Genomic DNA, 113,792 nt, shown 5'->3' with positions numbered 1-113,792 from the left:
TGCTCCAGATACCACTGGGCATTCTTGGTCAAATCCGAGAAGGCTGACGGCATGCCAGACTGCCCCGAAGGTTGATTGGGCTCCGACGCACAGGCGGCCAGCAGGATTGCCGCGAGTAGGATGCCGAAGAGTCGTGATACACTTAGCTGCTTTGTAACCCGGTTCAAGTTCATTCCCCGACCAGTGTTGAAATTCCCCATAGTGTAAACGGGGCAATATGGCGACACAATTGTCGGGGCACTCGGAGATCCCATGAGTGACATCCCAACCCTGTATATAGTGCCCACTCCGATCGGCAATCTGGCTGACATTACCCAGCGTGCGCTGGATATTCTGCGCAGCGTCGATCTGGTCGCCGCCGAAGATACCCGCCACACCGGCATTCTGCTCAGCCACTACCAAATCTCGGTGCCGACCTTCGCGCTGCACGATCACAACGAGCAGCAGAAAGCCGATGTGCTGATCGGCCGGATCAAAGAGGGCAAGAGTGTCGCTCTGGTCTCCGATGCGGGTACCCCGCTCATCAGCGACCCCGGTTATCATCTGGTCACCCGCTGTCGCGAAGCCGGGGTCAAGGTGGTGCCACTGCCCGGCCCCTGCGCCGCCATCACGGCGCTCAGCGCTGCTGGCCTGCCCACCGACCGGTTTGCTTTCGAAGGTTTCCTGCCGGCCAAGAGCAAAGGGCGTGACGATCGCCTGCAAGCCGTCATCGAAGATACCCGTTCGCTGGTGTTCTACGAATCCCCGCGCCGGGTACAGGATACGGTGGAAGCGATTGCTCGCATCCTTGGCGAGCGCCAGGTGGTTGTGTGTCGTGAGCTGACCAAAACGTTCGAATCCATCCACGGCTTGCCCGCCTCCGAGATGCTGACCTGGCTTGGCGAAGATGAAAACCGCTGCCGCGGCGAAATCGTGTTGGTGGTTGCCGGAGCCAGTAAAGAGGAAGAGGAACTGCCGGCCGAGGCGATCCGTACTCTTGGTCTGCTGGTTGCCGAGCTGCCGCTCAAAAAAGCAGCCGCACTGACCGCCGAGATCCATGGCGTGAAGAAGAATGCCCTCTACAAGTACGGCCTCGAGCACTATTAATTGCCGTAAACGGGAATTGCCGGTTTACCCCGCCCGCATCACGAGGCTATAATCCGCGCCTCGGAGTTGGCTGGGCAATCGCTGCTTCGTCGTTGTGTCCCTCGGGACAGACGGGCGGAGGGGAGGAAAGTCCGGGCTTCACAGGGCAGGGTGCCAGGTAACGCCTGGGGGGCGCGAGCCTACGACCAGTGCAACAGAGAGCAGACCGCCGATGGCCCGCAAGGGATCAGGTAAGGGTGAAAGGGTGCGGTAAGAGCGCACCGCGCGACTGGCAACAGTTCGTGGCACGGTAAACTCCACCCGAAGCAAGACCAAATAGGCCCCTATTGGCGCGGCCCGCGTTGGGGGCGGGTAGGTTGCTTGAGCCAGCGAGCGATTGCTGGCCTAGAGGAATGATTGCTACCCGGGGCAACCCGGTACAGAACCCGGCTTACAGGCCGACTCCGACCCAATTCTGCGTGACCCGTCACGATAAATCCCGGTGCTTAGCGGCACCGGGATTTTTTACATGTCACAACATGATGTGGCGCGTGGCAGCATTTTTGAATTTGTAATAAAGTTCGGCCTCTTTTTGGTCGCTATGACCCGGTTGGATGAGTTGTATCTATCATGCTGCATCCCCCACCGAAGGGGCTGACGGCAAGGGAAGATGAAATGGTCAGGGTGGATTTTTAATGTCATCAAGCGGTGCAGTGCACACACCTTCCCGCCTGCTCGGAGCCGAGCAAGGCAAAGCCCTTCCTCGTTATGATCTGCTGGGTATCGATCGGGTAAACCGCACTCGTCTCAAGCAGGTTAACGCCCAGTTGAGCACCTTTTCTCTGCAGGTCGCCGGCTGCATGGCCCAACTTTTCAACAGTGCTGATTGCGAGCTGGCCTATGGCGAGTTCGCCGCCTCCAGCGTCGCCGATGTTGCCGAGCCACAACTCTGGGTCGAGGCCACATCCCGGGTTGATCCCCAGCGCGCTGTCTATTTTTCCATCTCTCCTCTGGTGATCTACCGTCTGGCCGTCCTCTTTTTTGGTGGCACGCTCCATCAGAAAGAGGAGGCACTTCCTGCCGGTAAAGGGGTGACTGATACGGAACAGCGCCTGCTGCAACGACTCTGTCACTATCAGGTCGATATCTGGTGCTCCTGCCTCGGGCTGGGAGATCTTGAGTGGCAGATCAATATCATCCCGCAGGATGCCATGCCGACCCGTCAGCTGTGGACTACCCGTGCCACCCTGCAAGCCGGCAATTGCACCCACCAGTGGCAGATGTGGCTGCTTCCGTCCGAAGAATCCGACTCTCAGGAAGGGATTGCCTTGCCCGAGGGAGAGCTGGAACAGGTATTGAGCCATGTTCCGGTCCGGCTGCGGGTGGTCATGGGGCAGCTGTCGATGACGCTGGCCGATCTGGAGTGCCTCAAGGTGGGAGATTTGCTGTCGCTGGATCTGCCGGAGATGGTGCCCGCCCTGATAGGTAACCGCCCCTGCTTCAATGGGCGCATAGCAGAACATAAAGGCAGTCTGGTCTACCAGGTTGCGACTGTGGTAGAGGAGTAAATCGAATCATGAGCGAGCACAATATGAATGACCCGCTGGATCTGGATGGACTGGATCAACTGTTTGGTGACGATATCAGCATGCCCAGTGCCGCCGACTACATGGCGCCGACCAGTAGCAGCAAGCAGCGGGATCTCTCTTTCTTCCGCCAGATCCCGGTCAAGGTGACCCTTGAGGTAGCCAGTACCGAAGTGCCTCTGGGCGATCTGATGCGGGTAGAAGAGGGCGCTGTGATTGAGCTGGACAAACTGGCGGGCGAGCCGCTGGATGTTCGGGTCAATGGCCGCCTGCTTGCCAAGGGGGAAGTGGTCGTCGTCAACGGCAAGTATGGCTTGCGTCTGGTTGACGTCATCGATGCCAAACTGCTGGGTGGCATGGACGACTGATGCGTTACCTGCTGCTGACCCTGCTGCTCTTCTCCCTGCCTGGCTGGGGGGCTGACATGACCCTGTTCTCGGTAGCTCCGGGGGCAGCAGGTGGCGAGGATTACAACATCAAGTTGCAGATCCTCTTCTTTATGACAGTGCTGGGGTTGTTGCCGACCCTGTTGCTGATGATGACCAGTTTTACCCGGATCATCATAGTGCTGGCCATCTTGCGGCAGGCGCTCGGTTTGCAGCAGAGTCCTCCCAACCGGGTGCTGATCGGGATCAGCCTCATCCTGACTCTGGTTATCATGCGTCCGGTCTGGACCGACATATACCAGAATGCCTTTGTCCCGTTTGACAGGGATGAGATCACCCTGTCGGAAGGGGTTGCTCGCGCAGAGAAACCGCTGCGCACCTTTATGCTGGCGCAGACCCGCGAGCCGGATCTGGAACAGATGCTGCGCATCTCCGGTGAACCAACAACGGTGGCCAAGCAGGATGTTCCTTTCGGGGTGCTGTTGCCCGCATTTGTATTGAGTGAGTTGAATACCGCATTTCAGATCGGCTTTATGCTGTTTATTCCGTTTCTGGTGATCGATCTGGTGGTGGCCAGCGTGCTGATGGCGATGGGGATGATGATGCTCTCGCCGTTGATCATCTCCTTGCCATTCAAGCTGATGGTTTTTGTACTGGTCGATGGCTGGTCGATGACGGTCGGTACCCTTGCAGCCAGCTTTGGCGGGGGAGGCTGACATGACGCCGGAGCAGAGCGTGGCGCTGGTTGGCGGCGCCGTCAATCTCGTCGTGGTGATGGTCTCTGTGCTGATCGTGCCGGGGCTGATTGTGGGCTTGGTCGTCAGTGTGTTTCAGGCTGCGACCCAGATCCAGGAGCAGACCCTCAGCTTTTTACCCCGTTTTCTGGTGACCCTGATGACGCTCATCTTCACCGGAAACTGGCTGCTATCGCAGATCACAACCCTGTTCCACGACCTGTTTTTGAAGATACCCGGACTCATCGGATGAACTCCCTCTTGTCCCTCAGTGCTGCCGATCTGACGGCCTGGCTGGGGCAGTGGTGGTGGCCATTTCTGCGGATTGGCTCCGCTTTCTGGGTCATGCCGGTATTCGGCGACGGTCGGGTGCCGCCGCAAGTTCGTCTGCTGCTGGCGCTGATCGTCAGCCTGCTGATTGCCCCCATGCTCAAGGGGATGCCTGTCGTTGACCCCTTCAGCACCGGTGCTCTGGTATTGGCTGTTGAGCAGCTGCTGTTCGGGTTGCTGTTCGGGCTCTGCGTCCAGATGCTGTTCATGATCATGACCATGGCCGGCCAGATCCTCTCCATGCAGATGGGTTTGGCGATGGCGGTGATGAATGACCCCAGCAATGGTGATACCGCACCCATCGTCAGCCAGTTGATGCTGGTCTTCTGTTCACTGCTGTTTCTTGGTCTGAATGGCCATCTGGTGACGCTCGATGTGCTGGTGCAGAGCTTGCGCAGCTGGCCACCCGGCTCTTCCCTCGACCTGCTCGACATGAAAGGGGTGGTCGGTCTGTTCGGCTGGTGTATCGGAGCGGCACTGATCCTGACTCTGCCTGCCGTGGTTGCCATGTTGATGGTCAACCTGACCTTTGGCGTCATGAATCGCTCGGCCCCTTCGCTGAACATCTTCTCGCTTGGTTTCCCCATGACGCTACTGCTGGGGCTGCTTACCATGGCTATCTCAATCAGCGGTGTCCCTTCCCGTTACCTTGAGCTGGTGACTCACGTGCTGGAACAACTGCGAGCCCTGACCCCCTCATGAGCCAGAACAGCGCCCAGGATAAAACCGAAGAGGCCTCTTCCCAGAAACTGCGCAAGGCACGGGAAGAGGGTCAGATCGCGCGCTCCAAGGAGCTCAGTTCGGCGGGACTATTGCTGCTCGGCGGCTTTGCCATGCAGTGGATGGTGCCCAGCTTTGGCCGCTTCTTCGCCGAGCTGATGAAACGGCCACAACGGTTCGACTGGCAAGGAGCCAGGGATCCGCAAATGATGGTGCACTGGACGGCGGAAGCCTTGCTCAACATGTTGTGGGTGCTGTTGCCGCTGTTTGCTTTTCTGGCTCTGATGCTGGTTCTGCTCAGCTCGTTGCCGGGGGGCATGGTACTGACCTGGAAGAAGCTCTTCCCCAGTGCCGAGAAGCTGAATCCGCTCAAGGGCCTCAAGCGGATGTTCTCGAGCCACAGCCTGATGGAACTGCTGAAGTCGGTACTTAAAATTCTGCTGATTGGCTCTACGCTGGCGCTGCTGCTCCAGCATCAGTGGCCCACGTTGCTGATGATGAACCGTATGCCACCCCAGGCCGCCATGGAGCAGGCGCTGCGGATCCTCTCCCAGGCATTTATCTTGCTTGGTGGTGTGCAGATGTTGATCGCTGTGCTGGATGTGCCCTATCAGCGCTGGTCGCTGAACAAGCAGTTGCGGATGACCAAGCAGGAGGTCAAGGATGAGCACAAGAACAGCGAGGGTCGTCCAGAAATCAAGGCGCGGATCCGTCAGGTGCAGGCCATGCTGGCTCGCGCCCGTATCGAGCAGCGTGTACCGCAGGCGGATGTGATCATCGTCAACCCGACCCATTACGCAGTGGCCATCAAATATGACCCCCAGCGTGCCAATGCCCCGTTCGTGATTGCCAAGGGGGTTGATGGCATGGCTGAGCGGATCCGTCAGGTGGCCAAACAGCACGACAAGATGGTGATGAGTCTGCCGGAGCTGACCCGTGCTATCTACTACTCCACCCGGATAGATCAGGAAGTGCCGGCGGGTCTCTATACCGCGGTGGCTTATGTCTTGAATCATGTATTGCAGTTGAGGGCGTATCAGGCCGGCAAGGGGCGAAAGCCAAACCCGCTTGCTCCTTTGCATGTGCCGCCCGAATTACGTCAACCTGAGAGGTAAGTTGTGAACTGGCGTGTATTGACCCAATCCTATACCGCGATCCCGATGATGCTGCTGGCCATTCTGGCCATGATGATATTGCCGCTGCCGGGCTGGCTGCTGGATGCCCTCTTTACCTTCAACATTGTGTTGGCGGTACTGGTGCTGCTGGTCTCCGTATCGGCGCGTCGCCCTCTCGACTTCTCCGTCTTCCCCACGGTGTTGCTGGTGGCAACCCTGATGCGGCTGTCGCTCAACGTGGCCTCGACCCGCGTGGTGCTGCTGCATGGCCATGAGGGTCATGAAGCGGCGGGCAAGGTGATTCAGGCGTTTGGCGAGGTGGTGATCGGCGGCAACTATGTCGTGGGTCTGGTGGTCTTCGTGATCCTGATGATCATCAACTTTGTGGTTATCACCAAGGGTGGCGAGCGGATCTCCGAGGTGTCTGCCCGCTTTACCCTGGATGCGATGCCGGGCAAGCAGATGGCCATCGATGCCGACCTCAATGCCGGCACCATGGATCAGCATCAGGCGCGGGCTCGACGGGACGAGATCGCCCGTGAAGCCGACTTCTACGGGGCGATGGATGGTGCCTCCAAGTTTGTGCGCGGTGATGCGATTGCCGGCATGCTGGTACTCATCATCAACCTGGTTGGCGGCCTTGCCATCGGTATTTTCCAGCACGCCCTGCCGGTTGCCGAAGCCTTCCAGCGCTATGCCCTGCTGACCATTGGTGATGGTTTGGTTGCCCAGATCCCCTCGCTGCTGATGTCTACTGCTGCCGCCATCATTGTGACCCGGGTCAGCGATGAAGGTGAGATGGCGGATCAGGTGGGTGACCAGATCCTGGCTTCTCCCCGCGTCATCTATACCGCCGCCGCCATCATGCTGGTACTGGGGCTGGTGCCGGGCATGCCGATGCTGGCCTTCCTCAGCTTTGCCGCCGTGCTGGCCTGGACTGGCTGGAGCGTGAGCAAACGGGTGGTCAATACTCCAGATCTGGATGCCGCGCAGGAGCTGGCTCGCCAGATTGCCCAGCCGGAACCACAAGGGCTGGAGTGGCAGGATCTGCCGCCGGTCGATACCGTCGCCATCGAACTGGGCTATCGGTTGGTCCCGCTGGCGGAAGCTGACAAAGGTGCCGAGCTGCTGGCTCGGGTGCGCGGCATTCGCAAAACCCTATCGGAACAGTACGGTTTTCTGCTGCCCGAGATCCGGGTTCGCGACAATTTGCAGCTGCAGCCCGATCAGTACCGGATCAAGCTCTCCGGTGTGGCACTGGCGTCCGGCAATGTCGATTGTCAGCGTCTGATGGCCATCAGCAGCGGCGAGACCTATGGCTCGCTGGATGGCGAGCTGACCCAGGATCCTGCATATGGCATGAGCGCAGTCTGGATTTCACCGGAAAACAAGGCCAAGGCATTGAATCTTGGCTATTCGGTGGTGGATTCGGCAACGGTGATTGCGACCCATGCCAGCAAGCTGCTGCGTGAGCAGCTTGATGCCCTCTTTGGCCATGACGAGGTGGGCAAGCTGGGGCAACATCTTGCGGCCCAGTCGCCCCGTCTGGCGGAAGAGCTCAATCTGGCCCTGACCCAGATGCAGCAGTTGCGAGTTTTTCGGCAATTGCTAAAGGAACAGGTCAGCCTGACGGATATACGCACGGTGGCGACGACCCTGCTCGATGCCAGCGAGCTGACCAAGGATCCCGTGCTGCTTGCTTCCGATGTTCGTTGTGCCTTGAAGCGCCAGATTGTGAGACAGGCGATCGGTAGCCGTGATGTGCTTGCCACCTTCACGCTCGATGACCGTCTTGAGCAGACCCTGCTGGCGGCTATGAACCAGTCGCAGCAGCAGGGGAAAATCCAGCTGGACAGTTTTCCGGTTGATCCGCAACTGCTGGCACAGCTGCAGCAAAATATGCCGCTGGTTAAAGAGCAGCTGCAGCAGCAAGGATATGCCCCGGTACTGGTCGTGATGCCACAACTTAGACCCTTGATCGCGCGTTATGCCCGATCTTTTGCAAAAGGTCTCAAAGTGCTCTCATATAATGAAATACCGGAAGAGTTGAGAGTGGAGGTTATTGGTACGCTAGGCTGAAACAGGGCTGCCATGTTAATAGGCAAATGGGAAGAATATATTCCGCCTATCTACTTGAATTGTAATTGTAAGCCGTTATGATGTGACTGTTTTTGACGCATTTGGTCGTCAAAGATAAATAACAAATATAAAAATTCGCATGTGTCACTCAGCAGTCACCACTAATTTGGTGCTGTCTTGTCCAAATACGGGCAGTCGCATGAAAAAGGCAAACTGAACTGAAAAGTCAGGACGCAAAGCCTCCGGTCTAAAAGCAGGAATGCTCATGATAGCGGGGTTGCCAAGGCCATTGTTACCGCCTTGATATAACACTGGTTTGATGCAGGTGCTCGTTAGAAGTGCCTGCGTACCTGTGCGTCTTTTATTTCGGCATTTCAGTTCTGTTGATTGTTTTATCCACAATCACGGGTTCGGGTTCATATGCTTTCGGATGTATCTATCAAAAAAAGCTCAAGACCAGCCAGTCTTGGGAAAGATCCCCATTTATTGTTAATCAGCTCATCTATGGTCGATGGGAACGATATTGAAGGAATATTGGCTGCACAGGGATATGCTGTTTCCCGCTGTGACTCTATTCGCAAGTCGAGATTAATTCTCGGCAGTCGTTCCGTTGATTTAATCCTGCTCGATATGGATCTCATGACCGAAGTAGGTCCTCAATTGGTGCATGATTTTAGCGGCATTGATTGCGTGATTCTGGTTAATGAGCGTCAGGCCTATCTTGCGGCAGAAGCGATGCGAGCCGGTGCCATTGACTACATCATCAAGCCCTTCGGGGGGCAGCAGATGCTGGATGTGGTGAAGGGCGCACTGCGTCTGCGGCAGGCCATTCCAGACCTGATCGCGGTCTCGACCATGAGCCTGCAAGTGTTGCAGCTTGCCCGCCGGGCAGCCAAAACGGCTGCCACCATTCTTATCGGCGGTGAGTCGGGAACGGGCAAGGAGCGTCTGGCGCGTTACATCCACGAGATGTCCAGCCGTGCTCACAAGCCGTTTGTCGCCATCAACTGCGCCGCTATTCCCGAGTCCATGCTCGAATCCATTCTGTTTGGCCACAACAAGGGGGCCTTCACCGGTGCGACGGGTTCGCAGCCCGGCAAGTTCGAGCAGGCGCAGGGCGGAACCCTGATGCTCGACGAAATCTCCGAGTTGCCCCTGTCACTGCAGGCGAAGTTGTTGCGAGTTTTGCAGGAGCGTGAGGTGGAGCGCCTCGGTAGCCATCAGACCATCGCGCTGGATGTGCGGATCATCGCCGCCAGCAACAAGGATCTGCGTAATCTGGTGGCTGCCGGCCAGTTCAGGGAAGATCTCTTCTATCGCCTCGATGTGTTGCCGATGAACTGGCCGGCACTGCGCGAGCGTCCTGATGACATATTGCCGCTGGCTGAATATTTCATCGAACGCTATGCGCCTCAGCAGGGATATCGCCTGAGCGAGAGTGCCCGCAAGCAACTGCTGGCTTATCAGTGGCCGGGCAACGTCAGGGAGCTGGATAACGTCATTCAACGTTCATTAATCATGGCTCGCGGATTGCATATTCAAGCGGTCGATTTGATGCTGCCCAGCTATGTCGCGGAACCCGAACATGAATTGGCGGAAGTCCTTTCCGCCCCGGAAGGGTTGAGCGAGACGCGTCGGCACGCAGAATTTCAATTTGTACTAGAGACCTTGCGCCGCTTCCGTGGCCATCGTACCCGCACGGCAGAAGCGCTCGGGATGACCACCCGGGCTCTGAGATACAAGCTGGCGGCGATGCGTGAGCAGGGCATTGATATCGAGCAGCAGCTTCAAAACTAAGGGATAACGGCGTGAAGATTGAAATGATGTCATCACAGGCAACGCTTTTGCAGCAGATGCAGGAGATGCAACGAGTTGCCACTCAGGCTCCTTCCATCGAATCCAACGATCTCTCAAATGTGTCATTCAGCGACGCCATGCGCGACGTTGTCGGCAGAGTCAACGAACAGCAGAACATGGCTTCAGCCATGATGACGGCTGTTGATGCCGGCCAGAGCGATGATCTGGTCGGGGCTATGGTGGCCAGTCAGAAAGCGGGTCTCAGCTTTTCAGCCCTGATGCAGGTGCGCAACAAGCTGATGACCGGTTTTGACGACATTATGCGCATGCCGCTCTGAGGTAAGTGATGACTGAACTGGTAACGTCCCCGCAAGGGGCTTCGGATTCCTTCAGAACACGCGTGCAGGAGGGCCTTCGCAACTGGCGCAGCCTCTCCCGTGACAATAAATCGATCCTGACCATTGCCCTGCTGGCTGCCATCGTTGCCGGCACAATCGTCGTCATTCTGTGGACGTCCAGCAAAAACTACGTCCCCCTGTACGGCAAGCAGGAGCTCTACGATACCGCCAACATCATGGAGATGCTGGAGAAGGAGCAGGTGCCGTTCCGGCTGGAGAAGAGCTCTGGCCAGATCCTGGTGCCGGAGAATCAGCTGGCCCATGTTCGTATGGCCTTGGCGGCCAGAGGGGTGAGAGCGGCCATGCCGGCGGGTCTGGAGGGGCTGGACAATGTCACCGGCCTCGGCACCAGTGAGTTTATGGAGGGGGCCCGTTATCGCCACGCGCTGGAAGGCGAACTGGCGCGCACCATCATTTCGCTGGATGCGGTGCGCAGTGCCCGCGTCCATCTCGCCATTCCCAAACGCACTCTCTTTGTCGGTCGTGACGAGGAGAAACCGAGTGCATCCGTCATGCTCGATCTGCAACCTGGGCAGGCCATGGAGCCCGGCCAGGTCGAGGCCATTGCCAACCTGGTGGCAGGCAGTATCTCTGGCATGAAACCGGGGGCGGTCACTATTGTCGATCAGGCTGGCCAGCTGCTGAGTTCCGAACTCGGTGACAAGGCCGGTTTTGGCAAGCAGAGCGTGCAGCAGATGGAGTATGTGCGCAAGCTGGAGCAATACATTCGCCAGCGTGCCAGCGACATGCTCTATCCCATGCTGGGCACCGGCAACTTCCGGGTGCAGATCGCCGCAGACGTCAACTTCAATGCGGTGGAGGAGACCCAGCAGCAGCTGGATCCACAAGGGGTGGTGACCAAGGAGTCGAGCAAATCGGACAAGACCATTGATGCGCTGGCACTGGGTATCCCCGGCGCTCTGTCCAATCGTCCTCCCGAAACGGCGCCCAAAAATGATCCTGCGACCCAGAATCAAACCGCAGCCACCACCACGGAAAATCAGAAAAATGACTCCCGCACCGAGCGGCAGGAGGTCAGCAAGCAGTACGAAAACAGCCGCACCATAGTGCATACGCGCTATCAGCAGGGACGGCTCGAGAAGATGAACGTCTCAGTACTGCTCAATCATCAGAGCGCCCCGAAAGGTGGCTGGAATGATGAGCAGCTGGCACAGATACGGCAGATGGTCGAGCGTTCGGTGGGCTTTGATGAAACCCGCGGAGATCAGATCAGCCTGCAAGTGTTCGACTTCACCGGTGCAGCGCCGATTGCTCCGCCCGAATCGAGCTGGTGGGAGACCCCTTACTGGCAGGATTCGCTCCGTTATCTGGTGGGCGGTCTGCTTGGTCTGACGCTGGTCTTCTTCGGTATCCGCCCGTTGGTGAAGCATCTGGTTCGTACCCAACAGGCGCCGGATGAAGAGGCGCTCTCTGACGAGCTGGATGATGAACAGGAGCCGACCGTGGGTCTCTCCATGCGGCGGGATGATGATGTTGCCCTGACGGCGCCGCCGATGAGCAATGGTCTGATCCGTTCCGACAACGAGCGGGAGCCGCACTTCTCTTCTCTGGATCTGGAGGCATTGCCGGAGCCGGGTTCCGAGCTGGAAGTACAACTCAAGCATCTGCAGTTGCTGGTTGACAAAGATACCGCTCGGGTAGCGGAAGTGGTGAGAGCATGGGTAAGTGGCAATGAACAACGTTAACCTGAACCAGAAAGCCGTCGACATCGATATCGACAACCTTGAGAAAGCGGCCATCCTGCTGTTGAGCATGGGGACCGAGGCTGCTGCCAAGGTGATGCAAAAGCTCTCCCGCGATGAAGTGCAGCGCCTTATCTCCAAGATGGCGGGTCTCTCCGGCGTCAGTTCGATGGAAGCCCGATGGACCTTGCAGCAGTTCTTCAACCAGTATCGTGAACAGAGCGGGATCGGCAGCGCCTCCCGCGAATATCTGGAACAGACTCTCGACCTGGCCCTTGGTCAGCGTCTCTCCCGCAGCCTGCTCGACAGCCTCTACGGTGATGTGATGAGTCAGGATATCCAGCGGTTGCAGTGGGTGCCTGCCGATGTGCTGGCCCGTTTCTTCCGCAATGAGCACCCGCAGATGCAGGCGGTGCTGCTGGCGTTCCTGCCACCTCAGACCGCTTCCGCGGTACTGGATGAGCTACCCGGTTCGGTGCACGACGATCTGCTGGTGCGAGTCGCCAGTCTCAGCAGCGTCAGCGAGCATGTTCTGGGTGAACTCAGGCTGACGCTGGATCGCTGTCTTGCCTATGTTGCCGACCAGTCCGGAGCCAAGGTGAATGGCGTGCGGCAGGTTGCCGATATCCTCAACCGCTATCAGGGCGACAAGGAGCAGATGCTCTCGCTGCTGCGTGAACACGATGGTGACATGGCGCTGGAAATCGAGAAGAACATGTTCGACTTCATGACGTTGCGTCGCCAGAGCGACGAAACCCTGCAGCGTCTGGTGCAGGAGATCCCGAGCGAGCTGCTGGCACTGGCCCTCAAGAATACCGAGACCAGCTTCCGCAAGGTGGTGCTCGGTGCCATGCCGAAGCGGATGGCTCAGGCACTGGAGGATCAGATCCAGCATCAGGGCAGCGTCTCCCTGCGCAAGGTCGAGCAGGCCCGAGAGGAGATCATGCAGCTGGTCCGCGAATTGGTGGAGCAGGGCGAGATCGAGTTCCAGCTGTTCGAAGAACCGACTGTCAGCTAACAGGGGGCATTGATGAGTCACTATGTGCGCAAGTTGATGCCTGGCCCGACCCGGCTCTACCGCTTCCCTGCCTTGGGACAGAGCGGGGAAGAGGCTCAGAATCAGCAGGAGCAGTTCGAGTTTGGTTATCAGCAGGGGCTGGAGCAAGGTCACGACGAAGGGTATCAATCCGGATATCAGCAGGGACTGACCAGCGGTCTGGTGGAAGGGGAGGCCAAGGGGCTGCAGCAGGGACAAACCCGCGGCTTTGCTCAGGGTTTGGCGGAGGGGCGTGCCTCTTTCGATCAGGCCATGGTCCCCTTTGCCAAGCTGCAGGAGCAGTGGGAATCCCTGACCCGGGTAAAGATGCAGGAGCAGAAAGCGCTGATTGCCCAGCTGGTGGCCCAGGTGGCCAAGCGGGTTATCCAGGCCGAATTTACCCTCAATCCCCAGCAGGTACTCAATCAGGTGGAGCAGGCGCTGGCGACTCTGCCAGCTGCTTCGGAAGAGCTGGTCATCTATCTCAATGAGGGGGATCGCCAGCGTCTGGCCGAACAGGGGGTCACCCGTTGCGAAGGGTGGCCGTTGCAGGTAGACCCCAATCTGGCCATTGGCGATGCCCGCATCGAAACACGGGCTGCGGTGATTGAGGTCAATACCGGCGAGCGCCTTGCCTCCTGCATCGAGCAGCTGAATAGCACGCTGGAATTGCCGCAGCATGCATGAAGCCCTGCAACAGGCGCTCACCTCGGCGCTCGACTGTTTTGACGAGGTGCCCGGTTTTCGCCGCTATGGCCGTCTGGTTCGCGTAACGGGGCTGACCCTTGAGGTAATCGGCTGCCAGCTGGTGATGGGGCAGCGCTGTCGGGTCGATACGGCATCCGGCGAATCTCTGTTGGCGGAGGTGGTGGGTTTCAACCGGGAGATCTCCTATCTGATGCCGCTGCAGCCCATGGGAGGGCTTTACGCCGGAGCCCGGGTGCTGCCAATCGATGGCGAAGAGACAATCAGGGTTGGCGAGCATCTGCTGGGACGGGTTGTCGATGGTCTGTTGCAGCCGCTGGATGGCCGTCCTCTTCGTGACGAGGGGGAGCGCGTTGCGCTCTTCTCTTCTCCGCCCAATCCGCTGCTGCGCACGCCGATCCGTGAACCTCTTGATGTGGGTATCCGCGCCATCAATGGTTTGCTGACGGTTGGCAAGGGGCAGCGACTGGGCCTGTTCGCCGGTTCAGGCGTGGGCAAGAGCATGCTGCTCGGCATGATGACCCGCAACACCACGGCACAGATCGTCATCGTGGGGCTGATTGGTGAACGGGGTCGCGAGGTTCGCGAGTTCATCGAGCACAGTCTCGGTGCGGAAGGTCTGGCCCGCTCGGTGGTGGTGGCCTCTCCTGCGGATCAATCCCCTCTGATGCGGCTGCGTGCCGCCCAGCTCTGCCATCGTCTTGCCGAATATTTTCGTGAGCGCGGGCAGGATGTGCTGCTGCTGATGGATTCCCTCACCCGCTACGCCCAGGCCCAGCGCGAAATCGCACTGGCTATCGGCGAGCCACCGGCAACGCGCGGCTACCCGCCATCGGTGTTCAGCATGTTGACCCAGCTAGTAGAGCGGGCCGGCAATGGTACCCACCCTGATGGCAGCCTGAGTGCCTTTTACACCGTGCTGGCGGAAGGGGATGACCAGCAAGACCCGGTAGTCGACTCGGCCCGTGCCATTCTGGATGGTCACATAGTGCTGACCCGTCGTCTGGCGGAAGAGGGGCACTACCCGGCCATCGACATCGGTGCTTCGGTGAGCCGGGTGATGCCGCAAGTGGTGCCGACCGACTGGCAGCAGCTGGCGGTAACGTTGCGCCAGTTGTGGGGGCGCTATCAGCAGGTGCGCGAATTGCTGCCGCTCGGTGGCTATCAACCGGGGGCTGATCCCCAGATGGACGAAGCTGTACAACGTTACCCGGCCATTGCCGCCTTCCTGCAGCAGGGGATCCATGAAGAGACCCCGCTGGCTCAGGTAGTGGCAGGGCTCAAGCAGGTTCTGGGCAGGTAATCAGAGGTCGCCATGTTGAAATCCTATCTCGGCTTGCAGCAGGAGGCGCTGGAGGCGCTCGGCAAGGAGCGTCAGCGCTTACGGGAAGAGGCGATAAGGGAAGAGCAGAGAGCCTTGCGGTTGCAGGAGGTGATCGGCTCGTTGAGTCCCGGTTCGGCCACCTTCCACCCCTTGCTGTGGCAGAACAAGCAGCAGATGGATCGCCAGTTGCGTCATCTGCTGGCCCATCAGGTTCAGCAATCGGCACTGGCCAGGCTGGATCTGGAGCGCCATGAAGGGGAGGTTGTCAGGCAGTTTGGTCGGGTCAAGGGGCTGGAGCACCTGCTGGACAAACGTGAGCGAGCCATCGGCCAGCAGCGGGAGTTGCGGGATCAGCGTCAGCTCGACGAGCTTTCCAGCTTGCGCCACCGTCAGCTCAAAGAGGGGAATTAGTCGGGAAAACGCTCCAGCTGGCCGTAAGCATGCTCCTGGCCCAGCAGCGTGTTGATGGTCTCTATCTGCCCAGCCAGCAGACGGCCGTTGAGATCGTTCTGGCGCAGACACTGCTGCAACAGCAGTTCGAGCTGCTGCCACTGGCTGGCAACTTTGGGTTTCATGGTGGCAGGCAGTTTGGCAATCAGGGTCGCCATCCCCTTTTCATCCGGTTTCAGTCCCAGTGCGAGCAGGTGGTGGCAACGTTGCTGCGCCTGTTTTTGCACATCGGCCATCAATCTTGTCTGTTGCTGGTTGTGGGTCGCCAGCCCATCGACATCGTGCGCTGCCAGCAAGCCGTGTTGGCGCAGCAACAGGCTCTGCAGCTCGGCGTAGCGGCTGCAATCTTGCTGGATGCCCAGGATCAGCTCCTTGATCCGCTGCTTCGGCTCTATGCTCATCGGCGATGCATGTCCAGAATGGCCTGACCCAGTGCATCCATATCGAGCTCCAGTTTTCCTTCGCTGATGGCCTGACGGATCCGGTTCACTTTTTCCATATCCACGTCGGATGTGGTGGCAAGCTGGGCTCTCGCCTGATTGACAACCTGTGCCGTGCTGCTTATTTGGGCGTCAGCCTTGGTAGCGCGCGCCTCGACTTGGGCTGGCGCGCCATCCTGCTTGCGTTGCAACTGGGTCTGAACGTAGAGCGGGTCGGTGCGTGTGATTTTCATAACGTCAATTCCTGGTGGTCTATCTCTGCAAAGCGACCCAAGGTCGGCCTAACTTGAATAAAAACCCTTATATGGGTTCAAAAACGGGTTTCGACTTCCCCTTTTGCGATGACCCAGGCCTGGATCTCTTTGCCTGAGCTGCTGTTGCGTACCTTGATGCCATCGCCGATGGCACCGCTTGCCAACGCCGTGCCTCGGGTTGTGGCCGAGAATCCGCCCTGACCGGCTCGGATCAACACCCCTTCACCCTCCTTCACCGCCCAGGCCTTCTGCAGGTCCAGTTCGCCAATCAACTGCCCCATCCTGAGATTGCGATTGGCCTTGCTGCCTGCCAGTGACTCGGAGACGGGAATGAAACCTCGCTGCAGTCTGCTGACATCCAGCGACTCCTCGACGAGGTCCGCTGCCTGAATGGTCTGGCCTTTCCGGATCTCCCGGGCCGTCATCCAGACAGGTAGCATGAGCGTGACCTCGACCCGGGCTCTCAGTTGCCAGGAGGGGTTGGCACACTCGATCAGGTAGGGGCGACGACCCCACGGCTGGCGATATTGCCCCCCGGCCTGCAAGCGGATCTCTTGCTGGCAGGGAGGAAGGTGTTCCACCGCCGGAGAGATCCACACCTGATAGTCCACCTCCGGGATTTTCCAGCCCTGTTGTTGCAGGTAGGCATGCAGGGTCTGGCTTGCATCTTCCCTGAGGCGGGCAGCGATTTGTTGCGACAGCTCGCCGGGTTCAGCGTGCAGCGGGCTTGCCAGCATCAGCAGCCAGATCAGGCCTGATCGCTTCCATACGGGAAACGGTACTTCCCCTTTTATCAAGGTGATCAGCCAGGGGCAGCGCTGCATCCAGCGCCAATAAGGGATCTTCATGATTGGCATGAGTCTTGATAACGAGTTCACCGGTCTGACTGATTCATAAAAGGATGAAGCATGAGTATCTCATTTGACAGCGCTCTTGGCGTACACCCTTATGCCCTTGATATCCGGGCCGATCGGGCGCGTATTCTGGCCGGGAATCTGGCCAATGTGGATACCCCCGGCTATCTGGCCCGGGACGTCGATTATAAGACGATTCTTGGCCGTGTCGCACAGCAAGTTGCGGCAGGCGAGGAGAGCGCTGCCATCAGTCAGGGCACCATGGCTGACGATATGCAGCATCCGCTCTATCGCATCCCGTATCAGGCATCCATGGATGGCAATACCGCTGAGCTCAGCGTCGAGCAGAGCAAGTTTGCCAACAATGCCACGGATTTCCAGACCAGCCTGACCTTCCTGAATATGAAAATCACCGGGATCGCCAAAGCGATCGAGGGGCGTTAATCATGTCGTTCAACCGAATCTATGACATCGCCGGCAGTGCCATGCGGGCGCAAACCGTGCGACTTGATACCGTCGCCTCCAATCTGGCGAACGTGGACAGTGCCGCAGGCAGTGAAGATGCCGCTTTTCGCGCTATCAAGCCGGTTTTCTCCACTCTCTATCAGCGTGTGCAGGATGCAGAGGCGCTGGGGTCTGCACAGGTTCAGATCGCCGGCATAGTGCAGTCCGATCGTCAGATCGAGAAGCGTCTCGAACCGACCAACCCGATCGCCGATAAAGACGGTTTTGTTTACTACTCCAACGTCAATGCGGTGGAGGAGATGGCCGACATGATGAGCGCCTCCCGCGGTTTTGAGACCTCGGTCGAGGTGATCAATCGCATCAACAGCATGCAGCAGGGTCTGCTGCGTCTTGGTCAGGGGGTCTAAGCCGTGAGTCTGCCCCAGGTAAGTACGCTTGATACGGCCCGTGGCGCCAGCCAGCGCTCTGCCACCCCGGATATCGCCCCCAACAATGCGGCGGCGGGATCTGCCACTGGTCAGAGTGCCCAGAGCGGCATGCAACTGCGCAACGAATTTCTGCAGATGATGGTTGCCCAAATCCAGAACCAGGATCCCACCAACCCGCTGGATGGTGCCCAATATGTCACCCAGCTGGCCCAGTTCAGCATGGTGGAGGGGGTCGAGAGCCTGAAGCTGCTGCAGCAGAAGTCCATCAACATGATGGATACCCAGCAGGTTCTGCAGAGTACCGATCTGATCGATAAAGAGGTGATGGTACCGAGCAAGACCCTGACCAAGAGCGATGACAAAGCCATTCGCGGTCAGGTCGAGCTGGCGGGCGCCGCCGATCAGGTCGAACTCAAGGTGTATGACGAACATGGCACCCTGGTGGCAACCAAGAGCTGGGGTGAAAGCAAGGCTGGCGGGCTGGATTATGAACTGCCGGAGCTGCCGGCCGGGGAGTACAGCTTCGAGGTCAAGGCGTCCCTCAACGGGGTTGCCACCACTTCCAAAAACTATGTCGCCAGCAAGGTGGAACGCGTCACCCTGCCCGGCACAGGCGAGATCATGTTGCAGGTCGCTGGCGTGGGTGAAGTCCCCCTCTTCAGTGCCATTCAGTTCGGCAAATCGGCGTAATCAAACAGGAGCGAAATTGTGTCTTTCAGTATCGGATTGAGCGGCTTGCGCGCCGTAAACCAGGAATTGAGCGTTATCAGCAACAACGTGGCCAACGCCAGTACCGCAGGCTTCAAGTCCAGCCGTGCCGAGTTTGCTGCCATCTATGGTGGCGGTCAGGCGGGTGGGGTTGAGATGAACAACATATCCCAGAACTTTGACCGCAATGGTGACGTGATGCGTACCGGCCGTGGTCTGGATCTGGCCATCTCCGGCAGTGGTTTCTTCGTGCTCAAGGACAGCAACGGCCAGATCTCCTACACCAGAGCCGGCATGTTCCAGCGTGACCCGAACAACTATCTGACAACCGCCAACGGCACCCGTTTGCAGGGCTATACCACCAATGATGCTGGTGAGCTGCAATCCGGCGTGATCGGTGACATTCAGGTCAAAGCCGGCAGCCTGCCTGCCAAGGCATCCGACAAGCTGGAGTTCGTCGCCAACCTGAAGGCGGATGCCAGCGTGATCGATCCCGCTCTTAACCCCTTCGATCCGGCCAAGTCGGACAGCTTCAGCTACTCCCAATCCAGCAAGGTCTATGACTCGCTCGGGGTTGAGCACACTGTCACCCAATACTTTGTCAAAACGGCACCTAATGAGTGGGCTGTGCATTACACATTCAATGGCTCTGATATCACCCCAGCTGGCGGGGCCAAGATGACATTCACCGCTGATGGCAAGCTGGATACGGGTGCTTCGACCATTCCTGCCAGTTTGGCGCTGGCACCAGCGGGCGCATCTCCAATTGCCTTGCAACTGGATATGAGCAGAGTCAGTCAGTACGCCTCTGATTTCAACGCCACTCGCAACCAGTCCAACGGTTACACCGCTGGCGATTTGACCGGTGTTCGGGTTGATGCCGATGGGGGGGTCTATGCCACCTTTACCAACGGTCAGAGCCTGAAGCAGGGTCAGGTGGTTATGGCGAACTTCGCCAACCCCAATGGTCTGCTGCAGACCAACAACACCACCTGGCAGCAATCCTTCAGCTCTGGTCAGCCAGTGTTGGGGGCGCCGGGAACAGGCACCATGGGTCAGTTGACTGCCGGGGCCTACGAGAGCTCCAACGTTGACCTGACCGGTGAGCTGGTCAGCCTGATGACCTCCCAGCGCAACTATCAGGCCAACGCCAAGACCATCAGCTCCGCTGACAAGATGACCCAGGTTCTCTTCAACTCCTTCTAAGGGCTGATCCGTGGAAAAGCTTATCTATACCGCCATGTCAGGGGCGCAACATACCCTGATGGCCCAGCAAATCCGGGCCAATAACCTGGCCAACGTCAACACCGCCGGCTTTCGGGCTGACTTCGAGCGGGTGTCGGCCTATGCCCTGAGCGGTGATGGTTACCCCAGCCGGGTCATGGCTCGCGAAGAGATGGCCGGGACCGACTTCAAGCCGGGCGCGCTGATGCAGACCGGGCGCAAGCTGGACGTGGCCATTCGCGGTGAAGGCTTTATCACGGTGCAGACTGCAGATGGCAAAGAGGCCTACACCCGGGCCGGCAATCTGGAGAGCGATGCTGACGGGCTGTTGACCCTCAACGGTCGTCCTGTACTAGGCGATGGTGGGGAAATGGTACTTCCTGCCTATCGGGATCTCAGTTTTGGCAAGGACGGTTCGCTCAGCATCACGCCGCCCGGCGGTGGCGCCCGTCTCGACGTGGGGCGCCTCAAGCTGGTCAACCCGGATCCCGCCGAGCTGGTCAAGGGGCAGGATGGCCTCTTCCGCCTGCGGCAGGGTGGCGATGCCGAGACCAGTGAACAGGTCGTACTGGCCTCTGGTTTTCTGGAGGGGGCGAACGTGAATGCGGTCGACGAGCTGATCAGCAGCATGTCGCTGACCCGCAACTTCGAGCTGCAGGTCAAGCTGATGAAGACCGCGGACGAGCAGGCCAGACAAGGGGCCCGGCTGATTTCCGGTCAGGGTTAATCATGAACGGGACGAGCGGTTTGGTGCATCGTCCCGCTGAGAGGTGCTTCGGCATCCGAATGAATCAGGTGGAGAGACAAAGATGCATGCAGCACTTTGGGTAAGCAAAACGGGTCTGTCGGCCCAAGATGCCAAGATGGCCAGCATTTCCAACAACCTGGCCAACGTCAACACGGTTGGTTTCAAGCGTGATCGGGTTGCCTTTGAAGATCTGTTCTATCAGGTACAGCGCCAGCCGGGGGCCCAGCAGGATCAGCAGAACCTCTCGCCCATCGGCATCCAGATGGGTAACGGTGTGCGTGTGGTCGGTACCCAGAAGGTCTTTACCCCGGGTCAGTTCCAGAACACCAACCAGGAGCTGGATATGGCCGTGGTCGGCGCCGGCTTCTTCAGTGTCGAGCGCCCCGATGGCGAGACTGCCTACACCCGCAATGGTCAGTGGCATCGCAACGCGGAAGGGATGCTGGTCAACGCCGACGGCCTGCCGATGCAGCCGCAGATCCAGATCCCGGACAATGCCACCAAGATCTCCATCGGTACCGACGGTACAGTAAGTGCCACCTTGCCGGGTCAGCAGGAGAATGTGGAGCTGGGACGCATCACTCTGACCAACTTCTCCAACCCGGCCGGTCTCGAGGCGCTCGGTGGCAACCTCTATCGCGCGACCGGCGCATCCGGTGAAGCCATCGAAGGTGTCCCCGGCGAAGAGGCGATGGGGGCCATCAAGCAGTTCACGTTGGAGAGCTCCAACGTCAACGTGGTGGAGGAGATGGTGGACATGATCACCACCCAGCGAGCCTACGAGATGAATGCCAAGGTGGTCTCTTCCGCCGACCAGATGCTCAAGTTTGTCACTCAAGCGCTGTGATGATGAAGATGATGTGGCGTTACCTGTGGGTCGTGCTGTTGTTGGGTGGCTGCGCGACCTATGAGCTCAAGGCTCCGGAGCCGGGCGAGGAGAAGTGGGCGCCTTCACGCCCCATGCAGTCTGCCTCGGCCCGGGGGGAAGATGGCAGTCTCTATCGTGGCGACTACATGATGACCCTGTTTCAGGATCGTCGCGCCTATCGTATCGGCGACATTCTGACCGTGGTGCTGGAAGAGCGTACCCAGTCGAGCAAGAAAGCCAACACCAGCATGAGCAAGAACAGCAGCATGAATGTGCCAGCCCCTTCCATTGGTGGCAAACTGCGTCCTGACTGGGGGGCAACCCTCAGTGCCGACCGGGATTTTGATGGCGGTGCGACATCCAGCCAGCAGAATACCCTGGCCGGCTCCATCACGGTGACGGTGGCCGAAGTGATGCCCAATGGCGTGCTCGGGATTCGCGGCGAGAAGTGGATCCGTCTCAATCAGGGTGATGAGTACATTCGTCTGGGTGGCATGGTGCGGGTTGAGGATATCGATCAGAGCAACCGCATCTCGTCCCAGCGTATCGCCGATGCTCGCATCACTTATGCCGGCCGTGGGGCGCTTGCCGACAGCAACCAGATGGGTTGGCTGGGGCGCTTCTTCAGCTCCGCCTTTGCACCGTTTTGAGGTCTTACATGAACAGATGGGTTATCGCCCTGCTTTGCCTCTGCCTGCCATGGTGGGCGAATGCCGCTCCTACAGCCAAGCGGTCACTGCTTGATATTGCCGACGTGCAGGGGATGCGAACCAACCAGCTGGTGGGTTACGGTCTGGTGGTGGGTTTGTCCGGCACCGGCGACAAGAGCCAGGTGAAGTTTACCGGTCAGTCGATGGCCAACATGCTCAAGCAGTTTGGCGTGCAGCTGCCGGATGATATCGACCCCAAACTCAAGAACGTCGCGGCGGTATCGGTGCAGGCAACCCTGCCGGCGCTGGCTGGCAAGGGGCAGCTGGTGGATGTAACCGTCACCTCGATTGGCGATGCCAAGAGTCTGCGTGGCGGCTCGCTGCTGTTGACCCCCTTGCGCGGTATTGATGGTGAAGTGTATGCGGTGGCCCAAGGCAATCTGGTGGTGGCCGGGGTCAAGGCCGAGGGCCAATCCGGCTCTTCGGTGACCATCAACGTACCGACGGCGGGGATCATTCCCAATGGCGCCATCATTGAGCGGGAAGTTGCCAGCAATTTTGCCGACAAGCCCGAAGTGACGCTCAATCTGCATCAGCCCAACTTCAAGACGGCCCGCAATGTGGAGCGGGCCATCAATCACCAGCTGGGACCGGTTGCCAAAGCGGTCAGTGCCGGACGGATTCAGATTGCAGCCCCCCGTGACGAAAGCCAACGCATCTCGTTCATGGCATTGCTGCAGGACGTGCAGGTCGACATGGGGCAGGAGCGACCCAAGGTGGTATTCAACAGCCGTACCGGTACCGTGGTAATGGGGCAGGGGGTCAAGGTGCACAAGGCGGCGGTCAGCCACGGCAGCTTGACGGTGACCATTGGTGAGAGCCAGACAGTCAGCCAGCCCAATGCCTTCTCCAACGGACAGACCACCACGACCCCTAACTCGAAGATCCAGGTGGATCGCGAACGAAACAACATGTTTGTCTGGCCTGATGGCACTTCGCTTGAGGTGATCGTCAAGGCCGTCAACTCGCTTGGGGCAACGCCCGATGATGTTATGGCCATTTTGCAGGCGCTCGATGAGGCTGGTGCCCTCGAGGGAGAGCTGGTGGTCATCTAAGGATCTCTATGACCCGAATAACTTCGGAACCTGGTTTTTACCAGGATCTCAACGAACTTCAGCAGATCAAGAGCAACCCGGATCAGCGTGCCGCGCTCGATGCCGTAGCCGGTCAGTTCGAAGTGAGCTTTCTGCAGACAGTGCTCAAGCATATGCGCTCGGCCAGTGACGCCCTGCAGGATGAGGATGACAAGCTCATCAAGGGGCAGGATCTCTATCGCGATATGTATGACAGCCAGTTGGCGATGAGCCTGGTCAAGCGCGGCGGGATCGGCCTTAAAGAGCAGATGGTCAGCCAGTTGGCACCGACATTAAAGAATGCCGACCAGGCGGTCGCTTCAGAATCACAGACCCTGGCTGCCTTCAGTCAGCCTCTGAACACGGCAAAAATGAGGAAAGGTGACTGATGTCTCTGCTCAATATCGGTTTTAGCGGACTCAACGCGGCACAGATCGCGTTGAATGTGACCGCCCAGAATATCGCCAACGTCAATACCATCGGCTACAGCCGTCAGGAAGCCATGATGGGCAGCCTGTCCGGTTTTGGCCGGCTGGATAATGGTCAGGGGGTAGAGGTAACCGGTGTTCGCAGGATCACGGATGAGTATCTGGTTTCCCAGCATTGGCGCAGCTGCTCCGCGACCGGGGCCTCCTACTCGTTCCATCAGTACATCAATACCACCGAACAGCTCCTGGGCAGCGAGTCGATGAACATCGCCAAGGGGCTGGACAGCTTCTTCGCTTCCCTGAGTGCGGCCCTCGACAGCCCGGAAACACCGGCCCAGCGCAGCCAGATAGTGAGCTCTGCTGGCGCGTTGGCGAACCGCTATGGCCAGCTGAACGAGAGCATGATGACTCAGGAGAAGCAGATCGACGATCAGCTGAACAGCACGGTTTCTCAGGTCAACAGCTATCTCAAGCAGGTTGCCGAACTCAATACGCAGATCAGCGAGCAGGCTTCCAAGGGGGTCAATACATCCGCTCTGGAAGACAGTCGTGAGCAGATCGTGCGCGAGCTTTCCACCTATATGGAGGTGAGGGTCAACCGACAGAGCGATGGTTCCTTCTCGCTCAGCCTGCCTCAGGGGCAACCGCTGGTTCTGGCTGGCAGCAGCAGTACGCTCTCGCTGGCCGGTGACAAGCTCAGCCTCAGTTTTGGCCCACAGACCTTCGAAGTACCCGCTCTGCATGGCGGTACTCTGGCCGGGGTGATGGATTACCGTGCCAATGTGCTGCGTCCGCTGCGCGATGAACTCAACCAGATGGCAAAGAAACTGGCCGATGACTTCAATGCCAAGCAGGCTGGCGGTGTTGACCTTAATGGTGACCCGGGCAAACCCCTGTTCAGTTACGACCCGCTCAACCCTTCCGGTACCCTGAAGATTGCCGATGGCTTTACCGGCGATCATCTCGCTTTTGCCAAGGCTGGGGGCGGGCAGGGCGACAACCGCAATCTGCAGGAGATAATCACCATCAAAGATGGCCAGTATGACGCCTACAGCGCCCTGCTGGGCCGGATAGCGGTGCAGAGCGGACAGGCCAAGGCGACCATGCAGGCTGATGCCAATATGGAGAAGCAGCTGGCTACCAAGCTGAGCAGTGTAAGCGGGGTCAACACCGATGAAGAGGGGGTCAAGATCATGGCATACACCAAGGTCTATCAGGCTAATGCCAAGGTGATTAGCACCTCGGATCAGCTCTTCAATTCCATCCTGAACATGTTCTGACGGAGTGACTATGCGCATCAGTACCAACCAGATCCAGCTCAGCATGCTCGATAACCTGCAATACGGTTTCGGCGAGTATGCTCGCCTCGATCGCCAGATCTCCTCAAACAAGCGCATTCTGCAGCCTTCGGATGATCCGGTGGGGAGCGTGCAACTGCTCGGACTCAAGAAAGAGCAGGTGGCGATGGAGCAGTATCAGAAGAATATCGCCAACGCCAAAAGCCAGCTCTCTCAGGGTGAAATCCAGCTGGAGTCCATGACCAATATGCTGATGCGGCTGCGCGAGCTGACCCAGACCGCGGCAACCGACTCCTTGTCAGAAGATGATCGTCGCGCCATCGCGACCGAAGTCGGTGTTATCAAGGAGGGGCTGTTCGATCTGGCCAATGCACGCAACGAGAGTGGCTCCAGCCTGTTTGCTGGTAGTCAGGTCAACCAGACCACTCTCGTGAAAAATGCCAGCGGTGACTACGTCTATCAGGGAGATTCCTTGGTGCGTGAGGTCAGCATCGCCAAGGGGGTCACGGTCGGGCTCAACCAGACGGCAGAGAAGCTGTTCATCGACAACGGCGATTTCTTCAAGCAGCTCGATACCATGGTTGCCGCGATAGAGAGCGGAGCACCCGATGCAGCCGATCAGGCGCGCAGCATGCTGGATCGCAGCAAGGTGCTGCAGGACGATATCAGCCAGATGGTGAGTACCATCGGCGCCCGCATGAACCTGCTTGATCAGGTCGATGAGGGGCATACCGAGAAGGGGACCTATAGCAAGGAAGTGAGCAATCAGATAGAGTCCCTCGACTATGCCAGTGCCGTTACCCAGCAGGCCCATGTGCTGATGGCCTTGCAAGTGCAGCAACAGGCATTTGCCAAGGTCAATGGATTGAGCCTCTTCAACTACATGCCATAACATCAGGCGCAAGGAGTCATGATGCAGATTCAGCAAACCCGTCCGGGCGGTGTGGCCGAGACGCCCGCTCAGCCCCGGCTGCACGGGCGCTTGACTGCTCAGGACACATCCCGACCGGCAAAAAAAGTTGAGCGCCAACCCAATATTGTCCGGCTCGATCGCTGGGCACTGATCGGGACGGCCCAGCAGCGAATTGCCCACGCTCAGGGTGGTGAACTGGCATTAAGCCAGGTCTGGGGCGAGCTGAAGCGGCTGGAGCAACAGCTGGGTCAGCATCGTGAGGCTGGCAGCGATCTGGTGACACGCCTCAAGCAGCTGGAAGATAAACTCACCCGGCCACAAGCGCCCCTGACCTCGGAGTTGAAGCCGCGTCTGTTGACCTCGGCCGCCGAGAGTCGGGTTCATTACAGCGCCGATCGGCTCGATCTGCTAAGTCCCAAGGCAAGTGCCGAGCGTCTGGTGTTCTCTTTCCCGCAAACCGCCAGTGCCGTCGAGGTGACCCTACCAGCAGGAGCCAATGAGGCTGATGTTGCATCCAGGCTCGATCGGGCGCTGCGCAAAGAGCACATTCAGGCACGTCTCAACGAGTTGGGCAAGCTGGAACTGAGTGTTCCGGAATTGCATAGACGCAAACTGGACGAGCCTGTGCTGCTCAGTGGGGAAGGCATTCGCATTCCGGCCGGAAACCCTGTCCCGGTGCAATTCAAGGCAAAGCCGGGGCAATTGACCCTGCTTGGCGAAGGTATCGACAAAGGTGAGCTGCGACAGGAGCAACAGCGCCTGAAAAGATTGCTTGGGGAAATCGAACAATCCGTGCGGGAGCTGAAGCAGTTCCGCCAGCGGATGGTCAAGCAGCTCGATCGGGTGAAGGCGCGTAGCCAGAACATGAAACAGCAGGAGCTTGAGCAGCTTCAGGGCAAGCTCAGTGAACAGCTAAAGGATGGCGGTTTCATGGGAACCATGTCTGGTCTGCTGGCTCAGGCCAATGTATCGCGCCAGAATGTGGTGGCTCTGCTGACGTAAGGGACGACGCTCTACATCAACGCCAAGATGAAAAAGAGACCGCCAGCAACATGCTGGCGGTCTCTTTTTTCAGGGTTTCAGCAAGGCGTACAGAGTGAGATCGGACGAAAAACCGGAGGTGCTGAGTCCCTCTTCTATGGTCTTGAGAAAGTTCGGGTTGTGCTGGCGTATGGTGTGATAGCTGTAGAAAAGATCGATGACATCCTGTTCTTCCAGCTCCTTGTCCATAGCCAGAAGACACAGGTAGTTGCGCAGCAGGAAGTAATCGATCACCAGGAGCTGATAGGCCTGGAACGGGGTGGTCTGCTGCAGTGGGAAGTTGTTGTTGTAGACGTAATAGAGCAGGTAGTTGTTGAGAATGTGAGGCCTTGTGGCCAGAAAGGGGGCTACCTTGTTGCTCCAAGCTTGTTGCAGCAATGACAGCTTGCTTTCGTCATAAACGCCCTCTAGTACCTGATTTATTTTGTCGAGGCAGAACTGCATGGTCTGTCGGCCACGTCTTCCCTGCGAATATGCAACCAGCTGATGGGTAATTGTTTTCAGCCCCCACCACTGCAATATGGGTATGGGGTGCAACTGTTCGAACATGGCGTAGAGCTCCCCCTGCTCAGCCATTACCGCTACCTGCTCGAGAAATGCTTCGTGCGACAAAGAGGTCGCATCTCGATGAAGCAGCAATCCGATGAGCCATAGGCGCAGTTCGACCGGGAGAGCGGTGGCAGCCAGCACGTGGATACTCAGACTATGCAGGGTTGCCATGGCAGTGGATGGCGGCGTGGTAAAGGGGAGAGGTTGTCCGAGACGAGTCTCCTCAGTCTGCATTGCCATTGGATCTAGCAACAGGTGCCGGCAGACCTCGGGGCAGGAGAGAACCAGCGATTTCTTGAGCTGGTTGGCGAGCCGGGTTTGGGTTCTGGGGTAGGTCTTGCAAGTCTGGCTCAGTGCATCAGGCCCTGCCTTGCCGTGGATCTGACACAATCGTTTTTCGTCAAGAAAAGGGCAGGCCCCTTGCTCGTCAAGGGTTATGACCCCCCACCGTTCATTGCTTTTCTTTACTTTGCGGATGTGTTGTTTGCTCAACGATTGTATTACGGGGTCCGGGTGTTTTTCATAACTGCGGAACGTCGCTTTATCGATACTGATGGTCCAGCTATGACAGCAGTTGTCTTTGCAGCCATCTCCAATGCATTGAAATTGCGTGACAAACCGAGGGGTATATATAAATGCTGCCATGTCGTTTTCCGATAATTAAGGGTGACGACTTAAAGCAATTCGCATGCCGTATGAATCGATGGGGCGAGAATACCCAGTTGAGAGTGGGCAAAAAAATGTTCGGTCGAATTAAATTTTTGCGGCAACGAGGTCGTCTATATCTGATGTCAACCTAACAAGCTGCAGTGCAGCATTTAACTCGAGGAATACATCATGGGCTTGTCTATCCATACCAACTTTGCCTCTCTGACCACTCAGAATCAGCTGAACTCCACCAACAAGATGCTTGGCACCGCCATGCAGCGTCTGGGGACCGGTCTGCGTATCAACTCCGCCGCCGACGATGCCGCTGGTCTGCAGATGGCCACTCGCCTGCAAGCTCAGTCCAACGGTCAGAAGGTCGGTATGCGCAACGCCCAAGACGCCGTCTCCATGATGCAGACTGCCGAAGGCGCCATGGACGAGATGACCAATATTGTCCAGCGTATGAAGGATTTGGCGACTCAGGGTGCTAACGGAACTTCAACTGATAAAGATCGCTTGGCGATGGGGACTGAGTTGAAGGAACTGTCAGCTGAGTTGAAGAACATCAGTGAGAACACCAAGTTTGGTGGTCAAGCACTGATCAGCGATGCTGGTAAATTTGGTGCCGCTGCGGTGACCTTCCAAATTGGTGGGAGTGCTAACGAGAAGTTGGACGTGGATGCAACAACCAACGTTACTGCTGTGAACGCAGCTATCGATGCTGCAGAAACAGATTTTGCTACGGCTGATGCTACAGCTTTAGCTTCTACCGCCTTCAACGCACAAATCACTAAGCTGGAAAGTGCGCTTGATTCAATTGGAACTGCTCGCTCTCAGTTCGGTGCCAACATCAACCGTCTGGATCACACTGTCAATAACCTCTCCAATATGAAAGAGAACACCGACATGGCAAACGGTCGCATCATGGATGCCGACTTTGCTCAGGAAAGCACCAACATGACCAAGAACCAGATGTTGATGCAGGCTGGCATGTCCGTGCTGTCCAACTCCAACCAGATGACCGGCATGGTCACTTCCCTGCTGCGTTAACAGGTGACATGGCCGCCCCTATCGGGCGGCCTTTTGTTTAGCCGATACGTGTCGGTTGGAAAGGGCTTATAAGGCATTTTCCAACAGGCATGCCACAGAATTAGGGGGTAATGATGCAAATAGATCCGGCCAGCATGGCAATGCAACTGGTAGCTATCGAGCGCCAGAATATGGACAAGCTGCTGAAAAAGCAGATGGACAGCATCAAGGGGCAACAGAGTGCAATCAGCACGCTCACAACCAAGCTGTCGAGTTTTCAGACCATGCTCAAGGATCTGAACAAGGCATCCAACCTGCAAGCCCAAAAGGCGGTCATGTCTCAGGAAGGGATCATGACGGTGACGAGCAATGGCAAAGCCAGCTCCGGTCAATACAACTTCTTCGTTGAGCAGCTCGCTCAGTCTCATCAGATTGGCCTGAGCCTGGATAGCGAAACAACTCCTCTGCCTGCAGATGGTGTCTTCTCTCTGACGGTCAAAGGCAAGAGTGTGGATATCGATCTGGCCAGTTTGCCAGCCGGCGCAACCGTGAAAGACCTAGTTTCCCATATCAACAATGCCAAGGACAATCCCGGTGTTAAAGCCACACTGGTTCGGACTGACGGCAAGGTCAATATGGTGTTGACCAGTAAGGATAGTGGTGAAGAGAATGCCATCACGGTGAATTACAGCGGTGATGCAAGCTCTTCCTTGGGAACTGCGGTTGCCGAGCAGAGCGAGATCACCAAAGCCCAGGATGCCAAGTTGCAGATGGGCGGAAATAACCCGTTAACCATCACCTCTGCCAGCAACAAGATTGAAAATGTGGTCGATGGCCTCACCCTCCAGCTCACCAAAGCCCAGAAAAGTGGTGATGCGTTTCTGCAGGTGACTGTCGAGCAGGATAAAGAGGCAGTGACCGGCTCTCTCAAGAAGTTTGTAGACAGCTATAACGAGCTGGTCGATGAACTGGCCAAGATGACGTCAAGCGACCCCAAGGCACCTGGGGCGCTCTCTTCCGATAGCGGCGTACGCAGCCTCAAGAGCATGCTTGCCAACAGTGTGCGAGATCTGCCCAACGGCCTTAGTCTGAGCAGTCTTGGCATAAAGACTGACAAAACAGGCAAGCTCTCCTTCAACGAGACTGACTTTAACAAGGCTCTGGAGAAGGATCCCGAACTGTTGGGCAAGGCATTGATGGGGGATGACGGCCTGCTCAAGCGAATGAGCGATGCTCTGGATCCCTATACCAAACGTGATGGCGCACTCAAAGGGCGCAAGAGTGGCTTGGAAGCCAGTGAAAAGCGGGTGAATGAACGAATGGAAGCGCTGGATCGCCGTATGGATTCCGCGTATAAGCGCTACCTCAACCAATTTACCACTATGAATCAGATGATGCAGACCATGGGCAACCTGTAAGTGGCCCTGCTATTTGGCAGCCTCATCCGGAGCAAGCGAGTTTTACATGTTTGAACATCAAGATGGCTATGATGCCTACCAGTTTGCGGCAACTCAGGCCAAGGCTGCGAGTGCGGATCCACATCAGCTGGTGTTGATGCTGATGGATGGCCTGCTCGACGAAATGGCCAGAGCAGAGGGACACATTCAAGCCCGCCAGTTTGAACGCAAAGGACAGGCAATCAGCAAGTGTCTGCAGATCCTGGGGGGGCTGGACAGCGCTCTCGACATGGAGAAGGGCGGTGAGCTCGCCAGCAACCTGCATCGTCTCTATGACTACTGTGGCCAGCGTCTGTTCGAGATCAGCGTCTCCAACGATATTGCTGGTTTTGCCGAAGTACGGCGCATTCTGCTGGAGCTGAAAGAGGGCTGGGAAGCGATGGCGCGTCATCCGCGTTAAGGCGGAAGTCCCTCTTCCTCTTAATACAGGCGGACAGCGCCTGCACGCTCCGAAACACCTGAGTTCCATATATGGCCTGCTCCTTGCTAGTTGGCTGAGCTGTTTTCTTTGGGAGCAATAGCATGCCACTGATTGGGTCAACCCATCTTCCAGCCGAGCTGGATAAACGTCAGCGTCAACTGCTTGGTCTGGGCCGCCTGATTTTGCAGCAGGCTCATGCCGGTCAATGGGATGCCGTTCGTTTATCCGATAGCAAGCTGGCCAGATTTGCCGAGCTTATGGCCAAAGAGCCTGAACTGTGGGCCTCATTGTCTGCTGCGCGAGCGCAGGTTCGCAGCTGGCATCAGGAGGCACAACAGCTGTGCCGGCAAGAGGTGACCTTGCGTGAGCGTGAATGGCATGAGCTGTCCCGGAAGAGAGAGGGTTTGCAAGCGTACGGAGAGGTGCAGGAGTGGGCATGATTCAGTTTTCCGGTCTCGACGCATTGGCGATGCCAGAACAGAGCGGTTTTACCCGTCTTGCACGTCAGTCGGAGGATCAGGGGGGGCTATTTTCGCCCCTTGACCTGTTGATGGAAGAGGGGGCTCTTGCTCCTGCGACTGAAGAGATAAAGGAAGAGACGGAACAGGATGAACCGGACGAGGTCGCTGATAATGCTGCGGCTCGGCTGGACGCATTCAGTAATATGCCGCCCCCATTCCTTTTGCATGAAGCCGGCTCGAGAGCGGCAATCGTCTCCTCCAACGTGGCTGCCGCCACAGCCGGCAATGTAGAGGCGGGCGAGGATGTGCAAGGGCGCGTCCCCTCTGTCTCTGCCGCCCTGCGGGCGCTATCTGCGTACAAGCAGCCGGAAACGGAAAAGGGTCAGCCCGTCATGGAGACGCCTGTATCTGGCAACAAGGAGCGAGTCGATCGCGCAGCTACGGATTTTTCCAGTTTTATGCTGGCTCGCCCCTCGGCGCGCAGTGATGACTCAGCCATACGTGAAAAGACGATAGCCAGCTTGCAGAGCCTGCTGGGTGTTGAGCGTGCAGGGGAACGGGAGTCCGGTGTTCCTGACCTCAAAGGTATTGTGAGCAATCAGATATCCTCGCCCGCGCCGAAAGTTGCCGAGTATCAGTGGGCTCCGGTCAAACTGGCCGAAACCCAGGTGCAGTGGGGGCAGCAACTGGTCGATGTGCTCAAGGACAAGGTCGAGCTGCAGGTGAACCAGCAGATCAAGCAGGCCCATATTCGCCTGGACCCTCCCGAGCTGGGTCGACTCGAACTGACTGTTCGGGTCGAGGGTGACCGGCTCAATGTTCAACTCAATGTGACCAACCCGGCCGTTCGGGACGCGCTGATCCAGTCGATGGAGCGATTGCGCATGAGTTTGGCTCCTCACCATGCTGGTGGCGTTGAAGTCAACGTCGGGCAGGGCGGGGGACAAGGCGATGCGCAAGGAAAGTGGCAACAGGAGAAAATCCTGGCGGGCCGTCGCCAATGGCAAGATGAATTTGAAGCTGCCGGGCAGGATGAGCATGCATGGCTCAATACCCTGGTGTGATCTAAACCGGCTAAATCGAGAGTGAAATCAAAATGATGCGCCGTATCATGAAGTGGTTGATGTTGGTTGTCATGGCTCTTTGCCTGTTGCTTGTGCTTGCCTATGGCGCCTATCTCAAGCGCGATACCATTGCTGTCTGGCTAGGTCTTGAAGAGCCCAAGCCAGAGTTGAGTGCCACCCCGTTGTTCAAGCCGATGGAGCGCTTCGTCATCAGTCTGGATGGTGGGGTTGAGTCTCACTATCTGGTACTTGAGCTGGCTCTGGTGACTCACAACAAGGCGCATCTGAACACGCTGAACGAGCTGACACCACTCATCCGGAACGCCATGGTGCAGTATTTCAGTCACCGTACCCACGATGATGTGAAAAAAGAGCTGCAGAATATCACCTCTTTGCAGAGTTCCCTGCTCGCCAAACTGGTCACCACCTTGCGAGGTTACGGTTACAAGACCTACCTCGACGAAGTGCTGATCACCAAGGTTCTGGTGCAATAAGACAGATATGATCGATGTCGACTGGGATGCCCCTCACGAGTTCACTTCTTCTCCGCCACGTACCGGCGAGCAGGCCATTCTGACCCGTTATCTGCCGTTGGTTAAGCGAGCCGCCAGCCACCTGCGCAGCCAGGTTTCCGCCTGCTTTGATCAGGAGGATATGGAGCAGGTCGGTATGATGGGGTTGCTGGAGGCCTGGCGTCGTTACGGTAGCGAACCGGATGTCCAGTTTGAGAGCTATGCCTTCAAGCGGATCCGGGGCGCCATGCTGGATGAGCTGCGTCGACTCGACTGGCGGCCTCGTCAACTGCGCCAGCAGGTACATAGCCACAATCAAGTCCAGCGAGACCTGCATAACCGGTTGGGCCGGGCGCCAACCGAGCAAGAGCTTGCTGCTGCGTTGAACTGCACCATCGAAGAGGTACGCCAGCTTGCATATGCCAGCCAGGCTGAGGCTTTGCAGAGCCTTGAAGAGTGGCTGGAAAACGGTGGAAGGGCGCCAGCAACCGAATCAGATGATGTCGATATGGCCATGACCATCAGCAAGGCGCTGACTCTCCTCGACAAGCGGGAACAGCTGCTGCTCTCTCTCTACTATCAGCAGGAGCTGAATATGAAAGAGATTGCTCTGGTGCTGGGACTGACCGAGTCGCGGGTTTGCCAATTGCACAAGCAATGTGTGCTTCAGCTCAAGCAGCGATTGGTCGACTCCATATAGTAGTGCCCCATGATTCGTGGGGGTGGTTTTAGAATTCGGGAGCATTCATGCAAAAACAGATTGGCATCGGCGTCATATTAATATGCGTGCTGGGTGGCTTCATGATGGCTGGTGGCAACCTTGCGGCTTTATGGCAGCCTGCCGAGCTGATCATTATTGTGGGTGCTGCTGCAGGTTCCATGTTTCTTGGCAACTCGAAAGAGGTGATGCACGAGATGTGGGCGCAATTGAAGATGTGCTTCAAGCCCAACAAGGAAGAGCGCGAGGTCTACCGTGAGTTGCTGACACTGATGCACCAGCTGCTGGAAGAGACTCGCAACAAGGGGATGAAAGCGCTGGACGAGCACATTGAAAACCCCCAGCAAAGCTCGGTGTTCCTGATGTACCCGCAAATTTCGGAAGATCCCCAGTTGCTCGGTTTTATCATCGACAACCTCCGTCTGCTGGGGATGGGCAAGATCACTCCTCATGAGCTCGATACCATCCTGGAGCAGGAGATCATGGCGATTGAGGAGGATATGCTCAAGCCTGCCCATGCACTTCACAAAACCGGCGAGGCCTGCCCCGGCTTCGGTATTTTGGCGGCTGTTATGGGGATCATTATCACCATGCAGCAACTCGACGGCCCTCTGAGCAATATCGGTGTGCATGTGGCGGCGGCGCTGGTGGGTACCTTTATCGGTATTTTCCTCTGCTACTGTCTGCTCGAACCCATCAGCAACGCCATGGAAGAGATGGTCAAGCGCCGGGTCGGTCTGCTGATGTGCATCAAATCCATTCTGATTGCCCAGCTACGTGGCAAGACGCCTCTGCTGGCGGTCGATTCCGGCCGGAAAATTCTCGAACCTGATGTCAAACCCAGCTTCCTGGAACTGGAAGACTGGGTGACCAACAGGGCGATGTAATGCGCAACCACGAACAGATCATCGTCAAGCGCCAGCAGCGGCGTAACAGCGCTCCTAAAAGCGGCGGCGCGTGGAAAGTGGCATTTGCCGACTTTACTCTGGCCATGATGGCGTTTTTCATGGTGCTCTGGATCCTGGCGGTCTCCAACCAGGAGGAGCGGGAGATTGTTGCCAGCCGCTTGCGCGATTACAGCATCATGGATAACGAGGCCAACCCGTTTGATATTCGCAATAGCCCCTATCCGGTCGATCTGGGCGGCAATCCTTCGGTCCTGGATGAGTTGAATCCAAAATTTGATCAGCGAGGGCAGCTGACCCCCAGACATATGGATCGCAATCAGAGCATCTTTTCTGAGGGGCCCGGTGGTGGATACGAGCAGCTACTGGTCGGCAAGCTGGAAGGTGAGCATCAGATGAAACAGCTTGCCGGGTTTATCGGTAATCTTGCGGAGCAAATGCAGGCGAAGAACAATCTGGAGATTCAGATTGTGCCGCAAGGTTTGCGAATCCTGATCCGTGATGACGCCGATCGCGAAATGTATAGCCGCGGCAGTGCCCGTATTAGCCCCTTCTTTCGTCATATGTTGATGGCTCTCGCCCCGATTTTTCAGCGGGTAGAAAACCGGGTCATGATCTCGGGTCATACCGACAGCACCCCTTTCGCGGGTGAAAACTACAGCAACTGGGAGCTTTCATCGGATCGCGCCATGATGGCGAGACGGGTGTTGCTGGCGGGAGGCATGCCGCCAGAGCGTATTGCCCAGGTAGTGGCCATGTCTGACACCATGCTGGAAGATAGCGAAAATCCGCAGGGTAGCCGGAACCGTCGTATCGAGTTGCTGATTATGACGACCAGAGCGGAACAGAATCTGGAGCAGCTGTTCAGTGCCGAGACCAAAGCGGCTGCCACTCAAGCCAAGGAAAAGACAGTTAATGGACGCCCCTGAAACAGAGTTTCTGTTCCATACCGCACACAATGATCCGAGAAGAAAGGTGCCTCGCTGGTATCTCCATGATGGCGCGACACCCTTCGAATCGCAGAGTTGTGGCATTGCTGCTCGCCTGTTGATATCCGGTTTGCTGTTTGACAAGAGCATTGGCCGGGCCGTCATCAAGGATATCGGGCCGGGTGGGGTAGGCTTTCTTGCTCCTGCCCGATTCATTTTGCCCGAGACAGTAACCCTTTCTCTGTTGCCACGCATTACACTGACATGCCGCATTACCCATCGCCGTCCTATTGGCCAGCACCTCTGTTTTTATGGGGCTCGCTGGTCATATCCGGAGCAAATTGACCTTGCGCCGGTATTGAGCCATTGGCGGCACAGCTTCAGGGTACCGCAATCAACGGCCGTTTCAGAGTCATCCCAAGAGGATCTGGCTGACGTTCCAGCCTGAGCTCACCACGGCTCATATCAAGACCTCTGGCTGTCTTCAGCAGCAGCGGGTCATGCAGGCTCTCCAGTGACACGGCTTTGAAGATGAGCTTGCCGCTGCCCCGCTGTTGTGTCGTGACCGGAGCTTTTGCTTTGCTGTAAACAACCGGGCAATTGGTTATTCCCGCCGGTACCGGGAGCTGCCATGCCGGATTCCAGCGGCTGGCCTCATTCATGGATACACCCTTGGCCTGGGCCCAGGCTGGCAGCGAACAACCTTCCGGATTGCGAAAAACCTTCAGGTCGTTACCACTCTGCCATGGCGGCAACTGGAAGTTGTGGGTAGTTGCCATGTCGAGCACTCTGGCAAGGGCAATAAAGCGGGCAACGTAAACTCGGGTTTCCGTCGGCAGATCCAGAGCCCAGATATTTCGGGTGCCGGCTTTCAATACCGCATTCAGCACACGCCCTTCTCCAGCGTTATAAGCGGCCAGCGCCAGCAACCAGTCCCCGCCAAAGAAACGAGAGAGCCAGCCAAGGTAAGTCAGAGCAGCCTCGGTTGCCAATGGCAGCGAATAGCGGCCATCGAATGAACTATTGATAGGCACGGCAAAGCGCTTGGCCGTATCGGGCATGAGTTGCCAGGGGCCTGCTGCGCCAGCGGCAGAGACAACATCGAGGCGGTAGCTGCTTTCCAGCAAAGGGACAAAAGCCAGCAGGGGCGGAAGTTTGCGTTCCTGCACCTGTTCCGAGATCCAGCGGATAATGGGTTGGGTTTCGGCAAGGCGCTGTTGCAGATAGGAGCTCTGTGCAAGCAGAAAGGCTTGCTGTTGATTAACAAGCTCGGCCCCCTCTCCACGTATCGGGAGAGGGAAGCCGGTTTGCCATTGATAATTGTGATAGGCGTGACAAGATGTGGATGTTATTAACATCACGCTTAGTAAAAAGAAAATGAACCTGGTCATTGTGAATGCGTTGAACAAGGATTGCACAATAATAAAAACATCATGTATCTCAACAGTTTTCTGAATTTAGGGTCGTCTCATCATGTGTAATCCAGGACGTGGCAAGCATGATAACACGAGTAAAAAAGAGCCCAAATGCGGGTAAAGCAATCCAGAAGTTTTTGCTATATCTGATCCTCGCCAATTTTATTCTCATGGGGCTTTACATCGCGTTTGCCCACGAGCTGACGTTTGCCGTCAATATCCTGCTGACCGCGCTGCTGATAATTTACAACCTGCTGCTTTGTCATCTGGTCTCTTTGCGCGCTCGCCGTTCCAAAGATGGCTATATCATCTATCCGGTGATCTGCGTCAGTATTTTGCTCTGCGCTGTTGTGCTGTTCCGTTTCATCATCTCTCCCAGATAGTAACTGCTCACCCACAGCTTTTTTATTAATCGTATTTTCTTTCGCCACAAATAACTTGTGGAAAATCAACCCACTCAATCCGTAACCCGCAAATGCTGCGTCAATATGTTCCCTCTGGCCGATCTCCTTGCTTGAAAAGCCCCCTCCACGTCCTTAAACTTCAAGGTGGGGAAAAGTGGATCAAAGTGGTTTTAAAAGGGGCGATTCGCCCACTTACTCACCTTCAGGGACAGAAATTTGTTGCGTGGCGCTCACGCCATCAGCCTGGACAGCAAAGGGCGACTGGCGATTCCGACCAAGTTTCGTGACTGGCTGCGCGATGAAAGCGACGGCCAGTTGGTCTGCACCATCGATATTGCCCACCCCTGTCTGCTGCTTTACCCCCTGAACGAGTGGGAAGAGGTCGAGCGCAAGCTCAAGACCCTTTCCAGCATGAATCCCGCCGAACGCCGCTTGCAGCGGCTGTTGCTCGGGCATGCGACCGAATGCGAGCTGGATGGCAATGGCCGTCTGCTGCTCAGCCAGCCACTGCGTAACCATGCGGGGCTGGATAAGAAGATCATGCTGGTGGGCCAGCTCAACAAATTTGAGCTGTGGGATGAAGCCCGCTGGCAGCAACAGGTCAATGACGACATCTTGGGTCTGCCCGGGGACGATTGGGCAAGCTCACCACGACTACAGGATTTCTCTTTATAAATGACCCAAGCCGCTGAACACATCACAGTGCTGCTGCACGAAGCCGTCGAAGGTCTGGCCATCAAGCCGGACGGTGTCTACGTCGACGGTACTTTTGGCCGTGGTGGTCATTCTCGTCTGATCCTGCAACACCTTGGCCCTAACGGCCGCTTGATCGCCATTGATCGCGATCCGCAGGCGATCGCAGAAGCCGCCAAGATCCAGGATCCTCGTTTCGAGATCGTCCATGGCCCCTTCTCCGGTATTACCAGCTATCTGAGCGAGCGCGGTTTGCTAGGCAAGGTGGACGGTTTTCTGCTCGATCTGGGGGTTTCATCTCCCCAGCTGGACGATGCCGAGCGTGGCTTCAGCTTTATGAAAGACGGTCCGCTCGATATGCGGATGGACCCCACTTCCGGTCAGAGCGCCGCCGAGTGGCTGGCCAAGGCTGATGTGGACGATATCGCTTGGGTATTGAAGACCTTCGGTGAGGAGCGTTTTGCCAAGAAGATTGCTCGCGCCATAGTCCACGATCGCGTTACCGAGCCTTACGTGCGTACCCGCCAGTTGGCCGAGATGATTGCCCGGGTCAATCCGAGCAAGGAGAAGGGCAAGCATGCGGCGACCCGCAGCTTCCAGGCTATCCGCATCTACATCAACAGCGAGCTGGACGAGATCGAAACTGCGCTCAACGGTGCGCTGGAGGTGCTGGCTCCTCACGGTCGTCTGTCGGTGATCAGTTTCCATTCGCTGGAAGACCGCTTGGTGAAGCATTTTATTCGCAAGCACGAGAAGGGGCCGGAAGTACCCTACGGCATTCCGTTGACCGAGGCCCAGCTGGCTGGCGGTCGCAAATTGAAGTCGGTCGGCAAGGCCCTCAAGCCTTCTGATCATGAAGTGTCGGAAAACACCCGGTCGCGCAGCTCCGTGCTGCGGGTCGCCGAGCGTCTGGCGGAGTAAGCGATGAGCGAAGTGCGTGTCCACCTTGCCAAGGAGATCGTTGCGGATCTCTGGCGGCACAAGCTGCAGATCCTGCTGTCGGTCGCCGTGCTGGTGACTGCATTTGCCGTGATTTTGGTGACCAACATGACGCGCGGCCTTACTGCCAAACAGAACGACCTGATGGCCGAAGAGGATCGCCTCAATATCGAATGGCGTCACCTCCTGCTGGAGCAGGGCACCCTGGCGGAACATTCCCGGGTAGCCACTCTGGCGATGGATAAGTTACAAATGGGTCGCCCTCTGGTGACCACCGAGAAGGTAATTACCCTGCCATGAAACGCAAGGCTACAGCCAAAGCTGCCAAAGCGAACGTCAAAGCGCCCTCGATCTATCCGTGGCGCTTTCGCACGCTGGTCGTGTTCATCGGCATCGCATTTGTTGGGCTGATCCTGCGTCTGGCCTGGATCCAGGTGATCAACCCTGACCGCCTGCGTCAGGAGGGGGATATGCGCTCCCTGCGTACCACCTCCACCCAGGCGGTGCGCGGCATGATCACCGATCGCAACGGTGAACAGCTCGCGGTATCCGTGCCGGTCGAAGCTGTCTGGGCCGACCCCAAGACGGTGCACGAGTCTGGCGCGATTCACAACGAGCGAGCCTGGATGGCGCTCTCTGCCGTGCTCAAGATCGACATCAATACCCTCAAACAACGGATCGCCAGTCCCAGCAAGCGCTTTGTCTATCTGCAGCGTCAGGTGACCCCTGCCGTTTCGGAATATATCAAGGGGCTCAAGTTGGGTGGTGTCTATCTGCGTCCCGAGTCGCGCCGCTTCTATCCGACCGGTGAGATCAGTGCCCATCTGGTTGGGGTGACCAACATCGATGGCCACGGCATCGAGGGTATCGAGCGCAGCTATGACGAGTGGCTGACCGCAACACCGGGCGAGATGCGGGTGCGCAAGGATCGTCAAGGGCGGGTCATCGAACGTCTTGGCATCGTCAAGGAGGGCAAGAACGCCAACGATCTGCAGCTCAGTATCGATCAACGGGTACAGGCGCTGGCTTATCGTGCGCTCAAGCGGGCCACCGACGAGAACAAGGCGACATCCGGCTCCATGGTGATGCTGGATATCAAGACCGGCGAAGTGCTCGCCATGGTCAACACCCCCTCCTACAACCCGAACAACCGCGGTCAGTATCAGAGCTTCCGGGTGCGCAACCGGGTGGTCACCGATACCTACGAGCCGGGCTCCACTGTCAAACCATTGATTTTGCTCAGTGCCTTGCAAGCTGGAGTCACCAGCTGGAAAGATTTCATCCAGGGCGGGCCGCTCTTTATTGGCGCCAAGCAGATCAAGGACGTCAGTATCCACCGGGCGACCAACCTCTACGACATTCTGCGCTACTCCTCCAACATCGGTATGTCGCGCATCGCACTGCGGATGCCGGCACAGGAGATGATCAATACCCTCAGCATGTTTGGCTTCGGCATGGATACCGGTAGCGGCCTGATGGGCGAGAGCAGCGGCATGCTGCCCCAGCGTCGCCGCTGGTCCGATATCGAGCGGGCGACCCTCTCGTTTGGTTATGGTCTGCGGGTTACCCCGCTGCAGCTGGCTTCCGCCTACGCTACCCTGGCCAACAAGGGCAAGCGGGTGCCCATCTCCATCGTCAAGGTCACCACGCCGCCCAAGGGTGAGCAGGTGATCGACCACAACAACGCCTCCGCCATGCTGCAGGCGCTGGAGTACGTAGTCGACAACGCCATTCCTAAAGCCAAGATCCCGGGCTACCGGGTGGGTGGCAAGAGTGGTACCGCTAAGGTCGCTGTCGCAGGTGGCTATGGCAAGGATTACATGGCCTGGTTTGCCGGCTTCGCCCCGGCCAGCGATCCCCGTTTCGTCATGGTGGTGGTAATCAACGAGCCAAAAGGCAGCGCCTACTATGGTGGCGCCGTGGCGACCCCGCCGTTTGCAGAGGCCATGGGCGGGGTGCTGCAACTCTTCAATATTCGTCCGGATGCGGTACCCCCTTCGGTACCCACCAAACTCGCCAGTACGGAGGCTCCTGTTGCACCGCGCACTTGATTCATTACTGCGCCCCTTCGGCATTAAGGCGCCGGCGCTTGCCATGACCGATATCCAGCTGGATAGCCGGCGGGTCGGCCCCGGCTCTCTCTTTGTGGCCATTCGTGGCCATCAGGTGGACGGCAGACAGTTTATCGAACAGGCGGTGGCTCAGGGAGCGACCGCTGTTGTGTTTGAGGAGGACGGTGAATTTATCGCGCCAGCGGTTTCCGTTCCCTGCATCGGAATGCGCGATTTGCCTGCTCATCTCTCCGCCCTCGCAGGCTATTTCTACGATCAGCCAGCCAAAAAACTGGAGCTGGTGGGGATCACGGGGACCAATGGTAAGAGCACCACTGCGCTGCTGGTCGCCAACTGGCGCACCCTGCTGGGTGGAAAGGCTGGTGTGATGGGCACCATCGGCAACGGTCTGTTTGGCAACCTGATAGAAGCGGAAAACACCACTGGCAGCGCCGTTCAGGTGCAAGCCAATCTGGCCGCTCTGCAAGAGCAGGGGGCGGATCTGGTGGCGATGGAGGTCTCCAGCCACGGTCTGGTGCAACATCGGGTTGCTGCCTTGCCGTTTGCTGCCGCGGTCTTCACCAACCTGAGTCGGGATCACCTCGACTACCACGGCACCATGGAGGCCTATGGTGCCGCCAAGGAGCAACTGTTGCAGCTGGTCGACGAAGCGAACGCAGTGATCAACCGCGATGACGAGCTGGGTGCCAAGTGGCTCGAAAAATACCCCTCAGCGGTGGCGTTCAGCGTTAATGGCCCGATTGAAAACCATTCCGGCCGTCAGTTAACGGCGCAGCAACTCGATTTTCACCAGCAAGGTTTTCGCGCGCAGATTAACTCCAGCTGGGGGAATGGTGTATTATCCGCCCCCTTGCTCGGGCGCTTCAACGTCAGCAATGTGCTGGCGGCGATGGGAGTCATGCTGGTACTTGGCTATGACTTCGACGAGCTGCTGGCAACTGCCCCGAAATTGCAGCCGGTGACCGGTCGCATGGAGTGCTTTGGTGGTGGTGATACGCCGCTTGCGGTGGTCGACTATGCCCACACCCCGGACGCGCTGGACAAGGCGCTGCAGGCACTGCGAGTGCACTGCAAAGGCCAGCTCTGGTGTCTGGTTGGCTGTGGTGGTGATCGGGATCGCGGCAAGCGCCCCATGATGGCAGCCATGGCTGAACAGTATGCGGATCGCGTGATCCTGACCGACGACAATCCCCGTACCGAGGAGCCGGCCCGGATCATGGCCGACATGGTGGCGGGTCTTCGCGATCCTGCTGCGGTGCAGGTTGAGCACGATCGGGTCAAGGCAATCACCCTGGCCATCCGTCAGGCGAGCAAACAGGACATCATTCTGGTGGCCGGCAAAGGTCACGAGGATTATCAAATCATTGGAACCGACAAGCGGCACTATAGCGACCGGGAAACCGTCGCCGCCGCTTTGCACACATTAATGGAGTCATTCAAATGATGACCCTCAGGCTTGCCGACCTGGCGCAGGTGCTCGATGCCCGTCTGATTGGTGAAGATGGCGAGATTACTGCGGTCAGCACCGATACCCGTACCCTGGGTACTGGCGCTCTGTTTGTTGCACTGCGCGGCGAGCGCTTCGATGCCCACGATTTTTGCGATCAGGCGCTGGCGGCGGGGGCCTCTGCCCTGCTGGTCGAGCGTGAACTGCCGCTGGCCATTCCCCAACTGGTGGTAGCCGATACCCTCAAGGGGTTGGGCCGTCTCGGCAAACTGGTGCGTGAGCGCATCAACCCGAAAGTGCTGGCTATCACCGGCAGCTGCGGCAAGACCACGGTGAAGGAGATGGCGACTGCCATCCTGCGCAACGAAGGGGAAGTGTTGGCCACCGCTGGTAACTTCAACAATGAGGTGGGCGTGCCGCTCACCCTGCTGCGCCTCGAACCGCAACACAAGTTTGCGGTGATGGAGCTGGGAGCCAACCATCCGGGCGAGATTGCCTGGACCACCTCGCTGGCTAAACCGGATGCCGCCATCATCAACAACGTGGCTGCGGCTCATCTGGAGGGTTTTGGCTCGCTGGAAGGGGTGTTCCATGCCAAGAGCGAGATTTTTGAGGGCTTGAGCGAAGGCGGCAGCGCCATCGTCAACGCCGACAACGAATTCTGGCCTAAGTGGCGTGAGCGTGGTATTCGCTGCGCCTTCTCCATCGAAGATCAGAGCCAACCGTTCCATGCTCGCGATGTGGTTCTCAACACTCAGGGTTGTGCCGAGTTCGTGATGGTGACCCCGCAGGGTGAGGTGAGCCTGACTCTGGCGATCCCCGGCCGCCATAACGTGGCTAATGCGCTGGCTGCCGCCGCTGGTACCTTGGCGCTCGGTGCTTCTCTGGCCTCGGTCAAAGCCGGTCTGGAGCAGATGGCGCCGGTCAAGGGACGCTTCTGTGTTCAGCGCTGGGGCGGTCTGACCCTGGTGGACGATACCTACAATGCCAGCGTGGAGTCCGTGCTGGCGGGCATCGATGCGTTGACCGCCATGAGCGGCTTCAAGGTGCTGGTGTTCGGTGACATGCGGGAACTGGGTGAAGAGTCTGCCGAGCAACATGCCCGGGTTGGCCATCATGCCCGCGCGTGCGGTCTGGATGCCGTGCTGACAGTGGGGGAAGAGAGTCGCCATACCGCAGATGCCGCGGCTGGCCGACATTTCGAAAACAAGGCGTCGTTGTTTGAAGTGCTTGCGCAAATGATTAATACACATCAGGAAATTTCGATTCTGGTCAAAGGGGCCCGTGGCTCCCGCATGGAAGATATCGTCAAGATGGTCGTCGACCATCAGGAGTCAGCTGCATGCTAGTCTGGCTGGCTGAACTGCTTACTCCGCACTTCACCTTCTTCAACGTCTTTTCCTACCTGACGTTTCGCGCCATCCTGTCGATCATTACCGGTCTGGGTGTTGCGCTCTGGATGGGGCCTCGCCTGATCCGTCGCCTGCAGATCCTGAAGTTTGGTCAGGTGATCCGCAACGATGGTCCCGAGTCTCACCTCAGCAAGCGAGGTACCCCGACCATGGGGGGGCTGATGATCATTGCCGCCATCTTCACTTCCGTGTTGCTCTGGTGCCGCCTCGACAACCCCTATGTCTGGTTAGTGCTGTTTGTGCTGGGGGCCTACGGTGCCATCGGATTTGCCGACGACTACCTCAAGGTGGTGCGCAAGAACACTGACGGTCTGATCGCCCGCTGGAAGTACTTCTGGCAATCCGCCGTTGCGCTGGGAGTGGCGGTATTCCTCTATGCTACTGCCACCCACGATGGTCAGACCCAGCTGGTGGTGCCCTTCCTCAAGGATGTGATGCCGCAGCTTGGCCTGATGTTTATCCTGCTGACCTACTTTGTCATCGTCGGTACCTCCAACGCGGTCAACCTGACCGATGGTCTGGATGGCTTGGCCATCATGCCGACCGTGATGGTGGCGGGCGGCTTTGCGTTTATTGCCTGGGCAACCGGCAACGTCAACTTCGCCAGTTACCTGCATATTCCCTATGTTCCCTATACCTCCGAGCTGGTGATCGTCTGTACCGCCATCGTCGGTGCGGGTCTGGGCTTCCTCTGGTTCAACACCTATCCGGCGCAGGTCTTCATGGGCGACGTCGGCTCGCTGGCGCTGGGCGGCGCGCTCGGTACCATCGCCGTGCTGGTGCGTCAGGAGTTTCTGCTGGTGATCATGGGCGGAGTCTTCGTGATGGAGACAGTCTCGGTGATCCTGCAGGTGGGTTCATACAAGCTGCGCGGCGTGCGGATCTTCCGCATGGCGCCGATCCATCACCACTACGAGAAGAAGGGCTGGCCGGAGCCGCGCGTTATCGTGCGCTTCTGGATCATTACCCTCGTGCTGGTGCTGCTGGGTCTTGCCACCCTGAAGGTGAGGTAAGGCCATGGTCATCATCATCGGATTGGGTAAAACCGGACTCTCCTGCGTCGACTACTTCCTCGGCCGTGGCGTCACGCCGCTGGTGATGGATACCCGTGCCAACCCGCCCGGCAAGGATCAGCTGCCGCCAGAAGTGGAGCTTATCCACGGGCTGGATGAAGAGCTGCTCAAGCAGGCACACATGATCGTAGCGAGCCCGGGCATTGCCTTGGCGACCCCCGAATTGAAAGCGGCTGCCGAGCGTGGTGTGCAGATCATCGGGGATATCGAGCTGTTTGTGCGCGAGACCCAGACACCGGTCATCGCCATCACCGGCTCCAACGGCAAGAGTACAGTGACCACGCTGGTGGGCGAGATGATTGCCGAAGCCGGACTCAATGTCGGAGTTGGCGGCAATATCGGTACGCCGGCGCTCGATCTGCTCAAGCAGCCGATGGATCTCTGCGTGCTGGAGCTCTCCAGCTTCCAGCTCGAGACCACCTACAGCTTGCGTGCTGCCGCCTCCGTGGTATTGAACCTTAGTGAAGATCATATGGATCGTTATCAGGGCATGGCCGATTATCGCGCCGCCAAGATGGAGATCCATCAGAACTCCAAACACATTCTGGTCAACCGTGACGATGCCCAGACCCTGCCCGATGTGGGTCAGGTGTGGCAGAGCTTTGGCCTCGACTGCAATGGCTATGGCCGTTGCTTGCTGGATGGCCGCTACTGGCTGACCCTGCACGGCGAACCGCTGTTGGCGGTGGACGAGATGAAGATTGTCGGCGCCCACAATCAGGCCAATGCGCTGGCCGCCATGGCGCTGTGCGATGCGGTCGGCATTCCCCGCGCAGCGCAACTCACCGTGTTGCGCCGTTTTGAAGGTCTGCCGCACCGAGCCCGCTTCGTGCGCGAGGTGAACGGGGTGCGCTGGATCAACGACTCCAAGGCGACCAACGTTGGGGCGACTCTGGCTGCCGTGGCTGGAGTGCGCGAGTCGGTCAAGGGTCGTCTGTTGCTGCTGGCCGGTGGTCAGGGCAAGGGGCAGGATTTTGGCCCCATTCAGGCGCTGCTGGGCAACCAGATCGATCACATGTACTGCTTCGGTCAGGATGCCGAGGTGCTGCTGGCGCTGGGTGAGCAGACCGAACGGGTTGCCGACCTTGCTGCCGCCGTTGCCAAGGCGGCTGCCGATGCCAGACCCGGTGACTGGGTGCTGCTGGCGCCGGCCTGTGCCAGCCTCGATCTGTTCAAGTCGTTCGAGGTGCGCGGCGATCGCTTTACCGAGATGGTGATGGCGCTATGAACGCCCTTCGCGCAGCCGCAGGTCTTTTCCAGCGCTGGTTGTTACCGGCGCGTCCAGCTGGTCTCTATGATCGTCAGCTGGTTGTGCTGGCGCTTGCGCTGATGGCGCTCGGGGTGGTGATCGTGGCATCTGCCTCGATCCCCGAGGGGATCTCTCTGGGCAACGATCCCTTCATGTTCGTGAAACGTCACGCCATGTTTCTGGTGATGGCGCTCGGCATCTCCTGGTTCGTGCTGCAGGTGCCGATGGCACGCTGGCAGGAGCACAACGGCCCCATGCTGCTGCTGGCCATTCTGATGCTGGTGCTGGTGCTGCTGGTGGGGCGCAACGTCAACGGTGCGGTGCGCTGGTTGCCGCTCGGCCCGTTCAACCTGCAGCCTGCCGAATTCGGCAAGCTGGCGCTCTTTGTCTATCTGGCTGGTTATCTGGTGCGGCGCCAGAACGAGGTGCGTGAAGCCTGGATTGGCTTCCTCAAACCGCTGGCGGTATTCGGGGTGCTGGCCGTTCTGTTGCTGCTGCAGCCTGACCTGGGCTCCACCGTGGTGATGTTTGTTACCTCGTTCGGCATGCTCTTTCTGGCTGGCGCCCGACTCGGGCAGTTCCTGACTCTGATCGGTGCCGGTGTCGGTGCCGTGGTGATGCTGATCATCGTCGAGCCTTACCGGATGCGACGGGTTACCTCCTTTATGGATCCCTGGGCCGATCCGTTTGGCAGTGGCTACCAGTTGACCCAGTCGCTGATGGCGTTTGGCCGCGGCAGCTGGTTTGGCGAAGGGCTGGGCAACTCCATCCAGAAGATGGAGTACCTGCCGGAAGCGCATACCGACTTCGTCTTTGCGATCCTCGGTGAAGAGCTCGGCTATGCCGGTGTTCTGGGGGCGCTGTTCCTGATCTTCGCACTGGCGGTCAAGGCACTGAAACTGGGCCACAAGGCTCTGGCTGCCGATCGCCTCTATGACGGTTATCTGGCCATCGGTATCGGGATCTGGTTCAGTTTCCAGACCTTCGTTAACGTTGGCGCGGCCAGCGGCATGATGCCGACCAAAGGGTTGACCTTGCCACTCGTGAGTTACGGTGGCTCCAGTCTCATCATCATGACGGTGGCAGTGAGCATGTTGATTCGAATCGATTTTGAGTTGCGTCAGGCGACAGCCCAGGCGCGGGTGCGGGAGGTTTAGTGAGCAAGACGCTGTTGGTGATGGCAGGTGGTACCGGGGGACATGTCTTCCCGGGTCTGGCCGTAGCCGATCGATTGAAGGAGCAGGGCTGGACTGTCCACTGGCTGGGTACCGCCGACCGGATGGAAGCCGAGCTGGTGCCAGCCCACGGCTATCCCATCTCCTTTATCGATATTCAGGGGGTGCGTGGCAACGGTATCAAGCGGTTGCTGGCGGCGCCCTATCGCATCGTGAAATCCGTGCTGCAGGCGCGTCAGGTGCTCAAGACCGTTCGTCCTGATGTGGTGCTCGGTATGGGCGGCTTTGCCTCCGGCCCGGGTGGCGTCGCGGCCTGGTTCTCCGGGATCCCGTTGCTGCTGCACGAACAGAATGCTGCAGCAGGTATGACCAACAAGCTGCTGGCGCGTATCGCCAAGCGGGTGTTGATGGCATTCCCGGGGGCGTTTGCTCCGAGCCGCCGCACTGCCGTGGTGGGCAATCCGGTTCGCCCCGAAGTGGTCGCACTGCCCGATCCGCAACTGCGTAGCAGCAGCGAGCCGTTGCACCTTCTGATCGTGGGCGGAAGTCTGGGGGCTCGCGTGCTCAACGAGCAGGTGCCCGCAGCGGTCGCTGCGGCTGGTGTGCCTATCGAGGTGCGTCACCAGTGCGGCAAGGGCAATAGCGACACCGTCAGTGCAGCCTATGCCCAACACGGCATCAATGCCGAGGTAAGCGAGTTTATCAAGGATATGGCGGGAGCCTATGCCTGGGCCGACCTGGTGGTCTGCCGGGCGGGTGCACTGACCGTTTCCGAAGTGGCTGCTGCCGGTGTGGCTGCTATCTTCGTGCCGCTGCCCCATGCAGTGGATGATCACCAGACCCGCAACGCCCTGACGCTTGTCGACGGTGGTGCGGCTGAGTTCCTGCCTCAGTCCGAGTTGACCACAGCCTCGCTGGCTGCGCGTCTCTCCTGGCTAGCCGGGCGCAGGGAGACTCTGTTTAACATGGCCAAGGCCGCCCGTCGCGTCGCTATTACCGATGCGGCAGAGCGGGTTGCTGACGAGTGCAAACGACTCGCCGCAGGGCAGACAAATAAAGAGTAAGGATGAGATTGCACTGGCCACGCCGTGCAGCCTCACCCCTTTGTAGATTGATGCTGTGAGATGAGGTCGTTTGAGAACAAACGGCTTGCGGCAGACTAAAGAGACGATTATGACCAAGGTTGAACTGGCAAAACTGCGTACTGTGATCCCCGAAATGCGCCGCGTGCGTCGCATCCATTTTATCGGCATCGGTGGTGCCGGTATGGGCGGTATCGCCGAAGTGCTTGCCAACGAAGGGTATCAGGTAACGGGTTCTGATCTGGCTCGCAATGCAGTGACCGAGCGGCTTGAGGCTCTGGGCGCACATATCTTTACTGGCCACAGCGCCGAGCACGTCAACGGCGCCAGCGTGGTAGTAGTCTCCACCGCGATCAAGCAGGATAACCCGGAGCTGCTGGCTGCCCGTGAGCTGCGGATCCCGGTAGTGCGCCGTGCCGAGATGCTGGCCGAGCTGATGCGTTTTCGTCACGGCATCGCCATCGCTGGTACTCATGGTAAAACCACTACGACCAGTCTGGTGGCAAGCATCTATGCCGAAGCCGACCGCGATCCGACCTTCGTTATCGGTGGCCTGCTCAACAGCGCCGGCACCAATGCCCGTCTGGGCAGCAGCCGTTACCTGATCGCCGAGGCGGATGAGAGCGATGCCTCCTTCCTGCATCTGCAGCCGATGGTCTCTATCGTGACCAACATCGAAGAGGATCACATGGATACCTACGGCGGTGATTTCTCCAAGCTGAAGGCCACCTTCATCGAGTTTCTGCACAACCTGCCTTTCTACGGTCTGGCGGTGGTCTGTATCGATGACCCGGTGATTCGTGGCATGCAGCCCGAGATTGCGCGCCCGACCCTGACCTATGGTCTCTCTGACGATGCCGATGTGCAGGTGCTGGATTTTGTCCAGACCACCAACCACAGCTGCTTCCGGGTGCGCCGCAAAGATGCGGGTGAGCTGCAGGTAACCCTCAACTTGCCGGGGATCCACAACGCCTTGAACGCTGCCGCGGCGATTGCTGTCGCGACGGAAGACGGGGTTAGCGACGATGCCATCATCCGTGCGCTGGCCAAATTTGAAGGGGTCGGTCGTCGCTTCCAGCAGTATGGCGAGTTTGAAACCGGTCGCGGCAAGGCGATGCTGGTGGACGATTACGGTCACCATCCGAGTGAAGTGAAGGTCACTATCAATGCCGCCCGTGCCGGCTGGCCGGAGAAGCGTCTGGTGATGGTGTTCCAGCCGCACCGTTATACCCGCACCCGCGACCTCTACGAGGACTTCGCCGATGTGCTCTCCAAGGTAGACGTACTGGTAATGCTGGAGGTTTATGCTGCCGGCGAGGATCCGATCCCAGGTGCTGACGGTCGTGCGCTGTGTCGCTCCATCCGTTCGCGCGGCAATCTGGAACCCATCTTTGTGGCGACGCCGGATGATGTTCCAGCGGTGCTGGCAGATCTGGTTGGCGAAGGGGATCTGGTGCTGACTCAGGGGGCAGGGAACGTCGGGGCTCTGGCTCGCCGTCTCGGCGAGATGAAATTGAGCATAGATAGCATGAAATCTGGTGCCTGAGGGCCCAATGAGTATTTTGACCGCCAAGCCGGGGCCTATATAATGGCGAACCGGTCTGTCAAAAGGCCGGTTTAGCGCGTTACACGGGGATCGAGCGGGTGGAGGCAAGGGCACAGGGGCGCACCAAGGGCGGCTTCATCGCAGGCGTGATGTTTTTCCTGCTGGTGATATGGGGCTGCTATCGGACTGCGCTGGATGTTAAAGGTTGGCTGACGGATGCCAACCGGTTGCCCATGAGCGAGCTGTTGCTGCAGGGGCAACACCAGTATCTGGAAACCGAAGAGCTGCGGATGGCCGTGCTGGATGGCGCCGAGTCACGCAACTTCTTCGAATTGGACGTCAACGAATTGCAGGCGCGGCTCAATGCCCTGCCATGGGTAGCCTCGGTATCGGTACGCAAGAAGTGGCCGAATAAGATCAAGGTCTACCTGACAGAACAGGACGTGGCGGCGCGCTGGAACGGCAACCGCTTCGTCAACACCAAAGGCAAGGTATTCAGTGCACCCGATCGGGTCAAGACACCGCTGTTGCAGCTGTCGGGGCCGGATGACCAGGCCGCCATGGTGTTGAAAGAGAGTCGGCAGTATGAAGCGCAACTGGCTGCCAAGGGATACAAGTTGCTGGGGGTGAATCTGACCCCCCGCCATGCCTGGGAACTGACCCTGGATGGCAATATCAAGCTGTTTCTGGGGCGCAACGACATAGCGCTCCGGTTGCAGCGGTTTATCGATGCCTTCCCGGCTATCGAACCCCGCGCGCAGGTTGCGTACGTGGATCTTCGATACGATACCGGAGTGGCAGTTGGCTGGAAGAAGAGCGAAGAGAAAGTGCATGACCAACACCGCAGATAGGAATTTGATTGTCGGACTGGATATCGGCACAACCAAAGTGGCGGTTCTGGTCGGTGAAGTATTGCCGGACGGTGAACTGAACGTCATCGGTATGGGCAGTCACGCTTCCCGCGGGATGGAGAAGGGCGGGGTCAACGACCTCGACTCCGTGGTCAAGTCACTGCGCCGTGCGGTGGAAGAGGCTGAGATGATGGCAGATTGCCAGATCAGCTCGGTCTACCTCGGCTTGTCTGGCAAGCATATCGACTGCCGTAACGAGACTGGCATGGTGCCCATCTCTGACGAAGAGGTGACCCAGGAGGATGTGGACAACGTGATCCATACCGCCAAGTCGGTCCGCCTCTCGGACGAACTGCGGGTATTACACGTGCTGCCGCAAGAGTTTGCCATCGACTATCAGGAAGGGATCAAGAATCCGGTCGGTCTCTCTGGTGTACGGATGGCGGCCAAGGTGCATCTCATCACCTGCCATAACGACATGGCTCGCAACATCGAGAAGTGTGTCGAGAAAGTGGGTCTGCGAGTCGATCAGCTGATCTTCTCCGCGCTGGCATCCAGTTACGCGGTGCTTACTGAAGACGAGAAAGAGCTGGGTGTCTGCGTAGTGGACATCGGTGGTGGCACCATGGATATGTCGCTGTTTACCGGCGGTGCCCTGCGTCACACCAAGGTGATCCCGTACGCTGGCAGCACGGTTACCAGCGACATCGCGTATGCCTTCGGCACGCCGCCGCTCGACGCAGAAGCGATCAAGGTGCGCTACGGCTGCGCCCTCGGTCGTCTGGTCAGCAAAGAAGACAATATTGAAGTGCCCAGTGTCGGCGGTCGTCCGGCGCGCAGCCTGCAGCGGCAGACACTGGCTGAAGTAATCGAGCCCCGCTACACCGAGTTGCTCTCCATGGTGAATGATGAGCTGGTGCGGGTACAAAGCGAATTGAAAGCGCAGGGGGTCAAGCATCAGCTGGCAGCCGGTGTGGTCTTGACCGGCGGCGCTGCCCAGATCGAAGGCATTGTGGAGTGTGCAGAGCAGATCTTCCAGAGCCAGGTTCGGGTAGGGGAGCCCATGAATATTCGTGGCTTGAGTGATTATGTGCAGGCGCCGGTTTACTCGACTGCGGTCGGGTTGCTGCAGTACGGCCGTACACATCAGGCAACAGGTAGCAACAAAGAATATGCCGCCAAGGCAAGCGTCGGTGGTCTGGTCAAACGGGTCAGCAACTGGCTGCGTGGCGAGTTTTAAGAATTTTGCTGAGTCAGGCAAATAAAGCGGAGAGACAACATGTTTGAATTTATGGATAGCCACACTGACGAAGCCGTCATTAAAGTGATCGGTGTAGGTGGCGGCGGCGGCAACGCTGTCGAACACATGGTTCGTCAAAACATCGAAGGTGTCGAGTTCATTACCGTCAACACCGATGCTCAGGCACTGCGCAACTCCAGTGCCAACACCACTCTGCAGATCGGCGGTGGCATCACCAAAGGTCTGGGGGCTGGCGCCAACCCGGAAGTGGGTCGTGATGCGGCCATGGAAGATCGCGAAGCGCTGCGTGAGCTGCTGACCGGCTCCGACATGGTGTTCATCGCTGCCGGTATGGGCGGTGGTACCGGTACCGGTGCTGCGCCGATCGTGGCCGAAGTGGCGCGCGAAATGGGCATCCTGACCGTTGCTGTGGTGACCAAGCCGTTCTCCTTCGAAGGGAAGAAGCGGATGGGCTTCGCTGCGCACGGTATCGAAGAGCTCTCCAAGAACGTCGACTCCCTGATCACCATCCCCAACGACAAGTTGCTGAAGGTGCTGGGTCGTGGCATCTCCCTGCTGGACGCCTTCAAGGCGGCCAACGATGTGCTGCTTGGCGCGGTACAGGGCATTGCCGAGCTGATCACCCGTCCAGGCCTGATCAACGTCGACTTTGCGGACGTGCGTACCGTTATGCGCGAAATGGGTACCGCCATGATGGGTACCGGTTCAGCCTCCGGTGATGACCGTGCCGAAGAAGCGGCCGAGAAGGCCATCTCCAGCCCGCTGCTGGAAGACGTGGACCTGGCCGGTGCCCGCGGCATCCTGGTCAACATCACTGCCGGCATGGACATGACCATCGAAGAGTTCGAAACCGTCGGTAACGCGGTCAAGGCCTTCGCTTCCGAGAACGCCACTGTAGTAGTGGGTACCGTAATCGATCCGGAAATGCACGACGAACTGCGTGTGACCGTGGTTGCCACCGGTATCGGTGCCGAGCGCAAGCCGGACATCACTCTGGTCAAGAGCAGCCAGGTGCAAGAGCGCCCGGTACGTCAGCCGCTGGTCAGCGACATGATGCAGGGCCGCGTGATGGACGAAGCCCCGGCCAAGGTGGTTAACGCTGAGCCGCAAGCCCGTCGTGAACCGGATTATCTGGATATTCCGGCGTTCCTGCGCAAGCAGGCAGACTAAGTCTCTTATGAGGCGTATTTGTCTGTTGCTTAAGGAATGTGCTAAGATGGCCTGCCAACGACCATCTGGTCCGGATTTTAAGCTGTTTAGGGTACACCCATGATTAGACAAAGAACCTTGAAAACGAGTGTTCAGGCGACTGGCGTCGGCCTGCATTCGGGCCGGAAAGTCACCATGACATTCCGTCCGGCTCCTGTGAATACAGGGATCGTTTACTTGCGTACCGACCTGAATCCTGTGGTGGAGCTGCCAGCCAATGCCGATCAGGTGCGTGATACCGTGCTCTGTACCGCTCTGGTCAACGAAGCCGGCGTGCGTGTCTCTACCATTGAGCACCTCTCCGCCGCGTTGGCCGGGATGGGGATCGACAACCTCTACGTCGAGGTTGACGCGCCCGAGATCCCGGTAATGGACGGCAGCGCGCATCCCTTTATCTACCTGCTGCAGGAAGTCGGGATCCGTGAGCAAAATGCTGCCAAGCAGTTTGTGCGGATCAAGAAGAGCATCCGGGTTGAAGATGGCGACAAGTGGGCGGAATTCCACCCCTATCGCAATGGCTTCAAGATGGATCTCGAGATCGATTTCCAGCATCCGGTCTTTGAAGGGCGCAACCAGCGTTGTGTACTGGATTTCTCCGGTGCCTCCTTCGTGAAAGAGATCAGCCGCGCCCGTACTTTCGGGTTCATGCGTGATATCGAGTACCTGCGTTCCCAGAATCTGGCGCTGGGCGGAAGCCTGGAAAACGCCGTGGTGCTGGATGACTACCGGGTACTGAACGAAGATGGTCTGCGTTACGAGGACGAGTTCGTCAAGCACAAGATGCTGGACGCAATCGGTGACCTCTATATGTGCAACCGCAGCATTATCGGTGAGTTCCGCGCTTACAAGACAGGGCATGCCCTGAACAACAAACTGCTGCGTGCCCTGCTGGCCGAGCAGGAGGCTTGGGAACTGGTGACCTTCGAGGGTGAGGGCGACAAAGCGCCTATCGCTTACTACGATAACGGTCTGGTTCTGGCCTGATAGCTGTGCAACGGAACGTCGGTCCCCTCTCCGCACCGACGTTCCGTCATTTGTTTACTCCATCCTTTAATACCGACTATCTCCCGGTTTTATTTCCCGTGCAGGCTCATGGCCGCACCTGACCGAGCAGACTGATTTCTATGAGCATTACCCTGATCCTCCACGGCAAGCAGCGACGCAGGTTGCACTTACCAAAACAACGTCTGGCATGGGTCGGCGGTATTGTTTTTTCCCTGTTGGCCCTTGGTGGTGGCTGGCTCTGGCAGAGCTGGCAGCAGAAGATGGACGCGCTGGAAGTGGCGCTGGCCATGGCCGAACAGCGTTCCGTAGACCAGAGTGGCGATGAGGCCCGCGAGCAGCTGGCGATGCTGGCAGCCCAGGTTGGCACCATGCAGGGGCAGCTTGGCCGCCTGAATGCCCTTGGTGAACGACTGACCGAGCAGGCCGACCTCGATCCCGAAGAGTTCAATTTCAAAGAGCTGCCCCCGATGGGCGGCCCCTCTTACGATGAAGATCTGGAAGTGAGTCTCAATGAGCTGCAAGCCTCCATGAAACATCTCAGCCAACAGCTCAGCAGTCGGGAAGAGCAGCTGTCGGTACTTGAATCTTTCATCATGAATCACCATATCACCGATGCCGGTTTTATTTCCGGCACGCCGGTCAAGCAGGAGCGAGTTTGGGTCTCGTCCGGCTTTGGCGGACGGGTCGATCCGTTCAACGGGCGTGCCAAGATGCACAAAGGGGTGGATTACCGTGGCAAACCCGGGACCCCCATTCTGGCCACCGGGCCCGGCATTGTCAGCTGGGCCGGCCGTCATCCGGAATTTGGCAACATGGTGGAGATTAATCACGGCAATGGTCTGGTCACCCGCTATGCCCACAACTCAAAGTTGCTGGTCGAGGTGGGCACCCTGGTTGATCAGGGGCAGAAGATTGCCTTGATGGGACGCACCGGTCGCGCGACCGGGGTCCATTTGCATTACGAAGTGTTGAAAGATGGTCGTCAGGTAAACCCCGCACGCTTTCTCAGTGCCAGCCGGGGTTAGGTTTTTTCTTCAGGTTCCAGTGACGGAACGCTTTATATAACCAGAAATAGTTGGTACCCATGATTAGCACACTGCTTACCAAGATTATCGGCAGCCGGAACGACAGAACGCTCAAGGCTTTGCGCAAAATTGTAAAACAGATCAATGCCATGGAGCCGCAATTCGAGGCTCTCTCGGATGCCGAGCTGCAGGCCAAAACGGCCGAGTACCGTCAGCGTCTGGAGCAGGGTGAAACTCTGGAGCAGCTGCTGCCGGAAGCGTTCGCCACTGTGCGCGAAGCTTCCAAGCGGGTATTCGGCATGCGCCACTTCGACGTGCAGCTGATCGGCGGTATGGTGCTGAACTCCAACCGCATCGCTGAAATGAAGACCGGTGAGGGTAAGACCCTGACTGCGACCCTGCCGGCTTACCTGAATGCCCTGAGCGGCCGCGGCGTCCACGTCGTGACCGTGAACGACTATCTGGCCAAGCGTGACGCCGAGGCAAACCGCCCGCTGTTCTCCTTCCTCGGCATGACCGTTGCGTGCAACGTGCCGGGTATGGATGCGTCCCAGAAGCGTGACGCCTATGCGGCCGACATCACCTATGGTACCAACAACGAATTCGGTTTCGACTACCTGCGCGACAACATGGCATTCTCGCCGGAGCAGCGCGTCCAGCGTCCGCTCAACTACGCGCTGGTGGATGAGGTGGACTCGGTACTCATCGATGAAGCCCGTACCCCGCTCATCATCTCCGGCCCGGCCGAAGACAGCTCCGAGCTCTATATTCGCGTCAACAAGCTGATCCCGCTGCTGGTCAAGCAGGACAAGGAAGATACCGAGGAGTACACCGGCGACGGTCACTACACGGTAGACGAGAAGAACCGTCAGGCGCTGCTGACCGAAAACGGCCAGATCTTCGTGGAAGAGCTGCTCAAGAAAGAGGGGCTGCTCGACGAGAACGACTCTCTGTTCTCCGCTACCAACATCAGCCTGCTGCACCACGTCAACGCCGGTCTGCGCGCCCATACCCTGTTTGAGCGCAACGTCGACTACATCGTGCAGAAGGACGAGATCGTCATTGTAGACGAGCATACCGGCCGTACCATGCCGGGTCGTCGCTGGTCTGATGGTCTGCATCAGGCGGTCGAGGCGAAGGAAGGGGTCAAGATCCAGAACGAAAACCAGACTCTGGCTTCCATCACCTTCCAGAACTACTTCCGTCTCTACAACAAGCTGGCGGGCATGACCGGTACTGCTGATACAGAAGCCTTTGAATTCCAGCAGATTTATGGCCTGGATACCGTGGTTATCCCGACCAATAAGCCGATGGTGCGCAAAGACATGGGCGATCTGGTCTACCTGACCGCCAACGAGAAGTATGCCGCCATCGTCAAGGACATCCGCGAGTGCGTGGAGCGTGGCCAGCCGGTGCTGGTGGGTACCGTTTCCATCGAAAACTCCGAGCTGCTCTCCGGCATCCTCAACAAGGAGAAGATCCCGCACCAGGTGCTGAACGCCAAGTTCCACGCCATGGAAGCGGAGATCGTCGCTCAGGCTGGCCAGACTGGAGCGGTCACCATCGCCACCAACATGGCGGGTCGTGGTACCGACATAGTGCTGGGTGGTAACTGGCAGGCGGAGATCGCCAAGCTGGAGAATCCGACCGAGGCTCAGGTTGCCGAGCTCAAAGCGGCCTGGCAGGTGCGTCATGATGCGGTGCTGGCTGCCGGCGGTCTGCATATCATCGGTACCGAACGTCACGAATCCCGTCGTATCGACAACCAGCTGCGCGGCCGTTCCGGTCGTCAGGGTGACCCGGGCTCCTCCCGTTTCTATCTCTCCATGGAAGATACCCTGATGCGGATCTTCGCCTCCGATCGCGTGACCGGCATGATGAAGAAGCTGGGCATGGAAGAGGGTGAGGCCATCGAGCACCCGTGGGTCACCAAGGCGATTGAAAATGCCCAGCGCAAGGTGGAAGGTCGCAACTTCGACATCCGCAAGAGCTTGCTGGAGTTTGACGACGTGGCCAACGACCAGCGTAAGGTGGTTTACGAGCAGCGCAACGAGTTGCTGGACACCAACGACATCTCCGAGACCATTCACGTTATCCGCGATGACGTCTATGGCGCCATCATTGACGAGTACATCCCGCCCCAGTCTCTGGAGGAGATGTGGGATGTGCCGGGTCTGGAAGCTCGCCTGAAGGCCGACTTCGCGCTGGATCTGCCGCTGCAGCAGTGGCTGGCGGAAGATGACAAGCTTTACGAAGAAAAGCTGCGCGAGCGCATTCTGGACGAAGCCACCAAGCTCTATGCCCACAAGGAAGAGCTGGTTGGCAAAGAGGTGCTGCGCAACTTCGAGAAAGCGGTGATGCTGCAGACTCTGGATGGCCTCTGGAAAGAGCATCTGGCAGCCATGGACCACCTGCGTCAGGGCATCCATCTGCGCGGCTACGCCCAGAAGAACCCCAAGCAGGAGTACAAGCGCGAATCCTTCGATCTGTTCACCCAGATGCTGGAAACCCTCAAGCGCGACGTGGTCAGCATCCTGAGCCGGGTTCAGGTGCAGGAGCGCGATGTAGAGGCGATGGAAGAGCAGCAGCGCCAGCAGGCCGAGTCTGCCCCCCGCACCTACACCCACGCTGCCGCCGAGAACCAGCTGGCGGACGAAGAGGAAAGTGTTGCCGAGGGTCACACCACCTTCGTGCGTGACGAGCAGAAGGTCGGTCGCAACGATCCCTGCCCGTGCGGCTCCGGCAAAAAGTACAAGCATTGCCACGGTCAGTTGACCTGATCGACCCGATGCCATAAAAGGCGGGCCCAGTGCCCGCCTTGTTATTGGTGGCAACAAGCGAACAGAGGTAATTGATGGAACAGAAAAAACGGATCTGGGTGGCCGTTGGCGTCATCGAGAACGAACAGGGCGATATCTTCATTGCCAAGCGCTCTTCCGACCGCCATCAGGGCGATCGCTGGGAGTTTCCCGGCGGCAAGGTGGAGTCTGGTGAGGATCTGCTGACAGCGCTGGATCGGGAGCTGTGGGAAGAGATCGGGATCCGGGTGCAGGATTGTGCCCCCTTCATGGAGCTGCATCACGACTACCCCGAGAAGCAGGTACTGCTCGATATCTGGAAAGTGACCCGTTTCAGCGGTGAGCCCTTCGGCAAAGAGGGTCAGGAGTGTTTGTGGGTGCCGGTTGCCGAACTGCACAACTACCACTTCCCCGATGCCAACGGCCCGATAGTGGCGCGTCTGCAGGCGGTTCAGGCGTAACCTGCCGTTATCTAGCTATGAAAAAAGGGCCAATTGGCCCTTTTTTCATTTTGCAGAGGCGAGAGGCCGTAGGCCTATAGCCACTGGTCACCCTCTTCCGGCTCTGGCAGCAGGTCAGGGTTGATCTCCCCGGGGATCCGCTTCTCTTCATCGGCCCACTCGCCGAGATCGATCAGCTGGCAGCGCTTGCTGCAGAAAGGGCGAAACGGGCTCTGCGGGCCCCATTCCACTTCGCTCTGGCAGGTCGGGCACTTTACCTTGGTGACCATAAGCACTCCTTAGCAGCAGGCGAGCTGGAATGGCACATCGCCAATCGGCTGTTCGCCGGTTGGCAGGAAGCGCAGCGCAAAGCGGTTCTTGTGGCCGCTCAGGGTGGGGTAGCAGCAGAGATTGCCTGGCAGCTTGATGCGGATAAGCTCGGCGCTCTCGGCGGTATCCTGAAAGAAACCATTGGTCGCTACCTGTTCGCTGAAGCTGCCTGATTCGCGCCACAGGCGCAGCAACAGGGTGATGGCATTCATCAGCAGGGTGATGTCGCTCAGCCACAGCTGCATTTGCTGATGACGGGTGATGGCTGGCGTACCGAGCCAGTGGTGCAACTGCGGTACGTCGAAGGCACACAGACCACCCGGGATGGAGAAGCGCTGGCGGATGGAGCCTAGCAAGCGATCCTCTTTCAGACGAGCACCCGGACGAGGAGAGTTGAGCAGGCTGCGGGAGAGCTGACTGCTCTCGTGCTGCATCTGCTTGATCTGCTCCAGATCGACGTCAGGCAGGCTGGCCCAGTGGCTCAGGCGCTGGCCGAGACGCTCGAGATCCTTGATCAGGTCGGCACGCAGGTCACCACGCTCCAGCAACTCCTGCAGATCGAACAACCCTTTGAAGAAGGCGATATGAGCCCAGGGCTGGTCGTTCTCCAGATTGTCGCGGATCTGGGAAAACAGGGATTCCAGACGAAGATAGGTCCGGCTTTTTTCATTGAGGGGGAAATCGTAAATCATGCCTAATCCTGGCCAGCCATAAATCCGGCCTAGTGTACTCACTGTTAACCAGCTTGTTGAGAGGCAAATGCCAGATATGTTTCGTGCAGCGTTAAAATCCGCGCTTTTATCGCCATTTCTCTGCCATTGAGGTTCTCGATGACATCATCCGCCGCGGCCAGGCGCTCCGACCGGCTCGCCTGTGCCGCGATGATGGCCTTGGCCTGCTCGGCGGTAACGCCATCCCGGCGGCAGGTGCGCTCGATCTGGGTCACTTCATCCACATCGACTACTAGTACCCTATTGACCAGGCCGGTGAGCTTGTTTTCCACCAGCAGCGGCACGACCAGCAGACAGTAGGGGGAGCGGGCTGCGGCGCACTGGCGCTGCATCTCGCTGCGAATGAGGGGGTGGAGCAGGGCATTGAGCCATGTTTTGGCCGACGGATCACTGAAGACCTGTTCGCGCAGGCGGCGGCGATCCAGCTGACCGTCGGGGGTGATGACATCAGGGCCAAAGTGGTCGGTGATGGCTGCGAGAGCCGGGGTGCCGGGATCAACGATCTCGCGGGCAATTACATCGGCATCCACGACTTCGATACCCAGCTCGGCAAACTGGTTGGCAATCGTCGTCTTGCCGCTGCCGATGCCGCCGGTTATTGCAACTACATACATGAGTCAGAGCGCCTTTCTCAGAGGATGGTGGTGAGATACCAGCGGGTGATGGTATCGCCCCATAGCAGCGCAATCCAGCCCGCGATGGCGAGGTAGGGGCCAAAGGGGATGGGGTTACCCTGATGGTGTTTGCGCAGGGCAATGAGCGAGATGCCGATGATGGCACCAACCAAAGATGAGAGCAGCAGTATGATCGGCAGTGCCTGCCAACCGAGCCAGGCTCCCAGTGCCGCCAGCAACTTGAAGTCGCCATAGCCCATCCCTTCCTTGCCGGTCAGCAGTTTGAAAGCCCAGTAGAGGCTCCAGAGCACCAGATATCCTGCCATGGCACCGATCACAGCATCAGCAAGCGGTGCAAAACCACCGCTCAGGTTGAACAGCAAACCGCCCCACAGCAGCGGCAGGGTGAGCTGGTCTGGCAGCAACATCTTGTCGAGATCGATAAAGGTGAGGGCCACCAATACCCAGGTCAGCAGCAGGGCAGCAAGGGTACCCCAACCCGGTGAAATCACCATGGATACGGCCACCGAGAGCAGCGCTGTCAGCAGTTCAACCAGCGGATAGCGGGCCGAAATAGGGGCTTGGCATTCACTGCAGCGTCCCTTGAGCCAGAGCCAGCTCAACAGCGGGATGTTTTCCAGTGCAGTGATGGCATGGCCGCAATGGGGGCAGGCCGATCGCGGTACCATCAGGTTGTAGCGGGGGGGCGATGCTAGCTCTTCCTCAGGGGTGAAGTAGCTGCGATATTCTGCCTGCCATTCCCGTTCCAGTATGATGGGCAGGCGGTGGATCACTACGTTGAGAAAACTGCCGATCATCAGGGAGAAGATAAAAACCAGCGAGAAGTAGAGCCAGGGCAATCCGTGAGCCAGCTCGAGAAGAAGTGTCATAACCAACCGTCAGTCATTAAATGAGGGGGAGGGTATGACTATGGCGCCATGCCCTCATGAATCAACCTACCACATCGCCAAGTTTGAAGATGGGCAGGTACATAGCGATAACCATGCCACCAACCAGCACCCCCAAAACTACCATGATAAGAGGTTCCAGCAGGCTGGTGAGGCCATCGACCAGGTCGTCTACCTCCTGTTCGAAGATGGTGGCGACTTTGGAGAGCATATCATCGATGGCGCCGGACTCCTCGCCGATCATCACCATCTGGATCACCATGTCGGGGAAAAGATCGACGGTACGCATCGCCACGTTGATCTGCATACCGGCTACCACCTCGTTGCGAATGGCCATCACTGCGGTGCGATAGACATAGTTACCGGAGGCGCCGGCTGCCGAGATAAGTGCATCTACCAGCGGGATACCGGCCGAGAAGGTGGTGGAAAGGGTGCGGGCAAAGCGGGCCATGGCTGCTTTGTGCAGGATCATCCCGACTACCGGAATAGTGAGCACAAACTTGTCGGTATTGTCTTTTACCTTTTGGGAGGCCCGCCAGGCCCGCACGTAAAGGAAGATGCCAAGGGCCGTGCCACCAAAGAAGACATACCACCAGTTCTGCATAAAGCGGGAGATGCCGATGACAAACTGTGTGAACACCGGCAGCTCGGCGCCAAAGCTCTTGAAGATATCCTCGAATTGGGGGATGACGAATAGCAACAGGATAGAGGTAACGACAATCGCAACCAGGATAACCATGGTTGGGTAGAACATCGCCTTTTTGATCTTCGACTTGAGCGCTTCTGATTTTTCCCGATAGGTGGCAATGCGGTCATAGATGGTTTCCAGTGCGCCGGACTGCTCGCCAGCTTCCACCAAATCGCAATAGAGGTCATCGAAATAGAGAGGATGACGGCGCAGCGCTTCCGACATCGGGGTCCCGGTTTCGACATCGGCGGCTATCTCCCCCATCAGTTCGCGCATGGATGCCTTTTCGTGACTGCGGGCGATGATTTGCAGGCTTTGTACCAGAGGGACACCGGCGGAGAGCATGGTAGTGATCTGGCGCGAGACGATGGCAATATCCATCGGTTTGATCTTGGCGCCGCCCTTGGAGAAGAGCCCCTGACTCTTCTTGGCAACCTTGGTGACGTTGACGCCCTGCTTGCGCAGCTCGGCCTTCACAGTGGCAATGTTCTCGGCCTGAAGCTCGCCAGAGACTTTTTGTCCTTTGCGGTTTACCCCTTGCCAGCGAAAGGCGAAGACTTTTTTTGGGGCATTGGTTTTCTTGGTCAGCGTTGCCATCGATGCATCCTGCAAATGGACTGGAGGGAAGAGGATAACCCCTGAACCGTCGGATTTGATGTTTTGCCTAAGCGGCTGACAGCTACCCGGTCAATATCTTTTACCCGTGTTTATGCACTCTGATGCTTGCTATCGGGATGAGCAATCAATTCGTTGTCACCCGGTTGACCTCTGCCAGACTGGTGACGCCAAGGCGAGCCTTTTCCAATCCTGACATACGCAAGGTGCGCATCCCTTCTTTCTGGGCTATCGCCGCGATCTGTAGTGAATTGGCGCCCTGCATGATTAGCTTTGCGATGTTTTCCGACATCAGCATGATCTCGTAGATACCGACCCGCCCCTTGTATCCACCAGAGCACTCCTTGCAGCCGACCGGTTTGAACAGTCGCAGCCCCGCCGCCAGTTGCTGCTGAGTAAAACCAAGCTCCAGTAATTCTGCTTCCGGCACTACTTCGGGAGCCTTGCAGTGGTCACACAGTTTGCGTGCAAGCCGCTGGGCCATGATCAGGGTCACCGAGGAGGCGATATTAAAGGCTGGCACCCCCATGTTCATCATCCGGGTGAGGGTTTCGGCGGCGGAGTTGGTGTGCAGGGTGGATAGCACCAAGTGGCCGGTCTGGGCGGCCTTGATGGCAATCTCTGCGGTTTCGAGATCGCGAATTTCACCCACCATTACCACATCCGGGTCTTGCCGCAGAAAGGATCGCAGGGCACTGGCAAAGGTCAGCCCTGCCTTGGGGTTGACCTGCACCTGATTGACGCCGGGCAAGTTGATCTCCACCGGATCTTCCGCGGTAGAAATATTGACCTCAGTGGTGTTGAGAATGTTCAGGCCGGTGTAGAGAGAGACTGTTTTACCCGAACCGGTCGGGCCGGTGACCAGGATCATGCCTTGAGGTTTCGAGAGTGCACGCAGATATTGCGCCTTTTGCCGGTCATCAAAACCGAGTTGTTCAATGTTGAGGCGGGCAGCCGAAGAGTCGAGCAGACGGATAACGATCTTCTCGCCCCACATGGTTGGCAGGGTGTTGACCCGCATATCCATCGACTTGTTACGCGACAGCTTGAGCTTGATGCGACCATCCTGTGGCAGCCGCCGTTCAGCGATATCGAGGCGTGCCATTACTTTTAGGCGTGCGGAGAAACGGTTGGCCAGATTGACTGGTGGCGTTGCCACTTCATGCAGGATGCCATCGATGCGAAAGCGAATGCGGTATTTCTGTTCGTAGGGCTCAAAGTGCAGGTCAGAGGCGCCACGCTTGATGGCATCCATCATGATTTTGTTGATGTATTTGACTATTGGGGCGTCATCATCGGCGGTGTTGACGCTTTCATCCAGTCGACTGCTCTCATCGGATACTTCGAGGTCGGAGATTTCAGATTCATCGATATCCTCCATCCCGAGGGCATCATTCTCACTCTCCAGCAATTTTCCTATTGCCGCTGTGAGTTTGTTCTCTTCGACCAGCAGCGCCTCTGTATGCAGGCCAAAGCTGAATCCGAAATCTTCCAGCGCCGACACATTGGTCGGATCCGACATGGCGATATAGAGAGTGTGCCCCTGAGTGTATATGGGCAGGACATGGTGCTTTTCAATCAGCTTCTGATTGAGGTACTTCTGCGGGATCTCGGCCAAATCGAAGGCTGCAAGATCCAGCAGAGGTACCCCATACTCCAGCTCGCAAAAATCGGCAAGAGCCTTGCTCTCAAGGATCTCATTCTCGATCAAGAAGGTTACAAAGGGTTTACGCTGAGCCTTGGCTTGGCTCAGATAGCGCTGGGAGTCCTCTTCACTGATCAGCGAAGAGGCGGCCAGGCTTAATGCCAGGCCGCTATTGGGGCTCGAGGTCATTAATTACAGAGAGTGGTTGGGTTGCAGGTTGCAGTCCATGTCACGGCTCCATTCGCGGAACTAGCTGCCAGCTGATATGCTCCAGATGGATTTGTCATTGTGCTGGTGATAGTTAGGCTTGTTGCTGTGCTTGATGCCCCTGTGATTGTTAGACTAACGCCTGTTGGCGCTGCTGCGCTGGCAAGTAAGGCAGGGCATCCAAACGCGCCAGTAGTTTGGAAACAGACTTCGGCTTCCGTCTTGAGCCCGCCAGCAGCTGACACTGCCTGAGTGAAACGAGCCTTATTTGTGTAGTTCTGATAAGCCGGTAGTGCTACTGCCGCCAGAATCGCCACGATCGCCACAACGATCATCAGTTCGATAAGGGTAAAACCTGATTGTTTCTTCATTTCAAATATCCTTTTGTCCTTGGTTCCTGGGAAGTGCCGATGGAAAATCATCCACACGTCAGTATCTTATCCGAGCTATCAAGGGTGGCAACAGAGATCGCTGCCTTTGTTAACCACTTTTCTATCATTTGCTAAAAACATGATGAAAATCATATAGCAAGCAGTTTCTATCGACTCTTTTTGCTAGTTGTAAAGGGCCCGCCATCACACTCCTTATGCTGAGGGTTCCTGCCATAAAGAAAAGGCGCCTGAGGCGCCTTTTGCAAGTCCATGATCTGTTATCTATCTTCCCGTTCACTAAGGAGTTGCGTGCATCTTCCTGTCAGAGAAAGCGCATCGAGAGATCCAGTGCCCGCACATGCTTGGTCAGCGCCCCGACCGAGATAAAATCGACGCCAGTGGCGGCAAATTCGGCCAAGGTATCGAGGGTGACATTACCGGAGACCTCCAGCTTGGCGCAGCCCTGATTGATGGCGACAGCCTCACGCATCATGGCAACATCGAAGTTGTCCAGCATCACGATATCGGCGTTGGCTGCCAGCGCCTGCTCCAGCTCGGCCAGCGATTCGACCTCCACCTCTACCGGTTTGCCCGGATTGAGATGACGAGCCTCATTAATCGCTTCGGCGATGCCGCCGCAGGCGAGAATATGGTTTTCCTTGATCAGGTAGGCGTCATAGAGACCGATGCGGTGGTTCTTGCCGCCGCCACAGGTGACGGCGTACTTCTGTGCCGTGCGCAGGCCCGGGATAGTCTTGCGGGTGTCGAGCAGCCGGCAGTCGGTCTCCTCCAGCTCGGCGACATAGCGAGCGGTGAGGGTGGCAACTCCGGAGAGGGTCTGGACGAAGTTGAGCGCATTGCGCTCGCCGGTCAGCAGCAAGCGGGCAGGGCCATGGAGGCGGAACAGCTCCTGATTGGGGGAGATCACCTCGCCATCCTGCACCTTCCACTCCACCTTCACGTATCCGCCGAGTTGTACGAACACTTCGTCGACCCATGGCTGTCCGCAGAATACTCCGGCTTCACGGGTGATCACCCGGGCGCTGGCTATCCGGTCGGCCGGGATCAGCTGGGCCGTGATATCGGCGCTGGGGTCCGGTTGGTCGAGCGTAGTGAGGGCATCGCCCAGATCTTCGAGTAGTGCGGCGCGTACGGCGCGGCTGACATCCTGTTGAAACATGCCTTATTCCTGCAAGGGTCTGAGCAGCAGTTGCCGCTCTTTTTGAACCAGCTCCAGCCGGCCTAGGGCGTTCATGCCAACCAGCACCTCGTCGCCCTCAGCCGCCGGATTGATAAAGATGGCCAAATCGTACAAGGTCAATGGCCCCATCGCCAGCGTTTCGATGGTACCGTTGCCGACCCGGATCTGACCCGCCGCCGTGTTGACCTGGCTGCTGCCGCGGGCTGTCAGACCCAGCCGCTCGGCAACCTGCTGCGGGATGGTGACACGGGTGGCGCCGGTATCGAGCAGCAGTTGCACCGGGTGGCCGTTGATGGCACCCTCCAGACGATAGTGGCCGCTCTGGTCGGCTTGCAGCAACAGTTCGCCGCTGGCGGTGACGCTGGGTTGGCTGCGGGAGTGAAAATAGAGGGTCAGCAGACCCATCAGAGAGAGCCAGGCCAGTAACCACATCCAGCGTGCCGTGTGCTGCATATCCCATCCATTGCGAGCGGAAGATGACTCAGCCTAACACACAATTTTCCACTGATTCAGCGGCTTGGTGACAAGATGCCTGCCCGGATCGCGCTTTTCTGTTCAACTCGTATCGAGTAGCCGATGACCCATTCTGACCCCATTTTTTCCATCGATGATGCCGGCTGGTGCCAGCAGGCTCGCCGGGTTCCTTCTCCCCATCACAACAAACGGGCTGCGCCGGACGATATTTCCCTGCTGGTGGTGCATGGCATCAGCCTGCCGCCGGGGGAGTTTGGTGGCCCCTTTATCGACGATCTCTTTATGGGACGGCTTGATCCCGAGGCTCACCCCTATTTTGCCGCTATCCATCAGCTGCGGGTCTCGGCCCACTGCCTGATCCGCCGCGATGGCGAGCTGGTGCAGTATGTGCCGTTTGGCGCGCGCGCCTGGCACGCCGGGGTATCGAGCTGGCAGGGGAGGGAGGCCTGCAATGATTTCTCCATCGGCATTGAGCTGGAGGGGACGGACGAAACCCCCTATACAGATGCTCAATATTTCGCACTGGCGGGGCTCACCCGAGCCATCTCCGCCCGTTACCCGGCGGTCACCATGGAAAAAATTGTTGGCCACTGCGATATCGCGCCAGGGCGTAAAACGGATCCGGGGGAGAGCTTTCAGTGGTCACGCTTCCGCGAGATGCTCAATAGTTAAAGTGAATATTCAAATTCAGTTTGGATTTTAAAATCAATGGCTTGCCTCTATGGCAGGTCATTTTTGTTTGTAGTTGCACAAATGTTATTTGTGAGCTTGCTCAAGAATATTGGTAAGACCAATTTCTATGAGCCAAATCATATTTACCCCGCTTTACCTCTTATTGGGTGGTGGTGATTCTTGATTCAGATCATCTTTTGAGTGGACTTTTGACAAGGCCTCTGCTAATTTTCGCCCCATTCATGAAATTGGTAATACCAATTTAACAAAGTAGCCTCATGCCCTATCGCAAGATTACGCAACCCAAGTTGGCCGACTCCATTGTCGCCGAGCTGGAACAGATGATTCTGGAAGGAAGTTTGCAGCCGGGGCAGAAATTGCCTCCCGAACGCGAACTCGCCATCCAGTTTCAGGTATCGCGCCCATCACTGCGCGAAGCCATCCAGCGACTTGAAGCTCGCGGGTTGCTCTATCGCCGTCAGGGCGGTGGCACTTATGTGCAGAATGCCCTGAGCAAGGGGATCGCAGATCCCCTGTTCGAACTGCTCAGCACTCACCCGGAAGCCCAGTATGACCTGCTGGAGTTTCGTCACGCGCTGGAAGGCATCTGCGCCTACTATGCTGCGTTGCGGGGTACCGGTGCTGATTTCGAACGCATTCGTCAGGTGCAGACCACCATCGAAGAGGCGGGCCAGTTAGGTTCGCTGGTGGCCGAATCGGCAGCCGTTACCCAGTTTTATCTGGCTGTGGCCGAGGCGTCCCACAATGTGGTGCTGCTGCATCTGCTGCGGGCCATGAGCCCGATGCTTGAGCAGAACATTCTGAGAAATAACGAGATTTTGAATCGCCGCCCGGGAGTGGTAGCCAAGATCCGACGCCATCGTGCGAATCTGATCGAAGCCATCCTGTCGGGGGCTCCGGAGCGGGCCAGAACAGCTTGTCATGAGCATCTGGCCTTTATCGAGGACACCTTGTTGGATATGCAGAGGGAAGACAGCCGGATCCAGCGATCCATGCGTCGGATCCGTCAGCAGGAAAACTAATCCCACAAGGCTTTATTGTCGAATGCTTGCGCCCTTCGCCGTGCAATGCCGTGCAATCACAACAAAATAGGAACCAGCCATGTCTGATATCCTGAAGAACGATGTGGACCCGATAGAAACGCTGGAGTGGCTTGCCTCTCTGGAATCCCTGCTGCGTGAAGAGGGTCCCCAACGCGCTCAGTTCATCCTTGAACAGTTGGCCGAGAAAGCCCGCGCAAGCGGTGTGGACGTGGCTGCCAAGGCAAACCGCGATTACATCAACACTATCCCGTCCAGCGAAGAGCCGGACTACCCGGGCGATCTGGAGATGGAGCGTCGCATTCGCGCCATCATCCGCTGGAACGCCATGATGATCGTGCTGCGCGCCTCCAAGAAAGACCTGGACCTGGGCGGTCACATGTCTTCCTTCGCTTCTTCTGCGACCATCTATGATGTCTGCTTCAACCACTTCTTCCGTGCTCGCAACGAGAAGGATGGTGGTGACCTGGTTTACTTCCAGGGTCACATCTCCCCGGGTATCTATGCCCGTGCCTTCGCCGAAGGTCGTCTGACCGAAGAGCAGCTGGATAACTTCCGTCAGGAAGTGGATGGCAAGGGTATCCCTTCCTACCCGCACCCGAAACTGATGCCGGATTTCTGGCAGTTCCCGACCGTATCCATGGGTCTGGGCCCCATCGCCGCCATCTATCAGGCTCGCTTCCTGAAGTACCTGACCGACCGTGGCATCAAGGATTGCTCCGAGCAGACCGTTTACGCCTTCCTGGGTGACGGCGAGATGGACGAGCCGGAAGCCAAAGGCGCCCTGACCGTTGCCGTGCGTGAAAAGCTCGACAACCTGGTATTCGTGGTCAACTGCAACCTGCAGCGTCTGGATGGTCCGGTTGTCGGTAACGGCAAGGTCATCAACGAGCTGGAAGGCCTGTTCGCCGGCGCCGGCTGGGACGTGACCAAGGTTATCTGGGGTCGCAAGTGGGATGAGCTGCTGCGCAAGGATACCTCTGGCAAGCTGATCCAGCTGATGAACGAGACCGTGGACGGTGACTATCAGACCATGAAGTCCCGCGACGGTGCCTACATCCGCGAGAACTTCTTCAACCGTTACCCGGAAACTGCCGCGCTGGTCAAAGACATGACCGACGAGGAGATCTTCGCCCTGAACCGCGGTGGTCACGATCCTCGCAAACTGTTCGCTGCATTCAACAAAGCGACTCAGACCAAGGGCAAGCCGACTGTTATCCTGGCCAAGACCATCAAGGGTTACGGCATGGGCGAAGCGGCCGAAGGCAAGAACATCGCTCACCAGGTCAAGAAGATGGAGCTGGACTCCGTGCGTCACCTGCGTGACCGCTTCAACCTGCCGGTGGCCGACGAGCAGCTGGCTGACCTGCCTTACCTGAAGATCGAAGCGGGCAGTGAAGAGCACAAATACCTGCACGCTCGCCGTGCGGCCCTGAAAGGCTACCTGCCGACCCGTCTGCGCGAGAGCACCGACAAGCTGGAAATCCCGGCGCTGGATGCCTTCGCTCCGCTGCTGGGTGAACAGGCGCGCGAAATCTCCACCACCATGGCGTTCGTGCGTTCCCTGAACGTGATGCTGAAAGACAAGTCCATCGGCAAGCGCATCGTGCCGATCCTGGCTGACGAAGCCCGTACCTTCGGTATGGAAGGTCTGTTCCGCCAGATCGGTATCTACAGCCCGCACGGTCAGCAGTACACCCCGCAAGACCGCGACATCGTCTCCTATTACAAGGAAGACAAGCAGGGTCAGGTTCTGCAAGACGGTATCAACGAGCTGGGCGCCATGTCCTCCTGGCTGGCTGCTGCGACCTCTTACAGCACCAACGATTGCCCGATGATCCCGTTCTACATCTACTACTCCATGTTCGGCTTCCAGCGGATCGGCGACATGGCGTGGGCAGCCGGTGACCAGCAAGCCCGTGGCTTCCTGCTGGGTGCGACCTCCGGTCGTACTACCCTGAACGGTGAAGGTCTGCAGCACGAAGATGGTCACAGCCACATCCTGGCGAACACCATCCCGAACTGCATCTCCTACGACCCATCCTACGCCTATGAAGTGGCGGTGATCGTACAGGACGGCCTGCGTCGCATGTACGGTGAGAACCCGGAGAACGTGTTCTACTACATCACCACCCTGAACGAGAACTATGCCATGCCGGCCATGCCGGAAGGCGCCGAGGAAGGCATCCGCAAGGGTATCTACAAGCTGGAATCCGTAGCCGGTGCCAAGGCGAAAGTTCAGCTGCTGGGTTGTGGTTCCATCCTGGGTCATGTGCGTACCGCCGCCCAGATCCTGGCAAGCGAATATGGCATCGGTTCCGATGTGTTCAGCGTCACCTCCTTCAACGAGCTGGCCCGTGATGGTCAGGACGCGGATCGCTGGAACATGCTGCACCCGACTAGCGATGCCCGCGTACCGTACATCGCTCAGGTACTGGGTTCCGAAGCCACCATCGCCGCGACCGACTACATGAAGTCCTTCGCCGATCAGGTTCGTGCCTTCGTTCCGACCGAGAACTACCGCGTGCTGGGTACCGACGGTTACGGCCGTTCCGACAGCCGCGCCAACCTGCGTCGTCACTTCGAAGTGAACGAGTTCTACGTGGTGGTTGCTGCCCTGACCGAACTGGCCAAGCGCGGCGAGATCGACAAGCAGGTTGTGGCCGATGCCATCGCCAAGTACGGCATCGATGCCGACAAGGTCAACCCGCTGTACGCGTAAGTGGATCAAGGGTCGCGCCGTCATGCGGCGCGACCTTGCCAGGGTTTAAAACGGTTAACGCGAGATGTGCGTGGCGGTATCAGCCAGTTACGCGGATCGACGCAAGAGGATAAAGCACAATGTCCAAACAGATTATGGTGCCGGATATCGGCGCCGATGAAGTTGAAGTCACCGAGATCATGGTGGCCGTGGGTGACAAGGTCGAGCTGGACCAGTCCATCATCGCGGTAGAAGGCGACAAGGCCTCCATGGAAGTACCGGCTCCGTCTGCCGGTATCGTCAAAGAGATCCTGATCAAGGTGGGCGACAAGGTTGCCACCGGTTCCCAGATCATGATCTTCGAAGCTGAAGGCGCTGCTGCTCCTGCAGAAGTGGCCGCTCCTGTTGCTGCTGCTCCGGCTGCCGCACCGGTCGCTGCCGCTCGCAAAGATGTCAATGTACCGGACATCGGTGGTGACGAAGTGGAAGTCACAGAGATCATGGTTGCCGTGGGCGACATGGTTGAAGCCGACCAGTCCATCATCGCCGTGGAAGGTGACAAGGCCTCCATGGAAGTGCCTGCACCGTTCGCCGGTCGCGTGGTCGAGATCAAGGTTGCCGCTGGCGCCAAGGTCTCTACCGGTTCCCTGGTGATGGTGTTTGAAGTGGCTGGCGCTGCGCCTGCTGCCGTTGCTGCTCCGGCTCAAGCCGCTGCGCCCGTGGCTGCTGCCCCGGTTGCCGCTGCTGCCAAAGAGGTCAACGTACCGGATATCGGTGGCGACGAAGTGGAAGTCACCGAGATCATGGTTGCCGTGGGTGACAAGGTTGAAGCCGATCAGTCCCTGATCGCCGTGGAAGGTGACAAGGCCTCCATGGAAGTGCCTGCGCCGTTCGCCGGTGTGGTCAAAGAGATCAAGGTGAAGGCGGGTGACAAGGTCTCCACCGGTTCCCTGATCATGGTCTTCGAAGTGGCTGGCGCTGCCCCTGCTGCCGCACCGGTGGCTCAAGCTGCCGCGCCGGTCGCTGCAGCACCTGTTGCCGCAGCTCCGGCTCCGGTTGCCCAGGCTGCTGCCGCTGCGACCGATTTCGTTGCCAACGACGCTTACGTGCACGCTTCCCCGGCAGTACGCCGTCTGGCGCGCGAGTTTGGCGTCAACCTGGCCAAGGTAAAAGCCTCCGGTCGCAAGGGCCGCATCGTCAAAGAAGACGTGCAAGCCTACGTGAAGGATGCCATCAAGCGCGCCGAGTCTGCACCGGCTGCCGGTACCGGCACTGGCAACGGCATGAGCGTGCTGGCGTGGCCGAAGGTCGATTTCAGCAAGTTCGGTGATGTGGAAGAGGTCGATCTGACCCGTATCCAGAAGATCTCCGGTCCGAACCTGCACCGCAACTGGGTCATGATCCCTCATGTCACCCAGTTCGACGAAGCCGATACCACCGAGCTGGAAGCGTTCCGCAAAGAGCAGAACGCGATGCTCGAGAAGCAGAAGTCGGATGTGAAGATCACCCCGCTGGTGTTCATCCTGAAAGCCGCCGCCAAGGCGCTGGAAGCTCACCCGCGCTTCTGCAGCTCCCTGTCCGAAGATGGCAGCAAGCTGATCATGAAGAAGTACATCCATATCGGTGTGGCGGTTGATACCCCCAACGGTCTGGTTGTGCCCGTGGTACGCGATGTTAACAAGAAGGGCATCATGGAGCTGTCTCGCGATCTGGCCGAGATCTCCAAGAAGGCCCGTGCCGGCAAGCTGACCGCTGCCGACATGCAGGGCGGTTGCTTCACCATCTCCAGCCTGGGTGGCATCGGCGGTACCAGCTTTACCCCGATCGTCAACGCGCCGGAAGTGGCCATCCTCGGTGTCTCCAAGTCCGAGATGAAGCCGAAGTGGAACGGCAAAGAGTTCGCGCCGCGCCTGATGCTGCCGCTGGCTCTGAGCTACGACCACCGCGTGATCGATGGTGCCGATGGAGCTCGCTTCATCACCACCATGAACGGTGTGTTGTCCGACATTCGTCGACTGGTCCTGTAAGTGAGAGGGCGGGCCCAGAGCCTGCCCTTTTTACTTCTCATTTCATTAACATGATCGTAAACTTGCCCCGTTTTTTCACGGCTGCAGCCGCCTTGTTTTACAACGAAAAGAAGGCATAAGACTGCGCTGTCCGGGGATATAAGAACGACAAAGAGGTCATGATGAGTAAAGAAATCAAAACCCAGGTCGTAGTACTGGGTGCTGGCCCTGCCGGTTATTCCGCTGCTTTCCGTGCAGCCGATCTGGGTCTGGATACTATTATCGTCGAGCGTTACTCCACCCTGGGTGGCGTCTGTCTGAACGTGGGCTGCATCCCCTCCAAGGCGCTGCTGCACGTCGCCAAAGTGATTGAAGAAGCCAAGGCGCTGGCCGAGCACGGCATCGTCTTCGGCGAACCCAAGACCGACATCGACAAGATCCGTCTGTGGAAAGAGAAGGTTATCAACCAGCTGACCGGCGGTCTGGCTGGCATGGCCAAGATGCGTAAAGTTCAGGTTGTTAACGGCTTCGGTAAATTTACCGGCCCGAACACCCTGGAAGTGACCGGCGACGAGGGCAAGACCACCGTTACCTTCGACAACGCCATCATCGCCGCCGGTTCCCGTCCGGTGAAGCTGCCGTTTATCCCCCACGATGACCCGCGCGTATGGGACTCTACCGATGCGCTGGAGCTGACAACCGTGCCTGGCAAACTGCTGGTTATCGGTGGCGGCATCATCGGTCTGGAGATGGGTACCGTTTACTCCTCTCTGGGTTCCGAGATCGACGTGGTGGAATTTGCCGACCAGCTGGTTCCGGCTGCCGACAAAGACATCGTCAAGATCTACACCAAGCGTGTGGCCAAGAAATTCAACATCATGCTGGAGACCAAGGTCACCGCAGTTGAAGCCCGTGAAGACGGTCTGTACGTCTCCTACGAAGGCAAGCACGCTCCGGCCGAGCCGGTTCGCTACGACAACGTACTGGTTGCTGTAGGTCGTGTGCCGAACGGCAAGATGCTGGATGCCGAGAAGGCTGGCGTTGCCGTCAACGAGCGCGGTTTCATCGAGGTGGACAAGCAGCTGCGTACCAACGTGGCTCACATCCACGCCATCGGTGACATCGTGGGTCAGCCGATGCTGGCTCACAAAGGTGTGCACGAAGGTCACGTTGCCGCCGAAGTCATCGCCGGCAAGAAGCACTACTTCGACCCGAAAGTGATCCCGTCCATCGCCTACACCGAGCCGGAGATGGCATGGGTTGGTCTGACCGAGAAGGAAGCCAAGCAACAGGGCCTGAACTTCGAAGTCGCCACCTTCCCCTGGGCTGCTTCCGGTCGCGCCATTGCGTCCGACTGCTCCGACGGCATGACCAAGCTGATCTTCGACAAGGAGAGCGGCCGCGTCATCGGTGGTGCCATCGTGGGTACCAATGGTGGTGAACTGCTGGGTGAAATCGGTCTGGCCATCGAGATGGGTGCTGACGCCGAAGATATCGCGCTGACCATCCACGCTCACCCGACTCTGCACGAGTCAGTGGGTCTGGCAGCCGAAGTATTCGAAGGCTCCATCACCGACCTGCCGAACGCCAAGGCCAAGAAGAAAAAGTAATCTTCTGCCTGTCTCATGAAAAAGCCGCTCGAATGAGCGGCTTTTTCTTTTTGGGTATCAGACGTTGAAGACATCCCTTTCCAGTTTTTAGCCTGCGTGAACAGATATATGAGGAAGGGCGCCGCAGCGCCCTTTTTATCGTGCCAGATGGCCCCGTTTATAGCCGGAAGTTGCCAACCAGTTTGTCCAGCTGGGTAGAGAGTTGCTGCAGGCTGCGGCTCGATTCGGTGAGCTGGTGGGCGATATCGGCAGTCTCTATGGTGAGCTGGTTGATATCTTCAACGTTGCGGTTGATCTCGCCGACCACGCTCGACTGCTCCTCGGTGGCGGTGGCGACCTGGATGTTCATGTCGTTGATCTGGGTGATGTGGGCGGTGATATGGCCGAGCGCGGCGTTGGCTTCATCGGCCTGTGCCACCACTTCCAGACTCTGGTTGCGGCCCTGAGCCATGGCGCTGACAGCACGGGCGCTCTGATCCTGCAGCCGGTTGATCATCTCCTGGATCTCGGCGGTAGAGGCGGCAGAGCGGTTGGCGAGGTTGCGCACTTCGTCTGCCACCACGGCGAAGCCGCGACCCTGTTCGCCGGCGCGAGCCGCTTCGATGGCCGCGTTGAGCGCCAGCAGGTTGGTTTGCTCCGAGATGCTGCGGATGGTCTCGAGGATACTGCCGATGGAATCGGTCTGGCTGGCCAGCGACTCGATCACGCCGGCGACCTGCTCGATTTCCCCGGAGAGTCTGACGATGCCGTGACGGGCCTGTGCCACGACGTGGGCACCGGCATCCGCCTGATCATTGGCTTGCTTGGCGACATCCGCCGCCAGCGAGGCGTTGCCGGCAATTTCGCTCACGGTGGCCCCCATCTCGTGGATGGCGGTAGCCACCTGCACGGTGCGGTCGCGCTGGGCGGTACAGTTGTGCTGGGTCAGCTGGGCCTTGCTGGCCACCTCGTTGGCTGTCGTGGCCAGCTGACGGGAGTTGCTGGCCACCTGCTCGATGGAGCTGTGGATCTTGGCGACAAAGTTGTTGAAGCCGGTCGCAACCTGGCTCAGCTCGTCGCGGCCCTCCACCTTGAGGCGCTGGGTCAGATCGCCATCACCGCTGCCCAACTCCTTGAACAGGCGCGCCAGCTCGTTGAGCGGGCGGCTGACAGACCCTGCCAGCAGCATACCCATAGCCCCCATGGCCAGAGCGATGACCAGCGAGATCATCAGGATCTGGTTGCGGTTCTGATCCAGCTCGGCGTAGATCTCCGCTTCCGGCACCTGAACGACCAGATACCAGTCGAGCAGCGGGATATAACTGCTGGCCAGCACCATGGGCTCGCCATTCACTTCGGCGCTGATCACGGCAAAGGGGCGTTTGGCCAGCAGGCTGCCACTGTCGCTGCCTGCCAGCTGGCTCAGGTTGTCACGCTCTATCCGGCTGGCATCGGGGTGCAATTTCACCTTGCCGCTGCCATCGACCATAAAGACGATGCCGCTATCTTCCAGCCGGAAGTTGGACACCATGGCAACCATGGCGTCGAGGGATTTGGCAAAGCCGGCCAGTCCGCGACCGTTGAGCTGCTGGAAGTTGACGAACAGCTTCATCTCGCCTGTGCTCTCGCGGAAGATGCTGAGGGTCATCTCCTTCTGGCTCTTGGTGTAGTCATAGAACCAGGCATCCTGAGCCGGAGTGAGGTTGCGCAGGAAGCCATCCTGGTTGTAGTAAGCCGCAGTCTGGCGATCGGCAAAGGAGGCGGTGACCAGCCCGTACTGGTTGGCTACATCCTTGAGCTGGTTGATGAGCAGTGGCTCCTGCTCCTTGGGCATGCCCCGATCCACCCAGTCGAGAATGAAGCGGTCGGTGGCCAGCTGTTGTGCTGCGCGGGCGATACCGTTGAGATCCTGCTCGATCTCCTTGCTGATCCGTTGGGTCAGGTTGGGCAGCTCCTGCTCGAACATTCGCTTTTCGATCAGTTGTTGCGCCGCGCGCTGGCTGAAGTAGCCCACCAGCAGGCAGGAGATAACGACGGCCAGAGTGACGGTGGCCAGAATTTTCTGTTTGAGGGTCAGGGTTGCCAGCATATAAGTGCTCGAAAGGTAGAGATTGACGACTCTCATATTAGCGGCAGAGAGGGGGCGCCCATGAGCCTTTCGACCCTTTATTTATGGGATTGCGTTTGCGCTCACAAGGGGCTGGCGGACGAATAGATCCGGGAGAGGCTGAATTGGCCGGAATGCCGGTTGCGCTTGTGCTCCGGCTCCTTATAGTAGAGGCCATCTCTGGTGACCGGCTTCCTGAACAAGATGGAAAATATGATGCGCAGCATTCGTGCGGGATGGACCCGACTGCTTTTGATTATGCTGGCGGCCATGCCGCTGCTGGTGCAGGCCGCTGATGGTGGCCGCCCCAAGGTGGCACTGGTGCTCAGTGGCGGCGGAGCGAAGGGCTCGGCCCATATCGGTATCCTCAAGGTGCTGGAGCAGAAGCGCATCCCGGTCGACATCATAGTGGGCACCAGCATGGGCTCTTATGTGGCGGGCATGTACGCCATGGGGCTCAGCGCCGAGGAGGTGGAGCGCACCACTCTGGCCATCGACTGGAACAAGGGTTATCAGGACAAGGTGGGCCGTGATGAGCTCTCCCTGCGCAAGAAGCAGCAGACCGAGAAGTATCAGCTGCGCACCGATATCGGCGTCAATGGCGACACCATTCAGCTGCCGGATGGTTTCTTTCAGGGCCAATCTATGGCCAGCCTGCTGCGCACAGCCACCTCCAACCTGCCGGCGCTGAAGAGCTTCGATGATCTGCCGATTCCTTATCGTGCCATGGCAACCGATATGGAGACGGTCACCCCTTACGTGCTCGATCACGGCAGTCTGGCCAAGGCGATGCAGGCTTCCATGTCCATTCCGGGGGCGCTCAAGCCGGTGGAGTGGGATGGCCGGATTCTGGCTGATGGCGGTACGGTCAACAACATGCCGGTGGACGTGGCCAAGGCGATGGGAGCCGATGTGGTGATCGCGGTGGATATCAGTGCCAGGCTGCGCACCCGTGAGTCCCTCAAATCGGGCCTTGCCATGATCGACCAGCTCACTACCTACATGACCCAGGTCGGCACCGACAAGCAGAAGGCGCTGCTGGGGCCCAGGGATATCCTGCTCACCCCCGAGTTTGGCGACATGGGGATTGCTGACTTCGCCCGCATGCCGGAGGGGATCAAGATAGGCGAGGCGGCGGCCGAGAAGGTGTCGCTGGAGCTCGACAAGCTCTCCCTGAGCAAGGAGCGCTACAACGAGTACCGCAACCGCAAGCTGAGTCGCCGTGCCGAACGCAGCGGCTTGCCCGCTTACTACATCGACAAGGTGGAGATCATCAACAAGTCGCGCCTCTCCGACGAGACGGTGCGCGCCATGCTGGATGTGCGACCGGACAAGATCCAGACCAACGAGAGTCTGGAGGCGGGCATTCGCCGCCTCTATGCACTGGAGTCGTTCGATCGCATCACCTACGAGGTGGATGAGCGCGATGGCGAGAACGTGCTGGTGGTCGATGCCAGCGAGAAGAACTGGGGGCCGGGTTACCTCAACTTCCAGTTCGGTTTCTCCGACGATTTCGAGAACACCTCCAACTACAACGTCGGCATGTCCTATACCCTCACCAACGTCAACAACTGGGGCGGGGAGTGGCTGACCGAAGCGTCGCTTGGCACGGCGAAACATATCAAGACCGACTTCTATACCCCGCTGGAGCCCTCCCAGACCTTCTTTGGCGAGGCAAGCCTGGCTTATGACAAGACCCAGCGCCGCATCTTCAGCTCCGAGCCGGATACATTCAACTATCTCGACAGCGACTACTCCTTCTTCAGTTCCGATCTGGCCGTTGGCTGGAACAGCCAGCCATGGAGCCGCATCTACACGGGGCTTGAGGGAAGGGTGGGCAATATCGATCTGAAAAACTTCAAGAATACCAGTGTGGATGCCACCGCCTGGGGGCCCTTTATCCGTTTTGAGCACGATACCCTGGATAGCCTCTATTTCCCCTACTCGGGCGAGAAGTGGGATATGAAGCTGGGTTATTCCCATGTCGATCTGACCGGGGGAGAGCTGGAGCAGAGTAGCCGCGATGAGGGGTGGAACTACAACTTCTCCATGATCAAGCCCTGGTCGTGGGGTCGTCACAGCCTCAACCTGATGCTGGAGGGCGGCGGATCCAGCAGTCAGGAGGCGCTGCCGCTCTATATCCAGGATCTGGGAGGGCTGTTCCGTCTTTCCGGCTTCCAGCGTTATCAGCTGAGTGGTCGCTACAGCCTGTTTGGCGGGTTGCGCTACATCTACCGGGTGGCAGACAACGACTTCGGTGCTCTCAAGATGCCGCTCTATCTGGGAGGCTCCCTCGAGCAGGGCGGGGTTTGGGACAAGGGCGAAGATATCAGCTTTGACAGCTCCTTCACTGCCGGCTCCGTCTATGTGGGGGTCGAGAGCTTCCTTGGCCCGGTGTTCCTTGGCTACGGCATGGCGGAGGAGGGGAATGGCGTCTTCTATCTGCAATTGGGCACTACGTTCCAATAATGGGAAAATGATGCCAATTTGTTAACTCGAAGCTATGACAGGCATTTAATTTTCAAAAAATACCAGTTTGTTTAATTGGTTACGGTTTTGTGTTGAATTGGTTAACAGGGTTTGGATTTTAATTGGTCGTTAAAACTTATATAGTGGGGAGCACCCTACGGGGTGTCCCGCAAGGACGATCGCCGCGAGCGTGGGCGAACCCCAAAAAAAGACCAAAGAGGAATTAGTCGTGCTTGAAACATACCGTAAACACGTCGCAGAACGTGCTGCCGAGGGCGTGGTTGCCAAACCTCTGGATGCAGAGCAGGTCGCCGCCCTGGTCGAGCTGCTCAAGAACCCGCCCGCTGGCGAACAAGATTTTCTGAAAGAGCTGTTGTCCTCCCGAATTCCCCCTGGTGTTGATGAAGCGGCCTATGTCAAAGCCGGTTTCCTCACCGCCGTCGCCAAGGGCGAAGCCCACTCTCCCATCCTGACTGCCGCCGAAGCCGTTGAACTGCTAGGCACCATGCAGGGTGGTTACAACATTCAGCCGCTGATCGACCTGCTGGACGATGCGACCCTGGCTCCTCTTGCCGCCAAGGGCCTCTCCCACACCCTGTTGATGTTTGACTCCTTCCATGACGTGGAGGAGAAGGCCAAGGCGGGCAATGCCCACGCCAAGCAGGTGATGCAATCCTGGGCCGACGCCGAGTGGTTCCTCTCCCGCCCGGAACTGGCCGAGAAGATCACCGTCACCGTGTTCAAGGTAACCGGCGAAACCAACACCGACGACCTGTCGCCGGCGCCGGATGCCTGGTCCCGCCCGGATATTCCATTGCACGCCCTGGCGATGCTGAAAAACGCCCGTCCCGGCATTACCCCGGACAAGGATGGCGCCGTCGGCCCCATCAAGACCATTGATGCCCTGAAAGAGAAAGGCTTCCCGCTGGCCTATGTGGGCGATGTGGTCGGTACCGGCTCTTCCCGTAAATCCGCCACCAACTCGGTGCTCTGGTTCATGGGCGACGACATTCCGTTCGTGCCGAACAAGCGCGCTGGCGGTGTCTGTCTGGGTGGCAAGATTGCCCCTATCTTCTTCAACACCATGGAAGATGCCGGCGCCCTGCCCATCGAAGTGGATGTCTCTGCACTTGCGATGGGAGATGTGATCGACATCTACCCGTTTGCCGGCAAGATCTGCAAGCACGGTACCGAGCAGGTGCTGGCGCAGTTTGAATTGAAAACCGACGTACTGATCGACGAAGTGCGCGCCGGTGGCCGCATTCCGCTGATCATCGGTCGCGGCCTGACTGACAAGGCCCGCGAAGCGCTGGGTCTGCCTTTCTCCACCGTGTTCCGCCGTCCGCAGCCGGTGGCCGATACCGGCAAAGGCTTTACTCTGGCCCAGAAGATGGTAGGCAAGGCGTGCGGCGTGAAGGGCATTCGTCCGGGCACCTACTGCGAGCCCAAGATGACCACGGTTGGCTCCCAGGACACCACGGGCCCGATGACCCGCGACGAGCTGAAAGATCTGGCCTGCCTCGGCTTCTCCGCCGATCTGACCATGCAGTCCTTCTGCCACACTGCGGCCTATCCCAAGCCCATCGACGTACAGACCCACCACACCCTGCCGGACTTCATCATGAACCGCGGCGGTGTGAGCTTGCGTCCGGGCGACGGTGTCATCCACTCCTGGCTGAACCGCATGCTGCTGCCGGATACCGTGGGTACCGGTGGTGACTCCCACACCCGTTTCCCCATCGGTATCTCCTTCCCGGCGGGCTCCGGTCTGGTGGCCTTCGCCGCTGCCACCGGCGTGATGCCGCTGGACATGCCGGAATCCGTGCTGGTGCGCTTCAAGGGCGAGCTGCAACCGGGCATCACCCTGCGTGATCTGGTTCATGCCATCCCCTACGCCGCCATCCAGAAAGGGTTGCTGACCGTCGAGAAAGCGGGCAAGAAGAACATCTTCTCCGGCCGCATCCTCGAGATCGAAGGTCTGCCGACCCTGAAAGTGGAGCAGGCGTTCGAACTGGCTGACGCCAGTGCCGAGCGTTCCGCCGCCGGTTGCACCATCAAGCTGGATAAAGAGCCGATCATCGAGTATCTGAAGTCCAACATTGTGATGCTCAAATGGATGCTCTCCGAAGGTTACGGCGACCCACGCACCATCACCCGCCGCATCAAGGGGATGGAAGAGTGGCTGGCCAACCCGACCCTGATGGAAGCGGACAAGGATGCCGAGTACGCCGAAATCATCGAGATCGATCTGGCCACCATCAAGGAGCCGATCCTGTGTGCGCCGAACGATCCGGACGATGCCCGTCTGCTAAGCGACGTGGCTGGCGACAAGATCGACGAGGTGTTCATCGGTTCCTGTATGACCAACATCGGCCACTTCCGTGCCGCCGGCAAACTGCTCGAGAAGTATCAGGGCGAGCTGCCGACCCGCATGTGGATCGCACCACCCACCAAGATGGACAAGGATCAGCTGACCGAAGAGGGCTACTACGGCATCTTCGGCCGGGTCGGTGCCCGCATCGAGATCCCGGGCTGCTCCCTGTGCATGGGCAACCAGGCGCGGGTCGCGGAAGGGGCCTCCGTGGTCTCCACCTCTACCCGTAACTTCCCGAACCGTCTGGGTAAAGGGGCCAACGTCTATCTGGCCTCTGCGGAGCTGGCAGCCGTTGCCGCCATCCTCGGCAAGATCCCGACCGTGGCAGAGTACCTGCAATACGCCAAGGCGCTCGATGCCACTGCGGCAGATACTTACCGCTACCTCAACTTCAACGAGATCGCTTCTTATACCAAGAAGGCCGATGCGGTGATCCTGCAGCAGGCGGTTTAACGCCTCACTGCACAGCTGTAACGAGAAATGCCGCGTAATACGCGGCATTTCTATTTTGCGGCTTTCTATTCTTGAGCCTCTTTCGACGCTTGTTGCTGCGGGCTGTGATCCAACCACTGTTTTCGCTGTTCGTTTTATAAGTGCTTTGCGTTATGTTGTTTGGTTATGACCAGTCGGGAGATCCCTGTGTTGGTCGGTATGACGTGGATGTCTGCCTGCGGGCGGCTCTGACCAACTGTGGCGTGGCTCTCTATGTTTCTATTCCGGATCGATCTCTCCCGAACCAGGCTGCGTGTTGGCAGTGCCCTGTTGGTATTTTCCCTGCCGCTTCTGGTGGGCAGCTGGATCATTCACAGCACTTATGTGCAGGATCTGAAATCTGATTCTCGCGATTCGGCGCACAAGGCGAGGCTGCTGCTGGAGGAGATGCTGGACAGGGCCGAGGAGGCCAACCGGGAGGTGTTGCCGCTGGTCAATGCTCCCTGTGCTCAGAACCTGCTGATCCTGAGAAAGACGGTTGCGCTCGAACCGTTTCTGCGTTCGGTCAATCTGGTGCGCGATGGGGTGATCAACTGTACCTCGCTGTTTGGCGAGGCCAATGATGCAGACGACGGTACTATCTACACCGGGCGCAAGCTGCTTTTGATGAGCGGCAACCGGGTACGCAAGAATCACCCGCTGCTGGTGGTGCGTCTCGAACAGGGGGCTGATGCGGCCCTGAGCGCCATCGACAGTACCCAGCTCAGCTTCATGCTCTCCCTGAGCGGCAAGCCGAGCGAGCTATTCCTGCAGGTCGGTTCGGCCTGGCTCAGCGAGTCGGGTCGCTATCTCGAACGCCTGCCCAGATTGCACCACAGTACCAGCCTTGAACTCTCCTCCCAGCGTTACCCCTTCACTATCTATGCCGGCTATACCATGCCGCTCTACTGGCGTTCGCTGTGGGAGGCTCGCCAGGCGGCGCTACTGTCGCTGGCTGGCGCATCCCTGTTGCTCTCCCTGCTGGTGTGGTGGGCGCTGGGGCGGCCGGGATCGCCGATGGATGAGCTGCGCCGGGCGCTGCGGGCGAAAGAGTTTGTCCCCTATCTGCAGCCGCTGGTGGCCAGCGACACCCGGCGGATGGTGGGGGCCGAAGTGCTGATGCGCTGGAACCATGCTACCGAAGGGGTGATCCGCCCCGATCTCTTTATTCCACAGGCGGAGGAGTCGGGGCTGATCGTCCCCATGACCAGTCAGATGATGCGCAACGTGGCAGCTCAGCTGAGCTGGGTGCAACGCTCTTTGCCCGATGGTTTTCATATCAGTTTCAATATCAGCGCCGCCCACTGTCACGACTTTGCCCTGCTGCAGGAGTGCCGGCTCTTCCTCGATCACTTTGCCCCCGACAAGGTGGTACTGGTGCTGGAGCTGACCGAGCGTGAGCTGCTGGTGGCGGATCCCAAGACTCTCTCCCTGTTCCGTCAGCTGGACGAGATGGGGGTCAAGCTGGCCATCGACGATTTCGGGACTGGCCACTCCAGCCTGATCTATCTGCAGCAGTTCCATGTCGACTACCTCAAGATCGACCAGTCCTTTATCGCCCGTATCGGCACCGAGTCGCTCTCGGAGCATATCGTGGACAATGTGATCGATCTGGCGACTCGCCTCGGGTTGGCGCTGGTGGCGGAGGGGGTAGAAACCAGCAGGCAGGCTGACTACCTCAGAAGCAAGGGGGTCGACTATCTGCAGGGCTTCCTGTTTGCCCGTCCCATGCCGCTGCGCCAGTTCTGCGACGAGCTGTTGCCAAAGGAGCAGGAAGAGTCGGGCACCTCGCTGGCGGGCGATATCCCGGGTACCGTCTGAGGTGCTTGCCGACAAGTACCAAATGATTCCGACAATGCGGCGATAGCGTGAATGAGGCCAATTCCACCAGATTGGCAGGGTCTTGTTTTCCATGCCTTGGCGCCCGCTTTTCGGTAGAATCAGCGCTCATTTTGACGTCAGTAAAAGATGAGGCGCGGTATGACGGTTCAGTTCCAGGCATTTCACAGCATCAAGGCGATTGGAAATCGGGAGGTGCTGTTCAACTGGTCGAGAACCAATCCCCTCGGTGCGCTGGATCAGGTGTGGCGCCCAAAAAACCGCGACGAGCTGCAAGCGCTGCTGCGGGAACACCCCGAGCGCAAGCTGCGCCTTATCGGCTCCGGCCTCTCCTTCGAGCCCATTCACAGCGTCTATGCCGAGGGCAGTCAGGCGCTGCTGGTGGATTTGCACCACCTGCGCGGTCAGCTGGCGAAAACCGCCGATACCGTGACCTATCAGGCAGGGACTCCCCTCGATATCGTTTATGCCGAGCTGATCGCCATGGAGCGGATGCTGCCCGCATCCCCCGGCGTTATCGGTATCCAGACCCTGGGTGGTGCGCTCAGCACCGGCACCCACGGTCAGGGGCTGCACCAGTCTGCCCTCTGCGATGCGGTGGAGGCGATGACGGTGATGCTGGCAAGCGGCGAGATTATCCGGGTCGATCGCGCCGATCCGCGCTTCGGTGCCTTCGTCATGGGCATGGGCATGCTCGGCATCCTGCTCGATGTCACCCTGCGTACCGTGCCCAACCGCATCATGCGCTGTACCAAGTTCACCACCGACTACCCCTTCCTCCTGGAGCACAACGAGCGGCTCAACCGCGAGCACGGCTTCGTGAAGAGCTGGTGGTTTGCCTGGACTGGCGAGAGCCACATCTGGTTGGTGGATCCCGCCTCCGATGAGGAGGTGGCCCGCTACCGCGCCGGTGGCAGCGAGCCGCTGCTGCTGGATGGCGATATCGACGCCCGCATGAACGCCACCATTGATGCCACCCTGCAGAAGATGGCGAAGGACACCAAGGATGAGGCGCTGGCCGGCGAGCACTTCGAGACGGTGCGCCGCTTCAAGGATGCCTCCGATCTGGTGGGCAATGTCTACCAGATCCTCTGCAAGGGGATCCCGGCGCCCCAGATCAATTGCGAAGTGGCGGTGCCGCTTCATCGCATGAACGAGGCGCTGGAGACTCTGCAAGCGTGGCAGCAGGCCAACCCCGGCGTGTTGCACTACCCCTTTATCCTGCGCTGCACTGGCCCCTCCGAGGCGTGGCTCAGTGCCGCTTACGGCCAGTCGGTCTGCTGGATCGGTTTTCTGGTCTATCTGGCGGCGGACGGCACCTTCGTCAACGGCTCCATGGAGCAGATGCGCGAGCTGCAGCAATTGCTGGTGCCGCTTGGCGGCATTCCCCATTTCGGCAAACATCTGGCGATGGATCTCTACGACTTCCCGGCCCTGCTGCCACGCTGGAACGACTTCGTGGCGTTGAAAGCCGAGCTCGACCCCCACGGCCGCTTTGAAAACCGCTGGCTCAGCGACCTGTTTGCCAACCGGTAAGGATCTGACATGACCGATATGCAAGATACCCGCGCACTCATCACTCTGCCGACCAGAGGGAAGTCATCGATATGACCGATATGCAAGACTCCAGGATCCCAGTGACCCTGCTGACCGGCTTTCTCGGTAGCGGCAAGACCACCTTGCTCAACCACTGGGTCAAGCAGCCGGAGCTCGGCGAGTGCGCGGTGCTGATCAACGAATTCGGCTCGGTGGGGCTGGATCACCATCTGGTGCAACAGGTGGATGAGCAGGTGATGCTGCTCGACTCCGGCTGCATCTGCTGCTCGGTGCAGGGCTCTCTGGTGGAGGCGCTGCAGGGGCTGTTTATGAAGGCCATCCAGCGCAAGATCAAACCGTTCAAGCGGCTGATTATCGAGACCACTGGCCTCGCCGATCCGGCCCCCGTGCTCTTTACCCTGCGCGAAGAGGGCTTTATCGCCCAGCGCTACCGCTTCGATGGCACCGTCACCGTGGTGGATGCCGGTCATATCGAGCAGCAGCTGGCGGCCCAGTATGAGGCGGTGAAGCAGGTGGCGCTGGCGGATCTGCTGGTGGTGAGCAAGGGCGATCTGGTGGATGGCGAGCAGCTGGCGCGGGTTGAAACCCAGCTGGCGGCCCTCAATCCGGCGGCGCCTATCCAGCTGGTGACCAATGGCGAGCTCTCGCCAGCGGTGCTGGAGAAGCTCGGTGCTTACAACGAAGCAGCCGGGCGCGATGTGCGCCAGCTGCTGGCCTGGCTGCGCACCGAATCCCCCAAGCAGGGGCTGGCGTCACCGATGCAACCCAAGATGCAGCCGTTCGCCGCCAAGGTGGGCACCGCGGCGCCCACCCACTTCGAGCACGGCAACATCGAGAGTTTCTCTCTTCGCATCGGCGAGCCGCTCAAGCCATCCCGTCTGCTGGCTGCCATCGATGCGGTGCAGGCCCAATATGGCGATGCCCTGCTGCGGCTCAAGGGGATCTTGCAGCTGGAGGGTGAAAGCCAGCCGGTGGTGATCCACGGTGTCCACGGCCAGCTCTATCCGCTGCAGGCATTGGGTGAGTGGCCGGAGGGCAAGGCCCAGTCCCGGCTGGTGTTTATCGTGAAAACTCAGGACAAGGCGGGGATAGAGCGGCTGTTCCTTGATACGCTCAAGGCTCCCGAGCCCAGCCTCGAAGAGCAGCTCAAGGCCATGCTTGGCCAGCCGGATGCCTGATGTTTGACATGACCCGCCCGTAACAACGAGAGCGGGTCTTTTTATTCCTGAAGTGGAGGTGGTCTGTTATGGCGGAAGTTTCACTCGGGGTGACCCCGGCCCAGCGCAAGTGGCTGCCCATGCTGGCGGCAGTCGGCTTTTTCATGCAGTCGCTGGATGGCACCATTCTCAATACCGCCCTGCCCAGCATGGCCGAGACACTGGGGGAGAGTCCGCTGCAGATGCAGTCGGTAGTGATCGCCTACATGTTGACGGTGGCCCTGCTTATCCCGGCCTCCGGCTGGCTGGCGGACAGGTTCGGTACCCGTCGCATCTATCTGGCGGCGATTTCGCTGTTCACTCTCGGTTCGCTGGCCTGTGCCGCCTCCGGCTCGCTCTCGATGCTGGTGGCTGCCCGGGTGCTGCAGGGGGTTGGCGGCGCGCTGCTGATGCCGGTCGGGCGACTGGCGGTGCTGCGGGTCTATGACAAGCGGGAGCTGCTGCGGGTGATGTCGTTCGTCACCATTCCCGGGCTGCTCGGCCCGCTGATGGGGCCGGCGCTGGGTGGCTGGCTGGTCGAGGTGGCGAGCTGGCACTGGGTCTTTCTCATCAACCTGCCGGTGGGGATGATCGGCTTTATGGCGAGCTGGTACTTCATGCCCGATCTGCGTCAGGCGACCGCCCGTTTTGACTGGCAGGGCTTCGTGCTGTTCAGTCTCGGCATGGTGCTGGTGTCGGTCGGTTTGCAGGGGCTGGGGGAGCACAGTATCTCCACCGGCTGGGCGCTGTTTGCCCTCATCTTCGGGTTGGCGGCGATGGCGAGCTACTGGCTCTATGCCGCCAATGCGGAGCAGCCGCTCTTCAGCCTGAAACTGTTCAAGACCGCCACCTTCGCCATCGGGGTTTGGGGCAACCTGTTTGCCCGTCTTGGCAGCGGTGCCATGCCGTTCCTCACCCCGCTCTTTCTGCAACTGGGACTCGGCTTCTCCCCGAGCAAGGCGGGGATGACCATGATCCCGACGGTGCTCGGCGCCATGCTGACCAAGACGTTGGTGAACAAGCTCATCCCCAGAGTGGGTTATCGCCGGATCCTGATTGGCAACACCCTGTTGCTCGGCGCCATGATCGCCAGCTTCTACTTTATCGACAACCAGCTTCCCTACGGCGTGCTGCTGGGCTGGCTGGCGATCTTCGGCGCCATCAACTCGCTGCAGTTCTCCGCAATGAATACCCTGACCTTGCAGGATTTGAGCCCGACCTTGGCCAGTAGCGGCAACGGGCTGCTCTCGGTGGTAATGCAGCTCTCCATGAGTTTGGGGGTCGCGATTGCCGCCAGCCTGCTGGGGCTCTTCTCGGCGGGCACATCGGCCGCCAACGGCCAGTGGCTGGCAGGGTTCCACCTTACCTATCTCTGTGTTGGCTTGCTCTCCATGCTGGCGGCGCTGATCTTCGCTCAGCTGGCGCGAGACGGTGGCACGACTTCGGCTCAGGCCAGAGGATAAGAAAGAACAGGATAAGAAGTCACATCAACGAAAAGGGCACCGCGAGGTGCCCTTTTCGATCAGTGGTGCAGCAGCTCCCGCGCTTCCCAGTGAAAGGGAATGGGGCACAGCTGCTGGGAGGCCTTGTTGTAGCACTCCCACAGCTCGCCCATGGTGCGGCCATCGATTGGGTGGCGCAGCCTGGGCGCCAGCTCGGCCAGCGGCCAGAGCACGAAGGCGTTGGTGAGGATCTCGCCGCGCGGCAGCACCAGCGGCGTCTCGCAGACCAGATCGCCATAGAGCAGCAGGTCGAGATCCAGGGTGCGCGGGGCGAACTTCTTGGCATCCGGCTCGCGACCGTGGGCGAACTCCATCTCGCGCAGCAGCTGGCAGACGGCAACCAGCGGCAGGTCGGTCTCGGCAGCGGCAACAAGGTTGTAGAAGGGACGGCCATTGAAGCCCACCGCCTCGCTCTCGAATACCCGGGAGACCCGCAGCTCGCCAAACTCGGCGTGCAGGGCATCGAGCCCGGCACGGATATGGCGCTCCCGCTCGATGTTGGAGCCAAGGCTGATATAGATAGTAGTCATCAGTTGCTGCTCGCCGCCGGGGTACGGTGGCGCAGGATCTCGACGCCGACACCGGCGGCATTGGGCACGGCACCCGGCTTGGTGAGGGTTACCTTGACCCACTGCACCCGCTCGTCAGCGAGCACCAGCATGGCGACCTGTTCGGCCATGGTCTCGACCAGCTCGACTACCTTGCCGGTGACATGCTCGCAGATCTTGTTGGAGAGGTCGGCATAATCCAGTGCCAGATTGATGTCGTCGGTTGCAGCGGCGGGGCGGTTGTCGAACCCCATCTCGAGGTCAAAACGGAGCTTCTGGCGAATGCCTTTCTCCCACTCATATACACCTATGGTGGTCAAAACCTCGAGTCCGCGAATAAACACCTTGTCCATGACTGTACTTCTTCTTTACTCTTGATGGGCTGTGATGACAGCGCAGGGATGCTGGCCGGGCAACAGGCTTGCCGAGGCGCTCTGGGTGGGTATGGGCCCATGCCAGCGTTGTGGTCCGCATCATACCCCATTCATATCGTGGTAAAAACGACCAAGATGACGGCCCTGACGATTTTGATGATTATTCTGGCCTACCTGGGTGGTTCACTATCCAGTGCTGTGCTGGTCTCCCGCTGCAGCGGTCTGCCCGACCCGCGGGATCATGGCTCCCACAATCCGGGGGCAACCAATGTGCTGCGTCTCGGTGGCCGGCTGGCGGCGCTGGTGGTGCTGTTGCTCGATGTGCTCAAGGGTACGGCGCCTGTCTATCTCGCCTGGTATCTGCAGATAAAGCCGGTCTACCTCGGCTTTATCGGGGTGGCCGCCTGTCTTGGCCACATGTACCCCATCTTCTTTCATTTTCGCGGTGGCAAGGGGGTGGCGACGGCGCTGGGCACCATGATGCCGCTCGGCTTCACCATGGGGGGGGCTGTCATTGGCACCTGGTTGCTGGTGCTGCTGGTGAGCGGCTATTCGTCGCTGGCCTCCATCATTACCGTGCTGCTCACGCCACTCTTTACCTACCTGCTCAAACCCGAATACACCCTGCCAGTCTCGCTGCTCTCCTGCCTTATCCTGATCCGCCATCACGAGAACATCTCCCGCCTGCTCAAGGGGGAAGAACCCAGAGTCTGGCGGCGAAAAGGGTGTGCCAGTGGCGAGGAAGTGGGAAAAATGGGTGATGTTGAGCAAAAAAGAGACGAACGAGACAAAAAGTAAAATTTCCCGTTGACCATCCGCCTTAAAATCCGTTTAATAGCGCCCACGCCCAGATAGCTCAGTCGGTAGAGCAGGGGATTGAAAATCCCCGTGTCGGCGGTTCGATTCCGTCTCTGGGCACCAAATTTTGGTGCCATGAAATAAAAAATTTGTTCATGCACAATGGTTTAAAGTGTGCCGGCTTAGCTCAGTAGGTAGAGCAACTGACTTGTAATCAGTAGGTCACCAGTTCGATTCCGGTAGCCGGCACCATTTGCCCAGATAGCTCAGTCGGTAGAGCAGGGGATTGAAAATCCCCGTGTCGGCGGTTCGATTCCGTCTCTGGGCACCACTAATAATTCCTCCTTAGCTCAGTCGGTAGAGCGACGGACTGTTAATCCGCAGGTCGCTGGTTCGAGCCCAGCAGGAGGAGCCAAACCGAAAAGCCCTTGTCGCAAGACAAGGGCTTTTTTTCTTTGGTTCAACACCGTTTTTTTACCATAACAACAATCACACACGCACAGAATGACGGCAGGATAGATATGGAAAATCAAGTAGTTATAGACTCAAAGGGGCGACTGGCCACCATCCGCGAGTGGCTTGAGCCCGTGCTGGTGCTGCTGATCCTGGGCTGCCTGTTTGGTTATCTCGGCAGCCAGATGGGCCTCTCCGCCATGGTCAACACCCTGTTCAATACCGCTCACCAGCTGCTGCTCAATACCGTGCTCTTCATCATGGGGATCACCGTACTTTCCGGCGCGCTCAGCCAGCTGCTGAGCGAATTCGGGGTGATCCGCCTGCTGGAGGTGCTGCTGGCACCCCTGATGAAGCCGGTGTTCCGCTTGCCGGGGCGCACCGCGCTGGCGGCGCTGATGACCTTCTTCTCCGATAACCCGGCGGTGATCAGCCTTGCCAAGGACAGCCGCTTTCGCAAGGGCTTCACCCCCTGGCAACTGGTGTCTCTGACCAACTTCGGTACCGCCTTCGGCATGGGCCTGATCGTGGTGACCTTTATGGCCACCCTGCAGCTGCCGGGCGGGGAGTCTACCGCCAGCGCGGCGCTGATCGGGCTGCTCGGCGCTCTGGTTGGCTCGGTGGTCTCTACCCGACTGATGCAGCGGATGATCCGCCCGCTGGTGGGCGAGGTGCTGGATGATGAGCCGGCTGATGCCAAGGGGCACAAGGTCGGGGTCAGCAAGGAGGCCGCGCCGGGCTGGCTGCGGATCCTCAACTCGTTGCTCGATGGCGGCAAATCCGGCGTGGAGCTGGGGATGGCGGTGATCCCGGGTGTGCTGATCATCAGCACCTTCGTCATGCTGCTCACCTTCGGTCCGGGGGAGAAGGGCTATACCGGCGAAGCGTTTCAGGGGGTTGCCCTGCTGCCGGTGCTGGCCGCCAAGGTAAGCTGGCTGTTTGACCTGCTGTTTGGCTTCCAGCAGCCGGAGCTGGTCGCTTTCCCGGCTACCTCGCTCGGTGCGGTCGGTGCCGCCATGTCGCTGGTGCCCCCCTTTATTGCCAAGGGATGGATCACCGGCAACGAGGTGGCAGTGTTTACCGCCATGGGGATGTGCTGGAGCGGCTTTTTGAGCACCCACACCGCCATGCTCGATGCCCTCGGCTATCGCCACCTCACCTCCCGCGCCATTGTCGCCCACACGGTCGGCGGCTTGTGCGCCGGGGTGGCAGCGCATCAGCTTTATATGCTGCTGGGCTGAGCAGAGTGAAAAGAGAGAGGGGCGCCGCAGCGCCCCTCTCTGTATCCTGCTGACGAAAATCGCCTATTCGTTATGGCCGATCAGGCTCTGCGAGATCACTGCTTCCGGCATCATCTCCCGCAGCCCGGCAATCAGTTTTTCCCCCGCCTCATGCAGCGCAGCCAGCGGCATCTCGGGCAGGCTCTCCAGAATGAACCACATCTGGCCCGAATCGACACTCAATCGGGTGCGCACACCCTGCCGCCAGTTCCAGCGCCGACAGGTCACCCCCTTGTCATCCCGCCAGACCACCTCGCCGGGTTCCGGAGATTCGTGTGCGGGTTCGCCCCCCTTCATGGTATCGAACTGCTCGCTGCCATCGGCCACCACCAGTCGCGGCAACCCCTCATAGGCGAGCAGGTTTTCGCCCCCCACCGGAATGGCGTAGCGAATGCTGATGGCGTTGTAGAGATCGACTACGGGATCGATGGCCGGCAGGTTGCCATCGCGGGCGACCCGCTTTCTCAGAGCCTCGGCGGAACAGGGAGTCCGCTGCGGCTTGGCGCCAAATTTTCTGAACAGATCGCCCCAGGCGGCGAGATGCGCCTCTGCCCACGGCACATCGGCGGTCATCATGGCGGTGCAGGCTTCATCAAGGGCGCGAGCCCCCACGTTCGGGTCGACCACGGCGGCGGCCTGCACCGTGATGCTCAAAGCGCGAAAGCCGGGAGCCAACTGGCTGACTTCGGGGGAGATATGGGGGGTGATCAGGGACATAGCGACTCCATAAACGAAAAAGGCAGGGAGAAGGCGGCTGCCGGCCAGCATAGCGGTGACGGCAAATCCGGTTTGAGAGCCATCTTGCGCGAACATGTTAGATAAGAAAATTTACATGATCTTAATAGCTATAAGTTTCATGAATGAAAAATGACGTAATCGAGGGAATGGCAGGCATGTAGCGGCATATAGCGAAGAGGAGCCCTGCCGCCTCCGGTTTGCTGCGGCAATGCCCCTTTGCCGCTTCGATCTGCAGCGGCAGCCGCTGGCCGCCCGGCTCTCTTGTGATGACCTCAGTTGCAATGCCAGAACACAAGGCGGCGATTCAAATCATTCGGTGACTCAATGAGTTGGTTTCGCCCTGTGCTGTTCACTAAATTCTGGCCCCGCTTATGCACTCCTCCTGGCAACACCATCAAGGGTCGTTGTCGCGGAGAGATATCATGATCAGTACCCTGCTTCCCCTTGCCTCTATCGCCCTCAAGCTGGGCAGCCAGTTGCTTAGCAGCAGTAGTAAACCCGAGCCTGTGCAGCCTGCCGTGCAGGAGGAACACCTTGCTCCAACTGTCCAGAGCCTGTTCCAGCGACTCGGCATCAAGGATGCCGATAGCGAACAGAATCGCTCGGCCATCAACCATTTTATGGGTGAGCTGATGCAGACCTTGGGGAAGGAGAATGGTGGCCAATCCCTCTCTGCCGCCATCGATAGCGCCCGCAACCAGCTGGCGAGCGGCACCCAGAGCACCCGCTTTGATGCGCTGCAAAGCGAGCTCAATACCCTCAAGGATTCCCTCGGTGCCAGCAATCTCAACCTCGATCAGCTGCTCGGCGCTTTTAAACAGACCCTGCCCAATGGCAAGGGGGAGGGAGTGGGCAAACTGCTCAATGCCAGCGCGTGAACGATGGCGGGCAATAAAAAACGGCAACCGAGGTTGCCGTTTTGCTTTCTTATTCGAATGACAAGCCGGTTGGCTTAACCCGCCCGTTTGGCCAGCCAGGTTTCGGCGGCAGTCAGGGCTGCCTCAACCTGTTCGCGGGCGACGCCGCCTTTGGCAACCCGTTTGGCGAGGGTCGCTTCCAGCTCCAGATTGGGGTAGACGTCGAACTCGATCACCGGGCTGAAGCGCTGGAACTCGCCGATGGAGAGCTCCTCCAGTGGGCGGCCCACGCTGATGGCGAATACCACGGTTTCGCCGACGATATGGTGCGCTTCACGGAACGGAATCCCCTTGGCCACCAGATAGTCCGCCAGCTCGGTGGCGTTGGCGTAGCCGCCTTGCGCCGCTGCCATGGTGCGCTCGCCATTCACTTTCAGATCGATCAGCACCAGCGCCGCCATATCGAGGCAGTCGTGCCAGGTGTCGAGGGCATCGAACAGTCCCTCCTTGTCTTCCTGCATGTCCTTGTTGTAGGCCAGCGGCAGCGCCTTGAGGCTCATCAGCATGCCCATCTGGGCGCCGACCACCCGGCCGGTCTTGCCACGGATCAGCTCCAGCGCATCCGGGTTCTTCTTCTGCGGCATCAGCGACGAGCCGGAAGTGACCGCATCGGAGAGCTCGACAAACCCAGCCTCGCCGGTGTTGTAGAAGATAAGGTCTTCGGCAAAGCGCGACAGATGGGTCATGGAGAGGGACGCTACGTGCATCAGTTCCACTACGTGATCCCGATCGGAGACCGAGTCCAGACTGTTGCGGGTGGCGCCACTAAAGCCCATGTCGAGCGCCAAGGCTTCGCGGTCGATGGCGTAGGCGGTGCCCGCCAGCGCGCCACAGCCGAGCGGGCTAGTGTCGAGGCGCTTGAGGGCATCCTGCAGCCGGGAGTAGTCCCGCTCCAGCATCTCCACATAGGCCAGCGCCCAGTGGGCGTAGGTGACCGGCTGGGCCCGCTGCAGGTGGGTGTAACCGGGCAGCACGGCGGCCTGATTGGCACGGGCGGAGGCGACCAGCCCCTGCTGCAGGGCGGTGATGGAGCCGAGCAGCAGCTCGCCCTGCGCCTTGCACCAGAGTTTCAGGTCGGTGGCGACCTGATCGTTGCGCGAGCGGCCGGTGTGCAGCTTTTTGCCGAGATCGCCGACGGCGGTGATAAGCGCGCTCTCGACCCAGGAGTGGATATCTTCGGCATCCGAACTCAGGATCTGCTGCGGATCCTGCTGCACCGAGGCGAGCAGTACCTCCATCGCCTGTTGCAGTTTTCCCTGCTCATCGGCGGTCAACACGCCGACTTTCACCAGCGCCTTGGCCCAGGCCATGGAGCCCTGAATATCCTGCTCCGCCAGTCGGTAATCGAACCGCAGCGAATCGTTGAACTGCTTGAACCGGCTATCGGCTCCCTGACTGAAGCGTCCACCCCAAAGTGCCATACTGCTCTCCTTGAATGCGTTGTCGGTGGCACCCTGGCCACCGAGCTTGAAATCGTGCCCTGTTTTTCTGCGAGTCTGTTATCTCACAGAAGCGGCCGAGGTGCTGCCGCTCTTGTCACACCCGCTGATGATGGGTCAGGGGCTATGCCCTCTGCCTGTAGAAGAGGGGGCCATGCCCCCTCAACGGAATCAACGGGTTATCTCGCTTGCCTAACCGTGGGTATGGTCGCCACCGATGGCCTGATGCTGCTCCTTCATGGCGCGGATCCGGCTGGCCAGGGTGTAGAGACGGATAAAGCCTTCGGCATGGCTCTGGTCGTACACTTCGTCGGCGCCGAAGGTGGCGAAGTCTTCGGAGTAGAGGCTGTTCGGCGACTTCTTCTGCACCGCAGTGACCTGACCCTTGTACATCTTCAGCACCACTTCACCGTCCAGATCTTCGGCGATGGCGTTGGCAGAGGCGAGGATCGCCTTGCACAGCGGGGTGAACCAGCGACCGTCATAGACCAGATGGGAGAACTCGGCACCCAGCTTTTCCCGCCAGGCGCGGGTCGGGCGATCCAGTACCAGCTCTTCCACCGCGCGCAGCGCGGCGACCATCACGGTACCGCCCGGGGTCTCGTAGCAGCCGCGGGACTTCATCCCCACCATCCGGTTTTCGGTGATGTCGATGCGGCCCACGCCGTGCTTGCCGGCACGCTCGTTCAGGGTCATCAGGATCTGGTGCGGGCTGAGCGGCTGGTCGTCAACGGCCACCACTTCACCCTGCGCCACGGTCAGCTTGACGTACTCTGGCTGATCCGGTGCCTGCTCGGCCGGTACTGTCCACTGCCAGACCGCTTCGGAGGGCTCGTTCCAGGTGCTCTCCAGCTCGCCACCCTCGGTGGAGATGTGCCAGGCGTTGGCGTCGCGGCTGTAGATCTTCTTAAGGGTCGCCTTGCAGGGGATGTTGCGGGTCTCCAGATAGGAGAGCAGATCTTCCCGGGAGCGCATGTCCCAGATCCGCCACGGGGCGATCACTTTCAGCTGGGGTGCCAGCGCGGCTACCGCGCCTTCGAAACGCACCTGATCGTTGCCCTTGCCGGTGCAACCGTGGGAGATGGCATCGGCCCCTTCCGCCAGCGCGGCCTCGACCATCGCCTTGGCGATCACCGGACGGGCCATGGAGGTACCCAACAGATAGGTGCCCTCATAGACGGCGCCGGTCTTCAGGGTCGGGTAGACGTACTCTTTGACGAACTCTTCGCGCAGATCCTTGATGATGCACTTGGTGGCGCCGGAGGCGATGGCCTTCTGCTCGATCCCTTCCAGATCGTCGCGCTCCTGACCCACGTCGGCGACGAAGGCGATGATCTCCGCATCATAGTTTTCCTTCAGCCAGGGAATGATGGCCGAGGTATCCAGTCCGCCCGAGTAAGCCAGTACGATCTTGTTGATTCCGCTCATTTACTTCTCTCCATGATGATTCGATAAAAGGGTGTTATTTGGGGTCGGTTGCCGTTATTTGTGCCCAAGCAGGGTCAACAGTACGGCGTTCTGGATATGCATCCGGTTTTCGGCCTCGTCCATGATGAGGGAGGCGGGGCCATCCATCACCTGCGAGGTGATCTCCAGCTCCCGGTGGGCCGGTTGGCAGTGCAGCACGTGCTGGATGCCGGTCCGGTCGAGCAGGGCCTGGTTGATCTGGTAAGGCATAAAGAGCTCGGTGACCTGCTCCATCGGGGTGTTGTCGCCCATGGAGACCCAGGTATCGGTGTAGGCCACATCGAACCCTTCGATATCCGCCACGTCGTCGCTGATGTGGATGGTCGCCCCCGACTTGGCCGCCAGTGCCTGCGCCTGCAGGAAGATCTGGGTATCCGGGCCGTGGCCTTTCGGGCAGATCAGGGTGACGTCGGTGCCGAGGGTGGCCCCCAGCAGCAGCAGAGAGTGGCTGACGTTGTTGCCATCACCGAGGTAGGCAAGCTTCACCTTCGACAGGTCGTCGTAGTGCTCGGCAATGGTCATAAAGTCGGCCAGCCCCTGACAGGGGTGGTAGAGGTTGCACAGGCTGTTCACCACCGGCACTGTGCCGTGCTCTGCCAGCTCGACCAGGGTCTGGTGATCGAATACCCGGGCGACGATGGCATCACACCAGCGGGACAGGTTGGCGGCGAAATCCTTCACCGACTCCCGCTTGCCCAGTGCGCCGTTCTGCTGATCCAGATAGACACTGTGGCCGCCCAGTTTGGCGATGCCGATGTCGAAGGTGACCCGGGTACGCAGGGAGGGCTTCTCGAACAATGTGACCACGCTCTTGCCGGCCAGCGCTTGGCTGTACTTCTTCGGGTCGGCCTTGACCGCTTTGCCCAGCGCAATCAGCGCTTCGATCTGGGCTTTGTTCAGATCACTGTCTTTCAGAAGATGTTGCATCGGATGTTCCTTGTTCCGGTGGAGATCAAATGGCCACTTGGGTGCCGACCGCGCCGCCAGCCAGCAGCTTGAGCAGCTGATCCGGGTAACGCCAGCTGGCGACACAGACCGGCTTGCCTAGGGTCTCGGCGGCGTGCAGGGCCGCTTCTACCTTGACCGCCATACCGTCGCGGATCACCCCTTTCTCCATCAGATCCAGCGCGGTCAGCTTGTCGAGCTGGGGCACCAGCTTGCCCTTGCCATCCAGGATGCCGCTCACATCGGAGAGCATCACCAGATCGGCACCGAGCGCCTCGGCAATGGCGGTGGCCGCCTGATCCGCGTTGACGTTCATCAGTTGCCCCTCGGCTGTGATGCCGATGGAGCTCACCACCGGCAGGAAGCCCTGACCTAGGATGCCTGCTACCAGTGCCGGGTTGCCCGGCTTGCACTCGCCGACGGCGCCGAGATCCGGGTCGAGCTGGGTCACCTGACAGAGGCCGCCATCCGCCAGACAGAGCCCCACCGCCGGAATACCGGTGGCGATCGCCTTGGCCATCATCTGCTTGTTGGCAGTGCCCGCCAGCGCTCCGGCAATGAAGGGGATCTGTTCGAAGGGGGTTACCCGCAGGCCGTTCTTCTTGGTGGAGGTGAGACCCAGCCCCTTGAGCAGGTCATCCACCAGACAGCCACCGCCATGCACCAGCACCAGCGGACGGTGCTGATCGTCGAGAAAGGTTTTGAGGGTGGCGAACAGGGCGGTCAGCGCCTCGTCGTTTTCGATAAGGGCGCCGCCCAGCTTGATTACCAACGTCTGTTTGTCCATGTTCGAGATCCTTCCTAAGTCCTTAAATCAGGCCGGTGGCCGGTTCAAATCCAAATTTGATATTTATGCACTGCATGGCTTGCGAGGCGGCGCCCTTGAGCAGGTTGTCGATGGCAGAGACCACCACCAGCATGTTGCCCTGCTGTTGCCAGGCGATGTCGCAGTAAGGGGTGCCCGCTACGCCGCGAATGGAGGGCATCTGGCCGGTGAGGCGCACCAGCGGTTTGCCTTCGTAGGCCTTGAGGAAGGCCTGATCCACCTGGGTGGGGGTGACGCCGTCCGCCAGCTGCACATAGATGGTGGCCAGAATGCCGCGCACATAGTTGCCAAGGTGGGGCTGGAACAGCACCTCCTTGCCGAGGTGATGGCTGATCTCCGGCTGGTGTCTGTGATTGAAGGTGCCGTAGGGGTTGAGGCTCACTTCGCAGAAGCTGGTGTTGATGGCGGCCTTGCGCCCGGCGCCGGAGACCCCGGAGACGGCGTTGATGATGGGCTGCCAACCCTTGGCAATCAGGCTATCCTGCTGCAGCGGCTTGAGCGCGCAGAGGGAGGCGGTCGGGTAGCAACCGGGCACGGCTACCAGCTGGGCGCTGGCGATGGCATCGGCATTCCACTCGGCCAGACCGTAGGCGGCCTGATCCAGCCACTGTTCGCTCTGGTGGGTGAAGCCGTAGAAGCTGTCGTAGAAGCCCTGATCCTTGACCCGGAAGGCGCCGGAGAGATCGAACACCGGCAGCCCCTTGGCGAGAAACTTGGGGGCAAGCGTGGCGCTTACCTCATGGGCGGTGGCCAGCAGCACCAGATCGGCCTGGGTCAGGATCCGGGTCATGCCATCCTCGTCCAGTGGCAGCAGCGGCTGATCGAGGGCACCGACCCACTGGGGATGCAGGGAAGAGAAGCGCTTGTGGGCATCCTGACTGCCGGCGGAGACATAGAGGCCGAACAGTTTGAGTTGTGGATGGTTCTGTACCAGTGCGGCCAGTTCGGCTCCCGCGTAGCCACTGGCACCGACGATAACGGTGTTAAGCATGTTGAATATTCCAAGTCAGAGTTCGAGATTCACAGCATGGTGCTGCGGTGCACAAGGGTGTTCGATCGCCCCTTTGCACAAGTGCGGAGGGGCAATTCAGGCGGGTGTGTGTCGTCGGTTATAGATCAGGTGACAGAACATTAACTTTCCCTTACAACTAGAAGCCTTTGTTGATGAGCCAGATATTCAGGTAAAATTACAGAATATTAATGCACTCACTTTGCATTTGTATTTTCTAACAGAAACATTCCGGGGACGCAAGGAGGAGCTGATGGCCAATCTGGATTTTTTTTCACTTTATAAGAATATTATTGCGATTCCCTCTATCAGCAGCACGGATCCCAAGTGGGACCAGAGCAATGAGGCGGTGATCCGGCTGCTGGCTGACTGGTTCGGTCAGCTCGGTTTTCAGTGCGAGGTAACGGCGCTCCCCGATCTGCCGGGCAAGTTCAATCTGGTGGCAACGATCGGCCAAGGCGAGGGCGGCCTGCTGCTGGCGGGCCACACCGATACGGTGCCGTTTGATGAGGGGGGCTGGAGCAAGGACCCCTTCAAGGTAACCGAAGAGGGCAACCGCCTCTATGGCCTCGGTACCATCGATATGAAGGGCTTCTTCGCCTTTATCGTCGAGGCGCTCAAGGAGATCGACCTCAAGACGCTCAACAAGCCCCTGCGCATCCTCGCCACTGCCGATGAAGAGACCACCATGGCGGGGGCCCGCGCCATCGCTGCGGCAGCCGAACTCAAACCCGACTACGCGGTGATTGGCGAGCCGACCGGGCTGGTGCCTGTGGTGGCCCACAAGGGGCATATGTCGGAGGCGATCCGCATTACCGGCAAGAGCGGTCACAGCTCGGATCCCGCCAACGGCGTCAACGCCATGGAGATCATGCACAAGGCGATGGGGCAGGTGCTGCGCTTGCAGCAGGATCTGAAAGATCGCTATGCCGACCACCGCTTTGCCGTGCCGCAGCCGACCTTGAACCTCGGTTACATTCAGGGCGGTGACAGCCCGAACCGCATCTGCGGTTGCTGCGAGCTGCATATCGACCTGCGACCCACTCCGCAGGTGGGGCCAGACGAGCTGATGGGGATGCTCAAAGAGGCGCTCTCTCCCATCGAAATTCACCAACCCGGCTGCCTGCATCTGCAACACCTACATGAGCCCATTCCCGCCTATGCCTGTGCCGACGACTCTGTGCTGGTGCGCGAAGCGGAGAAGGCGAGCGGTCGCGCGGCCGAGTCGGTCAACTACTGCACCGAGGCCCCTTTTATCCAGCAGCTTGGCTGCGAGACCATAGTGATGGGGCCTGGCCATATCACCCAGGCGCATCAGCCTGACGAGTATCTGGATCTCTCCTTCGTCAAGCCCACCACTGCGGTATTGCAGCATCTGGTTCGTCGCTTCTGCCTCTGAAAAGGGCAGCAAAGGGGGTCAAAGCTGTAAGTAAGTTACATAACAAGCCGGTGCCGGAGTAGTGAGGGAAATACATCTTCTGAATCGGCCTGTTATTTGACCTTGCGCAGACAATCTGGGTAGATTGTCACCCTAAGATGACGGAGCATATGTTGTAATCGCACAACAATAAGTGAGGTCGTCTCGCACCCCGGATGGGTGTAAGGCACCAACAAGATAAGGATGTGGAATGAACGAAAAGTACGCCGCACTACGCGCCAACGTAGGCATGCTGGGTCAGCTGCTGGGCAAGTCCATCAAGGACCATCAGGGTCAGGCCTTCCTCGACAAGATCGAAACCATTCGCCAACTGGCCAAATCTTCCCGCAAAGGCAATGAGGCAGACCGGGAACGTCTGCTCGATACCCTGCGCACCCTGAGCGACGACGAGCTGCTGCCGGTGGCCCGCGCCTTCAGCCAGTTCCTCAATCTGGCCAACGTGGCCGAACAGTTCCACACCATCTCCCGTCGCTGCGAAGAGCAGGTCTGCACTCCGGATCCGCTGGAGCAGATGTTCGACAAGCTGAAAGCCTCCAACCTGTCGCAAGAGGCCATCATTCAGGCCGTGCGCGAGCTGGATATCGATCTGGTGCTGACCGCTCACCCGACCGAAGTGACCCGTCGTACCCTGATCCACAAGCATGTGCAGCTCAACGACTGTCTCGAAGCGCTGGAACTCTCCGACCTGCTGCCCCGCGAGCGGGACAAGATCCTCAATCGCATCGAGCAGCTCATCAATCAGGCGTGGCACACCAACGAGATCCGCGAACAGCGCCCGACTCCGGTGGACGAGGCCAAGTGGGGCTTTGCGGTGGTGGAGAACAGCCTGTGGCCAGCCATTCCCGAATTCATGCGCAATCTGGACGAGCGTCTGCAACACCATCTGGGTGTGCGGCTGCCGCTGGATGCCGCGCCGGTCAAGTTCACCTCCTGGATGGGCGGTGACCGTGACGGCAACCCCTTCGTCACCGCCAAGGTGACTGCCGAAGTGCTGGAGCTGGGCCGCTGGATGGCGGTGAGCCTCTTCTACAAGGACATCCGCGAGCTCACTTCCGAGCTCTCCATGTCCGACTGTACCGACGCCGTGCGCGAGCGGGTTGGCGATCACCCCGAGCCCTACCGCGCGCTGGTGCGCGAGCTGCGCGAACAACTGCGCGAAACTCAGGAGTACCTGACCGCCAAGGTGCAGGGGCAGGCGAGCGAGAGCCGGGATCTGGTCAAGACCACCGCCCAGCTGCGCGAGCCGCTGGAGCTCTGCTACCACTCCCTGCACGCCTGCGGTATGGGCAATATCGCCGACGGCATGCTGCTGGATGTGCTGCGCAAGATCGCCTGCTTCGGCATCCATCTGGTCAAGCTCGATATCCGTCAGGATGGCGAGCGCCACGGCCAGGTCTTCTCCGAGCTGACCCGCTATCTGGGGCTGGGGGATTACGCCGAGTGGAGCGAGGATGACAAGCAGGCTTTCCTGCTCAACGAACTCAACTCCCGCCGCCCGCTTATCCCGAATGACTGGGAGCCGAGCGACGAGACCCGCGAAACCATCGAAACCTGCCGGGTGATTGCACAGCATGATCCCGATGCGTTCGGTATCTACATCATCTCCATGGCTGGTGCGCCATCCGACGTGCTGGCGGTGCAGCTGTTGCTGAAAGAGGCGGGCTGCAAGTTCCGCATGCCGGTCGCCCCGCTGTTCGAGACCCAGGAAGACCTGATGGCGGGCACCGCCGTGATGGAGCGCCTGCTGTCGGTGGACTGGTATCGCGGCTACATCCAGGGCCGTCAGTACGTGATGATTGGCTACTCCGACTCCGCCAAGGATGCGGGCATGATGGCCGCCGGCTGGGCCCAGTATGCTGCCATGGAGTCTCTGGTGGCGCTGGCCGAGGCCAACAATCTGCGCCTCACCCTGTTCCATGGTCGTGGCGGTACCGTCGGTCGTGGCGGTGCGCCGGCCCAGCAGGCCATCCTGTCGCAACCGCCGGGATCCCTGCGCGGTGGCCTGCGGGTTACCGAACAGGGCGAGATGATCCGCTTCAAGTTCGGTCTGCCGAAAGTGGCGATCAAGAGCCTCGAGCTCTACACCAGTGCCGTGCTGGAAGGCAACCTGCTGCCGCCGCCCAAGCCGAAAGCGTGCTGGCGTGAAGTGGTGGAGCAGCTGGCGACCGTCTCCTGCGATCACTACCGCAGCATAGTGCGCGGCCATCCGGACTTCGTGCCCTACTTCCGCGCCGCCACCCCGGAGATGGAGCTTGGCAAACTGCCGCTCGGCTCCCGTCCCTCCAAGCGCAAGCCCAACGGCGGCGTCGAGAGCCTGCGCGCCATTCCGTGGATCTTCGCCTGGACCCAGAACCGCCTGATGCTGCCTGCCTGGCTCGGTGCCCACAAGGCGCTGCAACAGGCGATCGACGATGGCAAGCTGGCCGTGCTGGAGGAGATGAGCGCCCAGTGGCCCTTCTTCCGCACCCGCCTCGAGATGCTGGAGATGGTGTTCCTCAAGGCGGACGTCTGGCTCGCCGAGTACTACGACACCCGTCTGGTGCCGCAGGAGCTGTGGGGCCTTGGCAAACAGCTGCGTCAGGAGCTTGCCGAATCCATCGAGGTGGTGCTGAAACTGAGCCCGCGCGGGGATCTGCTGGAGGATCAGCCGTGGATCAAGGAGTCCATCAAGCTGCGCAATCCCTACACTGACCCGCTCAACGTGCTGCAGGCCGAGCTGCTCAACCGCTCCCGCAACCACCCGGAGACCCTGCACCCCGAGCTCGACAAGGCGCTGATGGTCACCATCGCCGGTATCGCCGCAGGTATGCGCAACACAGGTTGATAGCCAGCCGAAGCCAGCAGGCTTCAGCAATATCCATCAAGCCAAAGGGCGCCGACAAGGCGCCCTTTGTGTTTGTTGTCCGGAAGAATTTGGACAGATGGGAACCCCGTCTTGATGTGAGGCAGCATTTCGTAGGGGGCAATAAGCGCAGCGCATTGCACCACTCGAAAATGTGTTTTGCATGGAGTTATCCTGCGTTTTATATGGCAAGCGGTGCAATTCACTTCGTTCATTGCACCCTACTGTAGTTGGTTGGCAAACTTATATATGTTACTTTGATTACATTTAGGATTATCTGCTGGTGGACAAATGAATTCGTCATTAAACTTCTTTAAATTCAAATCGATAAATATGTGGTTATTAGATTCTATAATCAATAGTTCCATATATGCAGCAAAACCAGAAAGTTTAAATGATCCATTTGATTGTCAAATCGACTTTGAATTTGAGCTTAAAAAAGCCACATTAAATGAAATGAATCATGCAAATGCTATTCTTCAAGCGGCTCTTAATAATCCAGCCTTCATTGATAACTGGCGAAATGCTTTATCGTCCTGTGGTGTGGTCTCTTTTACTCAGGATGATGCCTCTCATAAGGCAATAGAGAATATCTTGATGTGGACTCACTATGCGGATGAACACAAAGGGGTTTGTCTCGAGTATTCAGTGGGTGAGGAGTATATTAGTAATAACTGGATAGGTGATAATGCTGAAAACCCACTTGTGATGTGTAGGTCCGTTAATTATAAGCCTGAATTATCCATCAATTGTCTTGGTAACGATTTTAATAATGAGAGAGAGTTTGTTATAGCACTTTTGGAAGACTACTTAACTATGAAAACAACACCATGGGGTTATGAGCATGAGGGGCGAATTATTTTCACGAAAAATGGTTCTGTCGCATTACCAAGAGAAGCTTTAGTTGCCGTTAGGTTCGGTTTAAAGTCTTCTAGTGATCACGTGCGTTTAATAAAGCGGATACTGGCTGACTATTCACCTGAAACAAGAGTTTTTAAGGCAGTTAAAGAGAAAAACAACATCAAATTTATAGATGTGTGAATATAGCTGCTGTAAAGCACCCCCTCCAACTTGCATCCTCCTTCACGCAGGCGCAGACTGTTTGGCCTTGTTTTTATGCAATTCGATTCAAGGCAACCATCATGACTCCTGCCATCAACCTGCTGAAGAAGCTCAAGATCCCCCACAAGCTCTACCCCTACGAGTGCGAAGCCCACGACGATTTCGGCAAGCATGCCGCGACCCAGCTCGGGCTGCCGGAGGCACAGGTATTCAAGACCCTGATCGCCCACCACGACAAACAGGCGGTGGTGGCCATCGTGCCCTCATCCGGCATGTGCAGCCTGAAGCAGCTGGCCAAGGCGACCGGCCTCAAGAAGGTGGAGATGATGAAACCGGCGGAAGCGGAGAAGCTGACCGGCTACAAGGTGGGCGGCATCAGCCCGCTGGCCCAGAAGAAGCTGCTGCCCACCGTGCTCGACGAGTCGGCCATGCAATTTGACGAGATTCTGGTGAGCGGCGGCAAGCGCGGCCTCTCGGTCGGCGTGGCCCCGCAGGATATGATCACTCTTATGAAGTGGATTGCCGCTCCAATCGGCGAAGAGTAATCGGTGAAGAGTCAGCGACGAAGAGTGATGCCCCGCACGGCCTGACGCTGCCGCCACGGCACGGTAGCGGGCTGGCTGGTATAGTGGAAGGAGACTGGCTGCCAAGGATATGGCCCCATGCGAGCATCTGTCAGATCCCTGCTGTGCGCTGTGCTGCTTCTCCCCGCCACGGGTAGTGCTACCCCTGCCTTTACCCTGCACTCCTGTTTTGAAAACAGCGACTCTTACCCCTGGCTGCTGCAGTCGGGGGAGGGGATCGTTCAGTATCACCTCAAGCTGGTGGCAGAGCGCCTTGGCATCGAAATCCTGATGACTCCACTCCCCTGGAAGCGCTGTCTCTCGCTGGTGAGCAGCGGCCAGATGGATGCCGCCTTCAAGATGAGCTATAGCGCGGAGCGGGCGAGCAAGATAGGCAGTTACCCGATGCGCGGTGACAAGCCGGATCCCGACAAGCGCTTGCTCATCGAAAGCTACAGCCTCTATCAGCTAAAGGGGGGCAAGAGCCAGTGGGATGGCACCACCCTCAGGGTCAAGGGGATAGTGGCGGCCCAGTCCGGTTTCTCCATCGTCGAGTTCCTGCAGGGGGCGGGAGTCGAGGTGGATGACTCCAGCCGGGATCCGCTCATCATATTGAAAAAGCTGGTGATGGATCGGGCCGCCGCCACCGCCTTGCAGACCGAAGTGGCCGACAGTCTGCTGGCGGCTCACCCCGACCTGCAAGGGCAGATCGAGCGGCTGGCGCCGGTGCTGGTGGAGAAGCCCTACTATCTGGTCTTCTCCCACACCTTCCGCCAGAGCCATCCAAACGAGAGTCAGCAGGTGTGGGATGCCATCGAGGCGGTGCGCAACTCGCCCACCTATCAGCACTATGTGGCCAGTTTCAGACAGACCCACCGGGCAGGGGACTAGGGATGAGAGTGATAAGCCATGGGACGGCAGAGCGGTTTGCAGGATGGTGGCTGGTGCTGCTGGTGGCCAGTCTGTTTGCGCTGCTCCCGCTGACGGTCGAGGCGGTGACCCGCTTTACCTACATCAGCCCCGAGAGCGAGCGGGATCCGCGCACCACCTACGATCGGGAGCTACTGCGCCTCGCCCTCGACAAGACGCGCGACCAGTTTGGCGACTATGTGATGGAGGCTGCGCCCCCCATGACCAAGGCGCGGGCACGGCTCAGCATGCAGCTCGACAGCTTCCCCAATCTCTTTGCCATGGACAGTTACAGCAGCACCCGCGATGGCCAGGAGCTGGCCTATGTCCCCTTTCCGGTGCATCTGGGGATCGTCAGCTACCGCATCTGTTTTGTCAGCCCGCAGCAGCAGGCGGCAGTCAGGGAGGTGACCGATCTTGCTGGCTTGCGCCGCTTCACCTTCGGTCAGGGCAAGGGGTGGCTCGATGTGGATATCCTGCGCCACGCCGGGCTGGAGGTGATGGAGGTGGATGGCTACGAGAAGCTGTTCAAGATGGTGGCGCGCGGCCGTTTCGATCTCTTCTGCCGCGGGGTGAGCGAACTGCGCAGCGAACAGCTCACCCACGACGAGGTGGAGGGGCTCAAGGTCGATGATGCCCTGATGATCTACTACCCGCTGCCCCGGGTTTTCTATACCAACGCCAACAACCGCGAGGCGCTCAGGCGGGTCGAGCAGGGGCTGCAAATCGCCTGGCAGGATGGCTCGCTGCAGGCACTGTGGCGCAAGAGCTTCGGCCCGGCCATTGCCTTTGCCCACCCCCAGCAGCGGCGGCTGATCAAGCTGGAGAACCCCTTCCTCAAGGGGATCAGCTTCGATTACCGTCCCTATTTCTACAATCCGCTCACCGATCGCTTCGGCGATCAGTGAGGCTCCCGCCACTTGCGGCAGAGCTCCAGCCAGGCTTCGGCGGTGCGCGACAGATAGCGCTCGCGGGGCCAGATCACCCCGAGTCGCCAGCTCAGCTCGGGCTCCAGCGGCCGCAGTACCAGCCCTTCCGGATTGAGCCGGTTGCAGACCGGCTCGGGCAGGAAGGCGACCCCCATGCCGCTGCGCACCATGGCGGTGAGAAAATCCCACTGACTGCTGCGCGCCGCTACCTGTGGCACAAAGCCCGCCCCGCGGCATGCCTGCTCCAGCCGTTCGCTCAGAGTGAAGGCCTGGGTATAGAGCAGGAAGGGCTCCTCCTGCAGCGCTTCCATCCGCAGCGGCGCATCGCCGCGCCAGCGCGGCTGATCCGGCAGCACCACCTGAATGGGATAGCGATCGAGATCGAGGGCGCTCAGCGGCCCCTCCTCTTTGGTGGGCAGCATGGTGATGGCGAGATCCAGCTCCCCCTCCAGCACCGCCTGTTCGATCAGGCGGCCGCCATACTCCACCAGCGTCAGCTCCACCTTGGGGTAGCGGGTGCGGTAGGCGCGGATGAGATCAGCGTAGAGGTGACCCACCATGGGAGGGATACCGAGGGTGAGGCGGCCATGCTGCAGGCTCTGCAGATCCGCCAGCTCCGCCTCCAGCTGCTGCATCTCGGCCAGAATGGTCTGGGCCCGCTGGAACAGCACCTGCCCGCTGTCGGTCAAGGTAAAGCGACGCCCCTCCCGGTTGAGCAGGGGCTGGCCCAGCTCCTCCTCGATATTGCGGATCATCTTGCTGATGGTGGGCTGGGTGACGAACAGCTTCTCCGAGGCGCGGGTGAAGCTCTGCTCCCGAACCAGTTCGACAAAGTAGCGCAGGGCGCGAATATCCATGGGCTCTCCCGGGATAACAAGGGCTCTAATCATGCCAATATGGCATGAAATGACTCATTCTAATTCATTTTATGAAGGATCTGAGCCAACTAACGGGGTGAGGCGTGCTGCGGGCAGGGGATAAACAGGCTGGCCGATCGGATGGCAGGAAAAACGTGGGGCGGCCACGGTGGCCGCCCGTATGTATTCAGTTGCCGCGCAGGGCGGCGGTGAGGGCCGAGAGGGAGAGGTGCTGGCGCCCGCTCTGGTCGAAGTTGGCATCGTCCAGCCAGCGGCCAAGGGTCGCCTGCAGGGCGGGCCACTCGCTGTCGATCACCGAGAACCAGGCGGTATCGCGCGAGCGATCCTTGTCGACCCGGGCCTGCCGGAAGATCCCCTCGAAGGTGAAACCGAGCCGCAGCGCCGCCTGCCGGGAGGGGAGGTTGAGGGCGTTGCACTTCCACTCGTAACGGCGATAGCCGAGGGCGAAGGCGCGCGCCATCATCAGCGCCATGGCGGCGGTGGCGAGCCGGGTGCGGCGCATTGCCGGGGCGAAGTGGAGCCAGCCCACCTCGATGCTGCCAGCGAGGGGGTCGATGCGCAGAAAGCTGGCGAGCCCGAGGGCGCGGCCGCTGGCGGCATCGACGATGGCGTAGAACTGGGGATCCCGCCCTGCCGCCATGCGCGCCAGCCATCCCTGCCACTCGGCGCGGCTCGGGAAGGGGCCACTGGTGAGGTAGGTCCAGAGGCTCCCGTCATCCTCGCCGAAGGCTTGCCAGAGGCTTGCTTCATGGCGGGCCGGATCGAGCGGTTCGCAGCGACAGCCCCACCCCTCAAGTAGTTGCGCTTCGGGGAAACGGGCGCCGTCCCAGCCGGCGACCAGCGGCCCGATCGGTTGGCCAAATTCGTTGATCTCAGCAGCCACAGCGCACCTCCTCGTTTGTCAGCCGACCCGGCTCGTCGCCGAGCGCGACCGCAAAGCCATCCCGCTGCCACCAGTGGAGGCCGCCGATCAGCTCCTTGACCCGAAAACCGAGGCGCGCCAGCTTGCAGGCTCCCTGAGTCGAACCGTTGCAGCCGATGCCGTCGCAGTAGCAGACGTAGATGGCATCGCGATCGAGCCTGGCCACCCGCTCGGGCACCATCTCCCGGTGCGGCAGGGAGATGGCCCCGGGAATGTGGCCGGCGGCGTAGTGCGCTGGCGAGCGGGTGTCGATGACGACGATGCCGGCCGTTGCCGCCATCAGGTCGGCGGCCAGATCGGCGGCATCGGTGCGGCAGGCGAGCTGGGCCTCGAAGAAGAGGGCGGCCTGCTCGGGCGAGAGCAGGCCGGTGGAACGAACGTGACTCATGATTAACTCCTTGTCAGATGGCAGAGCTCCACTCTAGCGGCATAATGGTTCACACGGATGTACCAATTCTGCTGGATGGAGTAGACCAATGAGCGCCTTGCCGACCCTGTTTGCCGAGAACGATGCCAGCCTGCCGGTGCAGGAGCGGCTGGTGCGCACGGTGCGTGATGCCATCCTCGCCGGTCACCTGCCACAGGGTAGCCGCCTGCCGCCGAGCCGGGTGCTGGCGCGGGATCTCTCCCTGTCGCGCGGTACGGTTGAACAGGCTTATGGCCGGCTGGAGGCGGAGGGCTACCTGACCCGCCGGGTCGGCGTGGGTAGCTTCGTAGCGCTGGCGGTGGTGCCCGCACCACGCAGCAGCCAGCGCGGTGGCGCCCCCTTGTCAAAGCGCGGGGCGGCGATCCTCGCCAGCGGCGCCTGTCAGGAGGAGACGGGCACCCCGCACAGTTTTGCCAGCGGTCAGGGCGACACGCTCGCCTTTCCCCGCGAGCTTTGGGGGCGGCTGTTGCAGCAGCAGTGGCGCCGGCATGGGCCACGCCTGATGCAGTATGGCGATCCGGCCGGTCTGCCCGCCCTGCGTCAGGCCATCGCCGCCTATCTGGTGCAGTCGCGCGGACTGGTTTGCCACCCGGAACAGGTATTGCTGCTCACCAGCTCCCAGCAGGGGATCCAGCTCGCCGCCCAGCTGCTGCTCGACCCCGGTGATACGGTCTGGCTGGAGGATCCGGGTTACCTCGGCGCGCGCAATGCGATGCAGGCCGCCGGGGCGCGCCTCCACCCGGTGCCGGTGGATGAGGAGGGGCTTAACCCGTCTGGCGATCATCCGGCGCCGCGCCTCATCTACACCACCCCTTCCCACCAGTATCCCCTCGGCATGGCGATGAGCCTGCCCCGGCGCATGGCGCTGCTGGCCCGCGCCGAGCGGGAGCAGGCATGGATTTTGGAGGATGACTACGACGGCGAGTTTCAGTACGACCAGCGGCCGCTCCCCTCGCTGCAGGGGCTGGATCGCAGCGGCCGGGTCATCTATGTGGGCACCTTCAGCAAGGTGCTGTTCGGTTCGCTGCGCCTCGCCTATCTGGTGCTGCCACCGGCGCTGCTGGAGCCCTTTGCCCACGCGCGCGCCGCGTTCGACGGCCACAGCAACCAGCTGTTGCAGGCGGTGACCGCCGAGTTTCTGCAGAGGGGCTACTTTGCCAGCCATCTGCGCCAGATGCGGCTGCTCTACCGCAGTCGGCGGGATCTGCTGCTGGCCCAGCTGGCCGAGCACTGCCCGCAGCTGACCCCCATCCACACCGGTGCCGGATTGCAGTGCACCGCGCTGTTGCCCCCCGGCGGCGAGGCGCGCTGGACAAACATGGCCAACCGGCAGGGTCTGGGATTGCGACCCTTGCGCCCCTTCTATCTGGGGCAGGCGGATCGGGAGGGGTGGCTGCTCGGCTATGCCGGCCTCGACAACGCCACCCTGCGCCAGCTCTGCCGCGACCTTGGCCGCGCGTTGCAAGAGGGGTAGTTCATGCCTTTAAGGCATGAAATTGATAATTTAAATTCATTTCTGGAAGGTTTGGCCTCTCTCTATACTGTGAACCAGTTCACAGAAAGACCCTTGATCATGAAATCCCTTGCCCTGCGCTGGTTACAGACACCCTTCCAGATTGTGTTGCTGGCAGCCATCTGGCTGTTGGCCGATACCGCGGTTCGAACCCTCCATCTGCCGCTGCCCGCCAACCTCACCGGCATGCTGTTGCTGCTGGCCTGCATCCTGCTCGGGGTGGTCAAGGCCGAGTGGTTCAGTGCCGGTGCACGCTGGCTGCTGGCCGAGATGCTGCTGTTCTTCGTTCCTGCCGTGGTGGCGGTGGTCAACTATCAGGAGCTGCTGCTGCAAGAGGGGTGGCGCATCATGGTGGTGCTGCTGGTGAGCACCACCCTGGTACTCGGTACCACGGCGCTGGTGGTGGACCGGGTTTACCGCCTCGAACTGAAACTGGCCCGTCGGAGTCGCCGTCATGTCTGATACCCTGCTCGGGCTGCTCTGTTTCGCCCTCACCCTGCTCTTCTACTACGCCAGCAAATGGCTCTACGGCAAAAAACGCATCCTGCCGCTGATGCCGCTGCTGCTGGCGCCGACCCTGCTGGTGGCCGTGGTGCTGCTGTTCCACATCCCCTATCAGGACTACATGGCGGAATCCCACTGGTTGCTCTGGCTGCTGGGCCCGGCCACCGTCGCCTTCGCGGTGCCGGTCTACGAGAACCGCCAGCTCATTCGTCGCCACTGGTTGTCGCTGTCGGTCGGGGTGGTTGCGTCGGTCATCATGGCGGTGGGCAGTACCGTGCTGCTGGCTCGCTGGCTCGATCTCTCCGACATGTTGCAGCGCAGTCTGGCTATGCGCTCCATCACCACGCCGTTTGCGGTGGAGGCGACCCGCGCCATCGGCGGTCAGAGCGATCTCACGGCGCTGTTTGTGGTGCTGACCGGCGTCATCGGCATGGCGGTAGGGGAGAGCGTGCTCACCGTGCTGGCCATTCGCAGTCGCCTCGGCAAGGGGGCCGGCTTTGGTGCCTCGGCCCACGGCGCCGGCACCGCCAGGGCCTATCAGATGGGCAACGAAGAGGGGGTAGTCTCCAGCATGGTGATGATGATTGCCGGTATGGTGACCGTGCTGCTGGCACCCCTGCTGGGCCGGATATTCTGGTAGGCTGAACTCCCCTTTACAAGGCTGCTCGTCCCGGCGCTACACTCTAGTGAGCGTGTATTCCCGGGATGAGCAGTATGACCTTTCATCGCCTCGCTTCCTTCTTGCTGCTGTGCAGCTTCTCCCTCCTTGCCACCCCCCTGCGGGCGAGCGATGTCTTTACCCATATCAGCCCGGAGAGCGACCGGGATCAGCGCACCATCTATTTTCGCGAGCTGCTGCAGCTGGCGCTGGAGAAGACCCGCGACAGCTTCGGTGACTACGAGTTGCGGGCAGCGCCGCCGATGAACCGGATCCGGCTGCGACAGGTGCTGCAGACCAACCTCTATCCCAACTTCTTTGCCGTCGATACGCCGCAGCCCGATAGCGGCGAGGCCCTCGACTATGTCCGCTTTTCGGTTGAGCTCGGCATCCTCGGCTATCGCATCTGCTTCGTCAGCCCGCAGCAGGCGAAGGCGATTGCCGGGGTGACCCGCTTCGAGCAGCTCAAGCAGTACCAGAATGTGCAGGGGCGTGGCTGGCAGGATGCCGCCATTTTGCGGGCGGCCGGGCTGCAGGTGCAGGAGGTGGACAGCTACGAGCGGCTGTTCAAGCTGGTGGCCCGCGGGCGGGCCGACCTATTTTGCCGCGGCGCCAACGAGCTCTTCACCGAGCTGGAGCAGCACCGGGATGTGGCCGGCCTCACCGTGGAGCAGCATATCGCTCTGCACTACCCCTTTCTCCATCTCTTCTACACCTTCAAGGGGAATCAGGCGGGGATCCGGCGCATTCAGGCCGGGCTCAAGCTGGCATGGCAGGATGGCTCGCTGCAGCGACTCTGGCTGCACCACTTCAAACCCTCCCTCGATCAGGCCAGACTCCACCAGCGCCAGCTGTTCGAGCTGCCCAACCCGCTGCTCAAGGGGATCGACTTTGATTACGACGCCTATCACTACGATCCGGTGACCGGGCGTTTCGGCCCCGGCTTGCCCTGAGCCGGGATGCCCTCCCAGTGGGTCATTAGTCTGCGCAAACGCACCTTTTTCATTCCAATAATGCATGATCTGTATAATTTAAATTCATTTAATGAATGAGCTGTCTACTGAATATACTGTGACCCGCTTCACGGTAATCAGGTTTGGCTCCTGCCCGGCTTATCAGCCCCGCTGAACTTGCTCCTGAACCGTCCAGCTCAGGCGTCTTGGTGTCCGACATGAAGGCGTCCATCACCGATCGGGGTGAGCCCCGGATTTGTTACCGCTGACGGAGCTTTCACATGTTCTCTTCTGCTACCAACGCGCTCATTGTCGAAGGGGGCGCCATGCGCGGCATCTTCGCCAGTGGCGTGCTCGATGCCTTCGTGGAAAGTCACCACTACCCGTTCGATTTCGTCATGGGCGTCTCTGCCGGGGCGACCAATCTGGTCTCTTACCTGAGCGAGCAGCCACGCCGCAGTCATCACATCATCACCGAGCTAGCCTGCAGCAGCGACTTTCTCGACCCGCTGCGCTTCGTCAAGGGGGGTGATCTGGTGGATGTCAGCTGGCTCTGGCGTACCAGTCGTTACCGCTTTCCCCTCGATCTCGATACCTTCTCCGCCTGCCGCATCCCCTTCTATGCGGTCACCACCGATGTGGCGACCGGTGAAGCCGTCTACCTGCCGGTGCGCCCCGACAACATGGACGAGGTGCTGACCGCCACCTGCGCCCTGCCGGTGGTACAGCACGAGACCCCCTGTGTCGATGGCCGTTTCATGGCGGATGGCGGCATCAGTGACTCCATCCCGGTGATCGAGGCCTATCGGCGCGGGGCGCGGCGGATGACGGTGGTGCTCTCCGAGCCGCGCGGTTATCGCAAGAAGCCGGCCCGCTTCTGCTGGATGGTGAAGGCGCTGCTCAAGACCCAGCCCGCGCTGGCACAGGCGATGCTGGCACGGGATGTGGCCTACAACCGCGCCCTCGACTTTATTGAAATGCCGCCCGCTGATTGCGAGATTGAGGTGATTGCGCCACCGGCCGGTTTTCCGGTCTCCCGCTTTACCCGCGATCAGCTCAAGCTGGAGTCCGGCTATCTGCAGGGCTACTGGCAGGGACGCCAGAGCCTGCTGCGGGCGGGCAGAGAGGCGCGGGCTGCCTAGCGGCAAAATGGTTGGAATAGGGAATGCAGTTATGAAAAGGGGAACCTCGCGGTTCCCCTTTTATCTTTCTGATCGGCAGTCGCAGGTTACAGCATTTGCTTGAGGCGATAGAGCAGGTCGAGTGCCTGACGGGGGGTGAGCTCGTCCGGGCGCACCGCTTCCAGCTCATCGACTACCGGATGGCTCTGGGGCGCCATGGCCACCGGGGCAGGGCGGCTTTCACCGGCGGCCACCGGGGTGGCGCTTTCCAGCTCGTGCAGC

Annotated in this window: 107 protein-coding genes, 4 tRNA genes, 1 other RNA gene and 1 riboswitch (1 of these 113 only partly in view); of the genes, 84 read left to right on the top strand and 28 right to left on the bottom strand. The window is 59.1% G+C overall.

The genetic code is table 11. The features are described from left to right. A protein-coding gene (locus AACS24_RS12610; RefSeq protein ID WP_258222927.1) for a penicillin-binding protein activator crosses the window boundary here: on the bottom strand, nt 1–53 show its start. The gene continues 1,738 nt to the left of window position 1, outside the view; the window shows 53 of its 1,791 coding nt (coding positions 1–53); it begins with the start codon at nt 51–53; its stop codon lies beyond the left edge, outside the window. A 199-nt stretch (nt 54–252) separates the two neighbouring features. Between AACS24_RS12610 and rsmI the strand changes: the two genes are divergently transcribed. From rsmI to lfiJ, 16 genes are all read left to right on the top strand, one after another. Then, a complete protein-coding gene (gene rsmI, locus AACS24_RS12605; protein WP_043850973.1) occupies nt 253–1,086 on the top strand; it encodes a 16S rRNA (cytidine(1402)-2'-O)-methyltransferase in 834 nt (277 codons plus the stop codon). A 62-nt stretch (nt 1,087–1,148) separates the two neighbouring features. Continuing rightward, nucleotides 1,149–1,535: RNase P RNA component class A (gene rnpB, locus AACS24_RS12600), an RNA gene on the top strand. Between the two features lie 225 nt (nt 1,536–1,760). Next, nucleotides 1,761–2,633 (top strand): lateral flagellar motor switch protein LfiM, encoded by an 873-nt coding sequence (gene lfiM / locus AACS24_RS12595; RefSeq protein ID WP_181364169.1) that lies wholly within the window; start codon nt 1,761–1,763, stop codon nt 2,631–2,633. Between the two features lie 8 nt (nt 2,634–2,641). Next, nucleotides 2,642–3,019 (top strand): lateral flagellar motor switch protein LfiN, encoded by a 378-nt coding sequence (gene lfiN, locus AACS24_RS12590; RefSeq protein WP_033115432.1) that lies wholly within the window; start codon nt 2,642–2,644, stop codon nt 3,017–3,019. Beyond that, the gene (gene fliP / locus AACS24_RS12585; protein ID WP_042030105.1) at nt 3,019–3,753 is read left to right on the top strand and encodes a flagellar type III secretion system pore protein FliP; all 735 of its coding nucleotides are present in this window, start codon (nt 3,019–3,021) and stop codon (nt 3,751–3,753) included. The genes lfiN and fliP overlap by 1 nt, the downstream gene beginning before the upstream one ends. A gap of 1 nt (nt 3,754) precedes the next feature. Then, nucleotides 3,755–4,024, top strand: coding sequence for a lateral flagellar biosynthetic protein LfiQ (gene lfiQ, locus AACS24_RS12580; protein WP_041210142.1), 270 nt, complete (start codon nt 3,755–3,757; stop codon nt 4,022–4,024). Continuing rightward, nucleotides 4,021–4,803, top strand: coding sequence for a lateral flagellar biosynthetic protein LfiR (lfiR, locus tag AACS24_RS12575; protein ID WP_108570875.1), 783 nt, complete (start codon nt 4,021–4,023; stop codon nt 4,801–4,803). Before lfiQ ends, lfiR begins: the two co-directional genes overlap by 4 nt. Then, nucleotides 4,800–5,936, top strand: a complete 1,137-nt coding sequence (gene flhB, locus AACS24_RS12570; protein WP_104015879.1) for a flagellar biosynthesis protein FlhB — start codon at nt 4,800–4,802, stop codon at nt 5,934–5,936. The genes lfiR and flhB overlap by 4 nt, the downstream gene beginning before the upstream one ends. 3 nt (nt 5,937–5,939) lie before the next feature. Beyond that, nucleotides 5,940–8,015 carry a lateral flagellar biosynthesis protein LfhA gene (gene lfhA / locus AACS24_RS12565; RefSeq protein ID WP_071913353.1) on the top strand — a complete coding sequence of 692 codons (2,076 nt, stop codon included), beginning with the start codon at nt 5,940–5,942 and terminating at the stop codon, nt 8,013–8,015. Nucleotides 8,016–8,212: 197 nt separating this feature from the next. Next, nucleotides 8,213–8,300: riboswitch (cyclic di-GMP riboswitch) on the top strand. A 249-nt stretch (nt 8,301–8,549) separates the two neighbouring features. Further along, nucleotides 8,550–9,812 carry a lateral flagellar response regulator transcription factor LafK gene (gene lafK / locus AACS24_RS12560; RefSeq protein WP_308810134.1) on the top strand — a complete coding sequence of 421 codons (1,263 nt, stop codon included), beginning with the start codon at nt 8,550–8,552 and terminating at the stop codon, nt 9,810–9,812. 11 nt (nt 9,813–9,823) lie between these two features. Then, nucleotides 9,824–10,150: a lateral flagellar hook-basal body complex protein LfiE gene (lfiE, locus tag AACS24_RS12555; protein ID WP_082035417.1), complete on the top strand. Its 327-nt coding sequence runs from the start codon at nt 9,824–9,826 to the stop codon at nt 10,148–10,150. A gap of 17 nt (nt 10,151–10,167) precedes the next feature. Then, nucleotides 10,168–11,916 (top strand): lateral flagellar M-ring protein FliFL, encoded by a 1,749-nt coding sequence (gene fliFL, locus AACS24_RS12550; RefSeq protein WP_108570923.1) that lies wholly within the window; start codon nt 10,168–10,170, stop codon nt 11,914–11,916. Further along, a complete protein-coding gene (fliGL, locus tag AACS24_RS12545) occupies nt 11,903–12,931 on the top strand; it encodes a lateral flagellar motor switch protein FliGL (protein WP_033115424.1) in 1,029 nt (342 codons plus the stop codon). The genes fliFL and fliGL overlap by 14 nt, the downstream gene beginning before the upstream one ends. Nucleotides 12,932–12,943: 12 nt before the next feature. Then, nucleotides 12,944–13,636: a lateral flagellar assembly protein FliH gene (gene lfiH, locus AACS24_RS12540; protein ID WP_108570873.1), complete on the top strand. Its 693-nt coding sequence runs from the start codon at nt 12,944–12,946 to the stop codon at nt 13,634–13,636. Continuing rightward, entirely contained in the window at nt 13,629–14,957 is a 1,329-nt protein-coding gene (gene lfiI / locus AACS24_RS12535; RefSeq protein ID WP_108570872.1) for a lateral flagellar FliI-like assembly ATPase LfiI, read from the top strand. Before lfiH ends, lfiI begins: the two co-directional genes overlap by 8 nt. A gap of 12 nt (nt 14,958–14,969) precedes the next feature. Beyond that, the gene (gene lfiJ, locus AACS24_RS12530) at nt 14,970–15,389 is read left to right on the top strand and encodes a lateral flagellar protein LfiJ (protein ID WP_108570871.1); all 420 of its coding nucleotides are present in this window, start codon (nt 14,970–14,972) and stop codon (nt 15,387–15,389) included. On the opposite strand, the gene lfgN is transcribed toward lfiJ, so the two are convergent. The 3 genes from lfgN to lfgA all read right to left on the bottom strand — a co-directional run bounded on the left by lfgN (nt 15,386) and on the right by lfgA (nt 16,970). Beyond that, nucleotides 15,386–15,829: a lateral flagellar protein LfgN gene (gene lfgN / locus AACS24_RS12525; RefSeq protein WP_033115420.1), complete on the bottom strand. Its 444-nt coding sequence runs from the start codon at nt 15,827–15,829 to the stop codon at nt 15,386–15,388. The two genes, lfiJ and lfgN, sit on opposite strands and share 4 nt — an antisense overlap. Further along, on the bottom strand, nt 15,826–16,101 hold the full coding sequence (gene flgM / locus AACS24_RS12520) for a flagellar biosynthesis anti-sigma factor FlgM (protein ID WP_033115419.1): 276 nt from the start codon (nt 16,099–16,101) through the stop codon (nt 15,826–15,828). The genes lfgN and flgM overlap by 4 nt, the downstream gene beginning before the upstream one ends. A 77-nt stretch (nt 16,102–16,178) precedes the next feature. Further along, on the bottom strand, nt 16,179–16,970 hold the full coding sequence (gene lfgA, locus AACS24_RS12515; RefSeq protein ID WP_108570870.1) for a lateral flagellar basal body P-ring formation protein LfgA: 792 nt from the start codon (nt 16,968–16,970) through the stop codon (nt 16,179–16,181). Nucleotides 16,971–17,030: 60 nt separating this feature from the next. Between lfgA and lfgB the strand changes: the two genes are divergently transcribed. The 12 genes from lfgB to AACS24_RS12455 all read left to right on the top strand — a co-directional run bounded on the left by lfgB (nt 17,031) and on the right by AACS24_RS12455 (nt 26,841). After that, nucleotides 17,031–17,420 carry a lateral flagellar basal body rod protein LfgB gene (gene lfgB, locus AACS24_RS12510; protein WP_033115417.1) on the top strand — a complete coding sequence of 130 codons (390 nt, stop codon included), beginning with the start codon at nt 17,031–17,033 and terminating at the stop codon, nt 17,418–17,420. A gap of 2 nt (nt 17,421–17,422) precedes the next feature. Then, the gene (flgCL, locus tag AACS24_RS12505) at nt 17,423–17,848 is read left to right on the top strand and encodes a lateral flagellar basal body rod protein FlgCL (RefSeq protein ID WP_108570869.1); all 426 of its coding nucleotides are present in this window, start codon (nt 17,423–17,425) and stop codon (nt 17,846–17,848) included. Nucleotides 17,849–17,851: 3 nt separating this feature from the next. Beyond that, nucleotides 17,852–18,559, top strand: coding sequence for a flagellar hook assembly protein FlgD (locus AACS24_RS12500; protein ID WP_033115415.1), 708 nt, complete (start codon nt 17,852–17,854; stop codon nt 18,557–18,559). Between the two features lie 18 nt (nt 18,560–18,577). Continuing rightward, a complete protein-coding gene (flgEL, locus tag AACS24_RS12495; protein ID WP_108570868.1) occupies nt 18,578–19,783 on the top strand; it encodes a lateral flagellar hook protein FlgEL in 1,206 nt (401 codons plus the stop codon). Between the two features lie 10 nt (nt 19,784–19,793). Beyond that, on the top strand, nt 19,794–20,528 hold the full coding sequence (gene lfgF, locus AACS24_RS12490) for a lateral flagellar basal-body rod protein LfgF (RefSeq protein ID WP_033115413.1): 735 nt from the start codon (nt 19,794–19,796) through the stop codon (nt 20,526–20,528). Nucleotides 20,529–20,610: 82 nt separating this feature from the next. Continuing rightward, nucleotides 20,611–21,396 carry a lateral flagellar basal-body rod protein LfgG gene (lfgG, locus tag AACS24_RS12485; RefSeq protein WP_033115412.1) on the top strand — a complete coding sequence of 262 codons (786 nt, stop codon included), beginning with the start codon at nt 20,611–20,613 and terminating at the stop codon, nt 21,394–21,396. Beyond that, nucleotides 21,396–22,067, top strand: coding sequence for a flagellar basal body L-ring protein FlgH (flgH, locus tag AACS24_RS12480; RefSeq protein ID WP_033115411.1), 672 nt, complete (start codon nt 21,396–21,398; stop codon nt 22,065–22,067). The genes lfgG and flgH overlap by 1 nt, the downstream gene beginning before the upstream one ends. Nucleotides 22,068–22,075: 8 nt before the next feature. Further along, on the top strand, nt 22,076–23,182 hold the full coding sequence (gene fgIL / locus AACS24_RS12475; protein ID WP_108570867.1) for a lateral flagellar basal body P-ring FlgIL: 1,107 nt from the start codon (nt 22,076–22,078) through the stop codon (nt 23,180–23,182). 8 nt (nt 23,183–23,190) lie between these two features. Beyond that, a complete protein-coding gene (locus AACS24_RS12470; protein ID WP_042030092.1) occupies nt 23,191–23,589 on the top strand; it encodes a rod-binding protein in 399 nt (132 codons plus the stop codon). Continuing rightward, nucleotides 23,589–24,908, top strand: coding sequence for a lateral flagellar hook-associated protein LfgK (gene lfgK / locus AACS24_RS12465; protein WP_108570866.1), 1,320 nt, complete (start codon nt 23,589–23,591; stop codon nt 24,906–24,908). Before AACS24_RS12470 ends, lfgK begins: the two co-directional genes overlap by 1 nt. A gap of 10 nt (nt 24,909–24,918) precedes the next feature. Next, nucleotides 24,919–25,818, top strand: coding sequence for a lateral flagellar hook-associated protein LfgL (gene lfgL / locus AACS24_RS12460; protein ID WP_108570865.1), 900 nt, complete (start codon nt 24,919–24,921; stop codon nt 25,816–25,818). A 21-nt stretch (nt 25,819–25,839) separates the two neighbouring features. Continuing rightward, nucleotides 25,840–26,841: a hypothetical protein gene (locus tag AACS24_RS12455; protein WP_108570864.1), complete on the top strand. Its 1,002-nt coding sequence runs from the start codon at nt 25,840–25,842 to the stop codon at nt 26,839–26,841. Nucleotides 26,842–26,910: 69 nt separating this feature from the next. Here the strand turns inward: AACS24_RS12455 and fliB are convergent, their stop codons facing one another. Continuing rightward, nucleotides 26,911–28,074, bottom strand: coding sequence for a flagellin lysine-N-methylase (gene fliB / locus AACS24_RS12450; protein ID WP_181364167.1), 1,164 nt, complete (start codon nt 28,072–28,074; stop codon nt 26,911–26,913). Nucleotides 28,075–28,266: 192 nt separating this feature from the next. Here fliB and lafA point away from each other — a divergent pair, with 192 nt between their 5' ends. The 9 genes from lafA (at nt 28,267) to lafU (ending at nt 35,573) form a co-directional block, all read left to right on the top strand. Next, complete coding sequence (gene lafA, locus AACS24_RS12445) at nt 28,267–29,127, top strand: lateral flagellin LafA (RefSeq protein WP_108570862.1); 861 nt, start codon at nt 28,267–28,269, stop codon at nt 29,125–29,127. Nucleotides 29,128–29,240: 113 nt separating this feature from the next. Continuing rightward, a complete protein-coding gene (gene lafB / locus AACS24_RS12440) occupies nt 29,241–30,524 on the top strand; it encodes a lateral flagellar capping protein LafB (protein ID WP_108570921.1) in 1,284 nt (427 codons plus the stop codon). Nucleotides 30,525–30,570: 46 nt separating this feature from the next. Next, on the top strand, nt 30,571–30,963 hold the full coding sequence (gene lafC / locus AACS24_RS12435; protein ID WP_033115401.1) for a lateral flagellar export chaperone LafC: 393 nt from the start codon (nt 30,571–30,573) through the stop codon (nt 30,961–30,963). A 122-nt stretch (nt 30,964–31,085) separates the two neighbouring features. Next, entirely contained in the window at nt 31,086–31,424 is a 339-nt protein-coding gene (locus AACS24_RS12430; protein ID WP_033115400.1) for a hypothetical protein, read from the top strand. Then, nucleotides 31,421–32,509: a flagellar hook-length control protein FliK gene (locus tag AACS24_RS12425; protein WP_308810132.1), complete on the top strand. Its 1,089-nt coding sequence runs from the start codon at nt 31,421–31,423 to the stop codon at nt 32,507–32,509. The genes AACS24_RS12430 and AACS24_RS12425 overlap by 4 nt, the downstream gene beginning before the upstream one ends. 35 nt (nt 32,510–32,544) lie before the next feature. Then, entirely contained in the window at nt 32,545–33,003 is a 459-nt protein-coding gene (lafF, locus tag AACS24_RS12420) for a lateral flagellar basal body-associated protein LafF (protein ID WP_108570920.1), read from the top strand. Between the two features lie 7 nt (nt 33,004–33,010). Beyond that, on the top strand, nt 33,011–33,721 hold the full coding sequence (gene lafS, locus AACS24_RS12415) for a lateral flagellar system RNA polymerase sigma factor LafS (protein WP_033115398.1): 711 nt from the start codon (nt 33,011–33,013) through the stop codon (nt 33,719–33,721). 47 nt (nt 33,722–33,768) lie between these two features. Next, a complete protein-coding gene (gene lafT, locus AACS24_RS12410; RefSeq protein ID WP_033115397.1) occupies nt 33,769–34,626 on the top strand; it encodes a lateral flagellar motor stator protein LafT in 858 nt (285 codons plus the stop codon). Then, nucleotides 34,626–35,573: a lateral flagellar motor protein LafU gene (lafU, locus tag AACS24_RS12405; protein WP_108570860.1), complete on the top strand. Its 948-nt coding sequence runs from the start codon at nt 34,626–34,628 to the stop codon at nt 35,571–35,573. The genes lafT and lafU overlap by 1 nt, the downstream gene beginning before the upstream one ends. Nucleotides 35,574–35,953: 380 nt before the next feature. Here lafU and AACS24_RS12400 read toward each other — a convergent pair whose 3' ends face one another. Beyond that, nucleotides 35,954–36,964 (bottom strand): lytic transglycosylase domain-containing protein, encoded by a 1,011-nt coding sequence (locus AACS24_RS12400; RefSeq protein WP_258222925.1) that lies wholly within the window; start codon nt 36,962–36,964, stop codon nt 35,954–35,956. Nucleotides 36,965–37,128: 164 nt separating this feature from the next. Further along, a complete protein-coding gene (locus AACS24_RS12395; RefSeq protein WP_181364166.1) occupies nt 37,129–37,449 on the bottom strand; it encodes a hypothetical protein in 321 nt (106 codons plus the stop codon). Between the two features lie 159 nt (nt 37,450–37,608). On the opposite strand from AACS24_RS12395, the gene mraZ reads away from it, so the two are divergent. The 18 genes from mraZ to mutT all read left to right on the top strand — a co-directional run bounded on the left by mraZ (nt 37,609) and on the right by mutT (nt 58,690). After that, the gene (mraZ, locus tag AACS24_RS12390) at nt 37,609–38,067 is read left to right on the top strand and encodes a division/cell wall cluster transcriptional repressor MraZ (protein ID WP_033115394.1); all 459 of its coding nucleotides are present in this window, start codon (nt 37,609–37,611) and stop codon (nt 38,065–38,067) included. Next, nucleotides 38,068–39,006, top strand: coding sequence for a 16S rRNA (cytosine(1402)-N(4))-methyltransferase RsmH (gene rsmH, locus AACS24_RS12385; protein WP_033115393.1), 939 nt, complete (start codon nt 38,068–38,070; stop codon nt 39,004–39,006). 3 nt (nt 39,007–39,009) lie between these two features. Beyond that, on the top strand, nt 39,010–39,324 hold the full coding sequence (gene ftsL / locus AACS24_RS12380) for a cell division protein FtsL (RefSeq protein WP_005341708.1): 315 nt from the start codon (nt 39,010–39,012) through the stop codon (nt 39,322–39,324). Further along, a complete protein-coding gene (locus AACS24_RS12375) occupies nt 39,321–41,075 on the top strand; it encodes a penicillin-binding transpeptidase domain-containing protein (RefSeq protein ID WP_108570856.1) in 1,755 nt (584 codons plus the stop codon). The genes ftsL and AACS24_RS12375 overlap by 4 nt, the downstream gene beginning before the upstream one ends. Next, nucleotides 41,056–42,540, top strand: a complete 1,485-nt coding sequence (gene murE, locus AACS24_RS12370) for a UDP-N-acetylmuramoyl-L-alanyl-D-glutamate--2,6-diaminopimelate ligase (RefSeq protein WP_108570919.1) — start codon at nt 41,056–41,058, stop codon at nt 42,538–42,540. The genes AACS24_RS12375 and murE overlap by 20 nt, the downstream gene beginning before the upstream one ends. Next, nucleotides 42,537–43,892: a UDP-N-acetylmuramoyl-tripeptide--D-alanyl-D-alanine ligase gene (murF, locus tag AACS24_RS12365; RefSeq protein ID WP_108570855.1), complete on the top strand. Its 1,356-nt coding sequence runs from the start codon at nt 42,537–42,539 to the stop codon at nt 43,890–43,892. The genes murE and murF overlap by 4 nt, the downstream gene beginning before the upstream one ends. Next, nucleotides 43,886–44,968 carry a phospho-N-acetylmuramoyl-pentapeptide-transferase gene (mraY, locus tag AACS24_RS12360; RefSeq protein ID WP_005341701.1) on the top strand — a complete coding sequence of 361 codons (1,083 nt, stop codon included), beginning with the start codon at nt 43,886–43,888 and terminating at the stop codon, nt 44,966–44,968. The genes murF and mraY overlap by 7 nt, the downstream gene beginning before the upstream one ends. A gap of 4 nt (nt 44,969–44,972) precedes the next feature. Next, nucleotides 44,973–46,256, top strand: coding sequence for a UDP-N-acetylmuramoyl-L-alanine--D-glutamate ligase (gene murD, locus AACS24_RS12355; RefSeq protein ID WP_108570854.1), 1,284 nt, complete (start codon nt 44,973–44,975; stop codon nt 46,254–46,256). Beyond that, nucleotides 46,253–47,434, top strand: a complete 1,182-nt coding sequence (gene ftsW / locus AACS24_RS12350) for a cell division protein FtsW (protein ID WP_108570853.1) — start codon at nt 46,253–46,255, stop codon at nt 47,432–47,434. Before murD ends, ftsW begins: the two co-directional genes overlap by 4 nt. Next, on the top strand, nt 47,434–48,516 hold the full coding sequence (gene murG / locus AACS24_RS12345; protein WP_108570852.1) for an undecaprenyldiphospho-muramoylpentapeptide beta-N-acetylglucosaminyltransferase: 1,083 nt from the start codon (nt 47,434–47,436) through the stop codon (nt 48,514–48,516). Before ftsW ends, murG begins: the two co-directional genes overlap by 1 nt. Before the next feature lie 109 nt (nt 48,517–48,625). Beyond that, nucleotides 48,626–50,080, top strand: coding sequence for a UDP-N-acetylmuramate--L-alanine ligase (murC, locus tag AACS24_RS12340; RefSeq protein ID WP_108570851.1), 1,455 nt, complete (start codon nt 48,626–48,628; stop codon nt 50,078–50,080). Nucleotides 50,081–50,178: 98 nt separating this feature from the next. Beyond that, the gene (locus AACS24_RS12335) at nt 50,179–50,931 is read left to right on the top strand and encodes a cell division protein FtsQ/DivIB (protein ID WP_181364165.1); all 753 of its coding nucleotides are present in this window, start codon (nt 50,179–50,181) and stop codon (nt 50,929–50,931) included. Further along, nucleotides 50,912–52,171 carry a cell division protein FtsA gene (gene ftsA, locus AACS24_RS12330; protein ID WP_005336148.1) on the top strand — a complete coding sequence of 420 codons (1,260 nt, stop codon included), beginning with the start codon at nt 50,912–50,914 and terminating at the stop codon, nt 52,169–52,171. Before AACS24_RS12335 ends, ftsA begins: the two co-directional genes overlap by 20 nt. Nucleotides 52,172–52,210: 39 nt before the next feature. Beyond that, entirely contained in the window at nt 52,211–53,362 is a 1,152-nt protein-coding gene (ftsZ, locus tag AACS24_RS12325; protein ID WP_005336147.1) for a cell division protein FtsZ, read from the top strand. Nucleotides 53,363–53,461: 99 nt separating this feature from the next. Further along, on the top strand, nt 53,462–54,385 hold the full coding sequence (gene lpxC / locus AACS24_RS12320; protein ID WP_005336146.1) for a UDP-3-O-acyl-N-acetylglucosamine deacetylase: 924 nt from the start codon (nt 53,462–53,464) through the stop codon (nt 54,383–54,385). Between the two features lie 140 nt (nt 54,386–54,525). Next, nucleotides 54,526–55,431, top strand: coding sequence for a M23 family metallopeptidase (locus AACS24_RS12315; RefSeq protein WP_033115384.1), 906 nt, complete (start codon nt 54,526–54,528; stop codon nt 55,429–55,431). A gap of 59 nt (nt 55,432–55,490) precedes the next feature. After that, on the top strand, nt 55,491–58,211 hold the full coding sequence (gene secA, locus AACS24_RS12310) for a preprotein translocase subunit SecA (protein ID WP_108570850.1): 2,721 nt from the start codon (nt 55,491–55,493) through the stop codon (nt 58,209–58,211). A gap of 74 nt (nt 58,212–58,285) precedes the next feature. Next, a complete protein-coding gene (gene mutT / locus AACS24_RS12305; protein WP_181364164.1) occupies nt 58,286–58,690 on the top strand; it encodes an 8-oxo-dGTP diphosphatase MutT in 405 nt (134 codons plus the stop codon). A 74-nt stretch (nt 58,691–58,764) separates the two neighbouring features. Here the strand turns inward: mutT and yacG are convergent, their stop codons facing one another. The 9 genes from yacG to AACS24_RS12260 all read right to left on the bottom strand — a co-directional run bounded on the left by yacG (nt 58,765) and on the right by AACS24_RS12260 (nt 66,432). Then, nucleotides 58,765–58,959 carry a DNA gyrase inhibitor YacG gene (gene yacG, locus AACS24_RS12300; RefSeq protein WP_005336142.1) on the bottom strand — a complete coding sequence of 65 codons (195 nt, stop codon included), beginning with the start codon at nt 58,957–58,959 and terminating at the stop codon, nt 58,765–58,767. 9 nt (nt 58,960–58,968) lie between these two features. After that, on the bottom strand, nt 58,969–59,691 hold the full coding sequence (gene zapD, locus AACS24_RS12295; protein ID WP_041210678.1) for a cell division protein ZapD: 723 nt from the start codon (nt 59,689–59,691) through the stop codon (nt 58,969–58,971). A 44-nt stretch (nt 59,692–59,735) separates the two neighbouring features. After that, nucleotides 59,736–60,344 (bottom strand): dephospho-CoA kinase, encoded by a 609-nt coding sequence (gene coaE, locus AACS24_RS12290; RefSeq protein WP_108570848.1) that lies wholly within the window; start codon nt 60,342–60,344, stop codon nt 59,736–59,738. A gap of 17 nt (nt 60,345–60,361) precedes the next feature. Then, nucleotides 60,362–61,234 carry a prepilin peptidase gene (locus tag AACS24_RS12285; RefSeq protein WP_108570847.1) on the bottom strand — a complete coding sequence of 291 codons (873 nt, stop codon included), beginning with the start codon at nt 61,232–61,234 and terminating at the stop codon, nt 60,362–60,364. A gap of 61 nt (nt 61,235–61,295) precedes the next feature. Beyond that, nucleotides 61,296–62,537: a type II secretion system F family protein gene (locus tag AACS24_RS12280; RefSeq protein ID WP_033115378.1), complete on the bottom strand. Its 1,242-nt coding sequence runs from the start codon at nt 62,535–62,537 to the stop codon at nt 61,296–61,298. Nucleotides 62,538–62,682: 145 nt separating this feature from the next. After that, entirely contained in the window at nt 62,683–64,389 is a 1,707-nt protein-coding gene (tapB, locus tag AACS24_RS12275) for a PilB family type IVa pilus assembly ATPase TapB (RefSeq protein WP_033115377.1), read from the bottom strand. Further along, nucleotides 64,389–64,778: a pilin gene (locus AACS24_RS12270; protein ID WP_108570846.1), complete on the bottom strand. Its 390-nt coding sequence runs from the start codon at nt 64,776–64,778 to the stop codon at nt 64,389–64,391. The genes tapB and AACS24_RS12270 overlap by 1 nt, the downstream gene beginning before the upstream one ends. Before the next feature lie 322 nt (nt 64,779–65,100). Continuing rightward, nucleotides 65,101–65,958: a carboxylating nicotinate-nucleotide diphosphorylase gene (nadC, locus tag AACS24_RS12265; protein WP_108570845.1), complete on the bottom strand. Its 858-nt coding sequence runs from the start codon at nt 65,956–65,958 to the stop codon at nt 65,101–65,103. 3 nt (nt 65,959–65,961) lie between these two features. Beyond that, complete coding sequence (locus tag AACS24_RS12260; protein WP_041210672.1) at nt 65,962–66,432, bottom strand: retropepsin-like aspartic protease family protein; 471 nt, start codon at nt 66,430–66,432, stop codon at nt 65,962–65,964. A gap of 123 nt (nt 66,433–66,555) precedes the next feature. Between AACS24_RS12260 and ampD the strand changes: the two genes are divergently transcribed. The 5 genes from ampD to lpdA all read left to right on the top strand — a co-directional run bounded on the left by ampD (nt 66,556) and on the right by lpdA (nt 74,503). Then, nucleotides 66,556–67,125, top strand: a complete 570-nt coding sequence (gene ampD, locus AACS24_RS12255; RefSeq protein WP_108570844.1) for a 1,6-anhydro-N-acetylmuramyl-L-alanine amidase AmpD — start codon at nt 66,556–66,558, stop codon at nt 67,123–67,125. A gap of 278 nt (nt 67,126–67,403) precedes the next feature. After that, nucleotides 67,404–68,168, top strand: a complete 765-nt coding sequence (gene pdhR, locus AACS24_RS12250) for a pyruvate dehydrogenase complex transcriptional repressor PdhR (RefSeq protein ID WP_033115373.1) — start codon at nt 67,404–67,406, stop codon at nt 68,166–68,168. Nucleotides 68,169–68,247: 79 nt separating this feature from the next. Further along, on the top strand, nt 68,248–70,908 hold the full coding sequence (aceE, locus tag AACS24_RS12245) for a pyruvate dehydrogenase (acetyl-transferring), homodimeric type (RefSeq protein ID WP_108570843.1): 2,661 nt from the start codon (nt 68,248–68,250) through the stop codon (nt 70,906–70,908). Between the two features lie 119 nt (nt 70,909–71,027). Then, nucleotides 71,028–72,914 carry a pyruvate dehydrogenase complex dihydrolipoyllysine-residue acetyltransferase gene (gene aceF, locus AACS24_RS12240; protein WP_108570842.1) on the top strand — a complete coding sequence of 629 codons (1,887 nt, stop codon included), beginning with the start codon at nt 71,028–71,030 and terminating at the stop codon, nt 72,912–72,914. A gap of 161 nt (nt 72,915–73,075) precedes the next feature. Next, nucleotides 73,076–74,503, top strand: a complete 1,428-nt coding sequence (lpdA, locus tag AACS24_RS12235; protein WP_108570841.1) for a dihydrolipoyl dehydrogenase — start codon at nt 73,076–73,078, stop codon at nt 74,501–74,503. 157 nt (nt 74,504–74,660) lie between these two features. Here the strand turns inward: lpdA and AACS24_RS12230 are convergent, their stop codons facing one another. After that, nucleotides 74,661–76,571, bottom strand: coding sequence for a methyl-accepting chemotaxis protein (locus AACS24_RS12230; protein ID WP_108570840.1), 1,911 nt, complete (start codon nt 76,569–76,571; stop codon nt 74,661–74,663). 234 nt (nt 76,572–76,805) lie between these two features. Here AACS24_RS12230 and AACS24_RS12225 point away from each other — a divergent pair, with 234 nt between their 5' ends. From AACS24_RS12225 to mdtD, 6 genes are all read left to right on the top strand, one after another. Beyond that, on the top strand, nt 76,806–79,058 hold the full coding sequence (locus AACS24_RS12225) for a patatin-like phospholipase family protein (protein ID WP_108570917.1): 2,253 nt from the start codon (nt 76,806–76,808) through the stop codon (nt 79,056–79,058). A 229-nt stretch (nt 79,059–79,287) separates the two neighbouring features. Next, nucleotides 79,288–81,885: a bifunctional aconitate hydratase 2/2-methylisocitrate dehydratase gene (acnB, locus tag AACS24_RS12220; protein ID WP_108570839.1), complete on the top strand. Its 2,598-nt coding sequence runs from the start codon at nt 79,288–79,290 to the stop codon at nt 81,883–81,885. A gap of 252 nt (nt 81,886–82,137) precedes the next feature. After that, nucleotides 82,138–83,724, top strand: a complete 1,587-nt coding sequence (locus AACS24_RS12215; protein ID WP_108570838.1) for an EAL domain-containing protein — start codon at nt 82,138–82,140, stop codon at nt 83,722–83,724. Nucleotides 83,725–83,883: 159 nt separating this feature from the next. Continuing rightward, a complete protein-coding gene (locus AACS24_RS12210) occupies nt 83,884–85,278 on the top strand; it encodes a D-arabinono-1,4-lactone oxidase (RefSeq protein WP_108570837.1) in 1,395 nt (464 codons plus the stop codon). 71 nt (nt 85,279–85,349) lie between these two features. Further along, nucleotides 85,350–86,477, top strand: a complete 1,128-nt coding sequence (locus AACS24_RS12205) for a CobW family GTP-binding protein (protein WP_181364163.1) — start codon at nt 85,350–85,352, stop codon at nt 86,475–86,477. Between the two features lie 68 nt (nt 86,478–86,545). Next, entirely contained in the window at nt 86,546–87,958 is a 1,413-nt protein-coding gene (gene mdtD / locus AACS24_RS12200; protein WP_108570836.1) for a multidrug transporter subunit MdtD, read from the top strand. Between the two features lie 59 nt (nt 87,959–88,017). Here the strand turns inward: mdtD and folK are convergent, their stop codons facing one another. Then, complete coding sequence (gene folK / locus AACS24_RS12195) at nt 88,018–88,527, bottom strand: 2-amino-4-hydroxy-6-hydroxymethyldihydropteridine diphosphokinase (RefSeq protein WP_108570835.1); 510 nt, start codon at nt 88,525–88,527, stop codon at nt 88,018–88,020. After that, nucleotides 88,527–88,898, bottom strand: coding sequence for a dihydroneopterin aldolase (gene folB, locus AACS24_RS12190; RefSeq protein ID WP_005356584.1), 372 nt, complete (start codon nt 88,896–88,898; stop codon nt 88,527–88,529). The genes folK and folB overlap by 1 nt, the downstream gene beginning before the upstream one ends. Nucleotides 88,899–89,054: 156 nt before the next feature. Here folB and plsY point away from each other — a divergent pair, with 156 nt between their 5' ends. The 6 genes from plsY (at nt 89,055) to AACS24_RS12160 (ending at nt 91,411) form a co-directional block, all read left to right on the top strand. Further along, entirely contained in the window at nt 89,055–89,717 is a 663-nt protein-coding gene (gene plsY, locus AACS24_RS12185) for a glycerol-3-phosphate 1-O-acyltransferase PlsY (RefSeq protein WP_146181417.1), read from the top strand. Between the two features lie 47 nt (nt 89,718–89,764). Then, nucleotides 89,765–89,840: transfer RNA gene (locus AACS24_RS12180), tRNA-Phe, on the top strand. 53 nt (nt 89,841–89,893) lie between these two features. After that, nucleotides 89,894–89,969: transfer RNA gene (locus AACS24_RS12175), tRNA-Thr, on the top strand. 3 nt (nt 89,970–89,972) lie between these two features. After that, nucleotides 89,973–90,048: transfer RNA gene (locus AACS24_RS12170), tRNA-Phe, on the top strand. A gap of 8 nt (nt 90,049–90,056) precedes the next feature. Continuing rightward, nucleotides 90,057–90,132 (top strand) — tRNA-Asn (locus AACS24_RS12165). A gap of 106 nt (nt 90,133–90,238) precedes the next feature. Beyond that, nucleotides 90,239–91,411, top strand: a complete 1,173-nt coding sequence (locus AACS24_RS12160; protein ID WP_108570833.1) for a CD0519/CD1768 family membrane protein — start codon at nt 90,239–90,241, stop codon at nt 91,409–91,411. Between the two features lie 63 nt (nt 91,412–91,474). Here the strand turns inward: AACS24_RS12160 and AACS24_RS12155 are convergent, their stop codons facing one another. Next, nucleotides 91,475–92,167: a B3/B4 domain-containing protein gene (locus AACS24_RS12155; RefSeq protein ID WP_108570832.1), complete on the bottom strand. Its 693-nt coding sequence runs from the start codon at nt 92,165–92,167 to the stop codon at nt 91,475–91,477. A 443-nt stretch (nt 92,168–92,610) separates the two neighbouring features. On the opposite strand from AACS24_RS12155, the gene AACS24_RS12150 reads away from it, so the two are divergent. Next, nucleotides 92,611–93,066: a hypothetical protein gene (locus AACS24_RS12150; RefSeq protein WP_108570831.1), complete on the top strand. Its 456-nt coding sequence runs from the start codon at nt 92,611–92,613 to the stop codon at nt 93,064–93,066. Between the two features lie 74 nt (nt 93,067–93,140). Here the strand turns inward: AACS24_RS12150 and argH are convergent, their stop codons facing one another. The 5 genes from argH to argC form a co-directional block, all read right to left on the bottom strand. After that, nucleotides 93,141–94,526 carry an argininosuccinate lyase gene (gene argH / locus AACS24_RS12145; protein ID WP_108570830.1) on the bottom strand — a complete coding sequence of 462 codons (1,386 nt, stop codon included), beginning with the start codon at nt 94,524–94,526 and terminating at the stop codon, nt 93,141–93,143. A gap of 210 nt (nt 94,527–94,736) precedes the next feature. Further along, nucleotides 94,737–95,972, bottom strand: coding sequence for an argininosuccinate synthase (locus AACS24_RS12140; protein ID WP_108570829.1), 1,236 nt, complete (start codon nt 95,970–95,972; stop codon nt 94,737–94,739). A 54-nt stretch (nt 95,973–96,026) separates the two neighbouring features. After that, nucleotides 96,027–96,938 carry an ornithine carbamoyltransferase gene (locus AACS24_RS12135; protein WP_181364162.1) on the bottom strand — a complete coding sequence of 304 codons (912 nt, stop codon included), beginning with the start codon at nt 96,936–96,938 and terminating at the stop codon, nt 96,027–96,029. Nucleotides 96,939–96,963: 25 nt separating this feature from the next. Continuing rightward, nucleotides 96,964–97,743: an acetylglutamate kinase gene (gene argB / locus AACS24_RS12130; RefSeq protein ID WP_005336097.1), complete on the bottom strand. Its 780-nt coding sequence runs from the start codon at nt 97,741–97,743 to the stop codon at nt 96,964–96,966. A gap of 22 nt (nt 97,744–97,765) precedes the next feature. Beyond that, nucleotides 97,766–98,773 (bottom strand): N-acetyl-gamma-glutamyl-phosphate reductase, encoded by a 1,008-nt coding sequence (gene argC / locus AACS24_RS12125; protein WP_108570827.1) that lies wholly within the window; start codon nt 98,771–98,773, stop codon nt 97,766–97,768. Between the two features lie 271 nt (nt 98,774–99,044). Here argC and argE point away from each other — a divergent pair, with 271 nt between their 5' ends. The 6 genes from argE to AACS24_RS12095 all read left to right on the top strand — a co-directional run bounded on the left by argE (nt 99,045) and on the right by AACS24_RS12095 (nt 106,513). After that, on the top strand, nt 99,045–100,190 hold the full coding sequence (gene argE, locus AACS24_RS12120; RefSeq protein ID WP_108570826.1) for an acetylornithine deacetylase: 1,146 nt from the start codon (nt 99,045–99,047) through the stop codon (nt 100,188–100,190). 229 nt (nt 100,191–100,419) lie between these two features. Continuing rightward, a complete protein-coding gene (gene ppc, locus AACS24_RS12115) occupies nt 100,420–103,053 on the top strand; it encodes a phosphoenolpyruvate carboxylase (RefSeq protein WP_043851572.1) in 2,634 nt (877 codons plus the stop codon). Between the two features lie 351 nt (nt 103,054–103,404). Then, a complete protein-coding gene (locus AACS24_RS12110; RefSeq protein WP_181364161.1) occupies nt 103,405–104,112 on the top strand; it encodes a DUF2971 domain-containing protein in 708 nt (235 codons plus the stop codon). Nucleotides 104,113–104,213: 101 nt separating this feature from the next. Beyond that, nucleotides 104,214–104,678, top strand: coding sequence for a Cys-tRNA(Pro) deacylase (gene ybaK / locus AACS24_RS12105; protein ID WP_108570824.1), 465 nt, complete (start codon nt 104,214–104,216; stop codon nt 104,676–104,678). 117 nt (nt 104,679–104,795) lie between these two features. Then, nucleotides 104,796–105,587, top strand: a complete 792-nt coding sequence (locus tag AACS24_RS12100; RefSeq protein ID WP_108570823.1) for a substrate-binding periplasmic protein — start codon at nt 104,796–104,798, stop codon at nt 105,585–105,587. 2 nt (nt 105,588–105,589) lie between these two features. Next, nucleotides 105,590–106,513, top strand: coding sequence for a hypothetical protein (locus AACS24_RS12095; protein ID WP_108570822.1), 924 nt, complete (start codon nt 105,590–105,592; stop codon nt 106,511–106,513). On the opposite strand, the gene AACS24_RS12090 is transcribed toward AACS24_RS12095, so the two are convergent. The 3 genes from AACS24_RS12090 to AACS24_RS12080 all read right to left on the bottom strand — a co-directional run bounded on the left by AACS24_RS12090 (nt 106,507) and on the right by AACS24_RS12080 (nt 108,722). Further along, nucleotides 106,507–107,391 carry a LysR family transcriptional regulator gene (locus tag AACS24_RS12090; protein WP_033115919.1) on the bottom strand — a complete coding sequence of 295 codons (885 nt, stop codon included), beginning with the start codon at nt 107,389–107,391 and terminating at the stop codon, nt 106,507–106,509. The two genes, AACS24_RS12095 and AACS24_RS12090, sit on opposite strands and share 7 nt — an antisense overlap. A 187-nt stretch (nt 107,392–107,578) precedes the next feature. Next, nucleotides 107,579–108,295: a GNAT family N-acetyltransferase gene (locus tag AACS24_RS12085; protein WP_108570821.1), complete on the bottom strand. Its 717-nt coding sequence runs from the start codon at nt 108,293–108,295 to the stop codon at nt 107,579–107,581. Beyond that, the gene (locus tag AACS24_RS12080) at nt 108,285–108,722 is read right to left on the bottom strand and encodes a rhodanese-like domain-containing protein (protein WP_108570820.1); all 438 of its coding nucleotides are present in this window, start codon (nt 108,720–108,722) and stop codon (nt 108,285–108,287) included. The genes AACS24_RS12085 and AACS24_RS12080 overlap by 11 nt, the downstream gene beginning before the upstream one ends. Nucleotides 108,723–108,810: 88 nt before the next feature. Between AACS24_RS12080 and pdxR the strand changes: the two genes are divergently transcribed. The 5 genes from pdxR (at nt 108,811) to AACS24_RS12055 (ending at nt 113,531) form a co-directional block, all read left to right on the top strand. After that, complete coding sequence (gene pdxR, locus AACS24_RS12075) at nt 108,811–110,235, top strand: MocR-like pyridoxine biosynthesis transcription factor PdxR (protein WP_108570819.1); 1,425 nt, start codon at nt 108,811–108,813, stop codon at nt 110,233–110,235. Nucleotides 110,236–110,334: 99 nt separating this feature from the next. Beyond that, nucleotides 110,335–110,736 (top strand): CidA/LrgA family protein, encoded by a 402-nt coding sequence (locus tag AACS24_RS12070; protein ID WP_041210812.1) that lies wholly within the window; start codon nt 110,335–110,337, stop codon nt 110,734–110,736. Next, entirely contained in the window at nt 110,729–111,418 is a 690-nt protein-coding gene (locus AACS24_RS12065) for an LrgB family protein (protein WP_108570818.1), read from the top strand. The genes AACS24_RS12070 and AACS24_RS12065 overlap by 8 nt, the downstream gene beginning before the upstream one ends. A gap of 74 nt (nt 111,419–111,492) precedes the next feature. Then, on the top strand, nt 111,493–112,389 hold the full coding sequence (locus AACS24_RS12060; protein WP_108570817.1) for a hypothetical protein: 897 nt from the start codon (nt 111,493–111,495) through the stop codon (nt 112,387–112,389). 281 nt (nt 112,390–112,670) lie between these two features. Then, a complete protein-coding gene (locus AACS24_RS12055; RefSeq protein WP_108570816.1) occupies nt 112,671–113,531 on the top strand; it encodes a patatin-like phospholipase family protein in 861 nt (286 codons plus the stop codon). Nucleotides 113,532–113,792: the final 261 nt, after the last annotated feature.

The sequence above is a fragment of the Aeromonas sp. HMWF016 genome, from assembly GCF_963878195.1.
Classification (GTDB): Bacteria; Pseudomonadota; Gammaproteobacteria; order Enterobacterales; family Aeromonadaceae; genus Aeromonas; species Aeromonas lacus.
The sequence above is the reverse complement of the archived record's forward strand: the minus strand, read 5'-3'. Positions and strand labels throughout refer to the sequence as shown.

Excerpts from the sequence above, each read along its gene's own strand:
- rsmI (WP_043850973.1), top strand. The coding sequence starts at position 253 with ATGAGTGACATCCCAACCCTGTATATAGTGCCCACTCCGATCGGCAAT.
- lfiM (WP_181364169.1), top strand. The coding sequence starts at position 1,761 with ATGTCATCAAGCGGTGCAGTGCACACACCTTCCCGCCTGCTCGGAGCC.
- lfiN (WP_033115432.1), top strand. The coding sequence starts at position 2,642 with ATGAGCGAGCACAATATGAATGACCCGCTGGATCTGGATGGACTGGAT.
- fliP (WP_042030105.1), top strand. The coding sequence starts at position 3,019 with ATGCGTTACCTGCTGCTGACCCTGCTGCTCTTCTCCCTGCCTGGCTGG.
- lfiQ (WP_041210142.1), top strand. The coding sequence starts at position 3,755 with ATGACGCCGGAGCAGAGCGTGGCGCTGGTTGGCGGCGCCGTCAATCTC.
- lfiR (WP_108570875.1), top strand. The coding sequence starts at position 4,021 with ATGAACTCCCTCTTGTCCCTCAGTGCTGCCGATCTGACGGCCTGGCTG.
- flhB (WP_104015879.1), top strand. The coding sequence starts at position 4,800 with ATGAGCCAGAACAGCGCCCAGGATAAAACCGAAGAGGCCTCTTCCCAG.
- fliGL (WP_033115424.1), top strand. The coding sequence starts at position 11,903 with ATGAACAACGTTAACCTGAACCAGAAAGCCGTCGACATCGATATCGAC.
- lfiH (WP_108570873.1), top strand. The coding sequence starts at position 12,944 with ATGAGTCACTATGTGCGCAAGTTGATGCCTGGCCCGACCCGGCTCTAC.
- lfiI (WP_108570872.1), top strand. The coding sequence starts at position 13,629 with ATGCATGAAGCCCTGCAACAGGCGCTCACCTCGGCGCTCGACTGTTTT.
- lfiJ (WP_108570871.1), top strand. The coding sequence starts at position 14,970 with ATGTTGAAATCCTATCTCGGCTTGCAGCAGGAGGCGCTGGAGGCGCTC.
- lfgN (WP_033115420.1), bottom strand. The coding sequence starts at position 15,829 with ATGAGCATAGAGCCGAAGCAGCGGATCAAGGAGCTGATCCTGGGCATC.
- flgM (WP_033115419.1), bottom strand. The coding sequence starts at position 16,101 with ATGAAAATCACACGCACCGACCCGCTCTACGTTCAGACCCAGTTGCAA.
- lfgA (WP_108570870.1), bottom strand. The coding sequence starts at position 16,970 with ATGAAGATCCCTTATTGGCGCTGGATGCAGCGCTGCCCCTGGCTGATC.
- lfgB (WP_033115417.1), top strand. The coding sequence starts at position 17,031 with ATGAGTATCTCATTTGACAGCGCTCTTGGCGTACACCCTTATGCCCTT.
- flgCL (WP_108570869.1), top strand. The coding sequence starts at position 17,423 with ATGTCGTTCAACCGAATCTATGACATCGCCGGCAGTGCCATGCGGGCG.
- lfgG (WP_033115412.1), top strand. The coding sequence starts at position 20,611 with ATGCATGCAGCACTTTGGGTAAGCAAAACGGGTCTGTCGGCCCAAGAT.
- flgH (WP_033115411.1), top strand. The coding sequence starts at position 21,396 with ATGATGAAGATGATGTGGCGTTACCTGTGGGTCGTGCTGTTGTTGGGT.
- fgIL (WP_108570867.1), top strand. The coding sequence starts at position 22,076 with ATGAACAGATGGGTTATCGCCCTGCTTTGCCTCTGCCTGCCATGGTGG.
- AACS24_RS12470 (WP_042030092.1), top strand. The coding sequence starts at position 23,191 with ATGACCCGAATAACTTCGGAACCTGGTTTTTACCAGGATCTCAACGAA.
- lfgK (WP_108570866.1), top strand. The coding sequence starts at position 23,589 with ATGTCTCTGCTCAATATCGGTTTTAGCGGACTCAACGCGGCACAGATC.
- lfgL (WP_108570865.1), top strand. The coding sequence starts at position 24,919 with ATGCGCATCAGTACCAACCAGATCCAGCTCAGCATGCTCGATAACCTG.
- AACS24_RS12455 (WP_108570864.1), top strand. The coding sequence starts at position 25,840 with ATGCAGATTCAGCAAACCCGTCCGGGCGGTGTGGCCGAGACGCCCGCT.
- fliB (WP_181364167.1), bottom strand. The coding sequence starts at position 28,074 with ATGGCAGCATTTATATATACCCCTCGGTTTGTCACGCAATTTCAATGC.
- lafA (WP_108570862.1), top strand. The coding sequence starts at position 28,267 with ATGGGCTTGTCTATCCATACCAACTTTGCCTCTCTGACCACTCAGAAT.
- lafB (WP_108570921.1), top strand. The coding sequence starts at position 29,241 with ATGCAAATAGATCCGGCCAGCATGGCAATGCAACTGGTAGCTATCGAG.
- lafC (WP_033115401.1), top strand. The coding sequence starts at position 30,571 with ATGTTTGAACATCAAGATGGCTATGATGCCTACCAGTTTGCGGCAACT.
- AACS24_RS12430 (WP_033115400.1), top strand. The coding sequence starts at position 31,086 with ATGCCACTGATTGGGTCAACCCATCTTCCAGCCGAGCTGGATAAACGT.
- AACS24_RS12425 (WP_308810132.1), top strand. The coding sequence starts at position 31,421 with ATGATTCAGTTTTCCGGTCTCGACGCATTGGCGATGCCAGAACAGAGC.
- lafF (WP_108570920.1), top strand. The coding sequence starts at position 32,545 with ATGCGCCGTATCATGAAGTGGTTGATGTTGGTTGTCATGGCTCTTTGC.
- lafS (WP_033115398.1), top strand. The coding sequence starts at position 33,011 with ATGATCGATGTCGACTGGGATGCCCCTCACGAGTTCACTTCTTCTCCG.
- lafT (WP_033115397.1), top strand. The coding sequence starts at position 33,769 with ATGCAAAAACAGATTGGCATCGGCGTCATATTAATATGCGTGCTGGGT.
- lafU (WP_108570860.1), top strand. The coding sequence starts at position 34,626 with ATGCGCAACCACGAACAGATCATCGTCAAGCGCCAGCAGCGGCGTAAC.
- AACS24_RS12400 (WP_258222925.1), bottom strand. The coding sequence starts at position 36,964 with ATGACCAGGTTCATTTTCTTTTTACTAAGCGTGATGTTAATAACATCC.
- rsmH (WP_033115393.1), top strand. The coding sequence starts at position 38,068 with ATGACCCAAGCCGCTGAACACATCACAGTGCTGCTGCACGAAGCCGTC.
- ftsL (WP_005341708.1), top strand. The coding sequence starts at position 39,010 with ATGAGCGAAGTGCGTGTCCACCTTGCCAAGGAGATCGTTGCGGATCTC.
- AACS24_RS12375 (WP_108570856.1), top strand. The coding sequence starts at position 39,321 with ATGAAACGCAAGGCTACAGCCAAAGCTGCCAAAGCGAACGTCAAAGCG.
- murF (WP_108570855.1), top strand. The coding sequence starts at position 42,537 with ATGATGACCCTCAGGCTTGCCGACCTGGCGCAGGTGCTCGATGCCCGT.
- mraY (WP_005341701.1), top strand. The coding sequence starts at position 43,886 with ATGCTAGTCTGGCTGGCTGAACTGCTTACTCCGCACTTCACCTTCTTC.
- murD (WP_108570854.1), top strand. The coding sequence starts at position 44,973 with ATGGTCATCATCATCGGATTGGGTAAAACCGGACTCTCCTGCGTCGAC.
- ftsW (WP_108570853.1), top strand. The coding sequence starts at position 46,253 with ATGAACGCCCTTCGCGCAGCCGCAGGTCTTTTCCAGCGCTGGTTGTTA.
- murC (WP_108570851.1), top strand. The coding sequence starts at position 48,626 with ATGACCAAGGTTGAACTGGCAAAACTGCGTACTGTGATCCCCGAAATG.
- ftsA (WP_005336148.1), top strand. The coding sequence starts at position 50,912 with ATGACCAACACCGCAGATAGGAATTTGATTGTCGGACTGGATATCGGC.
- ftsZ (WP_005336147.1), top strand. The coding sequence starts at position 52,211 with ATGTTTGAATTTATGGATAGCCACACTGACGAAGCCGTCATTAAAGTG.
- lpxC (WP_005336146.1), top strand. The coding sequence starts at position 53,462 with ATGATTAGACAAAGAACCTTGAAAACGAGTGTTCAGGCGACTGGCGTC.
- AACS24_RS12315 (WP_033115384.1), top strand. The coding sequence starts at position 54,526 with ATGAGCATTACCCTGATCCTCCACGGCAAGCAGCGACGCAGGTTGCAC.
- secA (WP_108570850.1), top strand. The coding sequence starts at position 55,491 with ATGATTAGCACACTGCTTACCAAGATTATCGGCAGCCGGAACGACAGA.
- mutT (WP_181364164.1), top strand. The coding sequence starts at position 58,286 with ATGGAACAGAAAAAACGGATCTGGGTGGCCGTTGGCGTCATCGAGAAC.
- yacG (WP_005336142.1), bottom strand. The coding sequence starts at position 58,959 with ATGGTCACCAAGGTAAAGTGCCCGACCTGCCAGAGCGAAGTGGAATGG.
- zapD (WP_041210678.1), bottom strand. The coding sequence starts at position 59,691 with ATGATTTACGATTTCCCCCTCAATGAAAAAAGCCGGACCTATCTTCGT.
- coaE (WP_108570848.1), bottom strand. The coding sequence starts at position 60,344 with ATGTATGTAGTTGCAATAACCGGCGGCATCGGCAGCGGCAAGACGACG.
- AACS24_RS12285 (WP_108570847.1), bottom strand. The coding sequence starts at position 61,234 with ATGACACTTCTTCTCGAGCTGGCTCACGGATTGCCCTGGCTCTACTTC.
- AACS24_RS12280 (WP_033115378.1), bottom strand. The coding sequence starts at position 62,537 with ATGGCAACGCTGACCAAGAAAACCAATGCCCCAAAAAAAGTCTTCGCC.
- tapB (WP_033115377.1), bottom strand. The coding sequence starts at position 64,389 with ATGACCTCGAGCCCCAATAGCGGCCTGGCATTAAGCCTGGCCGCCTCT.
- AACS24_RS12270 (WP_108570846.1), bottom strand. The coding sequence starts at position 64,778 with ATGAAGAAACAATCAGGTTTTACCCTTATCGAACTGATGATCGTTGTG.
- nadC (WP_108570845.1), bottom strand. The coding sequence starts at position 65,958 with ATGTTTCAACAGGATGTCAGCCGCGCCGTACGCGCCGCACTACTCGAA.
- AACS24_RS12260 (WP_041210672.1), bottom strand. The coding sequence starts at position 66,432 with ATGCAGCACACGGCACGCTGGATGTGGTTACTGGCCTGGCTCTCTCTG.
- ampD (WP_108570844.1), top strand. The coding sequence starts at position 66,556 with ATGACCCATTCTGACCCCATTTTTTCCATCGATGATGCCGGCTGGTGC.
- pdhR (WP_033115373.1), top strand. The coding sequence starts at position 67,404 with ATGCCCTATCGCAAGATTACGCAACCCAAGTTGGCCGACTCCATTGTC.
- aceE (WP_108570843.1), top strand. The coding sequence starts at position 68,248 with ATGTCTGATATCCTGAAGAACGATGTGGACCCGATAGAAACGCTGGAG.
- aceF (WP_108570842.1), top strand. The coding sequence starts at position 71,028 with ATGTCCAAACAGATTATGGTGCCGGATATCGGCGCCGATGAAGTTGAA.
- lpdA (WP_108570841.1), top strand. The coding sequence starts at position 73,076 with ATGAGTAAAGAAATCAAAACCCAGGTCGTAGTACTGGGTGCTGGCCCT.
- AACS24_RS12230 (WP_108570840.1), bottom strand. The coding sequence starts at position 76,571 with ATGCTGGCAACCCTGACCCTCAAACAGAAAATTCTGGCCACCGTCACT.
- AACS24_RS12225 (WP_108570917.1), top strand. The coding sequence starts at position 76,806 with ATGCGCAGCATTCGTGCGGGATGGACCCGACTGCTTTTGATTATGCTG.
- AACS24_RS12215 (WP_108570838.1), top strand. The coding sequence starts at position 82,138 with ATGTTTCTATTCCGGATCGATCTCTCCCGAACCAGGCTGCGTGTTGGC.
- AACS24_RS12210 (WP_108570837.1), top strand. The coding sequence starts at position 83,884 with ATGACGGTTCAGTTCCAGGCATTTCACAGCATCAAGGCGATTGGAAAT.
- AACS24_RS12205 (WP_181364163.1), top strand. The coding sequence starts at position 85,350 with ATGACCGATATGCAAGACTCCAGGATCCCAGTGACCCTGCTGACCGGC.
- mdtD (WP_108570836.1), top strand. The coding sequence starts at position 86,546 with ATGGCGGAAGTTTCACTCGGGGTGACCCCGGCCCAGCGCAAGTGGCTG.
- folK (WP_108570835.1), bottom strand. The coding sequence starts at position 88,527 with ATGACTACTATCTATATCAGCCTTGGCTCCAACATCGAGCGGGAGCGC.
- folB (WP_005356584.1), bottom strand. The coding sequence starts at position 88,898 with ATGGACAAGGTGTTTATTCGCGGACTCGAGGTTTTGACCACCATAGGT.
- plsY (WP_146181417.1), top strand. The coding sequence starts at position 89,055 with ATGACGGCCCTGACGATTTTGATGATTATTCTGGCCTACCTGGGTGGT.
- AACS24_RS12160 (WP_108570833.1), top strand. The coding sequence starts at position 90,239 with ATGGAAAATCAAGTAGTTATAGACTCAAAGGGGCGACTGGCCACCATC.
- AACS24_RS12155 (WP_108570832.1), bottom strand. The coding sequence starts at position 92,167 with ATGTCCCTGATCACCCCCCATATCTCCCCCGAAGTCAGCCAGTTGGCT.
- AACS24_RS12150 (WP_108570831.1), top strand. The coding sequence starts at position 92,611 with ATGATCAGTACCCTGCTTCCCCTTGCCTCTATCGCCCTCAAGCTGGGC.
- argH (WP_108570830.1), bottom strand. The coding sequence starts at position 94,526 with ATGGCACTTTGGGGTGGACGCTTCAGTCAGGGAGCCGATAGCCGGTTC.
- AACS24_RS12140 (WP_108570829.1), bottom strand. The coding sequence starts at position 95,972 with ATGAGCGGAATCAACAAGATCGTACTGGCTTACTCGGGCGGACTGGAT.
- AACS24_RS12135 (WP_181364162.1), bottom strand. The coding sequence starts at position 96,938 with ATGCAACATCTTCTGAAAGACAGTGATCTGAACAAAGCCCAGATCGAA.
- argB (WP_005336097.1), bottom strand. The coding sequence starts at position 97,743 with ATGGACAAACAGACGTTGGTAATCAAGCTGGGCGGCGCCCTTATCGAA.
- argC (WP_108570827.1), bottom strand. The coding sequence starts at position 98,773 with ATGCTTAACACCGTTATCGTCGGTGCCAGTGGCTACGCGGGAGCCGAA.
- argE (WP_108570826.1), top strand. The coding sequence starts at position 99,045 with ATGGCCAATCTGGATTTTTTTTCACTTTATAAGAATATTATTGCGATT.
- ppc (WP_043851572.1), top strand. The coding sequence starts at position 100,420 with ATGAACGAAAAGTACGCCGCACTACGCGCCAACGTAGGCATGCTGGGT.
- AACS24_RS12110 (WP_181364161.1), top strand. The coding sequence starts at position 103,405 with ATGTGGTTATTAGATTCTATAATCAATAGTTCCATATATGCAGCAAAA.
- ybaK (WP_108570824.1), top strand. The coding sequence starts at position 104,214 with ATGACTCCTGCCATCAACCTGCTGAAGAAGCTCAAGATCCCCCACAAG.
- AACS24_RS12100 (WP_108570823.1), top strand. The coding sequence starts at position 104,796 with ATGCGAGCATCTGTCAGATCCCTGCTGTGCGCTGTGCTGCTTCTCCCC.
- AACS24_RS12095 (WP_108570822.1), top strand. The coding sequence starts at position 105,590 with ATGAGAGTGATAAGCCATGGGACGGCAGAGCGGTTTGCAGGATGGTGG.
- AACS24_RS12090 (WP_033115919.1), bottom strand. The coding sequence starts at position 107,391 with ATGGATATTCGCGCCCTGCGCTACTTTGTCGAACTGGTTCGGGAGCAG.
- AACS24_RS12080 (WP_108570820.1), bottom strand. The coding sequence starts at position 108,722 with ATGAGTCACGTTCGTTCCACCGGCCTGCTCTCGCCCGAGCAGGCCGCC.
- pdxR (WP_108570819.1), top strand. The coding sequence starts at position 108,811 with ATGAGCGCCTTGCCGACCCTGTTTGCCGAGAACGATGCCAGCCTGCCG.
- AACS24_RS12070 (WP_041210812.1), top strand. The coding sequence starts at position 110,335 with ATGAAATCCCTTGCCCTGCGCTGGTTACAGACACCCTTCCAGATTGTG.
- AACS24_RS12065 (WP_108570818.1), top strand. The coding sequence starts at position 110,729 with ATGTCTGATACCCTGCTCGGGCTGCTCTGTTTCGCCCTCACCCTGCTC.
- AACS24_RS12060 (WP_108570817.1), top strand. The coding sequence starts at position 111,493 with ATGACCTTTCATCGCCTCGCTTCCTTCTTGCTGCTGTGCAGCTTCTCC.
- AACS24_RS12055 (WP_108570816.1), top strand. The coding sequence starts at position 112,671 with ATGTTCTCTTCTGCTACCAACGCGCTCATTGTCGAAGGGGGCGCCATG.